Genomic DNA, 115,343 nt, shown 5'->3' on the forward strand with positions numbered 1-115,343 from the left:
TGACAAAGGCAATTAATAAGCACTACGGGGCTAACATTCCTTTGATCGACATAGCGGGCTTCGTACAGACGACAGGATTTCAAAAATAACATTCATCAACCAACATTGATCTCTTGAAAATGAAAACACTATCCGTGTGGATATGCGTATTCACCAGGTTTCTCGCTCATGTCTGCTATGCACAAACAGTATCACTGTCTTATCCGGTCACTAACAGTGTAATCCAGCGCAATACACTCAACACGGCCACCGTGACCGTCGCAGGCCAGCTTAATTACAGCAATCTGGCTGTTACAGTCAGTTACAGGTTTCGCCCAGTAGGCCCGACTGGCGTCGCGGGAGCACCCGGGCCCGCGACAAATTTGGGCCTGGCGCCCAATGGCATGTTTTACGCGCTACCCGTGGTGAACAAAGGCTGGTACTTATGCGAAATCCTGGTGAACGGAGTTGTTTACACCGCTAATAAATTTGGGGTAGGTGATGTATTTATCATTGCCGGCCAATCAAATGCCCAAGGCATTCCTATCCTGTCTAATCAATTACCTCCTAGTGCGGGCATACCGGAGTGGGTCGTGGGAACGTCCGAGCAAAAGACTTGTACGAGAAAATTACCGGAATCATTTACCCATATGTTTCCATTGAACACCTCCGATGATATGAAGCGATTAGGTGCTTTGGGGCCTACCGGAATTACAGTGTGGGCTTATGCGATACTTGGCAAACTAATCTCCGACGCAAATGGAGGCATGCCGGTAGCTTTTTTTAACGCAGCAACGGGAGGGTCGAGCGTTACGGAATGGAAACAAGGCGCTGATGGCGTCGAGGCCAAACACCCCTATACCGGAGCGCAGGTTTGTCTCGGCTATATGGGAGGTTCTATGGTTCCGAAGGACTACTACGGCCAGCCCTATACAGCGCTGAAAACTGCCTTGAATTATTATAGCTCATTGTTCGGCGTACGGGCTGTGCTCTGGCACCAGGGAGAAACCGATTCGGATCCGAATGTGAACCCGATCTTTAAAGCAAGCAGCGCCGCCGATTATCAAACAAAACTGCAAGCGGTTATTGCCAAGTCCCGGTCTGATTTCGCTGCACCTAACCTTACCTGGTACATTTGCAAAGCAACGATCAGCAAGTTCGGGCCGATTAACGCAACGATCAGAGCTGGTCAGGGCAACACGCCCTCGGGTTCAACAATTCTCGGCGGAGCAGATACTGACTATGTAAATGGAAGTGCCGGGACGACTACAATAAGCGATGGAATTGACGATTACCGAGTCGACAGTACCCATTTTTACGAAGGCCCGGGAGCAACAAAAGGCCTCACCTGGCTCGCCAACAAATGGGCCGCGACGATCGGCGCACTTACGAATCCTGTTCCCGCCAGCTACGTTCCGCTCCTCACCTATTCCAAGAGCAACGACTGGCGGACGCTTACCGCTCCTTCCGGCGGCGTGCAGTACCATTGGAATTCAACCCACATCAACAACCAGGGTGTCGCAGGCGGAACGTCGAGCGTGTACACGACCGACCAAAGTTGGTTCGGCATGAAATGCTATATGAAAGATGCGATCGGCAACTGGCATGTTTCGGCGGCGACTAATATCGGACAGTATGTTAGCCAGCGCGAAGGAGCGGAAAGTGCGGAAGGCACACAAACCGAGCAACCCGGCTTTGCACTAAATGCCTACCCAAACCCTTACACCACAAGCATTACCATAGTATTCAACGTCCCCGACGAGAACAGCGACGTGAAACTGGACATTACCGATATACAGGGAAATGTGGTCAAAACCGTCATGAACAACCCGCACGCAAAAGGAAAATGGCAATACGAGGTAAAAGAACTACCCGATAAAACGAATGAGATTTTGTTTTGCAGGTTAAAGGTCAATGATAGTTACACGATTAAAAAGCTGGTGCATTTGAACAGATAATTTCCTTCCCACACTTAAAACAAGTTAGCTATGAAGAAGATGTTGTTCCTGGTTATTCTGACGGCATGTAATCAACCGGGCAATAGTTGGCCTGATCCGATTCCCGTCAAACCCATTGAAATTCCGACGGCCGAAGATTCGGCGAAGACGGTCGGGCCTTTTATGCGGATTCACCCGATGGGGAAATATCCTGAGATGATTCACGATAATATCGAGCGGCAGTCGGGACTGAAAATAGAAGAATGGCTGTCCGCACCGGTCCCGCTGGCAGATTTCGGGCGGGCGCTCAAACCCGGACAGGAGATGGAGATGATTGCATTCGGAGGTGGGCTCACAGCGGGTGTCATGAACGGCGGCATTACCCGTGAAAGCCAGCAGGCAAACTACACGAACTTACTCGCGCACCAGATGGGTATCACAAATTTCGCGATGCCGCTGTTTGACAGGGACCATTACAATGGTACTGGCTATTACGTATACCGTAATACGGAAGGCGACTATCCGCAGTGGGACAGAGTTGTCAACAACACCATTGCGGTTTCTCCCGGCAGCCCAGCAGCCATGCCGACGTACCAGGGAAAGATTTCCAATTATGGACTGTTTGAAGGGAGCACTGAATGGTATGTTCCAGGTTGGGGTTGTGAAAACTGTGACTTGCCAAAGCTCCCGTTTTCGCGGTTTAATGGGCATGTTCCTACCGAAATCCCTTATAATTTCATCGTTATTGAGGAATTTTTCGACCGCTGGATGATTGGAGTCCAGCGGACCAGAGAAATCGGGCGCTTCAACGACTGTTTTAATGGCCCGATCATGAACTCCGGTAGAATTACTGACTATGCCATCAACTACCATTTAAGGGGCAAAAAAGGTGTAATTTTTACAGTCCCACGTTATCAGGATTTGCCTTATATGAACTGGTACTCGATGAAAGAGTTTCAAAATGCATATATAACTTTTGATAGGAATGGCACCGCGGATGGGGTGGTAAACTTCTTAAAACCGTTTTCACTAATCCCGACAACCAAGCTGCATGGACTTTGTGAACGGTTCAAAGGCCGCGCATTCTCAGCTAACTTCGATGACATCGAGGTAATTGACTATGGAGAAACCTATGAAAGTGATCCCGAGCTTTTCTACAATTCGAAAATCAGGGAGTATGCAGCAGAAAAAGACCTGGCCGTAGTGGATCTTTTTGACCTTTACCAACGCATTCACAAAGGAGGATACAGAACGGATGACGGAGTGTTAATTGACGGAACTGCACGCGGCAACTTCTTTTCCTCCGACGGAATTTATCCCACAGCGCTCGGGCAAGCCATTATTGCAAATGAAGTAATCAAAGCGATCAATAGGCATTACGGTGCGAAGATACCGCCCATTGATATTGCTGGCTTTGCCAGGAAGGTAGAACTTAAAAAGTAGTTACCAATCAATCATTACACATTCACTATCTCCACTATGAAGATTTTCATCGTGTGCATATTCGCATGCACTTACCTTCTGACAAATACCTGCAATGCACAAACTGTGTCGCTATCTTATCCAATCAACAATTCTGTGCTTCAACGTGGCACATTCAACGATGCAGTAGTGACCTTCGCGGGTCAGCTTGTTCACAATACTCTTGCGGTCAACCTTGGTTATAGGATTAGGTCGGTAAGTGCTACCGGCGTTGTCGGGGCTCCCGGCGCTGTTACAAGTTTGAATATGGCAGACAATGGAATGTTTTACACCACACAGGTGATTAATAAAGGTTGGTATTCGGTTGAAATTCTCCTAAATGGTGTGGTGTATGCGTCGGCCAAATTTGGCATTCGTGACGTATTTATTATTGCCGGCCAATCCAATGCCCAGGGAGTGGAGAATCCAAACTACCTCCTTCCAAGCGGTTCCGGTATCCCCGAATGGATTGTAGGTACATCTGAAAACAAAAGCTGCACGAAGACTTTTCCTGCGTCGTTCACGAGTATGTTTTCTCTAAATACTCCTGACGAGGCTAAGCGACATGGTAGATTAGGTCCCTCCGGAAACACTATTTGGGCTTATGCTACATTAGGTAAATTAATCTCCGGTGAGAATGGAGGCATGCCGGTAGCTTTTTTAACGCAGCAACGGCAGGATCAAGCATCACCGAATGGAAACAGGGCGCTGATGGTGTCGAAGCCAAACATCCTTACACAGGCGCGCAAGTCTGTTTAGGCTACCAGGGAGGATCGGGAAACCCTGCCGACTACTACGGCCTGCCTTACACAACTTTGAAAAATGCTCTGAACTACGGCTCGCTTTTTGGCGTAAGAGCTGTTCTTTGGCATCAGGGGGAAACCGATGCGGACGTAAATGTAAACCCGGTATACAAAGCAACCAGTGCTGCGGACTACCAGACCAAATTACAAGCCATTATCGCCAAATCCCGAACGGACTTCGGACAACCTAATCTTACCTGGTACATTTCGAAAGCCTCGTTCAGCAAATCCGGGCCTATTAATGCCACGGTCAGAAGCGGGCAGGGCAATGTGGCAACGGGAGCCCCGAATCTCGGCGGCGCTGACACCGACTATGTCACAGGTAGTGCCGGACCTACAACCGGCGTCACCGGCGCCGACCGGTACCGCGTGGATACCACCCACTTTTACGAAGGTCCCGGACAAATTAAAGGACTCACGTGGCTTGCCAATAAGTGGTTTTCAACCATCGGAAGTTTGAGCAATCCCGTCGCAGCCAGCTGGGTGCCGCAAATGACCTATTCTCTGAACGCAGGTTGGCGGACGCTCACCGTCTTTGGCAATGCGGTTCAGCATTCATGGAGTAAAATAGGCATTAACAGCCCTCCTGAACCGGGTGGAAATGGAAATATCTTCACGACGCAAGACAAATAATTCCGCCTGCTCAACGCGCCGGCAGCGCGTCCGGCGCGTTTTGGTACCGTTTGTCCTTTCCTTGAAGTTTTCCTAAAAACAGTATGACAGGAAAAATCACCTTTTTCACAAACGCAGGAATTCCTAGCATGTCGAATTCCGTGTAATATTTGCGCGTTAAGTAGGCTGCATCAAACGCGCCGGGACGGCCATTGCCATTCTCGCGCGATGAGCGGTAGATTTCACCTAGGAAATATTCGATGTTATGCGGCGGCCAGATTTCGCCTTTACAATGCAGCGTCGTATCGCCTGCATTCCAAAAACGGTGCGCGATACCCGGTTCGAACGTCGCGGAATCGCCCTTATGCAGGAAATAGGGCTCCTCGCCGAGTACTTCGACGCCCATTTTTCCTTCGAGGATATTTAGGCTCTCGTATTGCTGGTGATGCACATGCATGGGCGGGCCCGCACCAGGGCTCACCCGGTTTTCGACTTGAATATATTCAATACCATCCCGAAGCTCCCGGCTCAGGAATGTGAGCCGCTCGCCGTGGCCATTGTCGATTGTAACGGGATATTCCTTTTTCATTGTGAGGGTTTCCATTATTGTTCGGTCTGTTTTACGGTTAAACCATGTAATAGAATTACTGCCAAAACGAGTAGTCCGCTCAAACGGACGAGACTGAGCTTTTCCCACGTTTGGGCGCGCTCGGCGAGGTCGCCATTGACGGCAGCCGAGTAGGCCGAGCCAGTGATGGCAAGCAGCTCCGGAACAAAATAAACCGCGGTGATTGCCAGAATCAGGAGGTAACCGCCCACCACGATGAGCAGTTGCTTACGATTGGGCTTTTGCCAATTGGTGATCAATGCTGCTGCCAACAAAAGAACCGCCACGGGGTGTACTGGCTTCCAAAAGTTCACAGCTTGAAGGCCATACTCGCCCTGGAACATAGAAAGTGAACGCGGCGGCGCAGCGCTCCACATAGGAACCACGGCAGCATGCTCGTAAAACGCGGCGCCGATAATGGTAATGAAAGCAATCGACGCCAGAATGTGCAGGATGTTGGGAAATGATTTCGTCATGATGTTTAAATGTTCTATTTTTGGACAACGACCTAAAATTACACTAGTTTAGGACATTGACCAAATTTACATGAACGCAACGCAGGAAAAAATTAGTAAACGGGCATTGGAGCTTTTCAACCTGAAAGGCATCGAGTACGTAGGTATGCGCGAGCTGGCCGCCGACCTCGGCATGCGCATCGGCAACCTCACCTACTATTTCCCAACCAAGGACGATCTTGTTTTCAGCATCAGCCAGGCTTATACCGAATCCAACTCAAAGATTCACAGTGAATTACCTGTAAAAAATTTGTATGATTTTCTTCACAAGAACAAACTGCTATTTGAAAATGGCCTGAAATACCAGTGCCTTTTGCTCAGCATGGTACATTTGATGGAACAAAACACGCTCATCGCCGCAAATTATCAGGGCAATGTAATGCAGAACCGGATGTCCGGGCTGGTGTACGATATAGGGCTTTTGGAAGAAAACAAATACCTGAAATTCAGCTGCGAAGACGACAAGCTGCTGATCATTTCAAGCAACAGCCTGCAAAGCCGCTTCTGGCTCTCGGAGGCCGTACTCACCGAATCGCGCCAAAATCTCGCCCGGCAAATGACGCATTACCTGCGGATGAAGGCGCATCTGTTCCGGCCTTATGCTACTAAGAAAGGGTTGGGGGATATTGAGAGGTTTGTAGGAGAATTGTTATGACCTTTCATTTCCTGACTTATTCTTCTTTACCAACATTTCTAAACTGGTCAGTTCTTCCAGGTCGCGGGCATCCGCTTGCTCTGCGTCTTTTTTCTTTCGATTAGCATCAAATTCTTGATAGATAACCATTACTTTCTGCTCCATCTCCGCATTACTCATTTTTCCGGTGCCCATGAGTAGTTCTTTATCATTGAATTCGATAATCCGATCGACGTTTTCACGCCAGAAATCCATTTTTATGAGCTGCCTGCTTTTCGCTCTAAGTTCGGCTGTTTCCAGGAACACGGAAACGAAGCGATTCAAACTGTCCAACTCGTCGTCGGTAAGATAGTTTTTTGCAACAACAATGTCTTGCTTACGGACAACGGCCCCAGACCAACTGGTTAGTCCCATATTCAGCTTGTTGCTATCAGCCCTGGTTGCAACGATTTCCGCCGCAGTTTTACCGGTAATTGCAAACAGGAGTTTGTTTTGTGTTTCAGCAAAAAACATCTGCGTTGCTTTGTCTGTCTTGTCATAGTCGATGCTAAGCGCAAAAAGATCACGGACTTTTTGATAAAAACGTTTCTCAGAAGTCCGTATATCTCTAATACGGTTGAGAAGCTCGTCATAATAGTCAGGACGACCATCAGGATTTTTGAGACGTTCATCATCCATCACAAAACCCTTCACAATGTACTCGCGCAAGTTCTGGTTAGCCCATTGCCGAAACTGCGTACCGCGATTACCTCGTACACGAAACCCGATCGCGAGAATCATTTCCAATGAATAGAATGTAACGTTGTAATTCTTGCCATCAGCGGCAGTTGTCAAGTAATCCTTGACAACTGAATCTTTCTCCAATTCATTATCTTTCAACACATTAATAATATGGAGGCTTACGTTCTGCTTTGAGGTCCCAAAAAGTTCTGCAATCTGATTTTGATTCAACCAGATATTCCCGTCCCTGGCATAAAGAACTACTGAAACCTTTCCATTTTCAGCCTCATAAATGATCATTTCCGGTTGATTCATACATCTAACGTTTCTGTGTTATTATCTCAATCGCTCTCAAAACTATAACTTTCAATCAAAAAAGCCCGCCGCGATTACCATCACGACGGGCTCAATTATCAGAAGGACAAATCTCCTCCGTCCTCCCTTCTTCCTTCCTCCCAAAAAACGTTATTTCCGATCCTCAATCCACTTCCGCGCATTCACAAATGCTTCCATCCATGGCGAAACTTCGTCCTTCCGGCCCTCTGGATAATTAGCCCAGTGCCATTGGAAAAGCGAACGCTCGATGTGCGGCATCGTTACAAGGTGGCGGCCAGTGTTATCGCAAAGGATAGCAGTATTGTAATCCGAGCCGTTAGGATTGGCCGGATAAGTTTCGTAGCCGTATTTGGAAACGATATTGTATTGATTTTCAGACAATGGCAGCTGGAAACGTCCCTCCCCGTGCGATACCCAAACGCCTAATGTGCTACCCGCGAGCGAGGAAAGCATCACAGAATTGTTCGGCTGAACGGTCATCGAGGTGAAAATGCTTTCGTGCTTGTGACTTGCATTGTGCAGCATTTTAGGCTTCTCTTCGTGATCCGGGTTGATCAGGCCGAGCTCTATGAAGAGTTGGCAGCCATTGCATATGCCGACAGAAAGGGTATCCTCGCGTTTGAAGAAGTTTTCGAGTGCGATTTTAGCCTTTTCATTGTAAAGGAATGCACCAGCCCAGCCTTTGGCAGATCCCAACACATCCGAGTTGGAGAAACCACCCACGGCGCCGATGAACTGGATGTCTTCCAAAGTTTCGCGACCGGAAATGAGGTCGGTCATGTGGACGTCCTTCACATCAAAACCGGCGAGGTACATCGCATTAGCGAGCTCGCGTTCGGAATTACTGCCTTTTTCGCGGAGTACTGCGGCTTTCGGGCGCGGTTTTGATGCGTCGATTGCAGGTTTTTTACCGTCGAATTGCGCTGGGAATTTGTAACGCAAGACGTGATGCTTATAGTTGTCAAAACGCTCTTTTGCCAGGCCAGCGCCGGTTTGCTTTTGGTCTAACAAATACGAGGTTTTAAACCAAACATCGCGCAGATGATCGATATCGAAATCCCATTTACCTGTTGCGTCTTTCACGGTCAGTGTCGAGGCCAGGTTCACCGCTCCGATTTTATGGAATGCTACTCCATTTTCGGTCAGAACTGCTTCCGCCGATTCGTCTGCCTGGAATACGATACCGATGTTTTCGGCAAACAGCTTCTCGATAATATCCTGATCACCGAGTACCGACAAATCAATGGAAGCACCCAGGTCGCGATCCGCGAAACACATTTCGAGCAATGTGGTGATCAAACCACCGCTGCCGATATCGTGACCAGCCTGGATTTTACCAGCCTTGATCAGCTGCTGGATCGCATTAAACGTAGTTTTGAATTGAGCCGCATCCTGGATATCCGGTGTTTCCGAACCGATTTTATTCAGTATTTGGGCAAATGAAGACCCGCCCAATTTAAAACGGTCGCCCGAAAGGTTGATATAATAAATAGAACCACCCGACTTACGAAGTACCGGTTCCACAACGGCTGTGATGTCGTCGCAATGACCGCCTGCCGAGATGATGACAGTACCAGGAGCGATGACATCGCCGTCCTTGTATTTCTGTTTCATCGACAGCGAGTCTTTCCCTGTCGGAATGTTAATACCGAGGCTGATAGCGAAATCGGAACAAGCTTGTACAGCTTTGTACAAACGTGCGTCCTCGCCTTCATTTTTACAAGCCCACATCCAGTTGGCTGAAAGCGATACAGTTGCGAGGCCATCTTTCAAAGGCGCCCAAACGATGTTGGAAAGCGCTTCGGCTACCGCATTACGGCTACCTGCGGCAGGATCGATCAACGCCGAAAGCGGCGCGTGCCCGATCGAAGTCGCGATACCGTCCTTGCCCTGGAAGTCGAGAGCCATTACGCCGACGTTGTTCAATGGCAATTGTAACGGTCCGGCGGTTTGCTGCTTCGCCACATGGCCGCCTACGCAACGGTCGACTTTGTTGGTCAGCCAGTCTTTCGAGGCGACTGCTTCCAGTTGCAGCATTTGTTCGAGGTACTCTTGCAATTTAGCAGTGTCATATTGAACCGCCTCGTAGCTGCGTTGCACGGTTTTGTCGCGCATGTAAGTTTTAGGCGAGCTGCCGAACATTTCGTCCATCGCCAAGTCCATCGGCTTGGCACCGGTGGTCGACGATTCAAACGTAAACCGGTGATCGCCTGTCACTTCCCCAACAGTATACATCGGTGCCCGCTCGCGGTCGGCGATGCGTTGGAGGAAATCGATATCGTCCTGCGCGATCACGAGGCCCATTCTTTCCTGGGATTCGTTACCGATGATTTCTTTGGCCGAAAGTGTAGGGTCGCCTACCGGCAGCTTGTCGAGGTTGATTTTACCGCCAGTTTCTTCCACGAGCTCCGAGAGGCAGTTCAAATGCCCGCCTGCACCGTGGTCGTGAATCGAAACAATTGTATTGTTACCGCTTTCTACCATCCCGCGTACCGCGTTGGCAACACGCTTCTGCATTTCGGGGTTGGAGCGTTGGATCGCATTCAATTCGATACCCGAACCAAATGCACCCGTGTCGGCAGACGAAACGGCCGCACCGCCCATACCGATCCGGTAGTTTTCACCGCCCATTACCACCACTTTATCGCCAGTGGCCGGCGTATGCTTTTTAGCCTGATCGGCTTTTCCGTAACCGATACCTCCTGCTTGCATGATCACTTTATCGTAACCCAGCTTGCGGCCCTCTTCTTCATGTTCAAATGTAAGTACCGAACCCACGATCAGCGGCTGACCGAATTTGTTACCAAAATCGGTGGCACCATTGGAAGCCTTGATCAAAATGTCCATCGGCGTCTGGTACAGCCATTGGCGTTCTTCCACACCTTTCTCCCAAGCACGGTTTTCTTCCAGGCGCGAGAGCGCAGTCATATATACAGCGGTACCCGCGAGCGGGATGGCGCCTTGTCCACCTGCGAGACGGTCGCGGATCTCGCCCCCCGAACCGGTAGCAGCACCATTGAATGGCTCCACGGTTGTCGGGAAGTTGTGTGTTTCCGCTTTTAGTGATAATACGGATTCAAAATCCTTGATTTCGTAGTACTCCGGCACGTCCGGGCGCTTCGGTGCGAATTGCTGCACTACCGGGCCTTTGAGGAATGCGACGTTGTCCTTATAGGCCGAAACGATCGAATTCGGGTTCGCTTCGGAAGTTTTGCGGATCAGTTTAAACAAAGAAACCGGCTGCTCCTGGCCATCGATCACGAACACGCCATTGAAGATCTTGTGGCGGCAATGCTCGGAATTGACCTGCGAGAAACCGAACACCTCTGAATCGGTGAGCTTACGGCCGAGGTTTTCGGCGAGGCCGTTGAGGTAATCTACCTCCTCGTCGCTCAATGCGAGGCCTTCCTGTTTGTTATAAGCAGCAATATCATCGATTTCCTGAACGGGTTCGGGTTTGATATTGATGGTGTAAATATCCTGGTTCAGTTCGCTGTACTTCTGCGAAAGCATCGGATCGAAATCCGTGAAATCAGCGCTTACCTTCTTAAATTCCTCGATGCGTACAATGCCTTCCAGCCCCATATTCTGGGTAATTTCGACGGCATTGGTGCTCCACGGTGTGATCATGGCAGCGCGGGGGCCTACGAAATAGTCTGTGAGAACGGTCTCCTTCCGGAGTTCTGCGCCGCCGAAAAGCCAGCTTAATTTAGAGGAATCAGAGGCGTTGAGCGTTTGCTCGGTTTGTAGTGCAAAGACGGTTTCGTCCCCGCCAGTGAAGAAGTAAATCATGATGTCCAATTAAGGCGCAAAGGTACGCCTTTTTTACTTTTTAAACCAGACAATTGAATTGTCTGGTTTAAAATCGTTCGTGTCTCTGGCACTTGCGGAAAGAAAGTGCCGGAGGCACGAACGATACTCCAGCCAGGGATTTCAATCCCTGAAAAAGGAATTAGACGGGCGCACGAAAAAGGTATTGTTCCTGGAATTCCACGCCGTTTTTGACGAGCATTTCAAGATATTCTTCCGGGAAAGAGATTCCGTAATGATGTTCTTCCTGATTTTCAATGTACCTGTAAACCCGTTTAATTTCGGCTTTATTATACGAGAATGCCCCATAGCCAACCTGCCATTCAAACCGGCTGGGCAGAAAGCCCGATTCATTAATCCATTTCGAAGACTTTGCCTTAGCCACCTTCATAACCTCAGACACTGTCTGGCTCGGGCGCAACCTGAACAGGCAATGCACATGATCCTCCACCCCGTTGACAATGAGCGTCTGTGCGCCGGTCTCGTTAATCAGATTCCCGATCACACCGAACAACTCCTTACGCCATGGCATATGAAGCCTCGCTGCACGGTATTTCACGGCAAAAACACACTGAATAAAAATTTGAGAATAGCTATTTCCCATAACTGTCAGATTTACGTTCAGCCAAAAGCTAAAAACACAAATCAGCATCAGGAAATACGATGTACAAACGGCTACGATCAATAAGCCAGCAACCGCCCGCAGGCCACCACCGCTACCCAGACCACAATCGAAACCACCCCGCATACCCGTGCCGCCGGGGAAAGCTCTGCATTAACGCCGTCCCGCTTGAACGGCGCGTAAATAAATCGGTGAAACACAAACACATTCACCGCCGCAACCACTATCAACGCCACCTTAGTCCAGAAGACCGGGTCGATACCCAGCGCTTGCGCATTGGTAATGAACAGCAGAATGCCGGAAGGTATGATCAGTATCAACCCGCGTTGCGACCACGGCAGCAAATGCTTCGAAAGCAGTGTCACAGGCATCGCGCGCGAAAAGCCCAGCAGGCGCAGATCGAAAAGAAATGCAGCGCCCACCAGGAGTACGATACCCAGAATATGAACGATTTCAAGCGCCGGATACAGCCAGAGTGATTGCCGTATACCGACAGCCCACGACGATTTTTCAAGCCATTCAAGCCATTGATCGTACGACTGCACGCCTAGCGAAGTTCGTATTTGTCGTCACCCACAAAAATGCGCTCGGCGCGCATTTCGTTTTTCTCGGTCTTGTGCGGGTAAGCCACAAAACGGATCGTAGTGCCTTTCTTGACCATATCGGCATTCAGCCCGCGCGACTCCATGCGGGTGACGGGCGCCAGATACACGGTGGTGAGCGCTTTGTTGTACTTCACTTTGGCAAGAACGTGCGGATTTTCGTAGGTAAGGTCTTCGATTTTAGCCTTGAAATCGGTCGGTTTGGTCTGGTCGTAGTCGGCCCAGCCGTGGTGCAGGATGGTGAACGAAGCGCAGACGAGCAGTACAATTGCGAGCGAAATGCTTTTAAACTTTGCCATAACCTGTTGATTTTAGTGTAGTTAAAAGTAACCAAATCGTCCCTTTTAAAAAACTGAACCAATTACAAAGTGCCTGAAAGTAGCACCAAAATGTTTTCCACTATATTTGCCCGCTCACCAAGTCAACGATTATTTTGAAACATCTGCTTCTTTTCGCGCTGCTCACCGCGGCTACCCACACATTCGCACAGGACGGCCGGTTGCCGCTCGACTCCAAAAACAACATCAGCTACACCGATTCCGGGCAACCGAAATCAGGTAAGGCAGAACTCCATCAGAAGATCAGGGCATGGGTTGATAAGAAATTCGGAAACGCACAGAATGCGATCACCAGCGACGACACCCAGGCAGGCATCATACTCATTACCAGCTATATACCAGTCATCCATTCCGATTACCAATATATTCGCTTCGACCTCGGCGTTCAGTACAAGGATAACCAGTATGAGGCGCGCATTACCACGCTCGACGGCGTGTCTGCATTGCACAGCCCGGTCCGCCTGGGCGCGAAGGAAAACGACAACATCGTCGCCAAAGAACAGATCATAAAAACGGAAAGCAACCGCAAAAAGCGCAAAGACGCCGAGCTCGCCCTGCAAACCGCGAAGGCCGACAACGACGGAATCAATACCACATTATATAATTTGCTGGCCGACCTCAAAACCTACGTCACCGGCCCGAAAGCAGAATAAAAGGGGCATTATTTCAGCCCCTTCCATTTCTTTACAAGCATTTCGGCGATCACTTCGTATCCTTTGTCGGACGGGTGCAAGCCATCGTAGGTCATATCGATCGACTCCACCGGGTATGGGTATTCATCCGTTTCGGGATTGAATGGAATAGTTGCATAGTCGGGATACTTGTAATCTTTGTAAGTCCCGGTTTCCGGATCTTTCAGGCGCTTGAAGCGGACCATATTGTCCAGGTAAATGCCGCTGTCGTGGTACAGATCCACCACGGGCAGCTTCTCCTTCTTCCCTATTTCCACGATCGCATTTGCAAACTGCTCCAAAGTCTGGTCCTTTTTGGGCTTGTAGGAGCCGAATGCATTGTTTTTAGGACTGTTGATATACACAAAATCACCCCGCTGCATCGGCGTAATGAGTATAATCTTTGCCTTTTTATTGAGCTGCTTCAACTTGCTCGTAATGACCCTGAACGCGCCGTAAACCGTACCGCTGCCCGTCGCTTGCTCATAATCCGCAATTGTCCCGAGCGGCTTGCCCTGCCACCAGTCGTTAGTACCGAGGAAAACCGTGTACACATCAGCTTCCACCAACCCCAACGACTCGATCTTGTCCGCGATATTTACCGACGTCCAGCCATTATGCCCCTGATTGACATAGGTAACCTGCGGAAATTTCTCCGCGATCAGCGAAAGATAGCCTTTGGTAACACGGTTGCCGGTTTCGTCACGATGGTCATTGAGGTAGGTAATTGAATCGCCGATGGCCACCCAGGTGATTTTGCGCGGTTTCAATGCCGCAACTGTGATAATGAGCGCAAGCAGGAGCAGAAATCTTTTCATCAGATTATAAGGATTTGGGAAATTTCCTGAAAGTTAAGTCAACCATGCAGACGTTCCAAATGCGCCCTACCCCGACAGCGCCGGTAGGCATCACGCTTCGTTACTGTGGCATAAATCCCGGAATCAGGTCAAATTTAATTCCGTTACAATGAATTTATTCTACACAAATGCGACACCATTACGGAATGCAATCCTAACGACCTCAACCAAAGCTTCTCCAAGTATATATTTTTAATTAATTGAAAATCAATTAGTTGAAAAATAAACCGAATGTAGAAACCTATTTAGCATTGACCATTACGACTACAATACCAAACCAGACGAGACCGGTTCGGGACAACAACGAACTCACTTTATCGAATTTGTTTTTGAAAACATGTCACATTAATATTACAACATCTTGCAAGGTGTGGGACAGCCGAAAACCACTTGAAACGAGTAGGCAACAAAAACACTAACCTCATCATATCATGGTAGGAATTGGACTTTCTCTTACTGAGCTTCTTTTGTGGCTTGATTCTATTCTTCCTAATGTTTCTGTTATCCTTTCCTGGTAATAGACTAAGACATTAAAAAGCGAGGCCGTTCTCTTGTGAGACGGCCTCGCTGCATTTATTCAAACAATAAATAACTCTCTTGCTCAGGCGAAGAAGCTGGGGCGCTGCAAATATTCGGGATGCCAACTTGCGTCGCGGCGGCGCAGTGCACGAGCGACGGTCAGTATCGTTTCTTCCCGGTTACGCTGATGTTCGTCCGAACCCTGGGCGGCAAGATATTCGCCTACAATTTCCCACTCGAAAGAATCGGTGCGGGAATCGTAAATGCCTACCGGCACGCGATTTCCGTCCGTAAGCATCAGGCTTTGAACCAACTGCGCCTCTTCCTGCGTAGGGCAACCCACATGCTGGTACTGGTCGTTCAATGTATATAGGACCGAATACCGGTTTTGTGAATATGCTTCTTCTTTCACTTGTGTGCGGTCGGTAAAAAACTGACCGAGAAATGCCCGGAAACCTGCCGGTGCGTGCTTGCTTTTACTCTTTTTTACTTGTTTCATGGTATTGAATTTTACTAAATGCCCGTCAGGCAATATTTTCAGGAGGTTTTTATCAGATTAATTACTTTTCTTTAAATAACGGTAAAATACTAAATCACATTTATCAAACATTAAGAATTCATCAAACCTCACACATGCCTACATCTATAAACGCTCATTGTATTTCAATGGTTTACAAAAATACACATTCTTTGCCAGATTGCTTGAAATTCTTAAAATCGGCGTTTCAAATTATTAGAATAATACCATTACAAGACTAATCAACGCTTCTTGATCGGCGAGATCTTAAACAAAAAAATCGCTGACAGGGATATTTCCCCATCAGCGATTGTCACTGGTTGGCACAGGTAAATGCTGCATGCCTGAATGCAGCCCCGCGGTTTAAGCGACCTGCATATATGCTTCTTCGATGAGCCTCTTAATGTCCTCCTCGCATTCCTTCACGCGAATAGAGATACTGGTGCCGAGAAAAATCGTACACCCATGGCTGTAACCCATGTAGTAAAGGATTTTCTCTACACTTACATTCAGACTTTCGTCGAATTCGCCGGTAACTTTAATGAAAGGCATCATGGTCTGAGTAATTTTGATTTAGTGTAATATAATCAATTACTTCGATTACACCTATTTTTTATCAAATAATTCCTATAAAATTTTCGATATGCGCGTGGTGTGATTTTTTAAGGGCGGACGCAACAGCAAAGCGAATACCTATGGAAACAATCACGGATAGGAACATAGCAGACCTCAATGACCTCTGGTGGCAAACCGGTGTGATCTACCAAATTTACCCCCGCTCGTTCCAGGACGCGAGCGGCGACGGTATCGGCGACCTCAAAGGCATTGTCCAAAGGCTCGACTACCTGCAATGGCTCGGTATAGATTGCGTATGGTTATCCCCCATCTACCCCTCGCCGATGGCCGATTTCGGGTACGACATTTCCGACTACCAGGGCATTCACCCGCTGTTCGGCACAATGGAAGATTTCGACGAACTGCTCGGCCAGGTTCACAGCCGCGGTATGAAACTGATCCTCGACCTCGTCCCCAACCATACTTCCGACCAGCATCCCTGGTTTCTCGAATCGCGGTCGTCGCGGGACAATCCTAAACGCGACTGGTACATCTGGCACGACGCCGGTCAGAACGGCGCGTTGCCCAACAACTGGCTCAGCGTATTCGGCGGTCATGCCTGGGAATGGGACGAAACAACCCAACAATACTATTACCATGCATTCCTGAAACAGCAGCCCGACCTCAACTGGCGCAACCCCGAAGTGCAGAAGGCCATGATGGACGTCATGCATTTCTGGCTGCGAAAAGGTGTGGACGGATTTCGTGTAGACGTAATGTGGCACATGATTAAAGACGCGCAGCTAAGGAACAACCCGGTGGTGCCTAACTCGCCATTCGACGAAAAAGATCTCATTTACGAATACCACGACCCGGTATATTCCACCGACCAGCCCGAAGTCCACGAAATTGTGCGGATGATGCGGCAGGTAACCAACCAGTACGACGACCGCGTGCTGATCGGCGAAATTTATCTGCCGATCCACAAACTGGTAACCTATTACGGCGCGGACAGGTCGGGCGCCCACCTTCCGTTCAATTTTCAACTGCTGACGCTCCCCTGGGATTCGGAGCAGATCGCCCGGGCTATTGACGAATACGAAGGTGCATTACCGGCCGATGGCTGGCCCAACTGGGTACTCGGTAACCACGACCAGCCTCGCGTGGCCAGCCGCGTAGGCCGCTCGCAGGCGCGTGTGGCCGCAATGCTCCTGCTCACGTTGCGCGGGACGCCTACTATTTATTATGGTGATGAAATCGGTATGCGCGATGTGCCCATACCGCAGGACGAGGTGGTAGATCCGCAGGGCCTCAACATGCCTGACCGCAACATCAGCCGCGACCCTGCGCGTACGCCTATGCAATGGAACGCGGAAGAGTTTGCCGGATTTTCGGCGCACAAACCCTGGCTTCGGCTACCGCACAGCTTACGCAATGTAAATGTGGAGCTACAAAAAGAGGACCCGGATTCGATGCTGGCTTTTTACCACAGCCTGCTTACGCTACGCAAAAGGCAGCCTGCATTGCAAACAGGCAAATACACCCCGGTATATTCCGACAAACAGTTGCTCGCATTCATCCGCGAGAATGACACGGACCGTTTCCTGGTGGTTCTAAACCTCAGCCACAGGCCCGGCTATTTCCGTCCTAAAACCGAAACTTTCGCGGGAGAAATCATCGTCAGCACCGAAACCGAGCGGATCGGCCTGCGGATCGACAACAATCTGCTGCTAAGCGGGGATGAGGGATTGATTATAAGATTGGAACGTTGAGTAAGGTAATCAGGATTTTTCAAGCAGCTCTTTCAAAACCAGCGCCTGATTGCGGTCCTCTGTTTTGGCTGAAAAAAGCAGGGTTACCACTTCGTTTTCAGTGACCAGTGAGCGCAATGCATGCAATGCGTCGGAATCTTTCAATTCTGCCTTGTAACGTGTTTTAAACTCGTCCCATTCGTCCATATTGGCGTGGAACCATTTTCTAAGCGCATCGGACGGCGCTACTTCTTTCAACCACCGATCGATACCGGCGGCTTCTTTGGTGAGCCCGCGCGGCCACAGGCGGTCTACCAGTACACGGTAGCCATCTGTGGCCGCTGCCGGTTCATAAATACGTTTGGTTCGGATTGCCATAGGCTGTTCTTTTAAAGGTTTTACATTCCTTTAAAGTTAGCCATGCCTGCGGCTTTCAGGCCAGTTTTAAAAGTATTTTTTATCCTGAACTCCGCCTGAATGGACGACGTACGCAATGCCTGCGGACAACCTTCCGTGCGCATGTAAAAAGGCCCGGTTAAATGCCCCTGGATATACTCTGCCCCGTCGACAACGCTGATCTGCGTAATGGTAACACCGCCCGGCGATATGCGTACACCGCTGGGACAATCCGCGTGGGCCGACAGCCACCCTCCGCCAGGGCCATTATAGCTGTTGGTAAATTCCGCCCATGCGCTCCTGTCGGCCCGCTCGGCGTAAGCATAAGTGCGATTGGGCGCGTTGAAATTAACATCGTTGATCTGCACGTGGAGCGATTGTGCCGGATTCTCATTATAGCCTGCCAGGACAATATTTTTACCGGTAACCATGAAAGTGAGGTTTTCCCAATCGAATGGAGTTCCGGCAAATACGCCGCGGAAATAGTCCTTACCGATCAAGATTTGTTTTACTACTTGCAGCTTCCCCTTCTTACCTTTCAGCGTAATGTCCGCAATCACGGTTACCGGATTGCTAGGTGGATTTTTCGAAGGAGCAGTAAACGCGGCTTTGTGAACTTCCCCATGCATATCCTCTATCGATCCCCCAGCTTTGACAGTTCCGTTTGCCGCGCCTCCCGCTACCTTCCATTCTACCGTTTCAACTTCCACATCAGCCGGTTTTCCGTCCCAATTCCCGAAAACAATCGGTCTATTAAATATCCACATTTCAAGCGAGACAGAAGCGCCCAACTCAACATAATGAGCGCCGTCAATGAATGTGCTTCCAATAACTGCCAATTCGTAGGCAGTCCAATCACTGAAATGCGGCATTTCCGTGGTAATCGCATGCGCATTGGTATCCACGCTCACTTCGGGCATATGATACCATCGCTTGTCGGCACCCTGCGTTGCTATCCTGAATGCGTCGGGGTTGTTGGCGGCAACTGTTCGGGGATCGTAGTTAAACGTAAGTGACGCCGGCTTTTCAAATGTGGTACCGTCGGGTGAAAAGCGGTAGGCTGCTCCCATCCCGTTCGGCGCTTTGTTGGTGATCGGCTGAATGCTGATCTCCGTGTCCTTTGGCAATGCACCGGCCGGGATCGTAAGCACCACCCGGTCATCGGCTGATGTAATCGTCCCGCCCGCCGCGCCGATCACCTTGCTCGAAACGGTACCGTCGGGGACACCGACCTCAGTGGCGCCCCCAACGTTACCATTTTCGGGACTTACTGCGTCGTCGGTTTCCTTACACCCCAACAGTCCTCCCAAAAACAAAAACACTACAAGTACTTTTCTGCTGATTTTCATGGCTATTTTGAATGATTTGATCACACAAAATAAGCCGGTTGCGGTGGCCGGAAGGCTAGTATTTCCCGCCAGGTTTGTAGCATTTTGCGCCAGATGTCAGTTGAGGTTCCTGAATGCGCTGGGTGATTTACCGGTTTTGGTTTTGAAGATTTTGGTAAAATGCGAAGGGTGCTCGAAGCCGAGATCGTAAGCAATCTCACTGATAGAATGCTCCGTACCCCAAAGCAGCGACTTGGCCTTGTCGATCATCCGCAGGTGAATATGCTCCTGGGTGGTTTTACCGGTGAAGCGATTGAGCAAGTCGGAGAGGTAATTGGGCGAAAGATTGAGCTCCGAAGCGAAATGTTTGACGCTCGGCAGCCCGGTTTCTATCAATGTATCTTTTGAAAAATAATCGTTCAGCAACCGCTCGAAATGCTGCACGAGGTCATTACTAACCTTCGCCCGGGTGTAGAACTGGCGGTCGTAGAAGCGGTCGCAGTAATTGAGCAGTAACTCTATATTACCGGTGATGAGGCGGAGCGTATGCTTGTCGATATTCTGGGAATACTCCCGCTCGATGTTGCCGACACAATCGCGGATCAACTGTTTTTCGTCCTCGGAAACGTGCAACGCTTCATTTACATCGTAGTTAAAAAACGAGTATTGATGTATTTTTTGTCCAAGTTCCGTCGCGTTGATCAGGTCGGGATGAATGAACAGCGCCCACCCCTCCTCGACGCCGCCTTCCTCAATGTTACCCGTTATGACCTGCCAGGGGGCCGTGAACATGAGCGACCCTTCGCTGAAATCGTAATGCCCTTTTCCATATTTGAGCACGCCGTGGATGCGCTTGCATGAGATCGTGTAAAAGCCGAACCGGAAGGTCGTCAGCTCGCGCGGGCATTGCGCGTAAAACTGGGTATTGTCGATCAGGCTGATCAGCGGATGTTTCGGCTTGGGCGCGCCCACGTAATCGTGCAGGGCACTAATGGACTCGATATCAAGATACTGGCTGGTCATAACTTTGAAAAAGCTGAATAATGAATGCTAAATGTGGCCGGCAATCAGGTTTTTGATCGCGAGGTCGTCCATTTCCTTTCTGGCTTGAAGCAGCTGGACGGCATCGGCACCCACCGGGTAACGCAACTGCTCCGAGCTGTCGCTGGCCGCCTCGAAAATCGCTTCCGCCACTTCCCACACGCGCTCCGACATCGGCCAGTTATCTACCTGTCCGGCAAAAGCGTCGTAGGCCGGCTTGTAGTCCAACAAATCGCCTGCGCCAAAAGTTGCCAGCGACCGGCCCGCAAAATCCGTTTTATAACCACCCGGCTCCACGATTTTTACTTTGATGCCCAGCGGTTCGAGCTCAAATTGCAGCGATTCCGAAATTCCCTCGACCGCGTATTTGGTAGCATGGTAAAGTGTCGAGAAAGGGAAAGCAATCCGTCCGCCCATCGACGACACATTCACGATCACCCCGCTCCTGTTCTCGCGCATATGCGGCAGTACCGCCTTGATCACTTCGATCACCCCGAACACATTCACATCGAACTGCTGCCTTACCACCTCCATCGGCGCCGCTTCCAGTACGCCCAACGAACCATATCCGGCATTGTTGACCACCGCATCGATACGACCGAAGCGCGCGATACCGTCTTCTACCGCTTTTTGAATACTCTCGCTATCGGTCACATCCAGGCGTACCAGGGCCACGCGGTCGAGGTTGCCGAGCTCCGTCTCTTTCTCCGGCGACCGCATCGAAGCGATCACATTCCATCCGTTTTTTTGAAATAACCGTGCGGCGTCTTTACCGAATCCCGAAGAAGCGCCTGTAATCAATACTGTCTTTGTCATCACTTTGGTTTGTTTAATTGAATGATGCAAAGTTGGGCGGTACCGCGGCGGCGGGCTTATATCTATCTACGGAAGGCTTATACTTTTCAATGCAGCTTTCAAATGCATTCTCAATTTCCTGTACCGGTTGCTCAATTCTTTCCTGCAAAGAAGCAGATCCCATTCGCAACGCCAGTTAAAAAGCCGGTGTCTCCGCTTTTAGAATTCAAGCCTTAAAGTATCGGAAATTAATATAACCAAGGTTATCAAACCCTTAACCCCTTTAATGAATGAACCTTATTGCTTTCCTAACCGGCCTTTTGCTGATGTGCATGCCGCTTTTCCGACAGGATTTTTTTGTCAGACACTCCACTATTTTTCCTTTGTATTTTTTAATGTTCCCGATCGGACTGACCATTATGATCTGGTCGTTTTCGGGTGGGAAGCGTAAACGCCTGGCAATATTGTTCGGGCTGTTTGTACTGATTGAAGCCGGGCTGGTGGGAAGCGTCTGGTATATAGCTGAATTTCAAAAATATACACCATTCTCGGAAGACTATCTCAACTGGGTCCGGCAGCAATATGCCAGCTCTTTTAAAAATACCACCAATTTCAATTCGCAGCTCTCCCAATACGATTCCTCGCTGACTTACCGGTTTCGACCCAATATCACCGGCAGGTTTAAAAACGCAGAATTCGATGTTGAAATAAAAACCAATTCCCTGGGTGTGCGCGACGACGATGCCGCTCTGCATAACCCATCCATAGTTATCCTAGGCGATTCGCATGGTATGGGCTGGGGCGTGGAACAAGCAGAACGCTTTTCGGAAGTAATTGAAAAGAAGTTCAATATAAATGTGTTGAATACTGCCATAACCTCCTATGGCTCGTACCGGGAAACGAAACTCCTGAACGAACTGGATATGGATTCCTGCAAATTGCTTATTATTCAATATTGCGATAACGATCTGGAAGAAAACAAAGCCAACCTCGTCAAAGCGCAGAAACCCAGCATAGATGCACATGGATTTGATGTAGCCGAGCGGCAAAACAAGATCGCCAATACCTATTTCCCTTTCAAAGGCATTTTTATAACGCTCCGCTGGTACATTGGCGAGGCCTTGAAAAAATCGCCGGCGCCCGTCATCGCACCGGCTAATGCGAAACCGGTAGCGAACACAGTAAAACAGCCGGAACATGCGGAAGCTTTTTTCCCTTACCTGAGCCGCATCAGGACGCGCTACAAGGGCCCGATCGTCGTTTTCGACCTCGGCGTTTACAACTTACCGCTCGTGAAAGAATTCCAGGCTTATCAACAGCTTCACCCAATGCCGGATGTGCATTTTGTGAACGTCCACCCGCTGCTCGACCGGCGGTACTATTTCACCATCGACGACCACATCAATGCCCGCGGCCACGCGAAAATCGGCAACGCGCTGGCCGTGCTTATTCAGCAAAAGAAGTGGCTGGCGCAGTAACGAGCAATTGAAGGTCTCTTACAACGCCGATTGCATGATCGGGGTAAACACCCAGCCAGATCAGCGCAAACGTGAGAACAAATAGCGCTACCATGCTTATCCCAAGGAAAACGGGGTATTTGGGCGGCGGGCCGGGCAGCAAATCGCGGGTTCCGGCGAACATCGTCGTCACCACCCGCAGGTAATAGTAAAGCCCGACGACGCTACTTAGCACCAGCACACTGGCCAGTAGCCAAAACCCCTGCCCGATGCCCGTGGTGAGCACATAAAATTTACCCGTAAAACCCGCCGTGAGCGGTATCCCCGCCAGCGAAAACATGGCCACGCTGAGTATGCTCGCCAGCGCGGGCTGCTTCCAGAACAACGCCCTGTAATGCACGAGCTCCTCCGCATCCGACTCCGCTCCGGAAAGAATGGTAATCACTCCGAATGCGGCGAAGGTGGCCGTGAAGTAAGTAAGCAGGTAAAAACTGACCGCCTGCGGCACCACGTCGCCTCCCGGAATGAATGCTACCAGCAGATAGCCCAGGTGCGCGATGGAAGAATAGGCAAGCACCCGCTTGATATTGCTTTGGCGCAATGCCAGCAGGTTCCCGACCACCATTGAAGCAATGGCAATGACAATCATGACGACCTGTAATTGCTCCGACCGGAAACCGTCAATCGCCGCGAAAAAGCGCAGCATTGATGCTACTACGCCACCCTTCGAAGCCGTAGCGATGAATGCGGTTACAGGCACGGGCGCGCCCTGGTACACATCCGCCGTCCACATGTGAAAAGGCACCACCGCCAGTTTGAAACCCAGCCCGACGAGCATCAGTCCAAGCCCGGTGAGGAGCAATGGCGGCACGCTGGCCGCGCCTATCACATTCGCCATTCCCGCGAACGATAATGCGCCCGTTTGCAGATACACGAGGGCCATTCCAAAAAGCAGGAAAGCGGATGAAAACGCCGCCAGTACCAGGTACTTGATCCCGGCTTCGATGCTATGGTTGCGCGCACGCAGGTAGGCAATGAGCGCGTAGAGGCCTATGGTGAGGATTTCGAGCCCAAGAAATAACGAAACGAAGTGGTTGCTGACCGCCAGCACACACGCGCCCAGCGTACACAGGAAGAGCAGCACGTAATACTCTTTGGGCCCTTCTTCTTTTTCCTGAAAATAAATGTAGGAAAACACATTGACCGCCAGCCCGGAAAAAATGATCAACCCGATCATGAAAGCGCCGAAGCTATCGATCATAAACAGCGAACCGACCTGATAGGGCAGCATCGCACGGATATTCAGCAAGGAAATGAATGCGATGACAAAAAGTAAAAGGCTTACCAGCTGAATGAGGCGATGGCTCAACCGCGCCACGATCAGCAACATCACCAGGACGGATGCGCCAGCCAGCACCAGGAGCGGCATCAGCGCGTTGAAATCATTGTTTGACATAAGGCTGGTGTTGTAAAGCCGCACTTTGAACATCCATAAACCGTACAAGCTCGGTAATAGCCGGCCGCGCAGTGTCGATTACGGGCTGCGGAAACAGGCCGAGCCAAACGATCGATACCGTGAGCGCAGCCATAATCAGCATTTCCCGGAAAGAAAAATCCGGGACTGTTTCCATCGTTTTCCGCGGGCCGAGAAATATCTTCCCGACAATGCGCAGCGAGTAAACGGCCGAGAATATCAGTCCGGACGCTGCGGCTACGGTGATCCAGGGATGAGCCTGGAATACCCCCAGCAGGATCAGAAATTCGGCAATGAAGTTTCCCAGCCCCGGCAATCCCAGCGAGGCCATCGCAAATACGAGCCCTATCGAGCCCATTTGCGGCATTGGGCCCCAAAGGCCGCCCATTTCCCCGATATCCCGGGTATGCAGCCGTTCCTTGATCATCCCGGCCATTAAAAACAATGCACCGGTGCTCAAAGCATGCGTTACCAGCTGCATAACCACGCCTTGCAGTGCCAGCTCATTCAATGCAAAAATCCCTGTAATGACGAAACCCATGTGGCTAACGCTCGTGAATGCGACCAGCCTTTTCAGGTCGGTTTGCGAATAAGCCATCACCGCGCCGTAAATAATGCCCACCACGCCCAGCACCATCGCCGGAACCGCCGCTTCCCTCACCGCCTCCGGAAACATCGGTACCACGAACCGCAGCATGCCGTAAGCCCCGGTTTTCAGTAGCAGTCCGGCCAGGATAAGGCTTCCGGCTGTGGGCGCTTCCCCGTGCGCGTCGGGCAACCAGGTATGGAATGGAAAGACCGGCAGTTTGACCGCAAATGCAATCATAAAGCCCGACATCAGCCAGAATGCCGATTTGAATGGGATGACCGTTCCGGTCAGTTCGAAATAATTGAATGTGTAAATGCCGGTGTCTTGGCCGTGGATGAAGTACAGGCCCAGTATGGCCAGGAACATCAGCAAGCCGCTGGCCTGTGTAAATATGAAGAATTTGTAAGCCGCATATACCCTGTTTTCGCTTCCCCAAATGCCGATCAGAAAGTACATCGGAATGAGCATTACCTCCCAGAAAAAGTAGAACAGGAACAAGTCCATCGCCATAAACACCCCGGCCACACCGGCCAGGATCCAGAGCAGGTTGAAATAGTAAAAACCCGTCCGCTCGCGGATTTCGTCCCAGGAGCATAACACTGCCAGCACGCCGAGGAAAAATGTGAGTGCCAATAGCAGCAAACTCAGCCCGTCAACAGCCAGGTGGAAGCTAATGCCAAAAGAAGGAATCCAGGACTTGCGGTAATCCAGCAGCCATTGACCGGATGGTACCGACCCCCCGGCTGGTGATGTGTTTGCCCAAATGGCGATCACGCACATTAACCCGATGACGCAGGCTACCAATGCAATCCACCGTGGTACGTGCCTGCTCCATTCCCCGGCCACGACCGCCGCAACGGCCCCGACCATTAAAACCGTGATCAAAAGAACCAGCATCATAGCATTATCTGAATACCGAGGATGAGAATTGCGCCAGCGACCAGGCCCATGATATACCACCGGAGCGAACCGGATTGCGTTCGTGAAAGCAGCTTGTACATGTCGCCGGTTATGGCGGCTATTCCGGTGTACAGCTTGTCGGTAATGTCCTTTTTATTGATGCTGGAAATATAAATGAAAGGTTTCACCAGCATCCGGTCGTACAGCGCATCGAAGGCCCAGCCCGAAAACCAGAAGCGGTGAAGCTGCACCACCAGTCCATTCCGGCGAAGATTTTCAATGCGAGACGGTTTTTGGTAATAATAATAGTAACCCAGAAATATGCCTCCCAGGGTGGCTAATGCTGCCAGCAATTGAAAAAGCCATTCGGAAGGAATATTCTCCTTCATGAATGTTTCGGGTAAAACCGGGTGCAAAAGGTCCGAGAAGAGGGTGAAATGTCCGAAATTATGAGGTAGCTCGATAAAACCTGCGAAAACCGAGAATAGCGCCAGCACTACCAATGGCATGGTCATGCGCCTGCCCGGTAGATGACCGATGGGCGTATGCGACTCGCCCCAGAAAGTCAGGATCATCATACGGGTAGTATACGCGGCGGTGATCAATGCACCGGCCAGCGCTACCGCCCACAGCACGGCATTGCCGCCACCAGCCGACCAGGAATACCAGAGGATCTGATCTTTACTGTAAAAACCGGCGCTCACGAGCGGCACCGCGGCCAGGGAAATTGCTCCCGCCAGAAACGTCCAGAAAACGACGGGCATTTTATCTTTCAAACCGCCCATTTTAAACATATTATGCTCATGATGAAGAGATTCGATGATCGCCCCCGCGGCCAGGAAGAGTAATGCTTTAAAAAACGCATGGATCATAAAATGGAACACGGCTGCCGTCCACGCACCTACGCCCAATGCAAGGAACATATAGCCGATCTGGCTGATGGTGGAATAAGCGAGCACGCGTTTGATATCGTACTGGGTAAGTGCCGTCAATCCGGCAAGCAGCAACGTGGCCGCTCCGATGACCGCAACCACCAGTCGGGCGGTTTCGGAAAGGGCAAAGATCGTATGCATACGAGCAACCAGGTACACGCCCGCAGTCACCATCGTGGCCGCATGTATGAGCGCGCTCACGGGCGAAGGCCCGGCCATGGCATCTGGGAGCCAGGTTTGTAATGGTAACTGGGCCGATTTGCCGAGACCGCCGGCCAGCAACAGTAGCGCGGTGATCGTGACGCTCGTGCTGTTGGGCTGCCAGATCGCCGACGCATTGGCCCCGATTTCGGAAACGACCAGCGTGCCGGCCTGCTGAAATACCATAAACAGCCCGATCGCCATCGCCGCGTCACCAATGCGCGTCACGGTGAATGCTTTGCGGGCGGCAGCGCCGTTGGCGGGCTGTTCGTACCAGAAGCCGATCAGCAGGTAGCTGCACAGCCCCACGCCTTCCCAGCCCAGGTACATCAGCAAAAGGTTGTCCGCCAGGACGAGCACCAGCATTGAAAACACGAACAGGTTCATACTCGCAAAAAACCGCGCGTAATCCCTGTCGGCCTCCATGAACGCGGTGGAATAAATGTGGATCAGCGCGCCGATAAAGGTGATCGCGAACACAAATACCAGTGACAGGGCGTCGAGCGAGAGGGTGATTTTTGCATTAAAATCCCCTACTTCGAACCACGTCCATAAGGTCTGCGTGTACACAGCGTTTTCGGGCATGCCCGACAGGAATGCACCACCCACGGCGAACATAACGAGCGCGGAAAGGCAGATGCTGCCCGCCCCGACGATCGCTACCGCTTTCCGGGAAATGTACTTTCCGGCAAATGCGAGGATAAGGAACCCGCCCAGCGGCAGGGCAGGAATGAGCCACAGAAACTTGTCCATGCGCTTTCAGGTTTGGGGGTATTACCCATTCATTTCTTTCAGGTTGTCTATATCCAGCGATTTGTGCTGGTGATAGATTTGCAGGATCAACGCCAGGCCGATAGAAACCTCCGCGGCCGCCATTGCGAGAATAAATACGAACATGACCTGCCCATCGGGCTGTCCCCACCGCGAACCCGCGGCTACAAATGCCAGACCGGACGCGTTGAGCATGATCTCGACCGACAACAGCATGAATATGATATTCTTACGGATGATCACCCCGACGATCCCCAATGCAAACAGGAGCCCGGCCAGCAGTACCACCACTTCGATGGAAACAGATGGTTTCATAGCATTACCGCTTCGTGTTTCTCTTCTTCTTTCTCCACTTCTTCTTTCAAAAACCGGTGCAGTACCAGCCTTTTATGACGCCCAATGTGCGCAGCGCCTACCACCGCGGCCATCAGCAGCATTGCCGCCAGCTCCACGCCGATCAGGTATTCACGGAATAACGACACCGCTACTTGCCGCGGGCTCACCACAGCCGGGCTGTATGTGCCTTGGCCGGACGACAAAACCAGCACCAGAAATTCGGCAAACAATACAGCCGCCAGCAGCGTAGGACCAACCCATACTTTTACTTTCAACCATTTGCGCTCCTGTTCGGCAGTCTCTTTCCCTAGGTTCAGCAGCATTACCACAAAAATGAAAAGCACCATGATCGCGCCGGCGTAAATGATGATTTCCAGCAATGCGGCGAATGAAGCGCCGAGCAGGTAGAAGAGCATAGCGTGCGCGAGCAGCGATACGTTGAGGTACAGCAATGCATGGACAGGATTGTGCCGCGTGATCACCATCAGCGTGGCAACTACGGCAACAGTACCGGCGATATAAAAGGCGATTTCCATAGCTCAGGGGATTAAACTGCGTATATCAACCGGTGGCTCCTCGTTTGCACCCTCCCCCTTTCCTTTCACGCCGGCTGCCAGCCCGGCCACTTTGTAGTAATTGTAGCCCGGATACTTGCCCTGACTGTCGATCAGCAGGTCTTCTTTTTCGTAGACCAGATTCTGCCGGTTGTATTCGCCCATTTCAAAATCGGGGGTGAGCTGGATGGCATAGGTAGGGCACGCTTCCTCGCAGTAGCCGCAGAAAATACATCTTGAAAAATTGATCCTGAAAAAAGCGGGATACCTTCTGCCATTTTCGTCCTCGGTGGCTTGCAGCGAAATGCAGTCGACCGGGCAGGCGGCGGCGCACAGGTAACAGCCTACGCAGCGTTCGCCCCCGTCGGGGTCACGCGTGAGCACAATGCGCCCCCGCCAGCGCGGGTGCAGCACCACTTTTTCTTCCGGATACTGGATAGTCTCGCGCTTTCTGAACATATGCAGGAAAATGAGGCCGATCGATCTGAGTAAGCTGAACATGACGCATTCGGTTAATGGTTAGTTTTTCAGCAATGTAAATGCACCGGTGACGAGCAGGTTGAGCAAGGCAATGGGCAGGATGATTTTCCAGCCATATTCCATCAGCTGATCGTACCGTGGACGTGGCAGCGAAGCGCGTAGCAGTATAAAAAAAATGATAAAAACGAATGTTTTGAGGGTAAACCAAACGACCGGCGGCAACACAGGCCCCAGCCATCCACCAAAGAAAATGGTGACTACCATGGCTGAAATCAGGATAATGCCAAGGTATTCCCCGATGAAGAACATGCCGAATTTCATACCCGAATACTCGGAGTGAAAGCCTGCCACGAGCTCGCTTTCCGCTTCGGGAATGTCGAAAGGAAGCCTGTGGGTTTCGGCTATTCCGGCTGTCAGGAAGAGTACAAAAGCGACGGGCTGCGTCACCACAAACCAGAAATCCTTTTGCGCCATTACAATGTCCATCAGCCGGAACGAGCCCGAAAGCATCACCACACCCATCAGAGAAAGTCCCATGAAAACCTCGTAGCTGATCATCTGCGACGCCCCGCGTAATGCACCCAGCAGCGAATATTTGTTATTGGACGCCCAGCCACCCAACACAATGCTGTACACGCCGAGCGAGGACATGGCCAGGAAAAACAGCAAGCCAATGTCCAGATCCGCCACCAGTATATCCGGCGCGAACGGTACTACCACGAAGCTCAGCAACACCGACGCCGCCACAATGGCCGGGGCAAAAACGAAGACGGTTTTCTCTGCAAACGGCGGTATCCAGTCTTCCTTGAAAAACAGTTTGATCGTATCGGCCACCACGATAAACAAACCGAAAGGCCCGGCGCGGTTAGGGCCGTAGCGGTCCTGCCACACGGCCAGCATCCGGCGTTCGAGCCAGATCAGCCAGGCCGCGATCGTGGTGAGCGTGAACAGGATGATGACGATCATCAAAGTATATTTCAGGATCTCATTCATAACATTGCTTTGGTTAAAACACCTTTCGCAGGCCACGCGATACCCGACAATGCGGGCAGATTGTACGGTAATCCGGCCAGGCCTTGGGGAATCTCGTCTTTCCGGATCACCGGCAGATCATAAACCTGGCCGCCAATCTGCATTTGTAAAACATCTCCCTCGGCCACTTGCAGGCGCGCCGCATCCAGGCCGTTCAGGGCAATGTAGGGACGGGGCGAACGGCTTTCCACCGACGGAGAATGCACGCTAAGCTCATCCGAACCAAAAATGTGCGGCAAGGGTACCAATGTCATTTCATTTTCCTGCCTTTCGAATGCAGGGGGGATATGGGTTGACAAACCATTCGCGAAATGCAAAGCTTCCGCCGACAGCCTTACGCCGGGATCGCCTCCCCGCAACGCTCCGCCAGCCTCGCTTTGGTATTTATGCACCGATTGCCCCGAATTCCACCCGGGCGACCAGTAGAACGGCGTCAGCGGCGCAGGCGGCATGCCGCGGTAACCTTCCATCGTGAACGAAAGCGGCGAATCGGTGTCTTCCGGCGGCTTGGGTTCGCTCACGGCCACATTAGCGAGCATGGCCGTACGGCCGCTGAACCGGTGCGGCTCCCGGGGAATGCGCTGGCCGTTAATGCGAAAATCGGATAACGGCGCGGCGGCTTCGACTCCTTTGAACTGCGGCATGGAGGCAACCAGCTCTTCCAGCAGGTTATCGAGCTCCCGCAGCTCGTCGGGCATAGTACCCTCTCGAAATTGTCTGAACTCGTCGAGCCAGCGCCAGCTTTCACGGATATGCTCGTTTTTAGGCATAAAAACCTGAAAAAACCGCTGCGCACGTAACTCATTATTCACCAGCGTGCCTTCGCCTTCCGCAAAAGTGGCGGCGGGCAGCAGTATGGTCGCTTTACTGGTAGTGTCGTTCTGGATGTGATCCAGTACCATGATATTTTTAAATGCATTCAAAAACCGATCGACCCCGGACCGTTCTCCGCGGCGGTACAGATCGTTTTCCAGGATAATGGCCGTGGTAAACCCGCCGGTTTCCGCAGCTTTCATTGCCTGGCGGAGCGATGGCGCCTGCATCATCGCCAATCCGGCCGAATTGCATTCAGGTATTACCAAACATAACCCCGCTTTCCTGTCGTCCTTCTCCAATGCCCGGCCGATCCGATAGGCGGCCTGAATAATCGCCTCATTCAACAGCGATGTTCCCGACACGATCAGCGGCCTTTTCGCCTTTTGCAACAAGTCAGCCATACGCCTGGCCGATTCCAGTGCTTGCGGTTCCATACTTTCGGGCAAAGCCTCATTACCATCGATATAATGGGCAATGGCGAAACCGAACCGTGCGATGTCTTCCGGTGCCGCGTGAAGTGTGCCGGATGCTAACTCATCGAGTTTGGTGTGAACGGGATAAGCCATAAAAAGCGCTCCCTTATCGTCTTGAATCAGTTCCCGGACGGCAGCATCATGCCAGAGCGGGATGTTCGACGGGGCCATATCTTCCAGCGGTTTGGTGCGCACTGCCTGCCGCAATGCCAATGCAAGCCTGGGAGCCGAGTTAGTCGGATCTTCGCCTAAAACAAGGACCACATCCGCATATTCCGTTTCCTTCAACGAAGGCGAGTACACGTTTCCGTTTTTCCGGATGGCCAAAACTTTGTCCAGCAGTCGCGCCTCGTCTTCGGGAATGCCCTGGTAAAAGTTCGCCTCCCCGACAAGCCGCCGCAATGCAAAATTAGCTTCCAGCGACGCCCGGGGTGAACCGATACCGATCATCGGGCCCTCTGTAAAAATCGCGTTCAGGCTTTCGAAGAGGTTATTACCTTCATTTTCTGCACGAACGAAAGGTTGCCTTACCCTGTCGGGGTCATTTACAAACTCGTAGCCATACCGACCGCGGTCGCAAATGAAATAGCCGTTCACTTCGCCATTGAACCGGTTGGTAATCTGCCGCAATGCCCCGTAGCGTTCACCTGCGATAATGTTGCAACCCAGGCTACAATGCTGACAAATGGACGGCGCCATGGTCATGTCCCATTTGCGGGTGTAATGCTCTCTTAAAGTTTTATCGGTAAAAACGCCTGTCGGACAGACTTCCGCCAGGTTACCGCTGAATTCATTTTCCAGGACACCATCCTTTTCCCTTCCAAAATAGACGTGGTTATGCGCCGCAAATACGTCCAGGTCTTTTCCACCCGCATAATCCTTGTAAAACCGCACGCAGCGGTAGCATTGGATGCAGCGGTTCATTTCATGATGGAGAAACGGGCCGAGGTACTGGTTTTGATAGGTCCTTTTCGGGTAACGGAAACGGCGGTACGCGTGGCCTGTCATGACGGTCATATCCTGCAAATGGCAGGACCCGCCCTCGTCGCACACCGCGCAGTCGTGCGGGTGGTTGCTCATGAGCCATTCGATGTTCTGCGAGCGGAAATCGTGGGCGGCAGTATCATTTACAGACAAATACATATTATCCCGAACGCCTTCCATACACGCCATCGCCAGGCGGCCCGTTTTGTCGTTTTCGTCCTTGAAAAGCTTGACGGCACATTGGCGGCACGCGCCTACCGACCCCATGGCCGGGTGCCAGCAGAAATACGGCAGGTCGAGCCCGAGCGTGAGGCAGGTTTCGAGCAGGTTCTTACCCGGTTTTACGTCATAAGGCTTTTGATCGATGTAAATGCGTACCATGATAATTTACCGCCAGGGGCATTTTTTTTGATCGATATGTCTTTCAAAATCTTCTCTGAAATATTTCAGCGCGCTTTGCAGCGGCTCCATCGCACCCGGCGCGAGTGCGCAGAACGTGTTGCCCGGGCCCAGGAAGCGGGTATGTGTTTCCAGCAGGTTCAGATCTTCCGGCTTGCCTTCGCCGCGCTCGATGGAAAGCAATATTTTCTCCGTCCACGGCAATCCTTCACGGCAGGGCGTGCACCATCCGCACGACTCCTGCGCGAAGAAATGTTCGAGGTTGTGGACAAACCCAACCGGGCAAGTGTGGTCGTCGAGAATGATCATCGTGCCGGTACCGAGCCTGCTGCCGGCTACGGCCACGGATTTGAAGTCGAGGCTGATATCCAGATGCTCCTTCACCAGGAAGTCGGTAGAAGCGCCGCCGGGCAATGCGCCCCTGAAACCGTACCCATTAGCCATTCCGCCTGCGCAATCCTCGATCAGCTCGCGCATGGAAACGCCCATCGGCAGCTCCCAGAGGCCCGGCTTTTTGACCCTTCCGCTGACGCCGTAAATCTTCGTCCCCGCATCGTTCCCTTTGCCGAGGCTTTTGAACCATTCGGGGCCATTGTTGATGATGTGGGGGATATTGCAAAGCGTTTCGACATTGTTGACGATCGTAGGCTTGCCGAACAGCCCGCTTACCTGCGGGAAAGGTGGTTTGGCCCTTGGAGTAGCCCTTTTTCCCTCCAACGCATTGAGCAACGCGGTTTCCTCCCCGCAGATATACCGCCCGACGCCGGTATGCAGGTACATTTCGAGATTATAACCTGTTCCTAGAATGTTTTTGCCCAAGTACCCGGCCGCATATGCCTCATCCATGGCATGTTTGAGTAGCCTGCCTGCCTTTTTGTAGGCCCAACGCAGGAATATATACGAAATGTTAGCCTGAATCGCGAACGCCGAGATAATCATGCCCTCGATCAGCTGATGCGGGTTGCCCTCCATCAGCATCCGGTCTTTGAATGTTCCCGGCTCCATTTCATCGGCATTCGCGATCAGGTATTTCACCGGGTAATCGCCATTCATCGGCACGAAACTCCATTTCATACCCGTGTTGAAGCCCGCTCCTCCCCTGCCTTTCAGGTCCGACGCCTGCACGATGTTCGTGATGTTTTCGGGCGAAAGCGTGAGCGCCTTCCGCAATGCCTGGTAGCCGCCGTTCATTTCATAATCGCGGAGGTTGTAGCAGGGGCGGTCGAAGCTGATATGCTCGGTAAGGGGCCTTTCCATGTCGTCAGTGGTATCTGTCCAATATTTCTTCCAGGTCATGTTCGGTCACATTCCGGAACAGCTCGTTGTTGATCATCAGCGCGGGCGCGTGGTCGCACGTACCCAGGCAGGCGTTGGGCAGGAGCGTGAAACGGCCGTCGGCGGTAGTCTGGCCAAAGCCGATGCCCAGCCGCTCGCGGAGCTGCACGTATATTTTTTCATAACCCATTACATAACAACTAATGCTGTCGCACAGGAGAATGATGTTCCTGCCGACCGGTCGTCTGAAAACGAGGTTATAAAAAGTAGCGACGCTATCGAGTTCTTCCGGGGATATTTCGAGGTAATCTGCAATGGCTTGCAGGCTGTCGTCGGAGATCCATCCGCGGTGCTGCTGCACGATTTTGAGCGCTTCGATAGCCGCCGCCCGGCGCACAGGCACCAGCGCGATCTCATGGTCAATCTCCGCCATTTCTTCCGTTGTGAGTGTATCCTGGGCGATCATGACAAAGCTTTTTTGTTGATTTACCGGTCTATATCAGCCAAAACATAATCGATACTGCCGAGAATGGACAGCAGGTCGGCCACCGTGTAACCCTTACTGATATACGGAAGCATTTGCATGTGCGGAAACGACGGGGTCCGTATCCTGACGCGGTATGCCGACGTGTTCCCGTCGCTGGTCAGGTAATAGCTGTTCGCGCCTTTGGTTGCCTCGATGCAGCTCATTGCCTCCCCGGCAGGAATCACCGGCCCCCAACTGACATTGAGGAAATGTGTAATGAGCGTCTCGATGTCCTGCATCGTATTCTTCTTAATGGGTGGCGTCGCCAGCGGATGGTCCGATTTGTACGGCCCTTCCGGCATATTTTCCAGGCATTGTTCGACGATTCGCAGGCTCTGGCGCATTTCTTCCACGCGGACTAATGCGCGGTCGAAACAGTCGCCGTTTTGTGCAATAGGAATGTCAAAATCAAAGTTTTCGTAACCTGAATAGGGCTGTTTTTTCCTGAAATCCCATTCAAAACCGCATGCCCGCAAACCCGGGCCGGTTACGCCCCATTCAATCGCTTCTTCGAGTGTGTATATGCCGATTCCTACGGTGCGTGCCTGAAATATGCTGTTGCGGATCACCATCTGGTCGTATTCGCGGAGCCTTTTGGGAAAATAATTGACAAAATCACGTACCAGCTTATCCCAGCCGGCAGGCAGATCCTGCGCCACGCCGCCGATACGGAACCAGTTGGGGTGCATTCGGGCACCGCAAACGGCTTCAATGATATCAAATATCTTTTCGCGGTCGGTGAACATATAGAATACCGGCGAGAGCTGCCCCAGATCCTGCGCGAACGTTCCGTACCACACCAAATGGCTCGCAATGCGGAAAAGCTCGCACAGCATCACGCGTATCACCTCGACGCGTGCGGGTACCTGTATGCCCGCAAGCTTCTCGACCGCGAGCAGGTAAGCGAGGTTGTTCATCACGCCGCCCAGGTAATCCACCCGGTCGGTGTAGGGAATGTAGGTGTGCCAAGATTGCCGCTCACCCATTTTCTCGGCACCGCGATGGTGAAAACCTATATCGGGCACCGCATCGACGATATCTTCGCCGTCGAGCTGCAAAATGATGCGTAACACGCCGTGCGTGCCGGGGTGCTGCGGGCCGAGGTTGAGAAACATAAAGTCCGCATCCTCGCTGTGCCTTTTCAGGCCCCATTCTTCCGGGTTGAACTGCAATGCTTCCTGTTCCCGTTCCTGCTTTTCATCCCAGAGCCGGAACGGCCCCATTTCGGTCGCGCGGGCCGGGTGTTCTTTTCTGAGCGGGTGGCCGCTCCAAGTTAACGGCATTAATATACGTCGCAGGTGCGGATGCCCTTCAAACCGGATTCCGAACATATCGAAGACCTCCCTTTCATACCAGTTCGCATTTTCCCAAAGCGAACAAATGGACGGCATGGTCGGATACTCGCCATGCAACGCTACTTTAATGCGGATAAACCGGTTGCGGCCGAACGACAGCAAATGGTACACCACCGTAAAATCCGGTGGCAGCGACCCGTTCAGTGCAGCTTTTGCCCTGCTGCGTTCGTCAATGGCGCTCAGGTCGAAGAGCATGTTGAACGGCCGCGGCACCTTCGTTTTCAGGTGCGCGAGCAATGCCACCACCTGCTCTTTTTTGGCGAGCAGTGTGGTTACTCCGTCTGTGGTAATTTGTATTTTAAAAGCTGTGTCGCCCAATGCGGCCCACAGCTCCTCTTGGAGACCGGAATCTATTGCTTCCATGTCAGACAGTGTCAGGCGTACGAAAATCGACGATCTTCTTCCTCTCCTCTCTCTTTTCCATCCGCATTACAGGCTGTTCGGGCCTGATAACGCCCTGGGGACCAATGGCCCAGCTCAGCGGCCGATGCTCCTTCCCTACCGATTCGGAGAGGAGCATGAGCCCTTGCATAAACGCGTCCGGCCGCGGCGGGCAGCCCGGTACATACACATCCACGGGCAGGAATTTATCTACACCCTGCACCACACTGTAGATATCGTACATCCCTCCCGAATTGGCACACGAACCCATGGAAATCACCCATTTGGGCTCCATCATCTGCTCGTGGAGCCTTTTGATGATCGGCGCCATTTTCACGAAAACAGTGCCAGCGATCACCATCACGTCCGCCTCGCGGGGCGTTCCGCGGATCACCTCGGCGCCAAATCTTGCTACATCATATTTGCTCGTAATGCTTGTCGCCATTTCCACGAAACAGCACGAGAGCCCGAAATGGAAGGGCCACATGGAATTCCGGCGCCCCCAGGCAATCAGATCCTGGACCGTGGTGAGCATAACGCTCTGCCCCACAGCCTCTTCGAATGATCCTGTTCCCTGCATTGCTGCCGTGGGATCGGAAGGTTTACTTAGCCACCAGTTCATGGTACGCTTGCCCTTTGGGCATTTTGCGGTAAGCTTTGAGGATTTTCTTTCCGTCGGGCCCGAAGTTCAGCGCGCCGATGCTCCATTCGTAGATCAGCACGGCGAACAGTAACCCTATAAAAACGCAAATGCCGAGGTACCCTGGCCATCCGAGTTCACGGAAAGCCAGCGCCCACAGCACGATAAATACCACCTCGATGTCGAAAATGACAAACATCATCGCGATCAGATAGAACTGAGCGGAAAACCGCAGCCTCGCCGAGCCCGTTTCGAGTATCCCCGATTCGTAGGGTTGGTCGGATGCCGCTGTGCGGTGACGTTGTCCGAGAAAGTATGAAAGCGAAATAATCAATGTCAGTAATGCAAAAACCAGTAAAGTGTATAGCCAAAAAGGCCATCCTGGCGTGCCAGACGCATTTAAACGATCCATAAGCAATCCAATTTAGAAAACGGGAACAGCAACAAAACTGTATTCTCTCAGATTGGCGTGATGAAATGGGTAAGATGATGGAAGTGAAGAAATGCTTAGATGCCGGTAATGTAATGTTTCAGGTTATCTATTACGTATTCCTGATCCTCGATGATGTACTTGACTACGTCTCCAATGGAAATGATACCTGTGAGTTGTTCGTCGTCGATAACAGGGAGATGCCTGATAAATTTGTCCGTCATGCAAGCCATACAGTCTTCAATAGATGTATCCGAAGATACCGTCAGGGGATTGCTTGTCATAATTTCCCCCACCAACAAATCTTTAGAGGCCTTACCTCTCAGGATAACTTTACGTGCGTAATCCCTTTCTGTGAAGATTCCAACGACGTGCTGCGTTTCCATTACCAGCAGCGCGCCGATGTTTTTTTCAGCCATCAGTTCCAGAGCTTCGAAAACAGTGTTGTCCGGCCGAATAGACACTGGTCCTGTTTTCTTTGTTTCGAGAATATTTCTGACTTTCCCCATAATTAGGTCCTTCCTCTACATAGATTCAGCGATAAATTTTGGTTACATAAATGTATCGATCAATCCGATAAAAAGCTACTATTCGGCCATTTTTTTATATTTTTTCGGGAACAAGGATTTTTTCAACTAACACACCCAAAAACTATGGCCAAAAACCGCCTGCTACGAATGGACAACATAGGCATCGTCGTGGAATCCCTCGACACCGCCGTTGCATTTTTTACAGAACTGGGACTCACGCTCGAAGGGCGGGGCAACATCGAAGGAGAATGGGCCGGCCGCGTGACCGGACTGGGCAATCAGCATGTGGAAGTTGCCATGATGGTTACCCCCGACGGTCACAGCCGGCTGGAACTATCGAGATTCATCCACCCTCCCATCGAATCCGATCACCGGACGGCGCCCGTCAATGCGCTCGGCTATCTGCGGGCGATGTTCGCTGTTGAAGATATTGATGAAATGGTTGCAAGGCTCCTGAAACACGGCGCCCAGCTGGTGGGCGAAGTGGTACAGTACGAGCACTCCTACCGGCTCTGCTATATGCGTGGCCCGGAAGGGATTCTGGTTGGGCTGGCGGAGGAAATCGGCAGGAAGTAATCAGGAAATCAGCAGGGTGTTCAGCACCGTCGCCAACTTCGGGTGAAAGAGCACTTTACCGCCATTATCACTATTGGTAAACATCACAAACCCCGACTTTCGCGCCACCGACCCCATAGTAAGCGACCGGAAACCATCCTGACCACCCGAATGCAAGATCACATCGCCCGTTTTGCGCTGCTGTACCGCCCAGCCCAGCGCCCATGCGTCGGCCCCATCGATCTTTCCCTCCTCTTTCAGTTTTACCTGCGGCCGCAGCATTTCCTGGTGCATTTTCTTTGTTAACCTAAACGAATTCGCTGGCCTGGGGTCCAGCACTTCGATCAGGAATTTTGCGTAATCGGTGCAAGTCGTATGAAGCTCACCCATTGCGCCGTAACGGGCAATATCTGTTGCAGTCGGTCTCTTTTTCGCATGCGGTTTGCCTGCCACATCATGCGGGCTTGCCGCCTGCTTTGCAAATTCATTTCGCCAGACATAACCGCTGGATTTCATTCCGAACGGCGCCAGCACATTTTGTTTCAAAGCAGCATCGAAATCCGTCGCGCAAACCTTCAAATCCGCCTCGTACTGCCCGCATTCGCCTGCATTCTCCCGCCCGTGTACACGAGCGATGACCGATTGCAGGCACCAGTATCCTTCCCCGGAGTAATCAAATTGCGACCCTGGTTTGAAATGTACCTTTAAAGGACTATCGGTAGAGCGGATATTCTGGAAGCCCGTAGTGTGCGAAAGCACGTGGCGCGGCGTAATCAGGTCCAGCTGCGGATCATTCCCCAAGAAAGACATCGGTACATATTTGCTCAGCGGCGTATCCAGGCCGATCACCTTGTTTTCACAAAGCTTCAACACGAAATAGGCAAACACCGTCTTACTCACCGAAGCCGCTTCAAACACCGTGTCCGTCCCGACCCGCTCTTTGTTCTCCACATTTTTCACCCCAAAACCCTGCTGCCAGAATACCTTCCCATCGCCAACAAGCGCGATGGACGTGCCCGGCACCACCGACTCCTGCATGAGCTGGGGAATCAGTTTCGTGAGCTCGTCGATGATTTGCTTGTTGCCATAGTGGAGCGGTTTCGCTTTCGTTTCAGACGCGAAAGGCCAGCCTGTCCGGAGCGGCAGGCACGATGCCAGGACCGGAATGGTGGTTGTTTTGAGGAAAATTCGTCGGCGCATTGGGGTGTAGCTGTTTGATTATCAATGGATGTGATTAAAAATCATTGATCGGCGAGAACTACTGTGTGTGGCATGGCTGATGGGTCTAAATCTAGCAAAATCTCTGAAAAACCGGCAGCAATAGCCTATATTAAGGGCTACAATCACAATACATCAAAGGGCGTTAATGCAGATCTGGCCAACTGGCAGGTCTTCGCCCACATTTTCAAGGGAGCATCTATTTATGAGTAGCATAGCCTCATCAGGAGAACGAAAAAGCTGAGGCCATCAAGCAACTGTCCCACTTACTGGAAAAGCACCCACCAAACAGCCCCCAGGGAAATCGCCAGGACACGCCGTTAAAAATTACCAGAGAGTACTTGATCGAAGGCCCTCCCTTCCCGGAAGACTCCGTTCACAAAATAGTCGATTATGCTTCGCTGCTAGACGAAGCGCTGAGCGTGCTTTTACAGAATGAACTTCAATGCGGGAACAAGATCCTCGAAGTGGCAATGGACTGGCCGGACACCGGTTCTGTCTTTGTTTTATTGAAACGGCGCTTTGTGGGGCATTACCAGCACGATACTTTTAAATACACGGAGATTAACGATCCACACTACTGGTTCGCTGAATATAGTACTAATCATCGACCGCTCCATTCTGTTTGCTGCCGATGGGATGAACCGCTGGGGGTGTGATTCGATGCGGGGGTGAGTATGGAGTTGGTTGTTATTTGCCGATACATTATTTATTACCAACTGAATAACAATTAGTTAAATGCATCCAGGTACAAAATAGGTACAAATCACGATAAAATGGGAAAAATTGATGTGAAAATTACCATCCCATATTTGTGTCGATCATTTACCGAAATCGGTAACAAACAGCGTCATAAAAAATTCGTTATCGCCTTCTCCACCCCGAAAATACTTGATTTTATTTTAACCTTCCATTTATCAGCTTTTGGTTAATTTCGAAGCGAGCAAATTTTACCATGCAAAATCAGATAGAAATTCACAAGAGCAGTGACGGCCAAACTCAAATCGAAGTAAAGTTTGATCAGGACACCGTCTGGCTTAGCCAAAAGCAAATGTCCGACTTATTTGAAAAGGACAGCGATACAATCGGATTGCACTTAAAAAATATATTTAGCGAAGAAGAGCTGGTAGCAGCCTCAACTACCGAGGATTTCTCGGTAGTTCAGCAGGAGGGTAAGCGCCAAGTCAAAAGAACGATCAAATTCTATAATTTAGACGCCGTCATTTCGGTAGGCTACCGAGTGAACTCAAAACGCGGTACTCAATTTCGTCAATGGGCAACGCAACGCTTGAAGGATTATCTGATACAGGGTTACGCCTTAAACGAGAAGCGGCTGCTCCAGAAGCAACAGCAGGTTCAAACACTGAAAGACGGAATCCGTATTCTAAGCAGAGCCATCGAAACGAAGACCGGAGATCCTGATATCACATGGCTTGATCAGTTTGCAAAAGGTCTTGAACTACTAGACGACTACGATCATGAAAATCTTGATCAGAAAGGTAGAAACACGCATCCTGCAACATATCCGGAACTGCCAGACTACCAAAATATTATTGAAGCCATGAGGGGTGATTTCGAATCGTCAGTTTTCGGCAAAGAAAAAGATGATAGTTTCAAAGGATCGGTTGCCCAGATAAGCAAAGGCTTTGGCGATATTGATTTTTATCCTTCGATAGAGGAAAAGGCAGCCACCCTACTCTATCTGATCATCAAAAATCACTCGTTTGTGGATGGCAATAAGCGTATTGCTGCCGCCTGTTTTTTGCTTTTCCTGGAAGTGAATGGATTGTTAAAGTCGAAATACGGAGATCTGCTCATTAGTAATGAGGCGCTTGCCAGCTTAACGCTCTTTGCCGCTGCTAGTAAGCCGGAAGAGATGGATACAGTTAAGAAGTTGATAATTAGTGTGCTGAATCGGAATCAGTAAACTGACTTTGACTTGATGAAAATCCAGTAAACAGCAATGTAAAGACAACACCTAAGGTAATATGTTTAACCAGAATCTCCTGACAATTTAATAATCTACCCTTGCTCATTAAATGGATACTAATTGCGAGATATAATATAATCCAATAGTTTCCTTTTTTGATTAATTATAAAATATTAACTATATATCTCTAATTTTAAATTTGTTTTTATCTCCTTGCATATGGTCACAGTTCAACAAGTAAAAAATTGCATTGAAAGCCTTGAATTGCTGGATCCAGCAGATCCAGCAGTACTAGAAAAAGCACAATTAGCTTTTCAAACTATGGGCAAAATTCTCTATTTAGCATTAGATTTACCTGCCAATTTAATTGTTTTTCATACAAGAACACACGACAGCGATGAACTTTATACAAATTTCCATGAGATTGAATGCCCCAAACCGGAACATGTGAAAAATTTTGGCAGATGTAATCTCCCTAATAAGCCCGTCTTTTATTGTTCCGAAGATAGATCTACGTCTTATGCCGAATTACTACAATACTGGATTGAAGAAAAAAAAGGTAAGTTTTTATATGTGACCATAAGCAAATGGCAACTTGAAAGCCAACTTAGAGCGTTGATAGTGCCAAACCCAGATAAAAATTCAAGAACTACTGAATTTGACAAAAATCATGGAGCCAAATTTGATAATCTACTCAAGCAAATAGATAATGAAGATTCAAGGGTCGCATTGGTCATGTTTTTTAGCTACATACACGAAAAAATGAGAAAAGCCGCTAAGCACGATCTCAAAACTTATATCATAACATCCAGCTATTGTGATTATGCTCTAAGTTCAAACAAAAGCGTCGACGCAATTCTATATCCAAGCGTGCCATTTAACGAAAGAGGACATAATATAGCAATTAAACAAGGTTTTGACTTTGATGATAAAATGAAGTTATTGACGGTTTATCGAAACAAATTTGAACGTTTTGAATTAGGGTCAGCAGCAAAATTTCAAGAAGCCGAACTTTTAGAAGCAAATAATATAAATAGAGACAAAAGGCTGATTGAATGGTAGTCTAGCTATTCTTTTGAACATTGAACTCGCTAGGAATAACCAGGTCGACGGAAATAAAAAAAGGGCTGAGAATTTCTCGGCCCCTTCTCAAATTCACTTATTGAGCAATTTCTCAAAAAAACTCAACTGTCAGATATAGTGTTGGCTATTACACATCATCTTAATCAAAGCAGATAAGACCGAATGTGAAATTGTCTGACGCATCCCTGTCAAGCCTTGATTCCAACTCAACATTAAGATCAGCCAGTGAATCAGCATCATTTAGCATTCTTTCCAGTTGTAAGCCGTCGAATAGGTCGTGTACACCATCAGAACAAACGAATAGTATATCAGTACTGCAATCAAAGGTATTAGTATAAAATACTGCCTGGGAGGTGTTTAGATTACCTTGTATAGAACGTGTAACTACATGCCGATACTTCGATAGTTGGGATAATTCTATAATGGAACCATTCTCTACAAGATCATTCACCAATGTGTGAGGCGTAGATTCAAAAAGCAATTTTTTGTTTCTAAAATGAAAGATTTTTACATCTCCAATCCAGAAGTATGATAATTCATTTCCTTTGATTACCACTCCACCAACAGTGGCTCCCATAGTGGCAATTTTTCTGTTGTTATGTTGACGAATTGCCAGATTCGACTTATTAATCCCCTTTTGAAGATGAAAATCGTCAATTGTTTGAACTGTTGATAGATAAGTTACTATGTTCTCACATACGATACTAGCTGCTATTTCACCGTGATCATAGCCCCCCATGCCGTCAACGACAGCTAGAAGATATGACCCATCACTTGCTGTGTATTCGAAGATCAAATCTTGATTTATGTCTCGCTTACCTTTGTGAGAAACTGTCAGTGCTTTCATTTCTTACTTATCGCCTGAATGGTGGCTCCACCATGTCTTGTTACTCTTGGTCGTGTGGAAATCTTTAACGGTCTCGATGAAATCCCGTTATCCGTTGCCTTAGTCGCCCATAAAAATCCCTCTCCGGGAACGAGCGAGCTCATATCAGCTGGTGATAAAGAAGAAAGTTGAGTAACAGACTTCTGGATGTGCTTTAACCATTGTGGACTGTTAAATTTATGGAGCAGAACAATAGAACTTAGCTCAATAATCTCATTTGGTAAACTTGGAGGATCTTGACTTGCTATCATAATACTCACTCCCTTGTGCCGCATTTCTCTAATTGCGGTTACGATATTTCCTGTTAAGTCTCTATTATCCATGTATTTATGAGCTTCATCAAATACAATAAATTTATTGAAGTGCTCACCGCCAACTTCTTTTACCGCTGAGAAGATGTTCAGCATGATTACAAAAAGTCCTAAGGCCTCATCCTTTACGATGAACTCATCGCGCAGATCGACTATGATCAATCTCCCTGGTTTTAGTTTATCACGTAGAGTAAATTTGTCATCAATGTATTCACTGGCAAAGCTCAACTTCTGTCTTGCCAACGCTTTTTGAGTGTTAGATAATAATTCGGATTCCTCTATACCTTTGGTAATGACATCTATCGATAAGTCCCTTCTTAGCGACTTCATAATGGCCTTCAGCTGCTTTATGTAAGTCGAATCATTACCACTAGCGCCGAGTAAGAACATCCAATCCTGAACATTCAATTCTCTAGAGTTGAACGCTATCGGATTCACCTCAATAGAAGGATATTCTTTCTGTCTTTCATCCATTTTATCTTTTGGAGTAAGAATAATTACATCCTCTATTTTATCAGGATTAGCGCCGTATTTTTCTTTCAGTTTTCGGAGTTCCGCGTCCTTATCATTTGGCTGCTTCATGGTGGCGAACTCAGGCTCATAATCCATGCTTTCACTGTAATGAAAAATCACACCCGCCAATGGAGAAGGGAGCATGTTTATATTTTTGAATTGTTTCAATACCATTTCCGATATTGTGCCAATGGTGTAACTTTTTCCGCCGCCCTGGACACCAAAAAGACTTATCGTATTTGTTTCAGTCAAATCCATAGCGATCTTTTTACCGTGAAGGCTTTCACCCAAAATACCGTATTGGACACTGGCTGAGTTTTTGCCAATTAGAATATCATAATCAGGGGGTGTGACGTTGGACTGATCGTCATTCGCATCAGATTCAGATTCATCTATGTCAACTTGATAATCTTTTACATTAGCTGGACTAACCGGAGTATTATCAGGCGAATCGTTTACGGGTTGTCCAGTTTCTCCATCTTCATCATCTGGCTTTTTGTCGCCCAGCTCTGTTGGGGCTTTAACGTTCTGATCTTTCGATTTCAGTTTATGGATAAATGGCCTAAGCTTATTGTTGATGCCAATTGCTTCCCGCAACCCACCTTCAAGCTCCTGATCTTCAAGCCTTTTCGTATTCAAGTCAGAGTCAGGATCCAAAAGCTGCTCGATTAGATTTCCACCGAAAGTGAAAAAGGTAATGTCATGGTCAAGTGACTCCTTGTGATGTTTCTTGCTTGCGGAGAAATTGAAAATGACTCCAAGCTGCTTAAATGACAGTTTAAATCCAGCATTCAGAGTTTGTAAAAACGCGTGATAGCTTGCGTAGGCGTTCTCGCCAAGGTATTTGTATCGGTAAGCTCTTCCAATGTAAAACTCTAGTAAGGACTTTAGTTCTTTGTTCTTAATCTCTCTATCTAATCGATCAAATGACAGATTATATTCTGGATCAAAATGCATTCTCATTGCCAGCATCGTGTTATCAATCTGCTCAAGCATTTTTGTTTTCAAATCGCCGATTTCGGCACCACCAATACTCTTTCTACATTTGATCTCAATGATAGTGATTTGAATTTCTCTATTCTCAGGGTTAATCGTCACAAGGAGATTGTCTGCCCGACTCTTACTTTCAGTAGGCAAGCTCTCAAAAAGATTATGGTGAAGATCAATTGGGATAAGGAATGACTCTTCAAGCAATCCTTTTTTCTCTAAAACTCTTTTGGTAAATGCCGAGCCAATAACTTCAAACGCCTTGTTCCTTGAAGAGTTGAGCTGTAGAATTAGAGAGCTAGATACAGCCCTTAAATCCTCGAGAAGAATTCTGACCTTAGTTTCATCTTTCGGAACATGAACATCGATATTGAATTCTTCAAAGTGTGGCGCCAAAAGACCCAGTACCTCGGAGGTAGGTCTTGTCGTCAAATAGGACGAAATTCCAGTTACTTCCTCTCCTGGCACATAATCTAGAAGGAAAGGTATCTTACCATCTTTGGAGGGCTGATCAAATATTTGGGGGCCAAGATTCTTATCAAATGTAATAACCCAATCTGAAAAGTCATGTAAATGAGTGAGAAGTACCTTGTCTTTGTCACTAAGACGCAACTGTGTCGATGGAACTGAATCCGTAAATTTCGAAGCTAATGCTCCTGCAACGAAGGTTTGTAGATGTCTAAATAAATCCAATCCGATCTTTCCTGAGCCCGAGTAATCGGCGTGTGTCTGGCTACTCTCTATATATCGGTTCCATTTGATCTCGTTCTCTGACTCATTTACAGCAATTGTTGGAGATACTAGCAACCCATTCAAATAAAAGTTTCTGTCCTGCGTATAAGGTTTAATTAGCTCAACTGTTATGGGGAACGGGCTAATTAGAAAACTTAAATGAGCTGAAAACTGCCCAGGTAATTTGAGATAATCTGAAATGCTATTGATAGAGAACCTCATTTTAGGAAATAATCTGTTTGCAGAGGGTTGTGAAAACACCTCAGCTTCTTCGGAAATGTTAGATTCAGGATTTATTAAGGTTCTCAAAGCTTCACCATGCTCGATAATCTTATCAACTCCTTTAAAGATTCGAACTTCATATTTTATTCGTTGAAAGCTGCTTTCTTTCTCCAATTCAATTAGCGAATCTGCAAATACGCCTGCGTCACCAGCATTGAATAAATTGATAATTAGTTTATCAGTATAAGGATGCTGAGCCAGATAGTTTCTGACATGCTTGACAACTAAGTTCTGGCTTACTTCTGTTTCTACGTAATTCTCTTTGGTGATATTAAATAGCTGCCGGAAATAATGTTTCATTTGCCGGGAGACAGAAGTCATTCCATCCTTAGACTCTTCTGCGAGTACATTTAAATAAATACCCCATCCGTAGGCCAGTTCACCAGAATAATGAAACGCTTTAAAAGTGCCTGGCTCTACCAGAACTAATGGGTTATTTTCAGGTGATAACTGCCCTTCAAAAATGTTTGAAAGTCCTTTAAACCAAGCTATTTTATACCCCTCATGATCATGTGTATTTTTTTCCCATTCGCTAAATAAATCCACTAACTGAACCCACCACGCCAGCCTAAGCGGGTGTAAAGGAGAAAACAATAATGCCTCAGCCGGTTTACCATCAGGTAGCTTAGTTTTAACCCTCACTAAATCCAACATTTGTATCTCCACCAACAAGTCCTGAATGCCGGATTTCTCATCGTCCTCAATATCTTCCTCTGACATTCGTTTATAGAGGTTCGCCGTCCAATCACTGATCTTTTCAACATAAGCGCGAATTGAATCAGCGAAGCTGAAAACATCTGCCGTCTCAAGTACCCCATTTCCAGCCTTGTTCGAATATCGAATCTTCTTAAAGATTTCTACCCGAAGCGAGATAATTTCTTTGGGAACAATAGCGGACACTTCACTAACAGAAAAACTGACCTTTTCAAAACCAATTGCTAATGAGTTACTTTTAAGTGATGCCTTTACGTACCCGAAACGATCTGCATTTGTCAAGAATATATCTTCAAGGAGCCTAAGTTTCGAAGACAGGTTCACTTGATAATTGTGCTTATCAGAGTAATTGATATGGAAAGTTGACGTATGTTTAGCCGACTCGGAAATCCAGACATTCGAGGTTTCAGAAGGAATTGGAATCTCAGGCACCATGCCTGACTTCAGTTTATCGATTCGGAATTTAAAGAACGCCTGCATGACATTATTTAATTTGTCCTTTCGTTGATTCTCTTCACGATCGGAGCTTTCTTCCAAAACATAGTCGAAATCATCTGTATCGCTTGTCAGCTTATAATCAAACGAGCTTTTTAAAAGGCTGGCATCTTTGGCCTTTGCCTCCTCCCAAGCCGACTGAATCCTCGGTTCTTTAAAATCATCATTAGTATTGAGAATATTGCCATGCTCATCTTCAGCCCAAACTTTGAAGAAATAGGAACCTTCCTCCATTACATTTGGATTTAGGTCGACAGTTATATCCCTGTAAGCTCTGTTAGATGCAGAATTTTTAACTTTTCTAAGAGTTTGTATTTCCTCACCTGAACCACCATTTACGCTCATCAACGTGACTCTGAAATAAGCAAGACTGGGAACATCCTTAGGATTTTGACTCATGGCGATTCGGACCCTTACCTTCGAGGTTGAATTCCCCCTAGCTTTAAGCACCATTCTGCCTTCCTCAACCGAAAAGTCTGAGGATTTGATCTCATCTGAAATAAGTTTGATACTCGTCAAATCAAGATCAGGAATTTCCCAGTTCGCAAAGTTCAAGTAAGAGTATTTATTGTGTATGAGGTAACAAATTTCAGAGACACTTCTGCTACCATTCTCGGCTTTTAAAAAATCTACCAATTCCTTTTGAAGGGAATTTGGTTCCAAAGGGAGTTCAGCTATTCGGTCATAAAGAGGTCGATAAAACGATCCAAGCAACTCAATACTTTCAGAATTAAGTTTTAGCCTTGCCCTAATCCTTTCGTAATTATTAAGTAATGCCAAATCCGGAATTAGATTTAGGATGTGGAGATTATCGCCTATAGATTCTTTTGAGTATCCTTGTTCTTCGAGTGAGAGAAGATAATCGATTACATTTGCGGTACTAACTTGATCAACATCTAAATAGCCCAGAATTTCGTTTTTAAGGACTATTAAATACGCCGAGGGAATATCATTTATTAACTGTTCCTTTAATGTCTGCTCAATACCTTCCAAGGATATTTCCTTGAAAGTGGCGTTGCCATAAGAGTCCTCAGCAGAAGTTCTACTATTTGATGGAATAAGTACTAAGAGAGGTGCATGTTGCTTGTTTCGGAGCTCAATGAGTTTGGTTGCCGTAATGAATCTTTCACTACCTACTGAGTTATCACTAACAATAAAAGTGCTGATATTACTGTATTTCTCCCGAATCATCTCCCAAAGAAATTCGAGCTCGTTAAGCCCCAATCCAGTAATTTTCATGCAATGACCAGGAATGGCTTTGCTAAGATCATCATGATACAAATCAAGTATCAGGTTAATGATTCGTTGATAATACGTATTTATCTGAGACGTCATTTGCATACTACTTAGCATTTAGTTCATAGCGGGGTCTAATCCTCTGAAGGTTGTAAGCATCACTTAGATCATTGTAAAACCCTATCTGTCTAAGTTTTAATTTGAATGCCCCAACATTCTCTTTGAAAGCAAGATGTGTGTTAAGGTCTGCACCACTGAATCGATCCTCCGATATTCCATTTATGATTAGCCCGTATCGATCTCGGACACCTTGCATTAGTTCTTCAATGGATAAGGTTCTGGTTTGAAAGCTAGAGCTATCCGATTCAATGACCAGTATTTGCACAAGTGTTTCCAACAACCTAGTTCCCAAGACATATCTTCTTGGGTGCTTTCTACCACGTCCCTGAGCTAAAAATCCTCTTTCTCCATTTTTCTGAGACAAGTTATCAATAAGCTGCATGTGATAGCGAAATTGATAATTTCCTCTGGCTTTCAGAATTAATTCAATATATCGATCAAAGTAGGTGTCTTCGTATTTAACCATATCACTGATAAGGCCTTTTTCTTCGTCATCCAATGCACTGTAGAGATTATCCCACTGAGTTTCGAAATATATTTCGAAATCTTGGGGTTTATCCTTCAACAGTTCCACAGCCTTGCGAAAATTATCCGAACTGCTTTTGTCTAATTTTTGCCTTCTAAGAGCAGCATTTATTTGGAAAGTTGCCTTAATGTAATCATATACTCTGTTACTCAATGTCTCAGCATCAGCAGCAGAAAGGCGTGCAATCTTACTTTCATAGTCATCAGTGACATCGACAACAATATTCCAATCCTTTCGTACTGTATGATTGCCTTCCTCAACCATACGAGGCAATATATGGATCAGCTTTTGAATATAGATGGAGAGGTGAAAAGATGTAATTGTTTTGAGGTAGTCTATAAGGACATTTCTTGGAATAAGGCTTTTGTAAATTAAAAGTCTCCGAACGTCATCACAAAAGAGTTCGGCCTGTTCATGGAGTAACGGCTGAATATGATTCAGAGTCGAACTACTTTCCAGAAATCCGGGCTTTACATTTTTGATAATGTGCAATAAGCCCAAACTGTCTACATCCAGATGAGCTCCTAAGTTTATTTTATTCGTAGTCTGGTCCCAGCCTTCCATTAAAAAATTTTTCAGATCTTCACGTACGATTGGGTTAGCGCTAAGCATTAAATAGACTTGATCAGCTGTATTGTAGTCCCTGGTATTGGCCGCATTTCTCACCCTGTAACTTTCGAGGTGGATGGGTCTCAACGAGGATATTTTCTCTTTATCGAGATTGCCCCTGTAAACCATATTGATCAAATTGCTACGCATCCACAATTCCGCAGCATCAGGATTTTCATTGAATCCTTTAATTGATCCTTCTTCCTCTAATTTGGAAAAGACATTTTTTAACGTATCAATACTGATAAAAGAATTGATATCTGCCCTGGCCCGCTGTTTAGGGCGCACTCCATTATGCTTTAATAGCATGAACAGATTAACAAGGGTATTGTCAATGTTTACCGCCTTAGCATCAACTGTGAAAATCAATTCATTCCGAAAAAGACTCTCGTCCTTATTTAATTTAATGGCCATGGCTATACTTTCACTGGTTCTATGTAAAGGCGACTTTGGTCATCATTGCTGATTCTATAAAACTCTAAATTATCACGGGTTACCAGTACCTCTCTATAGATTAGATTTTCTAGCAGATTCTTGAATATGGTCAATTCAATAAATTTTCCTCTTAGATCGTTCAGAGAAGGACTGAAGCCTTTCTGTATGAAATACAACATCTCATAGAGATCAAGTGAGATAGTCAATTTGATGTGCTTTTCAGTCTTGTGTCGAAAAATTAAACTGTCCGGTTCATATTCGAGGTATTTCACCAAATGATCTGTCGTATTTACAAATAGCTCGAAATCGTTTAGATTAAATAATCTGAACGATTTACTGTATGGATCTCGAACATCAGTGGCATTGAGCACCAAATGTTCTTTATCTATTCCCGGATTATCACATCCTTCATTCAACGAAATAGCCCTAGAAATACTGGCTTTGGTATTCGCACCTTCATCTCCTTTCATCAAAACATTAATGAATCTGAAAACCGAGTGATATGGCAATCGAAGTAAATAGGAAGGAAAGTTAGCCTCCCCAGTTTCACTAGTCATAGGCACATATCCATTATTGAAGGACAATAATTCTGACTTACCTTCAAAATATTGATGCCTGATAAAAACTTTTTGAATTATCCTTATTCTCGTAATCAGTGTTTTGTCTTGTTCGTGAGCTGGAACCCAAATCTTATTGTTGTTAAATTCATCGATTAGTGTAGCGGCACGATCTGGAAATTCCAGGCAATCATTCCCTTTATGTTGACCAAAGAAGAGATCTCTGTCTTTGTCAGGAATAGCCACTTCTCCAATGTCAGTTTCCCGTAGTAATTTGATCAAGCGATCCTGATTGCCAGAATCCTTCAGAGAAGGATTGGTGATATTGAAGTAATAATATTGCCAATATTCTTCTGGCCAATTTCCACCAGCAATAACAGACTGTTTAATATCGGCACATTCGTGATCTCTAGTAAGAGTAAAGGCGATGAACGAACGTAAATCCCGCATAGTAATATGGAGCTCCCGTTTCAGGCTGCCTGTTCTTAATAACCACTCCATGCGGGTGATTACTTCTTCACCTGAAGCCGAATCGTTGAAGGACTCTACATTATATTTAATGAAGCATTTACTTGCTAAATTGCAGCTATCACATTTATTCCAAAGGTCCTTTTGAGTCAAGGCTTTTACCTGACTTCTAAAAAGGCTTGGTTCTTGATTATCTTGGGCAGTCACAGATCTCAAATTGAGATTGATGATCATAAGGCCAGAAGGAAGACTCTGATGCCCTTCATTATAGAAATAGTTTTCTATTGTATCATGAAGAGATTTATGTTTGTTAGTAGTCTTTAAGAATTCGACAAGTCGCCCTTCATTAATTGCAATTATCCGCCCTTCATTGGCTTCGCTGTAATTCGATAGCCCTGAAAATGGTTCGAAGAAGCTCTCTAATACATCATTGTTGCTATGTCGGTCTTCATCCTGAGAGCCATCATAATTACTTTCAAAATTGACAGCATTGATTTTGAACCTAGCGCCATTTTTATGTTCATGGATGCTGAGCTCTCTAATTGAATTATCTTGCTCAATTCTTTTGATGAAAGCAGTCTTCCCATCCCCAGCATTTCCAGTTATGATTAATAGCTTGTATTTCCCGTCAAGAATGTCGGGCAATAACTTTCTATCCAGCTTTGAAAGTGTATACGTAAACTGGTCGTATTCTCTGACATTTTCACTCGCCCGTGTACCATAGTTCCCTGCTTTGGACTGACTATATAATGAATTGATGTATTTGATAAAATCGCCTTGTGAGTCGTTAGTCTCTACAATATGCCTGCCGTTTGGGCTTTCTTGTAAGATACCGTCTTCACCAATTGCCAGCAGTTCATCCAACATAATCTCTGCATTGGGAAATCGCATTGCTGAGCGAGGGTTTATGGCCTTACTGAGGAAATCCCCAAATGCATCTGAAATCCTAGGCTCGATTTCTTTTGGATTGACCGGATCAATGCTAAGGACAGGCATTTTTTTTGGCGCCCAAGGATATTGTTTGCAGATCATTTCGTACAGCGTAATGCCTAATGCAAATGTATCTGCTGACTTATCCCAGTTCACTTTATATCCATCTGCAATAAGGTCAGGAGCTAGATAGGGGTTCGTACCAACGAAATCCTGATTATCATCTACAAACGAAGCCACGTTGAAGTCAATGAGAACGAAACGCTCCTCATTGTTCCAAATTATATTTTGGGGCTTTATATCCCTATGGAGAATGGGTTTATCTAGGCTTTGCATGGACACCAAGGCATTTAGAATGTCGTTTGCCATGTGGTAAACCCGATAGATCGGAAGCCTAGCATCTGTCCTTGAATAAGTGCTAAGATTCTCGCCTTCTAAATACTCCATTAACGTGTAAAATTGTCCATTTGGCGTTTCTCCATTCCAAACAAATTTGACTATGTTGTCATGTTCCAAACCAACGAGGGCATTGTACTCGTCGATCACCGAATTGGCGTTTACACTTTCGTGGAAGAGCTTCAAAGCATAGTATTTCCCTTGAAGCTGATGCTTTACTTTAAATACTCTGGAATAGCCCCCCTTACCAAGAATCTGATGAATAACGTAATCTCCGATCTTGTCTCCAACCTTTAACTCATCGGTGTCCGTAGACTGCTCCGCTAGGGTGTTTTTAGTGCGTTTGGGTAGAACTTCACTATCCTCTTCCCTCAGTGCATCTTCAATGAATTTTTCAACCAGCTCTATGCTGTCAATACGTTTTATATCATCTGTGAGGATAGTCGCGAGCGCTAGTTCATCCAGCCATTTCGGCAGAGCTTTATTTAGCGCGGTAGGTAGTTTATCAGTTGGTATTCTTCCACCCATTTTATCAAGATCATAGGGCGTACTGAAAGGTTCTTCTCCCGTAAACAACCAATAGATTAATACACCTAGAGAATAAATGTCTGACGAACGAGTGGCATCACCCACTGTTAATTCAAGCGGATGATAAGGCGAGGCATTGGACTCATTTATGGTAGCCATTACCGTATAGCCTTGTTGGTTATGGTCGGAAAAGTAAGATTTCCCAAAATTGCCCAGATAGGCGTAACCACTGCTCATGTAAATGTTGTCAGGGTTAATGTCTCGGTGGAAGACGTTTTCTTTGTGAGCCTCTTTCAAAGCAGCCATGACATTACGGATAATTCCCAGCTTCTCCTGAAAGGTGAAGGTTTTTGATCGAGCTTCTGCTCGTAGGGAGTTTTCATCCAAGAAGTCAGAGATTTCGTAAAACTGATGATTCTCCTCATCAATCTTGAACTCCACGTTTAGAATGAAGGGCTTTGCCTTGATTTTATGAAGGGCTTTGTACTGATTCTTAATCGTCTCCTCACGCTTGAGCAGTTCGGTCGCTGAAAGACCTGCGACCTGAAGCGAATATTCTTTGACTCTTTTGCGAATAGAGGATGTTACGCCCTTAGGTTTTACAAGGTACTCAGTGAAGTTTGGTTCCTGCACAAGTATTTCAATGATCTCATAACCTTCTACTTCGTGCTTTTCATTTGGTGCTTTTCTACTTTGGCTACCGTCAAGGTACTTTACAATGTCTTGGTAGATGTCTAAAATATCATCCTCTGACTTTCCAATCTGTTCAGGATCCGTCAGGTAACTGGTCAATTGCTCATTGAGCTGGAAAGTGAGCTTGGCAGATTCCTGCCAAAGCGAAGGAGCATACGTATTGGGGTAGGACAAAGTAACCATATTTTGAATCCATGCTCGTGTCCAAGCGGGTTCATGTTCCCGTAGTTTAGAGGCTAATATCGCCGTCTTCTGTCTTCCTGTCTTTAATGGGTTTTGCCGTTGGCGATCATTGACATACCAATAATTATCATCTCCTTCAATTCTTCCTTTCCAGTCCTTATTCTCGACGTTGTAAACCGCATGTGGGGCAACAATCAATAAATCATACTCCCAATATTGCGTCCGGTTGTTTCGTGGATTGGTGGCGGCCAACTCCACATTAGGAATGAGATAAAAGCTATCTGGCAGGTTTACCTGCAAGTAATCCAGCAAACGTCTTTCCCCGGCATTCACAACGGAATCGAAATATGGGGGCACTATGATTTTTGCCATGATTCAATTTCGTTTTCTACAAATTCGATTGCTCTATACTCATACTCATTAGCAATCGTGAGCATTTCATATGCATCTTTGACCAGCTGATCAATTTCACTCTCCTTTACATTTCCTATTCGAGGAATTGGAAGATCATTTATTAATGGTACAATGAAACCTAATAAATTAGTACCGTAAACAGTGTTTCTCAGCATTCTGAACCACAGTGAGGAACTAAGTACAGCAAAAAGATATCCTGGTTGAATTCTTCTTTCATCGGGGATAAATCTCATCGCATGACCAGCAATAACCTTTTTTTCCAAATATCCCCATACAAATTTTGCTCTACCAAAAATTTCATTCTCGCCTAAAGTTCCCTGGGCCGGAATCAAGATGGTGCCTTTGGAAACTATCTCTTGATGTAAATTCTTGATAGATCTTGTAGCTATTGATCTACCTTTTGGTTTTAAATCAAAAATATCTCCTTGTGAAAGAAGTTCTACGGAGTTTAAAGAGTGGGATTCTATTCTTTTATATCTAGCACCATAAAATGGATCAACTGATAATACATCTCTCAAATTGTTATGTTCTCCGGTTTTTAAAACATTAATTATTCTCTGTTTTCTTGGACTATAATTTCTACCCCGAAAAGTATTGGCAGATAATTCATTCATGGAAATCTTATAGGAATTTGAAATCTCCCTTTCTAGTGGTTTGTTCAGAGCTTCCAAGTGCTCTTGGGCTAGATTTATGCCGTCATAAAACTTTTCAATTGACACCTTCAACAGTCCATTCGCCTCAACACGTAGATCGGTTGCTTTTGTAATCAAGTTGTTTATCTCTTGCTGCTGAGCCTCAGGGAGGATCGGAATAGGAATATTTTCAATGTGATGTGGTTCAATATGCTTTACCACACCTCCATAACTGGATTGGATTAACAGCCCATATCCGTATTTTGAAGCTAAATACGCATATAGATAGCCCTTTTTTACAGATTTCTCATTTGGTATGACTCTAATCAGGTCGTGGGTTCCAATCCTACCTTCGAAATCACTATTTGTGAAAACACAATTACCGAGTGTGCCAGAGCAAGAGATCAAAATCCAGTCCTTCTGAATTCGTAATTCTTCGGCTTGCTTGGTGGATTTTTTTGAAATGTATTTTCCACTATTTATATCTGCCTTTACCATGTCTGATCCAGTTAAGTAAGGCCAGCCATATTTATAAGAGTTTACATATGTTCTTTTGAAAATAGCACCGGAGAAAATTTTGTCGCATTCATTTTTTAGGGTCGTTAAACTATAAGGAGAAGTCTTGAGTCTGGCTTTTGCAATTGGTCCATCACTTAAATGATATGATGCATCCAATCTTAAGTCAGAATCAGAAAACCAAGAGTTTTTTACTTGTAATACTTTCATATCGCTTTACCGTTTATAAAATTGAGATATGATTCAGAAACTCTTGGTAGATCATCATCCAATTGTTTAAGCTTTTCTCTTCTGGTTTTTACCTCTATCGAACCATCTTTTTTGTGCACTACATATTGTGTTTCGGTATCGAAAAGAATCTCCGCACCATCATCATCACGCATATAGATCGGATTGCCTCTTCGGTCTTTGCCTAATTTCTCAGCAATAGCCATAAACACCTCATAATCTTCTGCACTATCCTGAGCTAACTGTCTTTCCACCTCTGTTTTTCTCTGTAAAAATAGCAATGAAGCCTGTACACCTACCTGCGGTAAAAAAGCCTCCACAGCTAAGTCAACAGAAGCGAGGATTTTGAATTTGTCCAATATCCATTCCCGAACAGGAAGTGTATTTGGGTTTCCTAATATTCCATCAGGTAATACAATGGCTACTTTACCTCCGGGCTTCAAAAAGTTATAACACGCTTCAATGAATAACACCTCCGGGGCATCACTGTACTTGGATAGGAAATACTGGCTGGCGATTTCCGGTTCTACCTTCACTTTCGCCCCAAACGGAGGGTTGGTAAAAATGATGTCGAATTTTTCACGGGCATCATTTCCATAGCGGATTTCAATGTCTTTCATCTCGAAAAGGCTCTTACTAATGGCTCCTTGAATCTTTTCAATTTCAGCAGGATGCTCCCAATTGGGGTAGGCAAGGGAATTAACATGAAAGATATTTGCGTGTCCATCACCAGCCATTACCATGTTCATTCTGGCTGCTTTTTTCAGGTCAGGGTCAAAATCAAATCCGAAAATGTTACGCTCTGCGTAGTCTTTGACCCGCTCATTTACTTCCCTAGAATTGAACTTTTCTGCCAGTAAGGGGCCATCTAAGTAAGGATATAGTTCAGCAGCTATCTGTTTTCTCACATGATCCAGCACCATCACCAAAAAGCCTCCCGAGCCACATGCAGGATCGAGAACACGATCATTTTCGGACGGATTCATCATTTCTACCATTGCTTTGATGATGTTTCTTGGCGTAAAGAATTGACCTGCTTCCTGTTTTAAGGTATTGCTCACAATGGTTTCGTAAGCCATGCCCTTAACATCCACAGAAGCGTCCAAGAAGGAGTATTTGGAAAGCTCACCCGCAATAAAGGCAATTCCCTTATCAGTAAGGCCGATGGCTTCATTTCCGTCAAATACCTCTGAGAATATTTCATCACCTTTCAGTTCTTCAAAGAGACCTTTAATACGTTTGGTTACTGCCCTTCTACCTTCTTCCGTATTTTGCTCTTTTACACCAACCCAAAACTTCCTGCGGTAGCTTTCCTCCGAAGGTATAAATCTGCGTTTCTCGTCATAAAGCTTGCAGAAGATAAGGTTAAGCAATTGCCAAAAGGCATCTTTCTTGCGGCCTTCATTACCATAAATATAATCGTGCGAACGCTTGAATACTTTGATTAAGGAGTCATTGGCGGGCTTTTTACTTGAAGAGCGGTCAGCTCTATCAAGATCATCTAGTGTTTCTCCTTCACCAGGGAAATCTGAAAGATCGACGAACTCATAATCAAAACCCATTGCATCATCGTCCTTTTGCAAGTAATGATAGCTGGAGCCATTTGCCCAAAGGCCAAATTCACAACTTTCAACTGCTCCCATAGCATTCTCTAATGTTGCTTTCACACCCTTCTTCTTATCGGTATCTTTCACTTGATCATCCTGAACAATGCAGATACGAACAATGAAATCTTGCTTATGCGGTTTTCCTTTTTCAAATACCACCAACTCGACTTTCTGTCTTTTAGGTTTGTTTGTATCAGGATCCGTATACTGAATAGTAAAATCGCGCTCCATGTCAGTAAGATCAAAACCATATTCCTCATTCAGCATCAGGATTACAGATTGAAGATTACTTTCCTGTGGTCTATTTTTTTTGATCCTATCAGTTAGAACACATATTAGCTGGTCATCCTCCAATACTAGGTCGTCTTGTTCGGTTATTTCCTCAGACATTATTCAATTGTTTTTAGTAGTCCTATAATTTCTCTTTTCTTATCTCGCCTTGTCGCATAACGCAAAAGCCTATTCTTGTTTACATTGTAATTGCTAAATGCCTGCGTAAACAACTTATGAATATCTAAACCTATCGGCTTCAGAATATTCTCGTACTCAAGCAAGGTATTGACTAAAATCCCTTCAATACTCATACATAGATAGCTACCGAACTCCTCAAATGGGGTTTCAGAAGCCAGAGCAGTAAGAATTATAGCCTCTTCCTGAGCAATCAAATATCTTGCAGCTGTCTCTTTATCTGGATTCACAAAAACCTTTTTACTAAAGGAGAGCATCTCTGTAAATACTAAGTCCAAATCCTTTCTATTAAGTGCTACAAATACCCAGTATTTGGTAAGCTCGTCGCCATATATCTTACCAAGCTGAACAGTATCCCATACTACGATATCTTCAGCGTAAACTCCTTTAATTCTGTTATAAATTCTTTTTGATTTCAAACTCAGTTCAGTGGAGAACTCTGGCTTATAATAAAAAGTATAAAGCCCCCTGCCAATTTGGTATATCGCCCCTGCTTTCTTCAGTTGATTTATTTTCCAAGAAATCGTACTACGTGAAGAGTCTGGGGAATAGCTATGTAGAACATGAGCTAGTTCGTCCGTGGTAAACTCTTGCTTACCAGCGAAATGGGTCATTAGCCTGTTTACTATATCTGGATTCTTCATACTAGTAAATGCAAATATATTGTTTCAAAGTTCAAAACTTTGGCAATTATTGATATTTCATGCCAAAATGTTGCAATCTAAAACATCCTGTTTCAGAGTCCTCACTTTGTCTGTCGTAGCATTAAACGGATCGGTGTCCTCGTGGCTTCTTGTCACGAGGCACCGATAGTGCACTTTTATGGGTGCCAAATGCGCTTGATGGAAATATTTTCAAGAATGGTATTAACCCCGACTGAGCAGTAGCCACAGTGCGTTCAAGCCACAAGATCTGGTTGTTTTTACCACTAGATATGTAACTTTCAGCAGAAATTCTATTAGTATCACCAAGCACTGAGTACGTTTAGATAATCTATTTTTTCTTGTACCCTCCGATGTTTACTCCAATGAGCCTCCGGCGAATTGACTCCCGAAGGGCAAGCCGTTTTTCCATGGTCAAAGACGCGAAGCGGAATTTTGACCATGGAAAAACATAGCTTGCTACTGAGAAAAAACGCGGAAAATTTGAAACAGGTAGCAAACGGTTGAATTTGGTTGAAAAAGTTAGAATTTGGTCGAGTTGGATATAATTGACTTGAATTTTCAGGGGCACATTCATCAATATAGCGCACTAGGATCGAACTACCGACTTTAACTCGGTAGTTCGATATCAATGCTACACAGAAAGAGAACAGGAAAAATCAGTACAGCATCCCAAACATCCAAAGCGGAATCTTATCACTGTACCCCACTTCAAGCCCATCAGCAGCTACATAAGCATTCTCAATACCCGCGAGCTGTTGCCTGGTTTTGTTCGCCCCTCCCACTTCAACTGTTACCTTTCTATCCAATTTGAAGTCTCCCTTCTCCGTGTATTCAACTTTATGCAGCGGCTGAACCTGGCTTAGGAAAAAGCTTTCACGCAATGTTCCTATATCCGGACGACTCTGGTGCAATGCGAACTGAAGATTCGGATGACTTAGATATACCTTCTCAGGTTTCTGCAATCTGGTAATGCCAAAGCTGTCCCTATGTAACAACATCAGTACGCCTAGCTCTTCCAGATAATGCATATACTCTACTACAAGTGCCCGACTCGTATTCAGCGTTTCACTAAGTTTGCTGATGTTTGGTTTCATGGGAACGCTTTCGGCTAGCACGACAAGTAGTTGTTTCAGCTTGTCAACAGAAGCATAACTTATCCCGTAAACCGCCGGTAAATCCAGTTCTAAACTGAGCTGAATTGTTTCGGTTAGCTTCTGTGGGTAAACATCTTTATTCTCCAAAAAGTAGGGATAGTATCCGTGTTGCAGATAGTCGTTCCAGTGAGCCAGCGGTTTGATTGTCTGCGTGAGATCCAGCGCTATTTGCGTGTGATTGTTCAAAAGATCTGGCAGAGTTACCGCAGACCACGACGCAATCTGTTGGATTTGAAGAAATTCACGGAACGAGAGTCCATGCAAATGATACATGACAGCACGGCGACTCAAATCACCTTTGCTGCGTTCCAGATGCATAATGGATGATCCTGTAAATACAATCCGTAAATCAGGGAAGTCATCGTAAAGGTTTTTGATTTCCTGCGACCAATTGGTATATCGGTGAACTTCATCCAGTACCAGTAACCGCCCGCCAGTTCGGACAAACGCTTCGCTTAGATCGTAAAGTCGATGCGCACTGAAATAAAGATCGTCCAGGCTGACGTATAATGATTGGCCGGTTGGTAGCGCTGTTTGCTTTAAATATTGCAGTACTAGGGTTGTCTTTCCAGCACCACGAGCGCCCTTAATGCCGATCAATCGATTTCGTTCCCAGTCGATCTGATGGATGAAGTCACGGACGAATTTAGTTGATGTGCGTTGTAGCTTAGGCAAGAATTTTGTAAAAAGCGTTTCCATAGTGTTATTTGTGAATTACAAAATTACCACAATTCTGTAATTCACAAATAACACTTTAATAGACGAACAAAGTGGGATAGAAAGACTTATTTCAACTACCCTGTCATTTCAGTTAGTCAATGTCTAGGCCGTGACTTGCACAAAACTCTTCCAGTTCAGCCACAATTTCGGAAAGATACACATGCCAAAGAGAGACATCCTTCGAAGTTATCGTGGCTGCTTGATGAGAGGAAATTGTGTGTATCAACTTGGATAGAGAGCGTGTTACCTTTGGAACAACCGCTTCACTTACAACCACCTCATTAATATTATAACGGGCATGACGGACTAATTTCTTCAAGTTGGCGGACATATCGATAAAATCCTGGCTGAGCAAAGCATTGTATTCAAGCCGCTTTGCTATCATTGTCAATACCCCGCTAAACTTTAACAGATTGGTCATTTCGGATCTTACTGCCGGATCGACCGCCATCAATAAGCGCACTGTCTTCGTGGCAAGCAACTTCTCTCGCAAAAACACGCCAAAAACATCTACATAATCCTGGCATTCGCTTCGTAACCGCTTTATTTCTGAAGGAGTAAGCATAACCGTCACATTCACGCGCTTTTCATACTCAGGCAACCGTGGACGTCCTCCTTTTTTTCTAAACTTCTTTTTTTCCATATCCATCACTATCTGCCCAGGGGTACAAGTATGCGTTTCTTTTTACCTTCAAATACATATTCCTTACCGATCAGGATGTCGCCGGCTTTCTTGTTCGCTAATGACAGAGTTAGGTAATACTGCCCCTCACGTTGCACAATCTCGCCCTCCTGCATTAGGATTCGGTACACTCTCACATTCTCGTAAGATTGAGCAATATCCTTGATCGATTGATACTCCTGAGTACTTGTCTTATACCAGAAAAATAACACTGCAACCAGGCTACACATTCCGGCAAGCGGAGCAGACAAACCCAGGCCCAGCTTAAAAGCCTCTTGCGACGAGTTGAAACTGACCTGATAAGTTTTGCCTTTCACGCTGCGTGCTGCCTCCTCAATTTTATCGGCAGACTTCTTCACTGATTGGTTGAGACCCATAAAGCGCTCACTGATCTCAGTCATGACCATGGCGGACCAATCATCCATTTCAATTCCGTACTTCGCCGAAAACTGTCCCTTGATTTTCGTTACGAATTCTTTGGTGCTACTCATTGCCGAAGTGTTCGTTAAGTTCCTTTTTCAGTCTGATGCGCGCACCAGGTGTATAGTCCGAAAGGGCAAAGCCTTTCCGGATGCCGTCCAAGACCTGGCCGCCCAGCAAAGTGGAAGGCTCGAAATCGCCGAACCGGCGGTATCGCAATCCCATCCGTTTGCAGTTCCCGGCCAGCTCCTTGGAAAGTGCAGGGAATTGATTGAAGCTGGTAATGTTTTCCCAAACAATTGTCTCGAACTTACTATCGACGACAGATACAAGCTTTTGGAGGTAATCCACCGATGCTTTGTACGCTCCCCCACCGCCAATGATGATGTTGAACGCCACAGTAAAGCCCAATTCGTCGCAGAACTCCTTAAATGGAATGTCGCGTTGGATAAGTGCCGGAATTTGTTCGGATTCAGGTGCTCCGAAATCCATGTAAATCCGCTCAAAGTTACTTTCCGAAAGGCTTTCCATATAACCCAGGAACTTATCACGCACGAGAACATCACGGGCATCTAAAAGTGAAATGGTCTCCAGTCTTTCCGGGCCCAGAAATTTTAGCTGCCTTGTTGAAGTCTGCGTCGAGCTATCCACATCTACGAAAAGTGAATGCTCTTCCGGAACTGATAATGCACGGCAATAGGTATGAAGACTCTTCCCTACCCCGCCCTTCGATTGCAGGGTAAATTCAATAATGCGACTCATGTTTTAGAAAATTTAGATTTGACAATTTGATTTTGAATAGCGTCCAAATCATCCGGATCTGACCATTGGATGGGCGAATTGGAAGCAACTGATTTTTCGCTCGGCTCTCTAGGAGATGCCCGCGCAGGTGGGAGCCGTTTGGCGACTTTGACTTTATCCTTGAAATAGAACCGACAGTATTTGATGTCTTCCGCCGACACCAGCTCTGGGCTATGCAAGTCATCGTTCACCAGCTTCGCGATGAAGACCGATGATAATCCCTGGTCAAAATACTCTTGATAAAGGCTGTATAAAATCCGCCTTCGTTTACGATCCTTTTTTTCGAAAAGGCTGATTAAAATTTCGCGATTCATGACAAAAGTGTAAATAATTGAAAAACGGTGCTACTACACCTACTACTTACTACAAATCGAGACAACAATTTGACTATGAGATCATTAAACTTATAATGTCGAATTATGCATCTTACTACATTTTAGGTACCACCTTACTACGGACAGATTTGTAGTAAGATGTAGTAAGATCATTCAAGACTATCTTACTACACTTAAATAGCTGATAAAAAGAGCATTAACCCTATTTGTAGTAAGTAGTAAGATCATTATAGGAAATATAGTATCCTTTTACAGGAAAGAGCTGATTCTCGTGTCCACGCCGCTGCGTCTGAACAAAGCCAAGAAACTTCAATGCCTTTCCAACTTCGACTGGATTGATCTTTAACTTCCCTTCTGTTCGGCCTGTGAGAGTTTCGCATAAATCAGTGGCCGTGAAGAACTGATCGTGCTGCTCTTTGGTGCCTGGGGAATAATACTTCTGGATCAGTTCAAATTCCACAGTTGTGGTTTTATACTTGCTGTTAGCCAGCTCATTATCCTGTATTTCTTGAACGGTCATTTCATACCTAAAACCAACTTTGTACAACTGATAGGCCTGCGACCAAACCAGGTTGATATCAATTTCGGTCTTGTAAGCCCAGTCAATATGACGGACACCGAAACACAGCCACCTCACGCTTCCAGTTTCATCAACAAGAAACTCAGCTTTGTTGGTTGAACCCCAGACAGATGCACGCCTAGGTTCCATTCTCGGCCTTCGGTCGTATGGGTGACGCACCTTTATATACGACTTACTCATCAGCGTTTTCTGAGCATTGATTTCCGTTTTAGAAAGCGTTGACAATTCGTCCTGAATGACCGCAAAATTTTGGCAGAGCGCAATGAGGCTATCCTTATCTACCGAAATATTTTCGACCTGGTAATCTTTCAATGGCTCTGGGATCAGGAATCTTGTCAATGTTGTCTTGCCGCTATTCTGAGCGTCCTGGACAAAAATCAGTGCCTGCTTATTGAAGTAGTCATCATCCAGCGCGCAAACTACGCACCTGACCAACCACTTTTTGAACTGGACTGTAAAGCGCTCAGGATCATCAACATGGATGTAGCCAGCAAACCGTTCAATATAATCGCCATGTTCCTGCTCTCGCCATTGCTCTGCCACCGAATTGAAATAACTTTCAAATGGATTGGTTCTGGGAACATAGTCGGAACATAGGAAAGTATTGATCTCGGCCACGCTCGTTTTATGTCCGGCTTCACGCGCCTCTATGTATAAGGTGTTCAGATTTACACCGAAATATTCACCATGCCCTTTGTCACGCACAAAGACTTCGTTCAAAATGACATTGTAAAGGAAGTCGTATTTCGATGAAAGGAACCTGATCATATTTACGGTGGCACTCTTCGAACTCGGACCAATGGATTTTATTCCTTGATACTTTTTCATCATTCTGTTCGGATATTGATTCTCGAAAACAGAAATGGTATATTTGACTCACCACAAGTTAAATACCATTTCCAAGTGTAGCAGCGAATCCTTCGGGGTTCGCTTTTACTTTTTTGCTCTCCGATAGTCGTTACCCACAACATATCCACGAGCTTCTTCCTCGATTTCTTCGACCGTCTTCCTTCTCCCCGTTCGAAGCCATTTCAAAAGTTCATCCCGCGAAAAGTACAGGCGTTTCGACTTTTTCATGACGGGTATCTTGCCTGATGAAACCAGGTTGTAGACCGTCGGCTTTGCCAGGTTTAGCAATAAGACTGCTTCGTCAATAGATAGCAGATCAGGCGTGTTTTGCGGTATGGGCTGAGCGCCCTTGGAGGTTAATTCGAGGACAAGAGACTCGATTCTATCAAGTCTCTTGTCGATGATACTGAAAGGATTTTCCATTTGCAAAAAATTTGTTTTTGCAATGGTATGGGGTTTTTGTTATCGTTTTTTCATTTTTGTAATGGTAGTAAAAATTGTATTTCACTTTTGTATTTTTCACTTACTTTTGGTAATTGACTCTTCGGCAGACTTCGAAAATTCTTCCTGTGCTTCTTGAAATCGAACCCCAAAAAGTTCTCAATTACAAGGCCTAAATATTTTTCACTCTTGCCTTTCTTGCTGTCATAACCTTTGGCAACCGATCTAATCTTAAATCGATGAAAGATGTCAAGCGTTACGCCAATTTCGAATCTATCGAATGCGATTTTTCCAGCTGCCGGACATCCCAAAAATCCAACTCTCAGAAAAGTGATAAAATCCTGCTTTGATATTTGAGGAATATCGCGCCCACACGATGAGCAGCACATAACTATAAAATATTCGATCACATCGCGCATCGGCATATCATTGAATTGATTAGGTTGGACAGAAATTTCAGTCAATTCTTGGCGAAACTGGTTCTCTGAATAAGTGCCATTTATGTCAAGACCATTCGCTACCGTCTCGAAACTTGGGTTTGCATTAATATCTGTCTCATTATTGCTCGTTAAAACTTTACGAGCTTGTGCGCTCTCTTCCTCCGTTTCTAATGTCTTCAATCGCCGAGATTCATCATGGTCAATTTCAGCATGGACCGCAGCAATGCTTGTCCCCTCTTGTGCATTTGGCGCATTGAACTTATGAAACTCACCTTTGATGATACTATTTTCTAACCGCTTGAAAGCTTCAAAATCATCGATAGGTGTTTCTTGTAAATGAATAATGTAATGGCTGGTTGTCAGAGCACGCATTGTGTGAACGAAATTCCATCGTAGTCCCCTCATATAAACCCAAATCGCAGCAGGCACAAGCCAACATGCCGCGCCGCATACTAAGTACACAGCTTCCCATCTTTGTTCGTCTAGTCCATTCCAGAAACTTGATTTAAAGAATAGAAAACAACCTGCGAGAAACAAAAGCCGATCCAACCAATAAATAACTCGGTTAATTCGCTGATGACGTGCAGTATGAAATACCGCAAAAAGATCAGGCGATCGGTCATTAGCCTCGTACAGCCTTAGGCCGATTGCCAAATATCTGAGTCTTGATGCCAAGTCTGTTCGTCGGTCGAATGCATAGAAGTTCTCTTGCAGTTCATACTGGTTTATATTTAGCCCTTGTTCCACTGGAACAACTCCTTTATCGTTGTAATCCATTCGTTTATAGTTTAATACGACCAGCCGCCTCTATCTTCTTTTTGTCAATAACCTTCGTATATATCTCGGTCGTCTTTAAATGACGATGACCCAGCAATTTGGAGACTGTATAAATGTCTGTTCCAAGTGTCAGTTGGAGCGTGGCGTAGGTATGTCGGAAACAGTGAAAGGTTATCTTCTTCGTTATGCCCGCCTTCATAATCCACCGTGCGAGCTGCAAATTGGTATGAGCCGAATATTTTAGACCTTTGAATACCCGTTCGTTATCATCTTCTCTTTCTCCCATCTGTTCAAAGGCCTGTTCAGGAATGTGAAGCGTTTCCGCGCCTTTTGTCTTTTGTTGTGTGAAGCGAATGAAGTAACCATCCATTTCCGAATGCTGGACCTCCTTCCAGGTTAACTTGATCATGTCCGACCAACGAAGTCCAGACAATGCCGAAAAAATAGCTGCACGTTTCAAAACCGGGTGTTCACATTCCGTTTGGTATACCTCCTTCAATTCTTCCAAGGTCAGAAACTCGCGATGCGATTCCCCTTGCGGGACGCCTTTCACGCGAAGAATTGGGTTTACTGCAAAAAGCTTGTCCTCAAATGCTTCCTTCACACAAGCCCGGAATTTATTAAAATAGGTGTATTTGGTGTTTTCAGAAAGTCGCGAGTGCTCCGATTTTTGAGATTTGACCGTCCCGAGAAACGACTTAAAGCCCTCACAAAATTTCTCATCCACCTGGCCAAATGTGCATTTGCCTCTCGTATAAAGCAGAAGATATTTGTATGTTCCGTACCAATTATCATAGTTTCCTTTCGACTTGTTTCGCTTGATCATTTGCTGCTTAAAGTAGGCAAGGAAATCACGTTTTGAATTCAGCCGGTCGGCGAAGTCAAAGTTCTGATTTATGAATTGAATTTCGCGTTCAGAACGGATACTCTCGGCCTTTGCTTTGCTGATACGATTGTATTCCCTCTGTTGCGGATTAGCAGGTTTATCATAGAGGTATATTTTTAAAAACTCCCGTCGCGTCTCCTTTCCGGTCTCGGGAATGTAGATAGCCGGATAATAATCCAAATACAAACTCCTCCGGCCATCGGCCAGTGCTTTCTCCCTGAGTTTCACGCTTCTTGTACGTTCCATTATATAAATAGTTTGTCTATTGAATGTCTGGCAATCACCACCCGGCGGCCCAATTTAACTGATTTGATCTTTTTGTCACCGATAAGTCGCCACAGTGTGGTACGACTAATGGTAAGCAGTTGACATGCGTCCTTAACAGACAGATATGCCTTCGCGCCAAGATTGGCGGTAGGAATTTGCCGTTTTTCTACCGTCTCCTTTTCGCTCTTCTTAACCTTCGCATCTCGCTCCCGCTTTTTGTAGTTCCTCCGGTTGCATCTCAGCGTACAAAAACGCGTCTTGGTCGTGCGTGCGGTAAATTTTTTTCCGCACTCCTGGCATATCCGGACTGTTTCAATTGTCGAGCTCATATCCTACTGATCGCCAACGTTTCACAATGTTTCCTTACGTTTCTTGATGTTTCAGTTTGTTTCATAATTTCCCCCCTAAAAGCCAAAAATTTGTACCTTTTTGTACCTCGTACTAAATATACCAGAAAAGGTACAAAAAGGTACAAAACAAATCGGTAGCAAGAAAAATCAACAAAAAACAAAAAACCGCATCAGATTGCTCTAAATGCGGTTTTTATTCATTTTACTTATAAGTACTTATCGGTATTTATACCCTATTACTTCCCGATACAAAACTTCGAAAAAATATTCTCCAACAAATCATCCGTAACAATAGTCCCCGTAATCTCCCCCAAATGATGCAGCGCCAACCTAATATCCTGCGCCAGAAAATCCCCGGTAACGCCCAAAGAAAGCCCATTCAAAACATCAGTAAGCGAATCAGACGTTTTGAGCAAATGCTCATAATGCCGCAAATTAGTCACCACAGTGTCACCCGCAGCCTGCCCATGCACCAATGAAACAAGTTTCGAAGTCAATGCAGGTAAATTCTGTTGCGTATGCGCGGAAATAGGAACAATATCCGATGTATCGGAAACCAATTCAGAAGCCAGCAAAGGATTAATATCCGTCTTGTTCAACACAAAAACCACTTCCTTCCCAGCAGGCAGCAATGCCGCCAATGCACGGTTTTCTGCCAATGTCTCCGCGCTGTCGAAGAGGAAAATCACAATATCAGCCTTGTCCATCGCCGCTTTCGAGCGCTCAATACCGATGGATTCGACGACGTCGGTAGTTTCCCGAATGCCCGCAGTATCGATAAAGCGGAATTTCAACCCATCCAGCACTATGGTATCCTCAATCACATCCCGCGTAGTACCCGCAATCGCAGTCACAATAGCCTTCTCTTCATTCAACAATGCATTGAGCAATGTAGACTTGCCCACATTAGGTGAGCCGATAATGGCGACCGGCACACCTTCCTTAATCGCATTCCCAAAGTCAAATGAGCTGATCAGCGGTTCGATGGTCGCAAGTAAAGCGTCGATGAGGCGGCGCAAATCGTCGCGTTCGGCGAATTCCACGTCCTCTTCGCCGAAATCGAGTTCGAGCTCTATCATCGAAGCGAAATGGATCAGTTCGGAACGCAACGAGGCGAGCTTTTTGGAAAAGCCGCCGCGGAGTTGGTTCAATGCAGTTTTATGGCTGGCTTGGGAGTCGGCGGCGATGAGGTCGGCGACGGCTTCGGCTTGCACGAGGTCGAACTGGCCATTGAGGAAAGCTCGTTGGGTGAACTCGCCGGGTTTCGCGATGCGGGCGCCTTTCGTAATGAGTACCTTTAATATCTGACGGATAATGTAGTCGGAGCCGTGGCAGGAAATTTCGACGGAATCTTCTTTGGTAAATGAACGCGGCGTTTTGAAAACGGTGACGAGCACTTCGTCGATGATTTCTTTGCCGGCGGTGATGGTGCCGAAATGCACGGTGTGGGATTCGGCTTTTTCGAGGTTTTTACCTCTGAAAACGCTGTTGACCATGGAAATCGAGCCCAGGCCCGACACGCGTATAACGCCTATCGCGCCCACGCCTGAGGGCGTCGCGAGCGCGCAAATCACTTCCTGCTGATGTATTGCTTCTGAATTCATAACTGCAAATATGCTACTATTTGAGAGAACCAATATCCCGCGCAGGAAGTTTGAATTTTGTACCTTTACGGGATTTTTCCGGCGCCAAGGCGTGTTACACTTTTTTCAACATTAAGATTATCAAGATTTTGCTTACCGAAACTTTGCCCATCGTTACCTCTGAACTTCCGGTGATGGAAGCCTTCTACACCCTGCAGGGTGAAGGCCAGCACAGCGGTCGAGCCGCGTATTTCATCCGCCTCGGCGGCTGCGATGTAGGCTGCCACTGGTGCGACGTGAAGGAATCGTGGGATGCGAGTATTCATCCCAAATTCAATATCGATGCCATCGTGGAAGGCGCATTGCAGTATGCCGGTCGTTTGGCGGTAATCACCGGTGGGGAGCCATTGATGTACAATCTCGACGAGCTGACTGGCGCATTGCAAGAGGCAGGCTTCAAAACCAATATCGAAACTTCGGGGGTATATCCGTTTACGGGGCATTGGGATTGGGTGTGTTTTTCTCCCAAAAAATTCAAAACGCCGCATCCCGACATTTACAAAAATGCCGACGAGCTGAAAGCGATCATATATAATAAAAGCGATTTCGAATTCGCAGAGGAACATGCAGCCAAAGTCTCGCCCGATTGTACGCTCCTGCTCCAACCCGAATGGAGTAAGCAGGACGCGATGTTGCCTTTGATAATTGACTATATCAAAGACAATCCCAAATGGAAAATGTCGTTACAAACTCACAAGTTTATGAACATTCCATAATGCACCGGATTATTCTTTTCTGCTTCGCAATAAGCCTTTTTACCCTCCAATCCGTTTCAGCTCAGGACGTTACATTATCCAGAAAAGCCCGGGAAGTATACGAAAAGGCACAAAAAGCCTGGCAGGAAAGACGGCTTCCCGAAGCGACCGAGCTCTTCGAAAAAGTGCTCGAAATAGAACCAAACAGCTACGATACGCATCTGCGGCTGGCGCAGGTGAATGAACTGCAACGAAAACCCGATCTGGTTCGCAAGCATTACTACAAGGCCATCAGTCTGCGACCCGATGCGCCACAATCCGCACCGGCATTACAATGGATCGGTCGCGACCATTTCAATGTGCAGCGCTATGATTCGGCGCAGTTTTACTTCGAAAAGGCATTTGCATTGTTTCCTGCCAAATCCAGTTTGGGCAGGCTGGCGGAAAAGTCGGTGGCATCGTCGAAGTTTGCACAGCAGGCGGTCAAAAACCCACTTCCTATCGAGAAAAAATCAATGGGCGACACGGTGAATTTCCTCGGAACACAGTATTTCCCGGTGATGACCGCCGACGACGAGACATTGATTTTCACCGGGTTAACCGAAAACCGCGACGAGAATATCTATTTTACCAACCGCATTAAAGGCGACGGTTGGGACGTACCCGAGGAAATTTCCAAAGCGATTAATACCACCAATAATGAAGGTACCTGCACGGTTTCCGCCGACGGCCGCACGCTCGTGTTTACAGCCTGCAACCGACCCGATGGCCATGGAAGCTGCGATTTGTACATTTCCCATAAAGTAGGAAAGGAATGGAGCCAGCCCACCAACCTCGGGCAAGAGGTGAATTCACGTGAATGGGAATCGCAGCCATCGCTTTCCGCGGACGGGCACATGCTCTATTTCGCGTCCGATCGCAAGGGAGGCGTGGGTAAGCGCGATATCTGGGTGACGCACCTGGACGACAAAAAGCAATGGACCGCGCCCAAAAACCTCGGCCCGATGATCAACACCTCCGACGACGAGAATGCACCGTTCATTCATGCCAATGGCCGCACATTATTCTATTCTTCCAACGGCCTGCCGGGAATGGGCGGTTTCGATATTTTTATTTCCCAAAAAACAGATACGGTATGGTCGGCGCCTTCCAATATCGGCTATCCCATTAATACGGTTTCCGACCAGGTAGGTTTGTTTATCGCGTCCAATGGCGAGAATGCCTATTATACTGATGACAATACGGAAAAAGGCGGCGGGCGCTCATTGATCTATACTTTCCGGGTACCCGAATCGCTGCAAAAGATCATCACGCCTGCGCGGTATGCGAAGGGTAAAGTTTTTGACAAGAAAACAGGGACGGTACTGGCTTCGGACATCGATCTTTTTGACCTGAAAACACAGACAAAAGTCGGTTCATTTACTTCCGATAGTCAGAATGGCTCTTTTCTGGCGGTTTTGAACAATGGTGGTGAATATGCATTCTATGTTTCAAAACCGGGTTATCTGTTTAAAAGCCTTTCATTTTCGGTTGATAATGAGCAATCGTTTATAGACCTTGAAATCCCGCTGGAAGCGATCGAGAAGGACCGTGTGGAGGTTTTGAATAATATTTTCTTCAAAACAGGAGAATATGTCCTCGACGACAAATCAAAAGTAGAGCTCGACAAGCTGGGCGACTTTCTGAACAAGAACAAAACCATTAAAATTGAAATATCCGGCCACACCGACGACGTGGGCTCCGACACCGAGAATATGGCGCTTTCGCAACGCCGGGCGCAGTCGGTACAATATTATCTGCAACAGTCGGGAATTGCGGCGGACCGGATTTTGGCCAAAGGTTATGGCGAAACAACCCCCAAAGCGCCCAACGATTCGGATGAAAACCGGCAGAAAAACCGAAGAATCGAGTGGCGCATCCTGTAAATGCATTTGCATAACGGGCTGAAATTTTGCACTTTTGTCAGTCTGCCTTTGTTGTACCAACAGGTACAGAAAGGCAAAATTCACTTTCACACACGAAGATTTGCCTTACCTGGCACCGCTGGAAAACCCAGCTAATCCATAGAACAATCGTCATTAACAGTAGTTTTATATTAACATGTCATCCGAGAAAGTCTCTTGCTTAATTATCGGCTCCGGCCCTGCCGGTTACACAGCCGCCATATATGCATCCCGCGCGGGATTGAATCCAGTACTTTACCAGGGCGCCCAACCGGGTGGCCAGCTGACCATCACCACAGAAGTTGACAACTACCCGGGCTACCCCGACGGCATTACCGGCCCTGAAATGATGATCAACTTTGAAAAACAGGCTAAACGCTTTGGTACCGACGTCCGTTACGGCCTCGCTACTTCTGTTGATTTCACGGGTTACCCGCATAAAGTGATCATCGACAACAAGCACGAGATCACCGCCGATGCTGTCATTATTTCAACAGGTGCCTCTGCCAAATGGCTTGGGCTGGAAGGCGAAGAACGTTTGAATGGCCGCGGCGTATCCGCCTGTGCGGTTTGCGACGGTTTCTTCTTCCGTAACCAGGACGTGGTAGTAGTAGGTGCCGGCGATACGGCCGCCGAAGAAGCTAGCTACCTGGCAAAACTTTGCCGCAAAGTATACCTGCTCGTTCGCCGCGATGAAATGCGCGCGTCGAAGATCATGCAGAAACGTTTGGAAACATTACCGAATATCGAAATCCTCTGGAACACCGACACCGTGAAACTGAACGGTGAGGAAGGGCTGGAATCGGTATTGGTTAAAAATAATAAAACGGGCGAGGAGCAACTTTTGGAAGCAACCGGTTTCTTTGTTGCGATTGGCCACAAACCGAACACGGATATTTTCAAAGGTTATGTCAACATGGACGAAACCGGTTATATCCAGACCATCAAAGGAAGCTCCTGCACCAACATCAAAGGCGTATTCGCTTGCGGTGATGCTCAGGACAATGTCTACCGCCAGGCCATTACCGCCGCGGGAACAGGTTGTATGGCGGCACTGGATGCTGAAAGATTCCTTGTGGAACGGGAAGTGGACGTTATTATCGAAGAAGAAGCCGCTTAAAATCAATCGCACAACCCCTAAAAGGATCAGGCTACGCTGGATACTAACCACCAGCGTAGTCTGATTTGGTATTATACTTATGAAAGTAAAGCTTATTGTCTGTTTGCTAATGGCCGTGTGTCTGATCTCCTGGAACACGCAAGCGCAAGAGCGAGGAAAATTCCGAAGAAACCCCAAGATCAACCAGTCGGGCAACAATGCCAACGAGGGCCCAACCACCAAAGCCACGCCTCAGCCTGAGGACGAATACGAGGTAGAAACCTCCAACCTCAAATTCCAGAGCCAGTTCGAGCCGGTCAAACCGCTGAACCCCGTCGTGAATGAAGATACCACCACCATTGACGAAGGGGAAACCGAAGTAGTGATCGCCGAAGATTCTGTGCTTGTAGCGGATGAATGGGTAAAGGCTGCCGAATATTACGTGATCTGGGACGCCCGCACGATTAACCCCTACGGCCTCAAAGCGGAAGATTTTGACGAGCCGGTAGACCTCAAACTATACGACCAGGCGGCCAACCGCATGTGGTCTGTTCCGTTGGATAAGACACCTGTTACCTCGCATTTTGCCTACCGCTGGGGCCGCTGGCACAATGGTACCGACCTCGACCTTGAAACGGGCGACTCCGTTCGTAGTACTTACGACGGTATGGTGCGGATCGTGGCCTGGGACGGCAGCGGTTACGGACGGTTTGTGGTAGTGAGGCATTATAATGGTCTGGAAACCCTTTATGGGCACCTTTCCAAACAAATGGTCGAGTCGGGCCAGTTGGTGAAGGCGGGTGAAGTGATTGGCTTGGGAGGAAATACCGGTCGCAGCTCGGGTTCCCATTTGCATTATGAAAACCGTTACGAAGGCAATCCCTTCGATCCCGAGCATATTTTCGACTGGCCGGGTACCGCTATCAAATCCGACCATTTTCTACTCACCAGCTCTGCTTGGAGCCATATTCGCGGCAAATCCAGCAAGGGCGAGTTTGAGGCGGGCGACGCCCCCAAGGCCTATTCCCGTTCCATTTTGCACAAAGTACGCTCGGGTGATACCCTGGGCTCCATCGCTTCACGTTACGGCGTAAGCATTTCATCCATTGCCCGCAAAAATCGTATGTCGACCCGCACCACGTTGCGGATCGGACAGAAACTGCGCATTAAGTAATCCGAAACTATCATGAAATTAGATATTCTTGCCATCACAGCCCACCCCGACGACGTGGAGCTGTGCTGCGCCGGTACATTGCTCGCGCAAATGGCGCTGGGTAAAAAAGTTGGTATTGTCGATCTCACAAGAGGCGAACTGGGCACCCGGGGCACCCCCGAGGGCCGTATTCAGGAAGGTATCGATGCCGCTCGTATTCTTGGCATAGAAGTCCGTGAAAACGTAGGCCTGGCTGACGGTTTCTTCAAAAACGACGAAGCACATCAAAAAGCGATTATCCCTTTTATCCGTAAATACCGCCCCGAAATTGTCATTACCAATGCCATCGACGACCGCCACCCGGATCACGGCCGCGGTGGGGCGCTCGTAGCCGAAGCGAGCTTTTATTCTGGTCTGCGCATGATCAAAACATTCGACGAGCAGGGTGACGAACAGGAAGCATGGCGTCCGAAACACGTTTTCCACGCCATTCAGGACCGGTATATCAATCCGGACTTCATTGTCGACATTACCGATTTTCACGACAGGAAGATTGAGGCCGTCAAAGCATTCAAAAGCCAATTCCACGTACCTGAGTATAAGGGCGAAGGCGAGCCTCAGAGCTACATTTCTTCTCCTGAATTCCTGCAATTCATCATCGCACGCGCACGGGAAATGGGCCATGCCGTCGGCGTGAAATACGGCGAAGGCTTCACGACCGCGCGTAAGCTGGGCGTTCGCGACTTGTCTGTCTTCATTTAATTAACATTTATTGTGATTTAAATGCGGGAATTTGTTTGACCGATACGCGTGTTTTCATCGTATATCTTGATAAATCAGATCTAACAACGCATGAAAAACATCCTCATGGCCGCCATCGCGGGAATATTTGCCCTCACGCTGCAAAACTGCTACGGGCAATCTTCTGCCGACCAGGGCAAACCGGCCGCCAAAGCACCCGAATATTCGCGTACCGAAACAGCGCCCGTCAAAAAAAGCAACGACGACTGGCAGAAAGTCCTGTCGCCGGAAGTGTACCGCGTGGCACGCCTCAAAGGCACCGAGCGGCCATTCACCAGCGAGTATGAGCATTCGAAAGAGATCGGTACATTTTACTGCGCCGTGTGCGGCAACCCACTTTTCAAAAGCGACGCCAAATACGAAAGCGGCTGCGGCTGGCCAAGTTTCTTCGAACCGATCAGCAAGAAATCCATCGTGGAAGCGGCGGACAACAGCCTGGGAATGCACCGTATCGAGGTGATGTGCGGCCGCTGTAAATCGCATTTGGGGCACGTTTTCGACGACGGCCCGCCTCCTACCGGCCTGCGCTACTGCATCAATGGCGTAGTACTGGATTTTGAAAAGGCCAAAACCGCCGAGAAAAAATTTAACAGTAAGAAAAAGCCCGAAAGCGGAAGCTAATCCAAGCGCTTCGGATTTAGTGAGTACAAAAGGACATTCCTCGGAATGCCGGGCCAAACGCCTCGCATTCAAAGAGGAATGTCCTTTTTGTTTTTCCTGTCTGAAAACTTTTTTTAGCTCTTAGTCTTATAATTTGTTCCAATTCTAAATAATATCTATGTTTGCCAAGGTTTATAATTATTCTAAATAAACCGATCAGTTATCCCTAACAAAAACGCTTACTGGATCAAATGCTACACTACAATTTCAAGTTGCGGGCTATGCTGCTCGCCTCTGTCGTTGCGTTCGGACTTGTCTCTTGTTCAGATGACGACGAACCGACACCTCCCGCACAGCAAGACCTTCGCACAAAAATCGACTATGCGAAAGTAACGCCTACTACGCCCTACAAAGCCCTTTTCATCGACGCCAAAGGGGATACTACTGCTGATACGAAGTCGGGTACCGACCGTTACAGAATGTTCCAGGCATTGAACTACTACCTCGGCAGCGCAGTACGCGATTCGGCAACGCTTGACGCCACGGTGATGAAAAACCTGTTTGCGAATAGTGGTAACCCGTTCAAGGACATCAAATCGGGCGCCGTTTTGGTGAATGGCAATGATCTGAATGCCTCAGGTGTTCAGCTTCGCAGTATAACGGCATCGTCCAAATCTGCCGCAGAAGCGGAAACCAATCGCGCTGCATTGGAAACCTACTTTACGCAAATCGCGGAAGCCAGCAAATCCGTGAAGGCGAAAGCTGAGAAAGGCAAGGCCGGCAAACTCGGCAACTACCTGGTGGATTCAAAGGGAATCGAAATCGCCCAGATCATTCAGAAAGGGCTTATCGGTGCATTGCAGCTCGACTACATTGGTAATATCCAGCTTGACAAAAACCTCGAAGCCGACAATAAGACTTTGGTTTCAGGCAAAAAATACACTGCACTGGAACACAACTGGGATGAAGCATTCGGTTTGCTGACACCGAACCCGATTTTCCTCGAAGGCGCGACGGATGCTGCCAAAGGTGCAAAAGCGACTGAGTCGTTCCTGGGATCTTACCTGTGGGAATACAACAAGGCCAGCTACGCCAAAATCCACACAGCATTCCTGAAAGGCCGCGTGGCGATCGTGAATAATGATAAAACGGAGCTGAAAACGCAGGCGACATTCATCCGTACTGAAATGGAGAAGGCAATCGCATCGGCCGCCCTGGGTTACCTCGGCAAGTGGAAAAGCGGTACGGACGACGCAACCCGCGCACACGCCATGGGTGAAGGGTTAGGCTTCATTTACTCGCTCCGTTTTGCGAGCGTCAACGGAGCCGACGCTGCGTTTTCCGACGCAATCCTCCTGGGCCTGATCGGCTCTCCAAACGGTTTCTGGGACCTGACGAACGACAAAATCAACGCAGCTTCCGACGCAATCACCAAGAAATTCAAGCTGTAATAGCCCATATTATCTTTTTTCAAACGGGTGGATCGGCATTTTGCCGGTTCACCATTTGTCGTTTTAAAAACTAACCTCTGATAAGATGAAAAAGTACTTCGCGCTCCTGCTGACATTGCTTTTCCTGGGCTGTTCGAGCGGAAGCGATAAGCCCGGCCCCGAGCCTGCCGACGAAGGGAAAGACCGGTCGGTGATGCTCAAAGCCCTGGCCGAGAACATTATCGTTCCGTCCTACGATCAGTTCAAAACGAAATTCGACCTGATGGCGGAAAAGTCCAAAGCATTCACCGCCAAGCCCGACGCCCAGGCTTTGGGCGAGTTCCGTAATGCATGGGCGGAAGCGTACATAGCCTGGGAGCGCGTGGAATTGTTCGATTTTGGTCCGGCCGAGAAGCAAACGATCCGTAACTTCTTCAACATCTATCCTGCCAGCGAAGCCGGCATTGCCGCCAACATCACCGACCCTACATCGAGCCTCGAAGTACCAGCATCCTACCCTACCCAGGGCTTCCCGGCACTTGATTACCTCATCAACGGCCTCGGCGCCAACGATACGGCCATTTTAGCACAATACTCCACCGATAAAGATGCCGCCAAAAAGCTCGCGTACATCACGCGCGTGATCGCACGCATGGAGTCGCTGCTGGGCAAGGTAATGAGCGAATGGAAAGGCGAATACCTGAATACGTTCGTCAGCAAAACCGGCCTGGACATTGGTTCTTCCACCTCGCTGATGGTCAACGGCCTGGTACTGCATTACGAGCGTTACATCCGATCAGGCAAATTTGGAATTCCATCTGGGGCAATGGCCAACGGAATTCCGGCACCAGAAAAAGTGGAGGCATTATACATCAAAAACATGTCCCAGATACTCGCCCAAGCGGCCCATAGCGCATACGTCGACTTCTTCAACGGAAGGCACGCAGTCACCGGCGAGGCCGGACCGGGCATAAAATCCTACCTGAATGCATTGGGCGCTAAGGACAGCGGTACCGGCAAACCGCTTACTGAGAGCATTAATGCACAATTTCAGGTTGCAGCCGCGAAGCTAGGCGTATTGAAACCAAACCTATACGAAGAGGTCAAAACCAACAACCAGGCCATGAAAGACACGTACACCGAAATGCAGAAGGCTGTGCGCATGCTGAAAGTCGACATGACTTCCGCCATGAGCATTACCATCACCTACACCGACAACGACGGCGACTAGTACCGAACCATGCGGGCATATCTGCAAAAATATACCTCGGCGGCCCCTTTGGCCGCTTTCAGGGCCCTTTTCGGCCTGATGCTGGCGATCAGCACAGGCCGTTTTGTGGCTTTGGGGTGGGTCAGGGAGCTGTATATCAGCCCGCGGTTTTTCTTCCCATTCTATGGTTTTGAATTTGTGAAACCACTCGGCGAATCGACTTACCTGCTATTCGCGGTTTGCGGCATTTCCGCGTTGCTCGTCGCCATCGGCTGGCATTACCGGCTGGCATCGATTGCGCTTTTTCTGAGCTTCACGTACATCGAGCTCATCGACAAAAGCACTTATCTCAACCATTACTATTTTGTGAGCGTGCTTTGTTTCATGCTCGTGTTTCTGCCCGCAAACACCTTGTTTTCGGTAGATGCGCGGCGGAATGAAGCATTGCGCGCCGGGCAAGTTCCCGCCTGGTGCGTCGATAGCGTGCGCATGATCGTTTGCATGCTCTATTGCTACGCCGGCATCGCCAAACTCAACAGCGACTGGCTGCTGGAAGCATTACCGATGAAAATCTGGTTACCTGCCAAAAACGACACGCCGCTGATCGGCCCGCTCTTCAACCATTTGGAAACGGCTTACATTTTCAGCTGGATAGGCTGTATTTATGACCTGAGCGTAGGTTTCCTGCTCTGGAACCACCGCACCAGACCATTTGCTTACGCATCCGTGGTAGTGTTTCATTTACTCACGTCGCTGCTTTTTCCGATCGGCATGTTTCCGTACATCATGATCGTGACGGCGCTCGTATTTTTTCCGGCAGCATTTCACCAGAAAATCATCGACCGCGTCGGTCGGCTGCTCGCATTCCCCCCGGGCGCAATCAGGTCTGCGGCTCATTACCGGTTCCCTGTATGGCTGCAACCTGTCGTTTACGCCATTTTTGCACTGTTTTTTGTATTCCAAATCACCTTCCCATTCCGGTACCTGCTCTACCCCAACGAGCTTTTCTGGACCGAGGAAGGCTACCGTTTTTCGTGGAGGGTTATGCTGATGGAAAAAGCGGGTTACACGCAATTTACCGTCACGGACGCCACCGGGAAACGTCAGATTGTAAACAATAACGATTTTCTCACGCGCTTGCAGGAAAAAATGATGTCGACACAGCCCGACATGATCCTGCAATACGCCCATATGCTGCGCGACCATTACGCGGCGCACGGATTCACGCAACCGCACGTGTACGTGGACTCGTACGTAGCCCTGAACGGACGCACCGGCAAACCATTAATCGCCCCCGACGTGGATTTGGCACAACAAAACGACTCGTTCCGACACAAATCCTGGATTACCCCATTCAACAATGAAATTAAAGGTCTTTAAGTTTTTACCCCTTCTGCTCCTCGTTTGCAGCATTTCCGCAGCCCAAACAAGGCTGTCGGGCCGCATTTTTTCCAAATTCGATAGCACAGCGATCAAAGGCTGCACCATTTTTTTGAACGAAAACCTGGTTACCGTCACCGATGAAACGGGCAAGTTTGCATTCGCGTCGGTCCCGAACGGCAGCTATACGCTTCAAACCACTGCTTCGGGTTATCGTATCGAGAAAAAGCATTTCAATGCACGCGGAAAAGACCTGCATTTCGACCTTTACCTGACCTCCTCCGAGCAAAACCTCAACGAACTGACCGTGAAGGAAAAAGCAGCCGACTTCGGTTTCTCGCGGTTGCGCGGCGTGGAGAGCATGGGGATTTATGAGGGCAAAAAATCGGAAGTGATCACGCCCGATCAGCTGGTAGCCAACCTGTCGACTAACAATGCGCGGCAGGTTTACTCGCGCGTCGCCGGGTTGAATATCTGGGAAAATGAAGGCGGCGGCTTGCAGCTCAATATCGGCGGTCGCGGCCTGGACCCGAACCGGACGGCCAATTTCAATGTGCGGCAGAACGGTCACGACATCAGCGCCGATGCCCTGGGTTATCCCGAGAGCTACTACACCCCACCTATCGAGGCCGTGGGTAAAATACAGATCGTACGCGGGGCGGCTTCGCTGCAATACGGCACGCAGTTTGGCGGGCTGATAAATTTTATGATAAAAAAGCCGGTTCAGGACAAGAAAATCGAGGTGGTAGCGCGGCAGAGCGTGGGCTCTTTCGGTTTTTACAATGCATTTACCAGCGCCAGCGGAACGGTGGGCAAATTGAGCTACTACACTTTTTTCCAATACAAAAGAGCCGACGGCTGGCGGGCAAACTCGCGTTTCAACAACTATACTTTTTATACCGACCTCGACTACAAGCTTTCGGAAAAAACCAGCATCGGCCTCGACATTACCCATATGCATTACCTGGCCAAACAGCCCGGCGGGCTTTCCGACGCGATGTTTGCGGATAACCCGCGCCAAACCAACCGGGAGCGCAACTGGTTCAATGTCAACTGGAATATGGCCGCCGTGCATTTCGACCACCGTTTCAATGCCAGTAACGAGTTCAACCTGCGCATTTTCGGGCTGGCAGCCAACCGGTACTCGCTCGGCTTCCGCCCCAACCGTGTGGCAACCATCGATGATAACAGTGAGCGTGACCTGATCAAAGGCGATTTCACCAATTGGGGCGCAGAGGCACGCTACCTGAAAAGGTATTCCATTGCCAAGAAAATGTCGGTACTGCTCGTGGGCGGTCGCTATTATTATGGCTATAACCACAACTTGCAGGGCCTCGGTACCAAAGGGAAAGACGCCGATTTCACATTCGTAGAGCCCGACCGGTTCATTACCTACGACTACCGCTTCCCAAACCGCAACATTGCCCTTTTTGCAGAAAACATCTTTTACATCAACGACAAGCTGTCCATTACGCCCGGACTGCGTTTTGAACACATTAAAACCACCGCCGACGGCTACTACGGCAACATCGCACGCGACCTCGCGGGTAATGTGATCAATATTTCGAGGACCGACGAGTACCGCACCAATGGTCGGCATTTCCTGCTCGCCGGCGTCGGCATTGGCTACAAGCCCGTCGAGAAAGTGGAGCTTTACGGCAACATTTCACAAAACTACCGCTCGATCACGTTCAGCGATATGCGCATTGCGAACCCGTCGTCGGTCATCGATCCGAATTTGAAGGATGAAAAAGGCTATTCGATCGACCTCGGCGTGCGCAGCCACCAGACTTCGCTGTTCAACTACGATGTGAGTCTGTTTTACCTGAACTACGATAACCGCATTGGCGAAGTACAGTTTTATGACGAGAGCAACCGCGTGCTGCGCCTGAGAAGTAATGTCGGCCAGGCCATTATCATGGGCGTAGAATCTTACGCGGAGGCTGATTTCCTGCGGCTCGCGCGGCCGGAAAATGCCGATTGGAGCGGCGTTTTGTTCGGTAATGTCGCATTCATCAAATCGGAATACAAACACAGTGAGATCCCCGGTGTGCAGGGTAACCAGGTAGAATTTGTTCCTAAAATCAATTTAAAAACGGGTCTGAGGCTGGGTTACAAAAAGTTGAAGGGCTCTTTCCAGCTCACGCACCTCACCGACCAGTTTTCCGAAGCGACCAATGCGGTGGACGGCGGCGTATCGTCGGTAGTAGGGCTGATCCCGGCATACAAGATCATGGATGTGAGCCTGTCGTACGAATGGAAGCGGTTCCGGGCGGAAGGCAGCGTCAACAACCTGACCAACGAAATGTATTTCACCCGCCGGGCAACAGGGTATCCCGGTCCGGGAATTCTGCCATCCGACGGGCGGGGCTTTTACCTGACATTACAGGTCAAAATATGACACAATCATTCCCTGCGGTATTTTCCCAAAACCAAGCCTAAATGGAAGCCTGCTACCATGCTGGGGCGCAGGTCCGAATGGCCGGCACGGATAGTTTCCCAGTTGTCGTACATATTACGGACCTCCCAGTCGGCGACGCCGGCCGTTCTCGACCTGACGTGGATGCTCCTGAAACCGACGCCTGCGAAGACATCGAATATGAAACGGCCGGGCGTGATAAACTGCCAGCCGAACCGCGCGTGCCCTGCCCACACGTTCTTGTCCTGCCGCACGTCCTTGTTTTCAAAGAATGAACACGGGCCGAACTCAGTTTGACAATCCCTGCCGATCCACTGATTTTGGCGGTATACCACTTTCTTATACAGCACTTCGGGACCGACGTAAGCCCGCATCCTGCGCCGTTCGAGAAAATACCATTTCAAATGCGTGCGGCTCTTGTAAATGTCCCTTTCGGGCCTGTCGTCATCTTCATCGAACCAGAGATTGAAACTGGAATTTCCGTAACCGAGGTCTTCCTGCAATGCAAAGTTGCCTTTGCCCAACGGTATCTCGACGCCAAACTGAATGGTATTATCGAAGTCATACATCGGCAGCGGCGAGTACTTGATGATCACATGCCGCTTCGCCGATTCCACGTCGAACTGGGCGAAAGCGCTGCAAACAGGGAAAATTAATGCAAAAACGGCGGGTAGGACACGTCTCATAAAACCGGGATCTTGCTGAGGTACGTGATGCTGTCCGAATCGTCGTAATTGTATTGATAGAGGCCTCCATTACCGGTAACGATCAGATGGTTGTTCCGCACAATGACGTCGTAGGCGGGTACGTCCCGGAAGAATTGCTTCTGAACGGGCGCTTTCGGATCGGTAATGTCCATCATCTTAAAGCCCCTATCTCCCTCGCACACAAAGAGCTTGTTGCCCGATACGCCCAATCCGTAAGGCGAGTCCATTCGTTGGCTGCCTACCATTTGTGGTTTCTCCGGATCGCTGATATCCACCACATCCAGCGAACTGAACGAGCCGCCCGGCCGGCAGTTCACGCCCGTACGTAGCGTCACATACGCGTACCGCCCCTGCACCACCACGGGATCGCAGGAAAGCACATGGGTGTATTTGGTCAGAAACTTGGGATCATTGGGTTTAGCATTATTATAAATGTACATGCCATCCATAGCGCCGATAAACAGGTTTTTCTGATAGGGGAAAATCGTTTCGATTCCGACGCCCAGGTTCCTGGTGGCCGCTTTCGCCGGATTTCCGCCATCATTGATATCATATACTTCCAACGATTGCTTGGAGACGATATACAGCGTGTTATCAGTGATCGCAAACCGGGCCATAGAGCCGCCGGCACCTGTCTGAGGAGAGGGTCCGGAGTCGCCCGAATTTTCGTTACAGGCATTGAGCAGGAGCATCAGCCCGATCGCCGCGAGCCCGAGGAATAAGAGGGGTATCAACTTTTTCATAGCTAAACGAATGTTCTTTGAATGATTACCTGTAACAATTGGGCTGCTTCTCCATTTCCACCTTCTCCCAATCCACCACAATGCCCTTCTTCGGGTCGGCGCATTCGAAGTAAATGCCCGTCAACGGCGGGTAGTTGTAACCCGGAATGGCATTCGGGATGGTCTTTGTAAACTTGGGCGCCCTGGGATCGGCGATGTCGATCACGAGCAGGTTCGAGAGGTTGTCGGCGTACAGCCAATTGTCCTTCACGGCAATATCATAGTTACCCAAAATGGAGATAAACGAAAGGTTTTCCGGCTTTTTCGGATCGGTGTTGTCAATGATGTGAATGCCCTTGCCGAGCTCGTTGACGAACAGGTAGCGATCGAACGTGTAGATTTTTCCTGGCTTTTTCAGCGCCTGTGCTGCCTGCACCTCCACTTTCGCAATTTCATCAGGGCTTTTGTACACCGGCCGGTAACCTGTACCATTGAATTTTTCATTGCCGACAAATGGATCGGGCTCCCGGTGAAAGCAGGAGAGCATCAGCAACGCGAGGCAGCTTGCTAGTAAGGTTCTTTTCATGGCAGCAGTCAGGATTGATTTGCGTTTTAGACACAATGTTGCATGTAAACGTTGCACACATTTTCTCCTGTTTTTTCTATAAATAACTAAGTATTTGAGCTTTAAGGGAATTGTCGTACCTTATCCGTAATCCTCTTATTCACCATCTCTATCACCCCTCTGTTATGAAAAAGCTACTCAAAATCGTGGGCGTACTGTTACTTGTCATTATCCTGGTTGCCGCAGTCGCCGCAGCCTATGTTAAGACAGCCCTGCCGGATGTAGGCGAAGCGCCCGTACTTTCCATTGAAAAAACACCCGCGCGGATCGAACGCGGCAAGTACCTCGCCAACCACGTGGCGGTATGCGTGGACTGCCACAGTACCCGCGACTGGTCATTATTTTCGGCCCCGCTGGCCAGCGGCAATTTTGGCGGAGGCGGCGAGCTTTTCAGTCGGGATATGGGCTTCCCCGGCGTGTTTTATGCCCGAAACATCACGCCCTACGGCATTGGCAAATGGACCGACGGCGAAGTTTTTCGCGCCATCACTACCGGTACCAGCCGCGACGGCCGCGCATTGTTCCCTATTATGCCCTACCTGAACTACGGCCAGCTCGACCAGGAAGATATTTACAGCCTCATTTCCTACATACGCACGCTCGCACCCGTGCAGCACGACATCGACGAACCGGTATACGATTTCCCGGTCAACATTCTCATCAATACAATGCCTGCCAAAGCCAACCTCACCCAGCGGCCCTCCGAAACCGACCAGGTAGCTTATGGCCGGTACGTGGCTACGGCGGCAAGCTGCATAGAATGCCATAGCAAACGGGAAAAGGGCGAAAAAGTACCGGGTACCGAATTTGGCGGGGGAATGGAGTTTATTATGCCAAACGGCATTACCACCTCGGCTAACATTTCACCCGACAAAACCAACGGCATCGGCGCCTGGACTGCCGACGCATTCGTGCAGCGGTTCAAACCTTACGCCGATTCCAGCTACAAACCGCACAAAATAGGTCCGAACGAAATGAATACGCCTATGCCATGGACAATGTATGCCGGAATGAAGGAGAGTGATCTGAGAGCGATCTTCGCGTATTTGCAAACTGTGAAACCGCAAAGCAACAAGGTGGTGAAATTCCGGCCCGGGCTTGGCAGCGCCGACTAGAAATAAAACGGGGATCTGCATGACGCAAGATCCCCTTCCTTCTATCGTTGAGTAAAACCGATATGAATGTAGTGACCTAATTCGTAGAAGCTATAAAACTGATATTACATTCTACACGATTATTATCCATCGGTTACAGCTGTAAAAGTCTTTTTAGCGCGCATCCACGCACGAGATTCGTTCTGAAACACAACGACATAGAACCCGTACTACATTGCAACAACGTTGGCGGTGACACGACCAGCCATCCACTGAGATAATGCCTTTTGTTCAAAATTCCTCTACATAGCAATATCTAATCAATTAGTATAAATTTTTAAATAAATCTAACTTTTGTGACACTATACGTTAAATCGTGTATTTGTGATAATAAAGTTTGTTTTATAGTTTCAGCCTGGAAGTTCTATCTCAAACTGCTATGACAGGCATAGAACTGATACATTTTTGCACTCAACGTTAAGAAATATCAAGATGACACGAACAAACAACTTACTGACCGCGCCTCATGGCTGGCTCCTGCAAAAGGTCCCACGACGCCCTTTATTTCTGCCAGCCCGACTCACTGAAACGGCATAGTCTTCGACAGCCTTCTTTCTCGTTGTAACGAGTCACAATTATCGATTTACAGATTCAGACATGTGATATAGTATGCCGTACTGCTGTACGAGCGGCTAACCGCATGCGAAAACCGACTATTCCGTCCATTGGCAGGCATCTGCCCTGCCGTTAACACCCTCCAAAAATGAAAATAGCATTAATCGACAGCCATCTGATCTTTACCGAGGCATTAAAAATCAATTTGCTGAATGCATTGCCCGCGGTCGAACGTGTAGATACTTATACTTCCATTGAAAATTTTGTTGCGCGCAAAAACGATTATGCGCCCGACATCGTCATTTCCGAGCTGTCTTTCTACGGCAAGTACGATAAAGGCGTCGACGCCCTCTTCCGCGCTGTTTCCGCCGACACGAAAGTGATTATTCTCACGTCGCTGAATGACGACTGGCTGATACGTAGTTACATGAGGCTCGGCGCAAAAGCATTCCTGACCAAGACCTGCCCATCCCAGGAGCTCATAACGGCCATTGCGCAGGTTCGAAAGGGTAATTTGTTTTTATCCGAAGACGTCCAGAAAATATTATCGGTCGGAATTTCCACCGGAACGCCATCCGCAGACTACCTGTCGAGCATCGAACGGGCGATCCTCGAAGCGCTTTCCCGGGACGAGCCATTCAGAACCATCGCGGATAACCTGAACATCTCGATGATCGAGTTCAAATATCACCGGCGGATGCTGATGGAGCGCTTTAACGTCAAGCATTTTGTGAGTCTTGTTGACCTTACCAAGAAACCTGGGTTTTTGAAAACAAGAAATATGAAAGTTAAGGCAATGGCCGATACCAAAAGTTATTCACTTCAATAGCAATACCTCACGCATCCTCAAAAACTCCGCCTGAAAAGGCGCCTCGATCGTCACGGGTTCCTTCGTTACGGGATGTTCGAATTCCAGCGACACCGCATGCAGCATCATCTGCATTAAATTCAAATGCTCCTTGAAATAGCGGTTCTGCTTGTTACATCCGTGCGGGCGGTCGCCGATGATCGGGTGCAGGATGTGCGCCATGTGCTTGCGAAGCTGATGCATCCGACCCGTGGCGGGGTTTAGCTTTACGAGCGAGTAGCGCGATGTGGGATGCTTTCCGATAGCAAACGGCACCTCGGCCCGCGTTAATGTCTCGTAGTAGGTCAGCGCGTCCTGCGTCACGCCGTCGTCCCGTTTTAATGGATAGTCGACTTCACCGGTATCCGGGGTGTAACCTCTCACAATGGCATGATAGGTTTTGTTGATCTCGCCATCCATGAATTTGCGCTGCATTTCACTGTTAGTGGCTTCGTCCAGGGCGAATAGTAACACACCGGAGGTTTTGCGGTCGAGACGGTGGACGGGGTATACTTTTTGGCCCAGCTGGTCGCGCAGGAGTTGCACAGCGAACACATCGGCATCACTGGCGATGGGTGACCGGTGTACGAGCAGGCCGTTGGGTTTATTGATGGCAACTAGACTTTCCCTCCGGTATAAAATCTGCAAAGGTTCCATCCGATGCTATTCAAAAATCAAATGTAAAAACTTTGCACTTACCATTGCCGGCTCCTAAAATTTCAATAACGTGATCAATAATTAATGATTTTCGGGTTCGGTATTCTTCTTCGAATGCCTGATCCGGAAACGTATCACTCCCCACAGTACGAGGTATAATATCCCCAACAGCATCCCGATTTCCATCGCAAATACCCAGGCTGTGCGATCCAGCAGGCTTTCGATGAGATTGTCGAAGATCGCCCTCGGCTCGTGAATGATGTCCCAACTGTTCATGCGGCGTACGCGGCCGAGGTACACGCCAAAGCCCGCAAGCGGCAGGCTGACGAGCAGCAAGGTATTGGCCGTCTTCCGGTCGAACACCCGCCGCCATGAGCGGTGGATCCAGTAGAGCGACACCAGCCCATTGAAAAGGCTCACTTCGGCATACGAGAACAGCATAATGATGTCGTGCCACGTCAGATCACGCTGGTAATCAACGGTGAGGTGCGCGAGATCGGTGATCATATAGGGCGCATTCGGGAAGAATGCCAGCCAGGCAATGCTGAGAATGCCCAGCATTACCGGAATATGCCCGAAACGCTTTGTGAGATTATCTGCAAAGAAGGCAATTATGAGCGGTATCCAACTCAGAAAGAGGTTCCAATCGAGCGAAAAATCAACCGGGGAGTTGAAAAGTATGCGGATAAGGTGGAAAAATACCGCAAGCAAGCTCAGAAGCAAGAGCAACAACAGCGAAAACAAGCCCTCCATCGTAATGATGGGAGGATCGGATACGCTGAATTTATAATTCCTTATCCAATCTATCAAACGGTCCAAGTGTACGTAATTTAAGTTCTTTCATGACGAATAAGCAAAACAAACAATGCTCACGTCTGACCAACTCTGATTCAAGAGGCCTGTACCTCACTGGGGTTTACGGTTTTCGGCTGATCCTTTTTAGGTCTCCTCCGCTTGTTCCTGCGCTTCGGCTTGGTCGAAGGCGACTGTCCGTCGACTGCTGCCTCGGGAGCCGTTTCTACGGCACCCGTTGTTACGCCGGAAGTGTCCTGGGGTTTGCCTTCGCGATGTGGTTTTCTCGCGGAAGGCGTTGCCGGTCCACCTTTTTTCTTTTTGTTCTTGTTATTACTACGCCCTCCCGAACGAAAACGTGGCGGCTCGAATACAGGAGCCTCGCCCAGTCCCAGTTCTGCGGTGACGGATTTCTTCTCCAATTCCTTCTCAAAAAGCCTTTCGATCTTCAAAACATATTTCTGATCGTGCTCATTGATGAACGTCATGGCTGTGCCTTTTGATTCGGCGCGTGCTGTACGCCCTATACGGTGCACATAATCCTCGGGGTCGCGGGGGACATCGTAGTTCACTACATGGCTGAGATTATCAATATCTATGCCGCGGGATAAGACGTCGGTCGCTACAAGAATCGGAAACTGCCGGTTCTTGAAATCTCGCAGTACAATTTCACGTTCGCCCTGCTCGGAATCAGATGAAATACCATGCGCACCGAGGCCCAGTTTGCGCAATGCGCGCACGATCGGCTCCACGTTGGATTTGCGGGAAGTAAACAACACCATGCTGATATTTTCAACGCCTTTCAGCAAATGCATCAGCAACGGCAGCTTCTGCTCGTCCCTGGCAAGGTAAAACTGCTGGTCGATCCGGTCGGCAGGACGGGAAACGGCAAGCCTGATCTCCTCGGGGTCTTTCAGAATGCGCTTTGCCAGGTCGCCGATTTTGGGAGGCATAGTGGCCGAGAACATCAATGTCTGCCTTTCATTCGGCAGATAGCTCATAATTTTCAGGATATCGCCCAGGAAACCCATATCCAGCATACGATCGGCCTCGTCGAGGACCAGATGCCGCAAGTCGCGGAAATGCACGTAGCCGAGCTGCAAATGCGCAATAAGCCGACCCGGGGTTGCGATGATAATGTCGGCACCCTGTGTCAATGCCTTTTTCTGCTGGTCCCACTCGGGGCCTTTGTTACCGCCATACACGGCAATGCTGGTAGCTCCGACGAAATACCCCAGCCCTTGAATCTGCTGGTCGATCTGCACGGCCAATTCGCGGGTAGGCACCAAAATCAATGCACCGGTGTGTTCGTTGGCCTCGTGGGCTACTTTGTCGAGAATGGGGATCAGGTACGCGGCCGTTTTGCCGGTTCCCGTTTGTGCGCAGGCGAGCAAATCTTTGCCGCTGAGAATGTGTGGTATAGCCTGCTCCTGGATAGGCGTTGCCTGTTGGTAGTTCATGGAATCCACGGCGTTTAGCACGTCTTCGTGGAGTTCAAATTCGTTGAAATTCAAAATTCAGCTTTTAAAATCTGCAAATCCGTTGATTTACAGACATGTTATAGATATAGCTGACCTTGATTTTCCCAGTCAGCAAACCGCTCGATTTGAACAAATATAACCAATTAGTGCTAAAACGACAAGAAAGGTGTGAAAGGATTATGTCAGGTGTAGGCATTTTTAGTCAGGCGTAGTGATCCCTGACAACACCTGGCAACGCCTGACCAAACCTTACACGATGCGCCCGTTTTTCAGCCTGTCGGTCATCATAATAGACCGATCGATGCGCACCTGGACGGATTTTGCGCTGGCAATGTAGTGGATAATGGCCCGCTGGTTCACGGGCTTGGCATGCTGAAAAAGGCGGTTCGCCTCTTCGTCCTGGGCTAACAATTCCTGTAATTCTTCCGGCATATCGCGGCCGTATTCGCTGTCGTCTTTCCGGACAGTCGCGTGGAGCTTTTGGCCTAAAACCAATTTTCCCTGCTGGCGCAGTTGCGTCGCCACATTAATATAGAAGCCTCCCCCACCCTTCGGCCGGATCGCGCATTGGAAATGCACCATACCGTTGATCACGCAACGCACACGCGCGGGCTTACGCCCCTCGGTGAACTGCGCGGCCACTTCGTCGGGTACCATCATATAAAATTCGCCTCCCTTTTTGGGGAGGCGTTCCAGTATCGATTCAAAATGTACTTCTTCTTCCATGGGAAGCGAATGCTTTTACTCGGTCAATGGACGAACCTGAATGTCTTTGTAATACACCACACTCTTCGGATCGTGCGCCTGCAATGCAAATGTACCTTGTTTCAGGAATTTATTCTTCATTTCGCCCTGGCGTTTGTCCACGTCGGTTTCTTCGTAATCCACTACCACTTTGTCGTTGATCTTAATGGTAATATGCTTGCCTTCCACTTTCACGTATTCGGTATACCACTCATTGTCTTTCACGTAAGTTTCCTTCACATCAACCACATTATAAAGGCTGCCGGTGCGCTTGTAGTCGGTATGCGACTGGTTCACCTGCACTTCATAGCCTTGCGACGGCCAGCCGTCCTCCTGGTAGGTAGTGTGAATGAAAATTCCGGAGTTCGAGCCCGGTGTCGTTTTCACCTGCGCCTTGAACTCGAAATTCTTGAACATATGGTTCTTGATAGGTCCTTCATAAAAAAGGTGCGCACGCGGCCCGGCCACTTTAATGGTACCGTCCTCGATCGAAAAGGAGCTCGCATTCGCCCCGATTTTCCAACCGGTTAAATCTTTTCCATTGAACAGGCTGATCCACCCGTCCTGTGCGTGTGCAGAAATTCCAAGGGCAATGCTCAGCAAAACGGCGCTGCAAAAAACATGCATTAGTCTTTTCATAAAAATTCCGGTTTGTTAGTTCAAAAAGGTGGTTTGTGAAAATCGGTTAACGAGTAAGTAAACCGCAAACACCCAAAAACTACTGATTCTTCACATAAAGTTTACCCACCGGAGGGCAACCTTCGGACGCATTTTGTGGTTGTAATGAGCCGGGTAACGCTCCGCGGCTCCCGCAACCATCAGTTTTAGCATGAAAAACCCCTACTTATCCCTGCTTGCCACCGCCTGGCGCTATGCCCGGCAACAACGCGGCCGCTACCTGCTCGTCTACGGAATGTTTGTGATGGCCAACCTCGTGCTGGCGGCCCACCCGCTGCTGTACGGCTGGTTTATCCAGTCCATTCAACAGGATGCGGAAGGCACCTTGCGCAACGTGTGGGTGTACGGGGGTGCATACCTGGGCCTGGTCCTGCTCGAATGGGCGTTCCACGGGCCCGCACGTGTGATGGAGCGCAAACTGGCATTCGACCTGAGCCGCAACTTCCTCGACGAACTGTATCACCAGGCATTGCATTTGCCCATCCGCTGGCACCAGGACCACCACAGCGGCGCGACGATCAACCGTATCCGCAAAGCCTATGAAGCATTGAAGGACTTTTTCCAGAACGGCTTCATGTTCCTGCATGCATTTGCCAAATTCATCTTCTCGTTCATCGCGATCATCTGGTTTTCGCCACTTTTCGGTGCGATAGGCGTGCTTATCGGCATCATTAATGTGTATGTGATATTCCGATTTGATAAACCATTCATCAAAGCACTCGACGAATCGAATGAGAAGGAGCACGTCGTTTCTTCCACCTTGTTCGACAGCCTTTCCAACATCATCACGGTCATCACATTAAGGCTTGAAAAAAGGATGAAAATCAGCCTGATGAACAAAGTCGCCGATGTATTTCCACCTTTCCGGCGATCGGTTACGATTAACGAATGGAAATGGTTCGTGGCCAGCGTATTCATCGGCATTATCTACGTTGTGGTTACCATCGGCTATGTATACCAGCACTATATACCCGGCGAGGTGTTTCTCGTGGGCGGACTCGTGACCCTGCTGAGCTATGTGAACCAGTTTACTTCGGTATTCCAGGACATTGCCTGGCAGTACACCGAGATCATCCGCTACAACACCGAAGTACAAACCGCCCGGGCCATCGGCGAGGCTTACCGCGAGCACCACCGCGTCGACGAAGCCGGCGACCTCCCCGAAAACTGGCAGGAGATCCATATCAGCAACCTCAATTTCTCACACGGCGAGGTCTATGACGCCAAAAGCCAGGGCCACAGTCTCCACGGCCTCGATATCCGCATTCGACGCGGCCAGCGCATTGCATTCATCGGCGAAAGCGGCAGCGGTAAAAGTACGCTCCTCGCATTGCTGAGAGGCCTGTATCAACTCGAAAAGGACGTGAAAGTAACCGTCGACGGCCAAAACGAAGCCGCCATCGAAATGCTCGCCGACCAGGTAACGCTCTTCCCGCAGGACCCTGAAATTTTTGAAAACACGATTGCCTACAACATCACCCTCGGCCTGCCCTTCGAGGACAGCGACATTATGCAAGTCTGCGAAACCGCGCATTTCGCCGATGTGGTCGACAAACTGCCGAAAGGCCTCGAATCCAGCATCCAGGAAAAGGGTGTGAACCTCTCCGGCGGACAAAAGCAACGCCTCGCCCTCGCACGCGGCATCCTCGCGGCGCGCACAAGCGACATCGTACTTCTCGACGAGCCTACCAGCAGCATTGACCCGAAGACGGAGGCGATGATTTATGATAAGATGTTTGCGGAGTTTCGCGGCAAAGCAGTGGTATCGACCCTGCACCGCCTTCACTTGCTGGCTAAATTCGACTACGTGTACATTCTCCGCGACGGCTACCTGATAGACGAGGGCACATTCGATGATCTTTACCGGAACAGTCCCGTGTTTCAGGACTTGTGGCAGCATCAGGAAACGTTGAGCCGGACCTAAATGTGGCGGATTAACCACATGTTAACAATTTGACAAATTTTGCCATAAAACTAGTTGGATGCCTTAACAATGCCGCCTAGTTTCCTATATTTGGGTAAGACTCAACGTTATCTTAATGAAAATAAGCCTATTACTACTTTTTTTTGTATTATTCTGCCTTCCGGGCTTTTCACAGAATGCTTCATTAAAATTTAGTCTTCAAGCCGAGGGATCCGTCACTTCCAATGATGTCGTCCCATTCTGGATGCGCAGTAACCAGTTTGGAAGCGTCCCGCTTTCCGGTGTGGCTGCCGGGTTCACCGCCAAAGCAGAAAAAAGTTATAGTTCTTCCAAAAATCGCTTTTTCGACTGGGGCGCCGGTTTTGAAGGTCGGCTAAATGCGGGGAACCGGGTAAATGCGTTACTCATTCAAGGTTATGGCAAAGTAAAGCTCGGCGCCTTCCAAATTCGCGGCGGACGGTACCGGGAAACCATCGGGCTGGCCGATACATTGCTCTCATCGGGCAGCTTCTCCGTTTCCGGCAATGCATTGGGTGTTCCTAAAATAGAGCTCTCCGTTCCAGAATTTTACAGTATCCCAATTCTTAAAAAATTTATTGCTGTCAAGGGAAGCTATTCACATGGCTGGATGGGCACCCTGCCTATCCATTTTCCATACCGCCAGGTAAATGAAGCGAAAACCTATCTGCACCAGAAATCACTCTATCTTCGGTTTGGGACTCCCTCATCAAAATTGAAAGTTTACGCAGGGCTGAACGACAATGTGCAGTGGGGAAACAACAAGAAAATTTTCTCCAAAAACGAGTTCACGCTTTCTCCCTGGGAGGAATATACCTACGTTGTTTTAAGCAAACGGTTCGAATATTCACAAGTCGGCAACCACCTCGGTTCGCTGGATTTGGGACTTACCTACGATACGCCCTCCATGACCATTATGGTCTACCGTCAGAACTTTTTCGACAAGGATGGCCTGAAACACCTGGCCAATGCCGCTGATGGACTGAATGGTATCAGTTTTACCTCGAAAAGCCCGGATAATGAACGTTTTCGCCTCAAAAAGGTCGTATTTGAAACAGTTTACACCAAAAACCAGGCAGCCGACGCCGTGAAAAGGCTCGGACTGCTGGGTTACGAGGATTATTACAATAATTATATCTACCGCGAAGGCTGGTCGTACCATGGCCAGGCGCTTGGAATGCCGCTGATCACCACCACATTGGACGGAAAAGGCGATTTACCAAGGAACGAGCAGGAATATTTTATCAACAATAGACTACTGGCCTTCCACGGCGCGGCGTCGGCCAGCTCCAAATCATGGTCAACCCTCCTAAAACTAACATATTCAATGAATTATGGCACATTTTCGACTCAAAAGCAGTTCGGTAACCGAACGCAATTTTCGGGTTACGCGGAAGTACGCAAAGCATTCAGGCACGGTTTTAGTCTGGGATTGGCGGCGGCGCTGGATGCCGGTGATGTAATGCCTTCCTCCGTGGGAGTGCTCACCAAGCTGGCAAAATCCTTTTAAGCGCTCTGAATTGTTCAAGGAATAATTCAAACCGACCACCTCTCAATAATTGGATTATTGACCGGAGTCAGTAACTTTGCTTGTACTCAACGTAAAACATGAAAAAAATACTGATAGCACTTGTGTGCTTAACCCCCCTCCTTGAAGCTAAGGCCCAATTCCCATACGTCCGATTCGGCCTTGAAGGCCAGGCCGGCTACACATCCAACGACCAGGTTCCCTTCTGGATGCGCTCCAATCAATTCGGAAGTGTTCCACTGTCAGGCGCTTCGGCAAGTCTGATAGGCAGTGCACGCGTGGATTACGATACTTCCCGCACCAAACTTTTCGACTGGGGCGCAGGCGTCCAGGTGCGCGGCAACGCAGGAAAAGGCTCCAATCTGACGCTCATCGAAGGATACGGAAAGCTTCGCATCGGGATATTCCAACTGCAAGGCGGACGTATCAAACAAGTAATGGGATTATCGGACACATTGCTGACGTCCGGAAATTACGCAATCTCAGGCAATGCACTGGGAATCCCCAAAGTCGAGATTTCGATTCCAGAATATTACGCCATCCCGTTTTTGGGACGATTTGTGGCATTTAAGGGCAATTTCGCGCACGGTTGGATCGGGAAGACGCCGGTGCAATACGGAGATACCAATATGACGACAACGCAGTTCCACCAGAAGTCGCTTTACGTGCGACTCGGGAAGCCGGCGAGCAAGCTGAAACTGTATGGCGGGTTTAATCACCAGGTGTTTTTTGGGGATGAAAAATATGTGTGGTCCGAACGTAGTTTCCGCAACAAGAAGTTCAACCTCTCCGAATGGAAAACCTATGAATACATTGTCCTGGGAAAAGTCTGGAATTGGAGCAAGGTCGGAAACCATATAGGCTCCATTGACCTGGGCCTGGAATACGCCCTGAAAAATTCACGGCTTTTGATATACCGGCAGACATTCTATGAAGTAGGCGGACTAGCCCACCTGTCCAACGTCATGGACGGCCTTCACGGGATAAGCCTTACCAATACCAGGACCGACAGCAAACGTGTAAAATGGAATAAGCTTCTGCTGGAAGTGCTCCTGACTAAAAATCAGGGCGGCGAGACCTGGTCGAAAGTAACGCCGTCGGGTGATGAAGATTATTACAACAATTACATGTATACGGAAGGCTGGTCTTACAACGGAACGGGCCTTGGCAATCCGCTGATTACTGCCCAGAAGGATATGCGTCCGGGCCAGCCTCATTACCCGAAGGATTATTTCGCCAACAACCGTGTGATTGCCTTTCACGCCGGGGGGGATGTCGACTTTAACGAGTGGAACATGCTCGCGAGGCTGACCTACTCGATCAACTACGGAACCTTCGGGACCAGCCCGCAGGGACACACCACCGGTGAAACACACACGCAACCCATATATGGTTTCTTCGAACCTACCAACCAGTTTTCCGGCTTTGTGGAGGTCGGACGGGCTTTGAAAAACAACATGAGAGTTTCCGGGACAGCGGCGCTGGACCAGGGAAGATTGCTTAATAATTCGTTCGGATTGCAACTTAAGCTGTCCAAAACATTCTGATTTATGCTGAACTGGCTATTTGGAAAAGAGAAGTCGGTCGAACCGATTCAGTTGAACAGAATTGGCATCGACATTCATTCACACCTCATCCCGGGTATCGACGACGGTGCCCAGACGGTCGAAGAATCGATGGAGATGATCGTGAAGATGAAGTCGCTGGGCTACTCGCGGCTGGTAACGACCCCGCACGTAATTTGGGACTGTTACCGGAACACCCCTGCCATTATCATGGAAGGACTTCAAACCCTGAGGGCGGCCTGTTCCGCTGCCGGGATCGATATTCAAATCGATGCAGCCGCGGAGTACTTCCTCGACGAACATTTTGTAGAAATGCTTCGCAATGGTGAGCAGCTATTGACCCTGCCCGGCAACCGGGTATTGGTGGAGCTCCCCTACTCGACACCCCTGATGAATACTTCGGAACTACTTTTCACCATTATTGAGAAAGGTTATCAGCCGGTACTCGCTCACCCTGAGCGGTATACGTACTTTTATTCGGACCCGTCCATTTTCAGGAAGCTTGTCGACCAGGGATGTGAGTTGCAGGTCAATGCTCTTTCCCTCGGAAATTATTATGGGCCTAATGTAAATAAGATGGCCGAGTGGTTGCTTGAAAATCAATTGATTACATTTTTAGGCTCTGACGCTCATAAAATGGCACATTTGAACATGATCGCGAAAGGTGACAAGAACCGATGGCTGTCCAAATATCCGTTTCAGAATGAAAAACTTATTGAAATCCTACAACCATAATTGAATTTATTCTATATTTGTAATGCACTTTCATCGACAAAAGGATTGCACATTACCAAGAATCGCCAAATTGAACGCTCAATTTCCCCTTGGCGAACACTTCAAAAAAGGAGTAGCAGCGCCTGGCGAAAAATCACAAAAAATCTCAGAAAATAAAATCAAAATACTGATTAACAAATACTTAACAAAGAACACATTTCTTACTCAACGTAATAATATGAATATGCGCCCTGCAAACTTGAAGCGAATCAACGGTTTGTTATTTTTCATTTGTGTCGTGATAATAGCAGGAATGAGTTCCTGCGCGTCTACCAAGTCTATTGTATATTTCCAAGGCGACTCCGCACGCTACTCTTCCCAGGAAATCAGCCAAAAATATGTCCCGACTATCCAGTCGAACGACCTTCTTTCCATAGTCGTGGGAAGTTTGAACACAGAGGCCAACGAAGTTTTTAATACACCCAATACCTTCACCACCGCCAGCACCAACTATTCGACAACGGGCGGGGGTGCCCGCCTGCAACCACTGGGTTATTTGGTAGATTCTGACGGTACGATCGAGATTCCGCTGGTCGGGAAATTGAAAGTAGCCGGCATGCGCACGACAGTAGCCGCCGATACGATCCGGATCCGCCTCCAAAACTATCTGAAAGAACCTACCGTAATCGTAAGAAACCTGAACTTCAAGGTATCCGTCCTGGGCGAAGTGGTACGTCCGGCTGTGTATGTGATCCCGGACGAAAAAATATCCCTGCCCGAAGTGCTAAGCCTTGCAGGTGACCTCACCATTTACGGAAAAAGGACCAATGTGATGGTAATCCGGGAGGAAAATGGTAAAAGAGAATACGCAAGAATCGACCTGACGAGCCGTAACATATTCGAATCCCCGTATTACTACATGCATAAGAACGACGTAGTGTATGTCGAACCCATTAAAACCAGGATCAATGCTACCGACCGAAATGTACAGTTGGTACCGATTGTAACATCCATCGTTGCGGCAGTCGGAACCTTGGGTATCCTGATTCTCAATTTTACAAAGTAGCGTTTTTAGTTACCCGGCCGCGTTCTGCCGCTTTACGATAATTTACTCAACATATGAATCATCACGCCACTTCTGCCGACCAGGAACTTCTCGACGACGAGCAGGACTTCAACCTTAACGAGTACATCGCCCGGTATTTCCGGTACTGGTATCTCTTCCCTGTATTTCTGGTTCTCGCATTCACAGTTGCCTTCTTTTATCTCCAAATCACCCAGCCGGTTTACAGCACCAAAACCACGATCCTGATCAAGGACGAGAAAAAAGGGCTTGGCGGATCTCAGGGCGATATTCTTACCGAGCTGAGTTCCCAGTTCGGGGGCAACAAGCTCGTTGAAAACGAACTTGAAGTGATCAAGTCCCAAACCCTGATGGAGCAGGTGATCAAAGAGCTCACACTGGACGTGTCCTACACGGCCAAAGAAGGTTTGCGTACCGTTAACCTCTATAAAACAAGTCCGGTCATAATTAAGGCCGAAGTGATTACCCCTTTCGGTTTCCAGGAGCCGATGACCATACACATTGAAGACAGCACGCATTTCCGCTTCAATGACGAAGACAAGATTTTTACTTTCAACCAGCGTTTCAATAATGCCTGGGGTGCATTTGTGATTACAAAGGGTGCCCAGTCGGATGTTCAGGATTTGAAGGTACATTTCACCGATGTCGAAAACCTGGCCGAAAATATGTTGAAACGGTTGTCGGTTGAACAGCCAAACATCAAAAGCACCGTACTGGAACTGACCTATGAAGATTCCAATGTTCAACGTTCGAAGGACGTGCTCAACAAGCTCCTGGACGTGTATGTGCAATCCTCATTGAGCGACAAAAACAGCGAAGCGAGCAACACCCTGAAATTCATTGAAAACCGTCTCGGTTTGATCACCGGGGAACTTGGCGACGTTGAGAGAGATGTAGAATCCTACAAAACCAACCAGGGTATCACTGATATTAGCGCGGAATCGCAGCTTTTCCTTGAGAACATCAAAGAGAACGACACCAAACTGAACGAGGTAAATACCAAAATCAGCATCCTGGAAAGTGTCGACAACTACATCCAGAATGCCGGTGAAGGCGCCGTTGCCCCGGCGACCTATATGATCGACGACCCTGTATTGGTATCGTTGCTGACGAAGTTCAATGAACTCGAACTTCAACGTGAAAGGTACGCCCGTACGACCTCGCCGAACAACCCGCTTTTGGAAACAATCAATACCCAGCTTGCCGGTACCCGCCAGTCGATCCGCGAAAACGTGCAAAACCTGAAACGCGGGATGGCTGTCACCAAAAAGAACCTGGAAAACATCAATACAAGGTTCTCTGCCGGTCTGCGCAGCATTCCCAAAAAGGAAAGAGAATTCGTTGGCATCAAGCGCCAGCAATCCATTAAGGAGGAACTGTACCTGTACCTGTTGAAGAAAAGGGAAGAAACCGCACTCGCATATGCCTCAACGGTGACCGACAGCCGGTTGATCGATGCCCCTATTGCTACATTCAATCCTATCAAGCCCAAGAAGGCAGTGGTATGGCTCGGCGCAGGCGTGATCGGGATCATCATTCCGGTGTTGCTGATCAACCTCCTGTTTATGCTTAACAACACCGTTCAGCGACGCGAAGAGATCGAAAAAGTAACGCATTCGTCGATCCTGGGCGAAATCGGACAGATGAAAGTACAGGTGAACGGACTGCCTGGCGAGGAATCCATTATTAAAATGACCAGTAGAAGTGCCGTTGCAGAGCAATTCAGGGCACTGAGAACGAATTTGCAATACCTGGGCGACGGCAGCTGCCGGGTGCTGATGTTCACTTCCTCCATTGGTGGTGAAGGAAAGAGCTTCGTCAGTATCAACCTTGCGGCCAGCCTTGCATATTCCGATAAAAGAGTGTTGCTGATCGGGCTTGACCTGCGCAAACCGACGCTCCACGATCGCCTGATGGTGCCTAATAAATTCGGGGCATCCAACTGTCTGATCGGACAAGGGCATTATGAGGATTTCATTCAGAACACGGGTGTCCATCCAAAATTCGACGTACTGACCAGCGGGCCAATCCCGCCGAACCCGTCGGAGCTGCTAAGCAACGGACGCTTGCCGGTACTCCTGGCCGAATTGCGCGAGAAATACGATTATATATTGATCGACTCCCCTCCTTACGGCCTCGTGACCGACTCGGCCCTGATCGCCGAGCATGTGGATGCCACGCTGTATATCGTCCGGTTCAACTACACGATCCACGATCACCTGAAGCGTATCGGCGAACTGCAGCGTATGCGGAGATTTACGAACCTGTCTGTAATCTTTAACGGCGTGAACTACGGTGTAGGGTACGGATATGGCTACGGATACGGCGGATACGGCTACGGTTACTATGCCGAAGAATCGGAAGGCGCTGTGAAGGCCGTGGGCTCTCGTTTCAAGAAACTAGTTGGAAAAAGCTAAGATATTGAATATTGAATTCCCCGGGGATTTACCTGCGAAGGATTACAAAATGCCCGGGGATTAATATCAATTCAAGCAAGAATTGCAATTATCGAAGACTTTTAACGAAAGGTTGCGGCGGATCACAAAATTAGACTATTTTTAGTTACAAGATCCGGCGATCAACACCCGGAAAACGGATAAGCCCCAGGGCTGATGCCGTAATTATAAACTCAACGTTATTTATGAAAAGAAAACCACTCAATCCAGTCCCTGGAAGTCCTCCGGGCAACATCCATCCAGCAACGCCCGTCGGGCATCAAGAGTTGCAGCTGATTTGCGCTCGCCATCAGCGATAATTGGAGATACATTAATCAATCTTACTAGATAAAGACATGAAAATAGCAGTGGTGGGAACCGGCTATGTTGGTCTTGTAACAGGTACTTGTTTCGCTGAAACGGGAAATCAGGTTACATGCATCGATATCGATACAAATAAAGTTGCCCGTCTTCAAAAAGGCGAAATACCTATTTACGAGCCAGGGCTCGATGTTCTTTTCGAAAGAAACATCGCCGAAGGACGCCTTGACTTCACGACGAACCTGACCGAAGGTATCAAGGGTGCCGAGGTTATCTTCCTCGCCCTTCCCACGCCTCCGGGCGAAGATGGTTCTGCCGACCTGAAATACATTCTGGGAGTCGCCAACGACCTGGGCCCGATACTGGAACAGTACGCCGTGATCGTCGATAAGAGCACCGTTCCGGTAGGCACTGCCGAAAAAGTGCAGGCAGCTATCGCCCGGAATGCGAATGTCGAGTTTGACGTGGTATCCAATCCTGAGTTTTTGCGCGAGGGCGTGGCTATCGAAGACTTCATGAAGCCTGACCGCGTGGTGATCGGGACTACTTCGGAGCGCGCGCAAAAGGTGATGGAAAAGCTTTACGCGCCCCTGGTAAGGCAGGGCAACCCGGTCATTTTCATGGACGAACGTTCAGCGGAAATGACCAAATATGCAGCCAACTCTTTCCTGGCGATGAAAATCACATTCATGAACGAGATCGCCAACCTGTGCGAGCGCGTGGGTGCGAATGTGGACGATATCCGTAAAGGCATCGGAACCGACAGCCGCATCGGCAAGCGCTTTTTGTTTGCAGGCATCGGCTACGGTGGAAGCTGTTTCCCCAAGGATGTGCAGGCGCTGGCTAAGACTTCGACCGAATATGGCTATGACTTCCGTACGCTGGAAGCCGTTATGGCCGTGAACGAAGACCAGAAAACAAGACTGATCCCTACCCTGACCGACCATTTCGACGGGAATCTGCGTGGGCTGACCATCGCGGTGTGGGGCCTGGCTTTCAAACCAAATACGGACGATATCCGTGAGGCACCCGCCCTGGAAAATATCAAGGCATTGCTCGCTTTGGGTGCGCGGGTGACAGCTTACGACCCGGAAGCGATGAACAATGTCGCCAAACTCATTCCCGAGATAACCTATTGCCACACGCCTTACGCGGCACTGGACGAGGCCGATGCATTGATGATCTTTACCGAATGGCCCCAGTTTCGCACACCCGATTTCGAGAAGATGGGCAAGCTGATGAACAACAAAGTCATTTTCGACGGCAGAAACCTGTACGACCTTTCCGTGATCAAGGAAACAGGTTTTGCGTATTACAGCATCGGTCGCGACTCGATCAACGCGGAAGAGCTCGTTTAGGAGACGGCCGGCCGGAGGGCATCAGGGCAGATTCCGGATGTCGATTTTTAGGACAACAAAATTTTACTCAACATGATGAAGGTTTTAGTAACAGGCAGCGCCGGATTTATCGGCTTTCACACCGTCAACCAGCTTCTCGGTGATGGATTCGAAGTAGTAGGTCTTGACAACATCAACGACTATTACTCTCCCCAGCTCAAATATGCCCGCCTCACGGAGGCAGGCATCGATCAGGAAAATATCAAATGGTACAGCCTGGTCCAAAGTTACACCAACCCGAACTACCGGTTCGTCCGGATGAACCTGGAAGACAAGCAACAGCTTTTCAGTCTTTTCCAATCCGAAAAATTCGACTACGTCATCAATCTTGCCGCACAGGCCGGCGTTCGGTATTCCATTGAAAACCCCGACGTTTATGTGCAATCCAACATTATCGGCTTCCATTATCTGTTAGAGGCGTGCCGCCATTTCGCGGTGAAGCACCTGGTGCACGCATCGTCATCATCGGTATATGGCGCCAATGCCAAAATCCCTTTCTCGGAAGACGATAAAGTGGATTCTCCTGTGAGCCTCTATGCGGCTACCAAGAAAAGCAATGAACTAATGGCTCACGCCTATGCGCATTTGTACGATATCCCGGTTACCTGTCTGCGGTTTTTCACCGTGTACGGTCCGTGGGGACGCCCCGATATGGCACCTATGCTTTTTGCCAAAGCCATATCCGATTCAAAGCCTATCAAGGTTTTCAACAACGGTGAAATGGAGCGCGACTTTACCTACGTGGGCGACATCGTGAACGGGATCGTGCAGGTAACAGGCACACCGTTCGAATCGGGCCTTCGCTACCGTGTTCTGAATATCGGTAACGGATCGCCGGTGAACCTCATGGATTTTATTTCCGAACTGGAAAAAGGGCTCGAAAAAGAGGCCGTCAAAAACTATATGCCTATGCAAGCCGGCGATGTGCCTAAAACATGGGCAAGCCAGGACAACCTGACGCGCATCACCGGTTATACACCGAACGTTCCGCTTACAGAGGGAATCCAGGAGTTTGCCAGATGGTTCCAAAACTATTTCTATGCGCAGGAAGTGCACTGATGCTTCCGCTACGAAAAGCTCACACATTACAGGAAAGTAACGAAAGATTGAAGTGAAAGCAGCCAGCAAGGTCATACTCAACACAGGCATATCATATGGGCGAATGTTCCTCACCATGGGCATATCCCTGTATGCAACCCGTCTGATCCTGAATGCACTGGGAAGTACCGACTATGGCATTTTCAACCTCATTGCCGGTGTCATAGCCATGTTGTCGTTCCTGAACAACGCAATGGCTACCTCCACCCAAAGGTTTCTTTCCTTCTACCAGGGGAAGAATGACCTGGATATGCAGCGGTCGGTTTTTGCCAATAGCCTTTTGCTGCACCTTGTCATTGGGGTCGTGCTGGTAGCCATACTGGAAATTGCGGGCCTTTTTCTCTTCGACAACTTCCTGAATATACCGGCCGAAAGGATCGGGTCGGCGAAGACGATTTACCACTTCATGTCGGGAACTGTATTCTTTACAGTGTTCGCGGTGCCGTTCAACGGATCGCTGATCGCCCATGAAAACATGGCTTGGGTGGCGGTTGTGAATATCGTCGAAAGCCTGTTGCGGCTAGCCACTGCATTGTTTCTGGCTTCGGCCGCGGGCGACAGGCTGATCATCTACGCTATTTTCACAATGCTTGTGGCCATTGCCAGCTTCATCTTGTACGCGGTCTATTGCTATCTGAAATATCCCGAATGCAGGATCAATCATGTCGGATCACTGGTAAACCGTGGTTTGATGAAGGAACTGACCTCTTTTGCGGGTTGGAACCTGTTTGGCTCGCTATGTTCGGTGGGACGTAACCAGGGGCTTGCGGTTTTATTGAACCTTTCGTTTGGAACGGTCATCAATGCCGCTTACGGTATTTCCAATCAGGTTTCGGGCCAGCTTGCATTCTTCTCTTCCACGATGCTCAGGGCAGTGAACCCCCAGATCATGAAGAGTGAAGGGGCTAACGACCGGGAGCGGATGCTGCGCCTGTCGATGATCGCCAGCAAGTTTGGCTTCTTTATGATGGCCATCCTGGCAATTCCCTGCATTTTTGAGATGAAAGCCATCCTGGCATTCTGGCTGAAAACCGTACCGGATTACACGGTCATCTTTTGCCAGCTTTCATTGATCAACATTTGCGCCAACCAGCTGACCATCGGCTTGCAATCGGCGATACAGGCGGTGGGCAAAGTCAAAGTGTACCAGATCATCGTAGGCTCCACGCTGTTGCTCAATCTTCCGATTGCTTATGTGTTACTGAGAACCGGGTTCCAGCCCTATTCGGTAATGTGGGTATCCATCGCCACGGAGCTGATAGCATGCGGGTTCCGCATTGTACTGCTTCAAAAGCTGGCATCCATGTCGGTACGCGAATATTTCCGCAATGTGCTAAGTAAGGAAGTGATCCCTACGCTGGCGGCAATAGCCACGGCGGCCACGTGTACAACCTATATCGTGCATGAATGGCGTCCCTTGTTTACCATTGCAGCCTCCGCTACCGCCTGCATTGCGGGCATTTTGCTGGCGGGGCTTTGCAAGGATGAAAAAGCCATTATCACCAAGTTAATTTCAAAAATCCTGAGTTTTCCCAAGGCAAAACAACTTGCGAAAACCATTAGCTAACTTATAATATCAGCATTCATGAGTCAGATTCTTGTCATCGGCGCATTTGACCGGTTTAACTACGGAGACCTTCTTTTTCCCATTATTATCGAGAAAGAGCTGGGCACCTATCCGCACCGTAATACATTGAACTATTATGGTATTGTTAACAGCGACCTCAGCGCCCTCGGAGGCAAGCCCACACACAACATTCTTGATTTTTACCAGAACTGCAACCATGGCAGCGATAAGGTAAGTGTGATCATAGCCGGCGGAGAGGCAATCGATGCGACCTGGACCTCGCTGCTTGCAGCACTTAATCCTTCCTTCCAATTGTTCTGCCGGGTAGTCAACAAGTTCAACCTTCCGATCGATTCGGACTGGGTAGCCCGGAAAATGCTGAAAGGGGAAACCAACCTGCCTTTCACCTTTTCGAAGGACAATTTCAAGAATGTGAAGACGGTCATTTTTAATTCCCTGGGAGGTTCCAAAATCAGCGCCAAAGCTCCTAAAAAAGAGAAAGAACTCTCAACCACCCTCGAGCAGGTCGATTACCTGGCCGTACGCGACAAAGTGACGACCAAAAACCTGATGGCCAAAGGGATCGTCGCCAAGCTCGTGCCGGATTCGGCGATTCTTATGTCGAAGTTTTTCCCGGTGGAAGAACTGGCATTGGCTGTTTCGTCGGAAATATCGGAGTATGTCCGTGATAATGCCGGGGAATATCTGTTTTTCCAGATCAACTGGAGCCGCGGCAAAGGCCATGAAGCGGAGATCGCCGCCAACCTCGACCGCATTGCAAAAGAAACCGGAACGAAAATATGCTTCTGCCCTATCGGCACGGCGCTTAACCATGACGACCAGATTGCCCTGGGCAATATCCGGCCGCTTATGAAAGAAAAGAGCGTGTTATTCAGCGATGTAAATATCTGGAACATTATGTACCTCATCGCCAACAGTAAAGCTTACATGGGAACGAGCTTGCACGGCGCTATTACAGCCATGAGCTTTGCACGTCCGTACATTGGTTTGTCTGTATTAAAACTAAACAGCTACCTAGACTCGTGGGGTGTGGAGCCTATGAACCGGGTGGTGCAGATCAACGAAATGGTAGACCAATTCAAGCTGGCCATTCAGGTAAGCCCTGAAAAACTCGCGGAATCACGCGCTCTTCAGATGCGCGAAGTAGAAAAATCATTTGAACGCATGGTGCAGGTGCTTAACAACTAAGCCACCCGCCCTGCCTGACAAGTTTTCGTTATGATCAGCTTCATTTTTCTTTTCATATTCATCGCCACGGCCGTTGTATCCTACTATCGGATACAAACCGGCTTTGCGTTGGTGGTAGCCTTCCGGCTATTGATCCCTCCGGTTGTGAGAATAGATCTGAAAGTGGCCGAGATAAGCCTGAACTCCTGCTTCATTCTGATGATCATCGGGATTACTATCCTGAATTTTATCACAAAAAAATTAAAGGTACCCCCATTCACCCGGTCAACCTTGAAGCCTCTCGCCCTTTTTCTGGGCGCCTCGCTGGTGCTGACATTTCTGGGCGGGAAGCTGACTGCCGTGCAGAGCATCAGCAGTCTGATGCAGTTCATCTACACCGAAGTTACCCTCGGCGTTATCGGCTGGATCATCTATAACCAAGAAGAGGACATCCGCCAGTTCGTCAAAATCATAGGATACAGCGTGGTCCTCATGGGCGTGTACGGGTTGTTTTGCTATGTTACCCTTACCAACCCCTACGTGAGCCTGATGAACCTGATCTATTCTCCGAAAATGAATGCATTGGGCTTCATGGAAGAGCAACGGGCAGGTATCGCCGGGAGGATCCAGGGCACAATGCTGCACCCGCTGATCTGGGGAGGGGCCTGTATGCTGCTATTCTACTTCATTACCCTGTCCAGCCGCCGGGCGTCGGTTTACTACACCATTTCGCTGCTGGCCCTGCTTTTCCTCAACGTGGTATTCAGCGGAAGCCGTGCGGCATTGCTTGCATTGCTATTCGGTATCGGATACTATTTCATGGCAAGCAATGTAAGATTGAAATTGCGCCTGGTTGCCTATGGATTGGGCATTTTCACTTTCGTGGCCGGACTGATTTACCTGGTTCCTTCATTCAGCAAGTATCAGTCTTTCTTTGAGAGTACGGTTTATTTCTGGGACGATACCTATCAGAAAACGGGTGCGGTAAAAGGGTCTACTGTCGACTTGCGCGTCAATCAGCTCCACGGCTCGTTTGACATGATCGAATCGTCGCCGATGTTCGGTCTCGGGCAGGGATACACCGCTTATTACAGTTCGAAATATGGTATACACCCTGTGCTTGCCGGGTTCGAAAGTGTGGTTTTCATGTCGCTCGTCGAGACGGGCATTGTTGGACTGATCCTTTGGATTGCGCTGTTCATCGGCTTGTTCAGGGTCGCGCACGAACTGTCGCGCAGGGCCGGAAAATCGCTCTCGCTTGAAACGGCGCTGCTCAGTACATTCCTGGCGTCCTATTGTATTTTCATCGTCTTTACCGGTATTCAATCGACATTTTACCTGTTCCTCATATTGTTCCTGGTACAGGTAAAAAATATCAGAATCAAGCTACCCGCCCGAAAAGCGCCGAAGCCTGCATTGGCCCAGGTGCCATTTGCGGTCAGGTAATGCCAACAAAACTCAACGTCAGTGAAAAACACCACAGCAATCGTCATTTTGAATTACAAAAACTATCAGGATACGATCAATTGCATCAAAAGTATCCTCGATAGCAATAGCCGCGATTATTTCATCATCGTGGTCGATAACGCCAGCAACAACGGTTCGCTCGGAGAAATCGAAAAGCAACTCGCTCCGGTAACGCAGGTTCGTCACTGGGCCGGCCAAACGGATTTCTCGCAGGGCGTTCTTCTGGTAGACAACAAAAACAATTCTGGATACGCGGCGGGCAACAATGTAGGCCTCAGGATCGGGTACCAGCTCGGTGCAACCCACCTGATGGTGCTCAACAATGATACGCTGTTCACGGACGATGCCCTCGATAAGCTCAAAGCCGTCGTGACCGGTGCCGATGACATTATCTGCACGGGCCCGTTGCTGCTGAAAGGCGATGGCGGGATCGATTACAACTGTGCAAAGCGCCGGCCCCGGCCACTCGATTTTTTCCGGTTTTCCTATTTCGGCAAATGGCTGAAAACAGAAGAATGGCGGAAGGAATACTATTACATGATCAAGTATCCCACGCTTAATCAGGTAACCGATGTAGATATTATCTCGGGTTCCTGCATGCTGTTCGATGCGCAGAAATTCGCGGAGATCGGATTCTTCGACGAGCATACCTTTCTGTATTACGAGGAGGCGATCATTCATGAGAAAGCCAGAAAAAAAGGCTGGAAGATGGTGCTCGTACCGCAGGCAAAAGTCGTGCACCTGGGGGCACAATCCACCACCGGGCACAGTACCTCGCTATTCATGCTCAACTGCGAATACAACAGCCTGAAATATTACCTGAAATCACATCGGGGCTTTTCCAATGTGATGGTGGGATTGCTCAGCAGCGGAAGCTGGTGGTTTATCAATATGTATACCGCAAAACGGAAACTGAAATTTTAACGATGGCCCACACAGAAAAGAAGAACTTCCTCTTTGACCTGACGGCCTCGCAACCTAACGAAAGCGGAGCATACCACGGCGGAGGAAAATACGCCAAAAAGATCTATTTCGAGTTTATAGAAAACTTTGACACCAGTCGCTGGGCGATATGGGCATTGTTCGATTCCTCGAAACCGCTCGACGCTGAAATCAGCGAAAAGTCGAAAACAGCCGCTGTGACGCTCATCGACGTAGCCAACCGCAACCTTCCGGAGGTGGTGAATGAGTTATCGATCCACCGGTTTTATTCGGCATTGCCGCTGGGTACCATTTCGTATGGCTTCAACTCGCTCATGAATTCTGCGTGTGAGATTTACGGCACGATACACGGCTTGCGCACACTGGAAACAAAAATCCCGTTCGACGCGCTCCGGTATGAAACCGGGATGAAAGGCAAGGCCGGCCTGCTTGCACGCAAGTTTTTGGAAAAGAAGCTTTACAACCGTGATCTGGAACGCTATGGCTCGCTATTGAAGAATACCAATGTGCTGGCCGTTTCCAACCATACAAAGTATTCCATTCTGTCGCATTTTCCGGCTGTTAGGGAAGTACCGCGGGTGTTTTACAGCCCCGACGTAACCGAGTTCGAAAACCGGGACGAGGACGATTCGAAAGGCTTTGCACTTTCGGGCTACTTCCTGCTGATCAGCGGCAACCGCTGGCTGAAAAACAACCTTAGAAGTGCCGTAGCGCTGGACCAGCTGTTTTCAGAGCAACCCGCATTGCGCCATCAGGTGGTTGTGACCGGTGTAAGCCAGCCCGAAATATTTCTGAGCAGGATAAAGAACAAAGACAGATTCATTTTTTACAAATACGTCAGCGAAGGATTCTTGCAGACGCTTTACAAAAATGCATTTGCCTTCCTGTACATGACCCTCAACGAAGGGTTCGGGTACCCTCCCCTGGAAGCGATGAAAGCAGGCACACCCGTTATTACAAGCCCGTTTACATCCATTATGGAAATATGCGGCGACAGCGTGTTGTACAGCGACCCCTATTCGATTGCGGAGATCAAAAACAGGATCCTGCAAATTACCGATCCCGATTCCCACCGGAATTTTACGATCGCGGGTAAAAACAGGTACGAAAAAATCAAAGAACGGCAGGATAAGGACCTGAAAGAGATGGTCACCTATCTTTTGGCATAGTTTGTTGGAAACCGGGCAGACAACAACCTACTAAAAACATGAGACAAATTGCAAACATCAAAATCCTCTTACTGGCGCTGGTCCTTCCGGCGGCAGGCTTCTGCATGCAGGAGCACGGGGGACCTTCTTTGCAAAAGCCCGGTAAAAATGACCTCGCCCCGTTCCTCTCGGACCGGTATGTCGTTTTGCGTAAAAATCCGCAAGGAAAGCTGGATTCGATCCCCGTTTACATCTCACGGGCTGCCGACGAAGGCCCGCAGCGAGAATGGGGTAAGCAAAAAGGTAAAAGATTTCATTATGTCAATCTGACGATCGCCCCGAATCAGGCGGCTGACCTTCAAATCTATAAAATAGGTTCAAAGGCAGGCAAAGCTGCCGTGAGACCGACGCGCCTGGGTTATCGGGCGCAGGTTGCAGCAAATGCCGGCCAGAATGCAAAGGCCACACTGCGCATGACGAAGGCATCGAAAGTTTCAGTGGAATTCAACGACGATCCCCGGAACATCGACCCGCTGCTGATTTTTGCCAATAATCCGGAAAAGCAGAACCTGGTTCCGGACCTGAAAGACGCTTCCGTGCTGGTGGTGCGGGATTCTGCATCGTTGAAGAACATCCCGCCGGACAAGAAGACCATTTGTTTCAGAGCGGGCCTGACCACCATTGGCCGCTGGACCGTACCCAGACACGTAACGCAAATCTACATTCCCGAGAATGCTATCGTGCGGGGTTATATCGAATGCAACCGCAACGGCAATGCACCTGCGATCACCGTGAACGGGCGGGGTATACTGACCAACCTCGGATGGCCCTACCACTACCCTTCCACGAACGATATCAACCCTTACGAGCATAACAGCAACTGGTACAAGGCGCTATTCGTTTACGGGGGCAGCGGTCACCTGATCGAAGGCATTACCATTACGGACGCAACGGCTTTTGTACTTCTTTTGAATGCCAGCAATTCGCGGATATCCAACGTGAAGATCAACGGCTTCCGCTTCAACAACGACGCCGTCACGGTAATGGGCAGGAACATCGCTATTACCGACTGCTTTCTGCGCGTGAACGACGATGCGATCGTCCCCAACGTGAAAGACAGCCTCAACGTTTCGGAATGTGTATTCTGGCAATTGCAGGCCGGAAGTATCTTCCAGTTCGGCTGGACGCCGCATTCCCTCAAAAATGTAAAAATATCGAACTGCGATGTCCTGCACGCCGAATGGGAATATACCAACGAGAACAGCGGGTTCATCAACGCCATGGGGATGATGAAAAACAATGATGATGCCGTCGTCGAAGACGTTTCGGTACGCAACATCTATTTCGACACCCCGGTAACGCGTTTCCTGGATGTGCAGAATACCCGGAAGAGCAAAAGGAACGAGGCCCATATAGGACGTGGGAAGCCGTGGATTTACAAGAACTGTACGTTCGATAATATCCATTTCAACGAGCCCTTCGACCGGCAAAAAACATTGGTCTATTTTTCGGGCTTCTCAGACCAGTTTCCATCTGAAAGTCTTTCATTCACCAACTTCCATTTTCAGGGCCGGAAGCTAAACGACAGCCAGTTACAGCATATCATCAACGCGAAAAATTTGAAAAACCTGAAAATCCGGTAACGGTACCAGGGCCAGCATCAGTACTCCTCAACGTTAACAAAGAATAGTATGAAAGTCATATTTAAACTCACCTCCTACGGGATCGACTTTTTCATCAAGGCATTAAACAAGTCGCTGTCGTACATCTACAAGCCGCGGTTCGGCCGCTGCGGTAGCAATGTCAAATTTTATCCGCTGTCCTCGGACTTCGTCTACCAGAATATCTTCATCGGGGATGACGTCCATATCAATGAAAGGGCGAGCTTCAAACTATACATTGCCAAGCTCTATATCGGCAATAAGGTTCTTTTCGGACCTAACGTAACCATTCGCGGAGGTGGCCACCCCTATTATCACATAGGACGGTTTATTTTCGATGTAGGCGAAAACGAAAAAAGACCCGACGACGATAAGGACGTCCGCATCGAGGACGATGTCTGGGTCGGGACCAATGTAACTATCCTGAAAGGCGTGACCATCGGGCGGGGAAGTATTGTTGCGGCAGGAGCCGTCGTAACCAAAAGCATGCCGCCCTACACGATCATAGGCGGGGTGCCAGCCCGTAGAATCGGTAACAGGTTCAAATCGGTCGACGATGTGATCGACCACGAAGCCGCGCTGTATGCACCCGGCAACCGGACCAGGCTGGATGTGCTCAACGAAGCATTTGGAATCGCACCGGTATCACTGGCATCACACTGACCTCATTAAAAGCTTTCAAGATCTTATCCAATGAAAATCGTACTAGTAAATTATCGGTATTTCGTTTCCGGTGGGCCCGAACGTTATATGTTCAACATTACGGACCTGCTGACCAAAAACGGCCATGAAGTGATCCCGTTCAGCGTGAAGCACAACAAGAACACGCCTACCCCTTACGAGGAGTATTTCCTCGACCCGATCGGGACAGGAAACGAGATTTACGGACATGAATATAAAAAGGACTTCCGCACGGTTGCGAAAGTTACCTCCCGCATGATTTACTCCTTCGAAGCGAAAAGGAAGATGACGCGGCTGCTCAAAGAGGTAAAGCCGGACCTGGTTTATGTGCTGCAATTCCAGAACAAGATCTCATGCAGCGTCATCGACGCAGCCTATGACCTGAAAATACCTGTTATACAGCGTATCTCGGATTTTGCGCACATATGCGTCGACAATATTTTCTACGACTACCAGAAACAAAAGATCTGTGAGAAATGCCTCCACGGTTCGAAATGGAATGCGGTTGCCAACAAGTGTTCGAGCAATTCCTACCCCAACTCGATCCTGAAAGCACTTGCCCTCAAAGTACAGGATTTCAGAAAAACCAGGGATAAAATCACTTCGTTTATCATACCTGCCAATTTCACGGTCTCCAAGTTTGTCGACTTCGGCGTACCCGCAGAAAAAATTACCCACATCCCGACGTTTTTCAATATGAAAAAGGATGCGGCGCAAAATGTGACTTATGAGGATTACTTCCTGTACGTAGGCCGCGTGGACCCGGACAAGGGCTTGCTGACGCTGGTTAAGGCATTTGAAAATACGCCCTACAAGCTTACCATCGTAGGTTCCTCGACGGACGGTTACGACGACTTCCTGAAAGATTATCTGAAAGACAAGAAGCACAATATCACTTTCACCGGCAAACTGGATTTCCCGGCCATTTCGAAATACCTCCAAAACTGCCTCTGCACGCTTTGCCCGTCGGAATGGTACGACAACCTGCCCAATGCCGTACTCGAAAGTTACGCATTCAAAAAAGCGGTTATCGCGTCCGATCTGGGGAGTCTGAAAGACCTTATCGTGTCCAACGAAACCGGTATCCATTTTACGCCGGGGGATGTCGAGGCACTCAGGAAATCGATTCAATACATGATCAATAACCGCGATCAAGCTATTCGAATGGGTGAAACGGCGTACAATACGCTTGTCTCCGATTACTCGTCGCAGCTGCATTACAACCGTCTGATCGAAGCGTTCGAGCAGGTGGTGTACGGAAAAAGTCTGACCGCAAACGTGTAAATGCATGGTAGTCGAAAAGATCATACGTATTCTCAAAAAAGACCCGAACTATAAGTTTTCGTCCGAGCTTTCGCTTTACGACACGTCTGCGGTTCTCATCCACCGGGCATCTCAGATAGCCAGGGGACTACTTTTGAAACCTTTTGTAAAATCGACAGGGCTCATATTCGTAGGTACGCGCGTGAAGCTCCGGCATAAGAACAACATACGCCTGGGCAAGAATGCGATCATAGAGGACAATGTCCATATCAACGCGTTCTCCAAGAACGGTTTCCGCACGGGCGATAATGTCTCGATCGCACGCGACTCGATCGTCGTGTGCTCGGGCGTGATCCGTCACAAAGGCGTGGGTGTATCGATCGGCAACAACACCGGGATTAATGCAAGGGCATACCTGGGTGGCCAGGGAGGAATCGAGATCGGCGACTCGGTGATCATCGGCCCGGATGTCAAGATTTTTTCAGAAAACCACATTTTCGATTCCCTGCACATTCCCATTAAAGATCAGGGAGAATCCAGAAAAGGGGTCAAAATAAACAACAACTGCTGGATAGGCGCCGGCGCGATCATCCTGGACGGCGTTGAAATCGGCGAAGGTTGTGTAGTAGCAGCAGGATCCGTAGTCACGAAATCTTTCCCCCGGAACTCGGTCATAGGAGGCATACCGGCGAAAACCATTAAAATGAGAGACCATGCGCAAAATTAAACTTGCCATTATCGGCACCCGGGGTATTCCCAATCATTATGGCGGATTCGAACAGTTTGCCGAATACCTCGCCAAAGGGCTTGTGGAGAGAGGGCATGATGTCACTGTCTATAACTCGCATTCGCACCCTTATCAAAAGTCGGAATGGAATGGCGTCAAACTCGTGCATTGCAACGACCCGGAAGATAAATGGGGAACTGCGGGCCAATTTGTATACGACCTGAACTGCATATTGCATACCCGCAAAGAGTCGTACGACATTATCCTGCAATTGGGCTACACCAGCAGCACGGTCTGGGGATGGCTGTTGCCGCGCAAAAATACTATCATCACTACCAATATGGACGGTCTCGAATGGAAGCGTACCAAATACTCCAAGCCGGTACGCAGCTTCCTGAAATGGGCCGAATACCTGGGTACGGTGTACAGCGACCACTGGATCGCCGACTCCCTGGGCATTCAGGATTACCTGACAAAAAAATACAACATCCCATCTACGTATATCCCCTACGGCGCATTTCCGTTTGAAGAACCGGAGATTGACAGCCTGGCCTCCTATGAGCTTTCGCCTTATGGGTACAATATGCTGATCGCCCGCCTGGAACCTGAAAACAATGTGGATACGATCCTGGAAGGCGTTTCGAAGGCAAGCAAAAAACTGCCGTTCCTGGTGGTAGGCAAGCACGCCACGCATTATGGCGAGTACCTGAAAACCAAGTACGCGGCGTTCGGGCATATCCGGTTTGTGGGCGGGATTTATGATATTAATGTCCTGAATAATCTGCGGTTTTATTCCAACCTGTATTTCCACGGGCATTCGGTGGGAGGTACCAATCCATCCCTGCTGGAAGCCATGGCGTCGCAGGCGCTCATATGCGCCAATCAGAACGAATTCAATTCCACCATACTTGAAAAGGACGCGCTGTATTTCAGCAATGCCGGGGAAGTGAGCAAGTGCGTCGACACGGTCGACAAGCAACAATACAGCTCATTTGTCGGCAATAACCTTCACAAAATCAAGCACATCTATGAATGGAATAAAATCATAGATCAGTACGAAAATCATTTCAAAACTATTTACTCAACGCAACATGAAATTCAACAAAACATCCCTTCATGATGTACTGCTGATCACTCCGGCAGTTTTCGGTGATGAACGCGGTCACTTTTTCGAATCGTTCAATTCGGAGCTCTGGAAAGCGCAGGGTTTTACCAACGAATTCGTGCAGGACAATCAGTCGTTTTCGAAAAAAGGGGTCGTTCGCGGCCTGCATTTCCAGAGTGCCCCGCACGCCCAGGGCAAGCTGGTAAGGGTGATCGTCGGAAAGGTACTCGATGTAGCCGTCGACCTGAGGCCCGAATCGCCCACTTTCGGCAAGTATGAGCTTTTCGAGCTGGACGCCGAAAAGGGAAACATGGTATACATTCCCGAAGGTTTCGCGCACGGATTCGCCGCATTGGAAGACAGTATTTTTCAATACAAATGCACCGGGCTGTACCACAAAGCTTCGGAAGGAGGCCTACGCTGGGACGATCCTTACCTCAATATCCAATGGGGCGTCGAAAACCCGATTGTTTCACCCAAAGACCAGATCCTGCCGACATTCGAGCAGGTATTCAAGCCAAGCCTGAACATATAGCGGCGCGGTTCCAGTTTATCACCAGTTTTATCTGAACAAATGAAAAAGATACTCATTACCGGCGGTGCCGGATTCATCGG

The 115,343-nt window shown here is 48.3% G+C and carries 101 protein-coding genes (2 of these 101 running past the window's edge); 46 read left to right on the forward strand and 55 right to left on the reverse strand.

Translation table 11 applies throughout. The features are described 5' to 3' along the window. The 5 genes in view from BLQ88_RS03745 to BLQ88_RS37110 are tightly spaced (at most 36 nt apart) and all read left to right on the forward strand, a layout consistent with a single transcriptional unit that may run on beyond the window. On the forward strand, positions 1–89 hold the 3' portion of the coding sequence (locus tag BLQ88_RS03745; protein ID WP_090146853.1) for an SGNH/GDSL hydrolase family protein. Its footprint begins 1,348 nt before the window's first position; 89 of the gene's 1,437 nt are visible here — the last part of the coding sequence; its start codon lies off the left edge, out of view; its stop codon occupies positions 87–89. Positions 90–119: 30 nt separating this feature from the next. Next, entirely contained in the window at positions 120–1,937 is a 1,818-nt protein-coding gene (locus tag BLQ88_RS03750; protein ID WP_090147119.1) for a sialate O-acetylesterase, read from the forward strand. Between the two features lie 30 nt (positions 1,938–1,967). After that, complete coding sequence (locus BLQ88_RS03755; RefSeq protein ID WP_090146855.1) at positions 1,968–3,359, forward strand: SGNH/GDSL hydrolase family protein; 1,392 nt, start codon at positions 1,968–1,970, stop codon at positions 3,357–3,359. A gap of 36 nt (positions 3,360–3,395) precedes the next feature. Continuing rightward, positions 3,396–4,136: a hypothetical protein gene (locus BLQ88_RS37105; RefSeq protein ID WP_229212561.1), complete on the forward strand. Its 741-nt coding sequence runs from the start codon at positions 3,396–3,398 to the stop codon at positions 4,134–4,136. Beyond that, positions 4,064–4,813: a sialate O-acetylesterase gene (locus BLQ88_RS37110; RefSeq protein ID WP_229212571.1), complete on the forward strand. Its 750-nt coding sequence runs from the start codon at positions 4,064–4,066 to the stop codon at positions 4,811–4,813. The genes BLQ88_RS37105 and BLQ88_RS37110 overlap by 73 nt, the downstream gene beginning before the upstream one ends. A 10-nt stretch (positions 4,814–4,823) precedes the next feature. Here BLQ88_RS37110 and BLQ88_RS03765 read toward each other — a convergent pair whose 3' ends face one another. Together BLQ88_RS03765 and BLQ88_RS03770 are read right to left on the reverse strand one after the other, a co-directional pair. Then, positions 4,824–5,396, reverse strand: coding sequence for a cupin domain-containing protein (locus BLQ88_RS03765; protein ID WP_090146857.1), 573 nt, complete (start codon positions 5,394–5,396; stop codon positions 4,824–4,826). After that, the gene (locus tag BLQ88_RS03770; protein ID WP_090146859.1) at positions 5,396–5,875 is read right to left on the reverse strand and encodes a DUF1772 domain-containing protein; all 480 of its coding nucleotides are present in this window, start codon (positions 5,873–5,875) and stop codon (positions 5,396–5,398) included. Before BLQ88_RS03770 ends, BLQ88_RS03765 begins: the two co-directional genes overlap by 1 nt. Positions 5,876–5,945: 70 nt before the next feature. On the opposite strand from BLQ88_RS03770, the gene BLQ88_RS03775 reads away from it, so the two are divergent. Beyond that, complete coding sequence (locus BLQ88_RS03775; protein WP_090146861.1) at positions 5,946–6,569, forward strand: TetR/AcrR family transcriptional regulator; 624 nt, start codon at positions 5,946–5,948, stop codon at positions 6,567–6,569. Here the strand turns inward: BLQ88_RS03775 and BLQ88_RS03780 are convergent. From BLQ88_RS03780 to BLQ88_RS03800, 5 genes are all read right to left on the reverse strand, one after another. Beyond that, positions 6,564–7,583 (reverse strand): virulence RhuM family protein, encoded by a 1,020-nt coding sequence (locus tag BLQ88_RS03780; RefSeq protein ID WP_090146863.1) that lies wholly within the window; start codon positions 7,581–7,583, stop codon positions 6,564–6,566. The genes BLQ88_RS03775 and BLQ88_RS03780 overlap by 6 nt on opposite strands. A gap of 150 nt (positions 7,584–7,733) precedes the next feature. Beyond that, positions 7,734–11,396 (reverse strand): phosphoribosylformylglycinamidine synthase, encoded by a 3,663-nt coding sequence (gene purL, locus BLQ88_RS03785; protein WP_090146865.1) that lies wholly within the window; start codon positions 11,394–11,396, stop codon positions 7,734–7,736. A 160-nt stretch (positions 11,397–11,556) separates the two neighbouring features. Further along, on the reverse strand, positions 11,557–12,018 hold the full coding sequence (tnpA, locus tag BLQ88_RS03790; protein ID WP_090146867.1) for an IS200/IS605 family transposase: 462 nt from the start codon (positions 12,016–12,018) through the stop codon (positions 11,557–11,559). 77 nt (positions 12,019–12,095) lie between these two features. Continuing rightward, a complete protein-coding gene (locus BLQ88_RS03795) occupies positions 12,096–12,581 on the reverse strand; it encodes a DUF6644 family protein (RefSeq protein WP_090146869.1) in 486 nt (161 codons plus the stop codon). A 2-nt stretch (positions 12,582–12,583) separates the two neighbouring features. Further along, on the reverse strand, positions 12,584–12,937 hold the full coding sequence (locus BLQ88_RS03800) for a DUF6152 family protein (RefSeq protein ID WP_090146871.1): 354 nt from the start codon (positions 12,935–12,937) through the stop codon (positions 12,584–12,586). Between the two features lie 134 nt (positions 12,938–13,071). Between BLQ88_RS03800 and BLQ88_RS03805 the strand changes: the two genes are divergently transcribed. After that, positions 13,072–13,629, forward strand: coding sequence for a DUF4468 domain-containing protein (locus BLQ88_RS03805; RefSeq protein ID WP_090146873.1), 558 nt, complete (start codon positions 13,072–13,074; stop codon positions 13,627–13,629). A gap of 8 nt (positions 13,630–13,637) precedes the next feature. Here BLQ88_RS03805 and BLQ88_RS03810 read toward each other — a convergent pair whose 3' ends face one another. From BLQ88_RS03810 to BLQ88_RS03820, 3 genes are all read right to left on the reverse strand, one after another. Continuing rightward, positions 13,638–14,465 (reverse strand): SGNH/GDSL hydrolase family protein, encoded by an 828-nt coding sequence (locus tag BLQ88_RS03810; RefSeq protein ID WP_090146875.1) that lies wholly within the window; start codon positions 14,463–14,465, stop codon positions 13,638–13,640. Positions 14,466–15,105: 640 nt separating this feature from the next. Continuing rightward, entirely contained in the window at positions 15,106–15,522 is a 417-nt protein-coding gene (locus BLQ88_RS03815; protein WP_090146877.1) for a hypothetical protein, read from the reverse strand. Positions 15,523–15,903: 381 nt separating this feature from the next. Then, complete coding sequence (locus BLQ88_RS03820) at positions 15,904–16,095, reverse strand: hypothetical protein (RefSeq protein ID WP_012779727.1); 192 nt, start codon at positions 16,093–16,095, stop codon at positions 15,904–15,906. 140 nt (positions 16,096–16,235) lie between these two features. On the opposite strand from BLQ88_RS03820, the gene BLQ88_RS03825 reads away from it, so the two are divergent. Further along, positions 16,236–17,867, forward strand: a complete 1,632-nt coding sequence (locus BLQ88_RS03825; protein ID WP_090146879.1) for an alpha-amylase family glycosyl hydrolase — start codon at positions 16,236–16,238, stop codon at positions 17,865–17,867. 9 nt (positions 17,868–17,876) lie between these two features. On the opposite strand, the gene BLQ88_RS03830 is transcribed toward BLQ88_RS03825, so the two are convergent. The 4 genes from BLQ88_RS03830 to BLQ88_RS03845 all read right to left on the reverse strand — a co-directional run bounded on the left by BLQ88_RS03830 (position 17,877) and on the right by BLQ88_RS03845 (position 21,427). Further along, complete coding sequence (locus tag BLQ88_RS03830) at positions 17,877–18,224, reverse strand: DUF488 domain-containing protein (protein WP_090146881.1); 348 nt, start codon at positions 18,222–18,224, stop codon at positions 17,877–17,879. Positions 18,225–18,244: 20 nt separating this feature from the next. Beyond that, positions 18,245–19,591, reverse strand: a complete 1,347-nt coding sequence (locus tag BLQ88_RS03835) for a hypothetical protein (protein ID WP_090146883.1) — start codon at positions 19,589–19,591, stop codon at positions 18,245–18,247. A 96-nt stretch (positions 19,592–19,687) separates the two neighbouring features. Continuing rightward, positions 19,688–20,593, reverse strand: a complete 906-nt coding sequence (locus tag BLQ88_RS03840; protein WP_090146885.1) for a helix-turn-helix domain-containing protein — start codon at positions 20,591–20,593, stop codon at positions 19,688–19,690. A 27-nt stretch (positions 20,594–20,620) separates the two neighbouring features. Further along, complete coding sequence (locus BLQ88_RS03845; RefSeq protein ID WP_090146887.1) at positions 20,621–21,427, reverse strand: SDR family oxidoreductase; 807 nt, start codon at positions 21,425–21,427, stop codon at positions 20,621–20,623. Between the two features lie 269 nt (positions 21,428–21,696). Between BLQ88_RS03845 and BLQ88_RS03850 the strand changes: the two genes are divergently transcribed. Next, entirely contained in the window at positions 21,697–22,884 is a 1,188-nt protein-coding gene (locus tag BLQ88_RS03850) for an SGNH/GDSL hydrolase family protein (RefSeq protein ID WP_090146888.1), read from the forward strand. Here the strand turns inward: BLQ88_RS03850 and BLQ88_RS03855 are convergent. The 14 genes from BLQ88_RS03855 to BLQ88_RS03920 form a co-directional block, all read right to left on the reverse strand. Next, positions 22,853–24,319, reverse strand: coding sequence for an NADH-quinone oxidoreductase subunit N (locus BLQ88_RS03855; protein ID WP_090147121.1), 1,467 nt, complete (start codon positions 24,317–24,319; stop codon positions 22,853–22,855). The two genes, BLQ88_RS03850 and BLQ88_RS03855, sit on opposite strands and share 32 nt — an antisense overlap. Beyond that, positions 24,306–25,826, reverse strand: coding sequence for a complex I subunit 4 family protein (locus tag BLQ88_RS03860; protein WP_090146890.1), 1,521 nt, complete (start codon positions 25,824–25,826; stop codon positions 24,306–24,308). Before BLQ88_RS03860 ends, BLQ88_RS03855 begins: the two co-directional genes overlap by 14 nt. Beyond that, positions 25,823–27,712: an NADH-quinone oxidoreductase subunit L gene (gene nuoL, locus BLQ88_RS03865; protein WP_090146891.1), complete on the reverse strand. Its 1,890-nt coding sequence runs from the start codon at positions 27,710–27,712 to the stop codon at positions 25,823–25,825. The genes BLQ88_RS03860 and nuoL overlap by 4 nt, the downstream gene beginning before the upstream one ends. A gap of 21 nt (positions 27,713–27,733) precedes the next feature. Then, the gene (gene nuoK / locus BLQ88_RS03870; protein WP_090146893.1) at positions 27,734–28,045 is read right to left on the reverse strand and encodes an NADH-quinone oxidoreductase subunit NuoK; all 312 of its coding nucleotides are present in this window, start codon (positions 28,043–28,045) and stop codon (positions 27,734–27,736) included. Then, positions 28,042–28,602, reverse strand: coding sequence for an NADH-quinone oxidoreductase subunit J (nuoJ, locus tag BLQ88_RS03875; RefSeq protein WP_090146895.1), 561 nt, complete (start codon positions 28,600–28,602; stop codon positions 28,042–28,044). The genes nuoK and nuoJ overlap by 4 nt, the downstream gene beginning before the upstream one ends. A 3-nt stretch (positions 28,603–28,605) precedes the next feature. After that, positions 28,606–29,121: an NADH-quinone oxidoreductase subunit NuoI gene (nuoI, locus tag BLQ88_RS03880; protein WP_090146898.1), complete on the reverse strand. Its 516-nt coding sequence runs from the start codon at positions 29,119–29,121 to the stop codon at positions 28,606–28,608. A gap of 18 nt (positions 29,122–29,139) precedes the next feature. After that, a complete protein-coding gene (gene nuoH / locus BLQ88_RS03885; protein WP_090146900.1) occupies positions 29,140–30,093 on the reverse strand; it encodes an NADH-quinone oxidoreductase subunit NuoH in 954 nt (317 codons plus the stop codon). Further along, positions 30,090–32,786 (reverse strand): NADH-quinone oxidoreductase subunit NuoG, encoded by a 2,697-nt coding sequence (gene nuoG, locus BLQ88_RS03890; protein ID WP_090146902.1) that lies wholly within the window; start codon positions 32,784–32,786, stop codon positions 30,090–30,092. Before nuoG ends, nuoH begins: the two co-directional genes overlap by 4 nt. A 6-nt stretch (positions 32,787–32,792) precedes the next feature. After that, entirely contained in the window at positions 32,793–34,061 is a 1,269-nt protein-coding gene (gene nuoF, locus BLQ88_RS03895) for an NADH-quinone oxidoreductase subunit NuoF (RefSeq protein WP_090146903.1), read from the reverse strand. 4 nt (positions 34,062–34,065) lie between these two features. Next, the gene (nuoE, locus tag BLQ88_RS03900; protein WP_090146905.1) at positions 34,066–34,545 is read right to left on the reverse strand and encodes an NADH-quinone oxidoreductase subunit NuoE; all 480 of its coding nucleotides are present in this window, start codon (positions 34,543–34,545) and stop codon (positions 34,066–34,068) included. Between the two features lie 20 nt (positions 34,546–34,565). Then, entirely contained in the window at positions 34,566–36,323 is a 1,758-nt protein-coding gene (nuoC, locus tag BLQ88_RS03905; protein ID WP_090146906.1) for an NADH-quinone oxidoreductase subunit C/D, read from the reverse strand. 1 nt (position 36,324) lies between these two features. Then, the gene (gene nuoB / locus BLQ88_RS03910) at positions 36,325–36,963 is read right to left on the reverse strand and encodes an NADH-quinone oxidoreductase subunit NuoB (protein WP_090146908.1); all 639 of its coding nucleotides are present in this window, start codon (positions 36,961–36,963) and stop codon (positions 36,325–36,327) included. Continuing rightward, on the reverse strand, positions 36,944–37,393 hold the full coding sequence (locus BLQ88_RS03915) for an NADH-quinone oxidoreductase subunit A (protein WP_090146910.1): 450 nt from the start codon (positions 37,391–37,393) through the stop codon (positions 36,944–36,946). Before BLQ88_RS03915 ends, nuoB begins: the two co-directional genes overlap by 20 nt. A gap of 95 nt (positions 37,394–37,488) precedes the next feature. Next, the gene (locus BLQ88_RS03920) at positions 37,489–37,920 is read right to left on the reverse strand and encodes a CBS domain-containing protein (RefSeq protein WP_090146912.1); all 432 of its coding nucleotides are present in this window, start codon (positions 37,918–37,920) and stop codon (positions 37,489–37,491) included. Positions 37,921–38,064: 144 nt separating this feature from the next. Here BLQ88_RS03920 and BLQ88_RS03925 point away from each other — a divergent pair, with 144 nt between their 5' ends. Beyond that, on the forward strand, positions 38,065–38,517 hold the full coding sequence (locus BLQ88_RS03925) for a VOC family protein (RefSeq protein WP_090146913.1): 453 nt from the start codon (positions 38,065–38,067) through the stop codon (positions 38,515–38,517). On the opposite strand, the gene BLQ88_RS03930 is transcribed toward BLQ88_RS03925, so the two are convergent. Then, complete coding sequence (locus BLQ88_RS03930) at positions 38,518–39,696, reverse strand: serine hydrolase domain-containing protein (RefSeq protein WP_090146915.1); 1,179 nt, start codon at positions 39,694–39,696, stop codon at positions 38,518–38,520. Between the two features lie 72 nt (positions 39,697–39,768). On the opposite strand from BLQ88_RS03930, the gene BLQ88_RS37710 reads away from it, so the two are divergent. From BLQ88_RS37710 to BLQ88_RS03940, 4 genes are all read left to right on the forward strand, one after another. After that, entirely contained in the window at positions 39,769–39,927 is a 159-nt protein-coding gene (locus tag BLQ88_RS37710) for a DUF7660 family protein (RefSeq protein WP_510185987.1), read from the forward strand. A gap of 128 nt (positions 39,928–40,055) precedes the next feature. Further along, the gene (locus BLQ88_RS36355; RefSeq protein ID WP_143016791.1) at positions 40,056–40,373 is read left to right on the forward strand and encodes a hypothetical protein; all 318 of its coding nucleotides are present in this window, start codon (positions 40,056–40,058) and stop codon (positions 40,371–40,373) included. Between the two features lie 296 nt (positions 40,374–40,669). Further along, a complete protein-coding gene (locus BLQ88_RS03935; RefSeq protein ID WP_090146917.1) occupies positions 40,670–41,641 on the forward strand; it encodes a virulence RhuM family protein/type II toxin-antitoxin system death-on-curing family toxin in 972 nt (323 codons plus the stop codon). Positions 41,642–41,863: 222 nt separating this feature from the next. Then, entirely contained in the window at positions 41,864–42,706 is an 843-nt protein-coding gene (locus tag BLQ88_RS03940; RefSeq protein ID WP_090146919.1) for an RES domain-containing protein, read from the forward strand. A gap of 160 nt (positions 42,707–42,866) precedes the next feature. On the opposite strand, the gene BLQ88_RS03945 is transcribed toward BLQ88_RS03940, so the two are convergent. The 18 genes from BLQ88_RS03945 to mnmE all read right to left on the reverse strand — a co-directional run bounded on the left by BLQ88_RS03945 (position 42,867) and on the right by mnmE (position 69,164). After that, positions 42,867–43,574 (reverse strand): PP2C family protein-serine/threonine phosphatase, encoded by a 708-nt coding sequence (locus tag BLQ88_RS03945; protein ID WP_090146921.1) that lies wholly within the window; start codon positions 43,572–43,574, stop codon positions 42,867–42,869. Further along, complete coding sequence (gene mads8, locus BLQ88_RS03950; RefSeq protein ID WP_218132886.1) at positions 43,571–48,988, reverse strand: methylation-associated defense system ATP-binding protein MAD8; 5,418 nt, start codon at positions 48,986–48,988, stop codon at positions 43,571–43,573. The genes BLQ88_RS03945 and mads8 overlap by 4 nt, the downstream gene beginning before the upstream one ends. Position 48,989: 1 nt before the next feature. Further along, positions 48,990–50,552, reverse strand: coding sequence for a methylation-associated defense system protein MAD7 (gene mads7, locus BLQ88_RS03955; RefSeq protein WP_090146924.1), 1,563 nt, complete (start codon positions 50,550–50,552; stop codon positions 48,990–48,992). A 2-nt stretch (positions 50,553–50,554) separates the two neighbouring features. After that, positions 50,555–54,700 carry a methylation-associated defense system protein kinase MAD6 gene (gene mads6 / locus BLQ88_RS03960; protein WP_090146926.1) on the reverse strand — a complete coding sequence of 1,382 codons (4,146 nt, stop codon included), beginning with the start codon at positions 54,698–54,700 and terminating at the stop codon, positions 50,555–50,557. After that, entirely contained in the window at positions 54,685–56,100 is a 1,416-nt protein-coding gene (gene mads5, locus BLQ88_RS03965; RefSeq protein WP_090146927.1) for a methylation-associated defense system restriction endonuclease subunit S MAD5, read from the reverse strand. The genes mads6 and mads5 overlap by 16 nt, the downstream gene beginning before the upstream one ends. Further along, on the reverse strand, positions 56,097–58,115 hold the full coding sequence (mads2, locus tag BLQ88_RS03970) for a methylation-associated defense system DNA methyltransferase MAD2 (RefSeq protein ID WP_090146929.1): 2,019 nt from the start codon (positions 58,113–58,115) through the stop codon (positions 56,097–56,099). Before mads2 ends, mads5 begins: the two co-directional genes overlap by 4 nt. Next, entirely contained in the window at positions 58,115–58,807 is a 693-nt protein-coding gene (locus tag BLQ88_RS03975; RefSeq protein ID WP_218132887.1) for a DUF6577 family protein, read from the reverse strand. Before BLQ88_RS03975 ends, mads2 begins: the two co-directional genes overlap by 1 nt. Positions 58,808–59,514: 707 nt before the next feature. Continuing rightward, a complete protein-coding gene (locus tag BLQ88_RS03980) occupies positions 59,515–60,711 on the reverse strand; it encodes an ATP-binding protein (RefSeq protein WP_090146933.1) in 1,197 nt (398 codons plus the stop codon). A gap of 112 nt (positions 60,712–60,823) precedes the next feature. After that, positions 60,824–61,375, reverse strand: a complete 552-nt coding sequence (locus BLQ88_RS03985) for a hypothetical protein (RefSeq protein ID WP_143016792.1) — start codon at positions 61,373–61,375, stop codon at positions 60,824–60,826. 8 nt (positions 61,376–61,383) lie between these two features. Next, on the reverse strand, positions 61,384–61,905 hold the full coding sequence (locus tag BLQ88_RS03990; RefSeq protein ID WP_090146936.1) for a hypothetical protein: 522 nt from the start codon (positions 61,903–61,905) through the stop codon (positions 61,384–61,386). Further along, on the reverse strand, positions 61,898–62,596 hold the full coding sequence (locus BLQ88_RS03995; RefSeq protein WP_090146938.1) for a P-loop NTPase family protein: 699 nt from the start codon (positions 62,594–62,596) through the stop codon (positions 61,898–61,900). The genes BLQ88_RS03990 and BLQ88_RS03995 overlap by 8 nt, the downstream gene beginning before the upstream one ends. Further along, positions 62,593–62,949 carry a hypothetical protein gene (locus tag BLQ88_RS04000; protein ID WP_090146940.1) on the reverse strand — a complete coding sequence of 119 codons (357 nt, stop codon included), beginning with the start codon at positions 62,947–62,949 and terminating at the stop codon, positions 62,593–62,595. Before BLQ88_RS04000 ends, BLQ88_RS03995 begins: the two co-directional genes overlap by 4 nt. 223 nt (positions 62,950–63,172) lie before the next feature. Next, positions 63,173–64,381: a VapE domain-containing protein gene (locus BLQ88_RS04005; protein WP_229212563.1), complete on the reverse strand. Its 1,209-nt coding sequence runs from the start codon at positions 64,379–64,381 to the stop codon at positions 63,173–63,175. Positions 64,382–64,483: 102 nt separating this feature from the next. Beyond that, positions 64,484–64,822 (reverse strand): helix-turn-helix domain-containing protein, encoded by a 339-nt coding sequence (locus tag BLQ88_RS04010; protein ID WP_090146942.1) that lies wholly within the window; start codon positions 64,820–64,822, stop codon positions 64,484–64,486. Between the two features lie 50 nt (positions 64,823–64,872). Then, positions 64,873–66,057 carry a hypothetical protein gene (locus BLQ88_RS04015; protein ID WP_090146944.1) on the reverse strand — a complete coding sequence of 395 codons (1,185 nt, stop codon included), beginning with the start codon at positions 66,055–66,057 and terminating at the stop codon, positions 64,873–64,875. 4 nt (positions 66,058–66,061) lie between these two features. Beyond that, a complete protein-coding gene (locus tag BLQ88_RS04020; RefSeq protein WP_090146945.1) occupies positions 66,062–67,189 on the reverse strand; it encodes a tyrosine-type recombinase/integrase in 1,128 nt (375 codons plus the stop codon). Beyond that, positions 67,189–67,539: a helix-turn-helix domain-containing protein gene (locus BLQ88_RS37510; RefSeq protein WP_090146947.1), complete on the reverse strand. Its 351-nt coding sequence runs from the start codon at positions 67,537–67,539 to the stop codon at positions 67,189–67,191. Before BLQ88_RS37510 ends, BLQ88_RS04020 begins: the two co-directional genes overlap by 1 nt. A gap of 257 nt (positions 67,540–67,796) precedes the next feature. After that, complete coding sequence (gene mnmE, locus BLQ88_RS04030; RefSeq protein ID WP_090146949.1) at positions 67,797–69,164, reverse strand: tRNA uridine-5-carboxymethylaminomethyl(34) synthesis GTPase MnmE; 1,368 nt, start codon at positions 69,162–69,164, stop codon at positions 67,797–67,799. 173 nt (positions 69,165–69,337) lie between these two features. Between mnmE and BLQ88_RS04035 the strand changes: the two genes are divergently transcribed. The 10 genes from BLQ88_RS04035 (at position 69,338) to BLQ88_RS04080 (ending at position 81,915) form a co-directional block, all read left to right on the forward strand. After that, entirely contained in the window at positions 69,338–69,919 is a 582-nt protein-coding gene (locus BLQ88_RS04035) for a 7-carboxy-7-deazaguanine synthase QueE (protein WP_176884891.1), read from the forward strand. Further along, on the forward strand, positions 69,919–71,823 hold the full coding sequence (locus tag BLQ88_RS04040; protein WP_090146951.1) for an OmpA family protein: 1,905 nt from the start codon (positions 69,919–69,921) through the stop codon (positions 71,821–71,823). Before BLQ88_RS04035 ends, BLQ88_RS04040 begins: the two co-directional genes overlap by 1 nt. A gap of 175 nt (positions 71,824–71,998) precedes the next feature. Next, positions 71,999–72,961: a thioredoxin-disulfide reductase gene (gene trxB, locus BLQ88_RS04045; protein WP_090146953.1), complete on the forward strand. Its 963-nt coding sequence runs from the start codon at positions 71,999–72,001 to the stop codon at positions 72,959–72,961. A gap of 79 nt (positions 72,962–73,040) precedes the next feature. Next, a complete protein-coding gene (locus BLQ88_RS04050) occupies positions 73,041–74,114 on the forward strand; it encodes a M23 family metallopeptidase (RefSeq protein ID WP_090146955.1) in 1,074 nt (357 codons plus the stop codon). Positions 74,115–74,126: 12 nt separating this feature from the next. Further along, entirely contained in the window at positions 74,127–74,855 is a 729-nt protein-coding gene (bshB1, locus tag BLQ88_RS04055; RefSeq protein ID WP_090146956.1) for a bacillithiol biosynthesis deacetylase BshB1, read from the forward strand. Between the two features lie 90 nt (positions 74,856–74,945). Continuing rightward, a complete protein-coding gene (gene msrB / locus BLQ88_RS04060; RefSeq protein WP_090146958.1) occupies positions 74,946–75,515 on the forward strand; it encodes a peptide-methionine (R)-S-oxide reductase MsrB in 570 nt (189 codons plus the stop codon). A 230-nt stretch (positions 75,516–75,745) separates the two neighbouring features. Beyond that, a complete protein-coding gene (locus BLQ88_RS04065) occupies positions 75,746–76,945 on the forward strand; it encodes a DUF4856 domain-containing protein (RefSeq protein ID WP_229212564.1) in 1,200 nt (399 codons plus the stop codon). A gap of 85 nt (positions 76,946–77,030) precedes the next feature. Continuing rightward, positions 77,031–78,155, forward strand: coding sequence for an imelysin family protein (locus BLQ88_RS04070; RefSeq protein ID WP_090146961.1), 1,125 nt, complete (start codon positions 77,031–77,033; stop codon positions 78,153–78,155). 9 nt (positions 78,156–78,164) lie between these two features. After that, positions 78,165–79,514, forward strand: a complete 1,350-nt coding sequence (locus tag BLQ88_RS04075; RefSeq protein WP_090146963.1) for an HTTM domain-containing protein — start codon at positions 78,165–78,167, stop codon at positions 79,512–79,514. After that, complete coding sequence (locus BLQ88_RS04080; protein WP_090146965.1) at positions 79,495–81,915, forward strand: TonB-dependent receptor domain-containing protein; 2,421 nt, start codon at positions 79,495–79,497, stop codon at positions 81,913–81,915. Before BLQ88_RS04075 ends, BLQ88_RS04080 begins: the two co-directional genes overlap by 20 nt. A 5-nt stretch (positions 81,916–81,920) precedes the next feature. On the opposite strand, the gene BLQ88_RS04085 is transcribed toward BLQ88_RS04080, so the two are convergent. Genes BLQ88_RS04085 through BLQ88_RS04095 form a run of 3 tightly spaced genes read right to left on the reverse strand, consistent with a single transcriptional unit; the run spans position 81,921 to position 83,948 of the window. Continuing rightward, a complete protein-coding gene (locus tag BLQ88_RS04085; protein WP_090146966.1) occupies positions 81,921–82,619 on the reverse strand; it encodes a hypothetical protein in 699 nt (232 codons plus the stop codon). Further along, positions 82,616–83,383 (reverse strand): LVIVD repeat-containing protein, encoded by a 768-nt coding sequence (locus BLQ88_RS04090; RefSeq protein ID WP_090146968.1) that lies wholly within the window; start codon positions 83,381–83,383, stop codon positions 82,616–82,618. The genes BLQ88_RS04085 and BLQ88_RS04090 overlap by 4 nt, the downstream gene beginning before the upstream one ends. A 25-nt stretch (positions 83,384–83,408) precedes the next feature. Continuing rightward, positions 83,409–83,948, reverse strand: coding sequence for an LVIVD repeat-containing protein (locus BLQ88_RS04095; protein ID WP_229212565.1), 540 nt, complete (start codon positions 83,946–83,948; stop codon positions 83,409–83,411). Between the two features lie 164 nt (positions 83,949–84,112). On the opposite strand from BLQ88_RS04095, the gene BLQ88_RS04100 reads away from it, so the two are divergent. Both BLQ88_RS04100 and BLQ88_RS04105 read left to right on the forward strand, forming a co-directional pair. Continuing rightward, on the forward strand, positions 84,113–85,102 hold the full coding sequence (locus BLQ88_RS04100; protein WP_090146970.1) for a c-type cytochrome: 990 nt from the start codon (positions 84,113–84,115) through the stop codon (positions 85,100–85,102). A 742-nt stretch (positions 85,103–85,844) separates the two neighbouring features. After that, on the forward strand, positions 85,845–86,525 hold the full coding sequence (locus BLQ88_RS04105; protein ID WP_090146972.1) for a response regulator transcription factor: 681 nt from the start codon (positions 85,845–85,847) through the stop codon (positions 86,523–86,525). Here the strand turns inward: BLQ88_RS04105 and BLQ88_RS04110 are convergent. The 5 genes from BLQ88_RS04110 to BLQ88_RS04130 form a co-directional block, all read right to left on the reverse strand. Beyond that, positions 86,514–87,200 (reverse strand): pseudouridine synthase, encoded by a 687-nt coding sequence (locus BLQ88_RS04110; protein WP_090146974.1) that lies wholly within the window; start codon positions 87,198–87,200, stop codon positions 86,514–86,516. The two genes, BLQ88_RS04105 and BLQ88_RS04110, sit on opposite strands and share 12 nt — an antisense overlap. An 81-nt stretch (positions 87,201–87,281) precedes the next feature. Continuing rightward, entirely contained in the window at positions 87,282–88,019 is a 738-nt protein-coding gene (locus tag BLQ88_RS04115) for a DUF1361 domain-containing protein (protein WP_229212566.1), read from the reverse strand. Between the two features lie 71 nt (positions 88,020–88,090). Continuing rightward, positions 88,091–89,506 carry a DEAD/DEAH box helicase gene (locus BLQ88_RS04120; RefSeq protein WP_090146976.1) on the reverse strand — a complete coding sequence of 472 codons (1,416 nt, stop codon included), beginning with the start codon at positions 89,504–89,506 and terminating at the stop codon, positions 88,091–88,093. A 216-nt stretch (positions 89,507–89,722) separates the two neighbouring features. After that, positions 89,723–90,199: a YdeI/OmpD-associated family protein gene (locus BLQ88_RS04125; protein ID WP_090146978.1), complete on the reverse strand. Its 477-nt coding sequence runs from the start codon at positions 90,197–90,199 to the stop codon at positions 89,723–89,725. Positions 90,200–90,214: 15 nt separating this feature from the next. Continuing rightward, a complete protein-coding gene (locus BLQ88_RS04130; RefSeq protein ID WP_176884882.1) occupies positions 90,215–90,856 on the reverse strand; it encodes a 3-keto-disaccharide hydrolase in 642 nt (213 codons plus the stop codon). 190 nt (positions 90,857–91,046) lie between these two features. Here BLQ88_RS04130 and BLQ88_RS04135 point away from each other — a divergent pair, with 190 nt between their 5' ends. From BLQ88_RS04135 to rfbB, 20 genes are all read left to right on the forward strand, one after another. After that, entirely contained in the window at positions 91,047–92,819 is a 1,773-nt protein-coding gene (locus tag BLQ88_RS04135; RefSeq protein WP_090146981.1) for an ABC transporter ATP-binding protein, read from the forward strand. A gap of 115 nt (positions 92,820–92,934) precedes the next feature. After that, the gene (locus tag BLQ88_RS04140; protein WP_090146983.1) at positions 92,935–94,347 is read left to right on the forward strand and encodes a capsule assembly Wzi family protein; all 1,413 of its coding nucleotides are present in this window, start codon (positions 92,935–92,937) and stop codon (positions 94,345–94,347) included. Between the two features lie 98 nt (positions 94,348–94,445). After that, the gene (locus tag BLQ88_RS04145) at positions 94,446–95,912 is read left to right on the forward strand and encodes a capsule assembly Wzi family protein (protein ID WP_090146984.1); all 1,467 of its coding nucleotides are present in this window, start codon (positions 94,446–94,448) and stop codon (positions 95,910–95,912) included. A gap of 3 nt (positions 95,913–95,915) precedes the next feature. Continuing rightward, entirely contained in the window at positions 95,916–96,665 is a 750-nt protein-coding gene (locus BLQ88_RS04150; RefSeq protein ID WP_090146986.1) for a tyrosine-protein phosphatase, read from the forward strand. 292 nt (positions 96,666–96,957) lie between these two features. Further along, positions 96,958–97,710 carry a polysaccharide biosynthesis/export family protein gene (locus BLQ88_RS04155; RefSeq protein WP_229212567.1) on the forward strand — a complete coding sequence of 251 codons (753 nt, stop codon included), beginning with the start codon at positions 96,958–96,960 and terminating at the stop codon, positions 97,708–97,710. Between the two features lie 53 nt (positions 97,711–97,763). Continuing rightward, a complete protein-coding gene (locus BLQ88_RS04160) occupies positions 97,764–100,145 on the forward strand; it encodes a GumC family protein (RefSeq protein WP_090146988.1) in 2,382 nt (793 codons plus the stop codon). A 374-nt stretch (positions 100,146–100,519) separates the two neighbouring features. Next, a complete protein-coding gene (locus BLQ88_RS04165) occupies positions 100,520–101,842 on the forward strand; it encodes a UDP-glucose dehydrogenase family protein (protein WP_090146990.1) in 1,323 nt (440 codons plus the stop codon). A gap of 75 nt (positions 101,843–101,917) precedes the next feature. Beyond that, positions 101,918–102,940, forward strand: coding sequence for an NAD-dependent epimerase/dehydratase family protein (locus BLQ88_RS04170; RefSeq protein WP_090147130.1), 1,023 nt, complete (start codon positions 101,918–101,920; stop codon positions 102,938–102,940). 115 nt (positions 102,941–103,055) lie between these two features. Further along, positions 103,056–104,546 (forward strand): hypothetical protein, encoded by a 1,491-nt coding sequence (locus BLQ88_RS04175; RefSeq protein ID WP_229212568.1) that lies wholly within the window; start codon positions 103,056–103,058, stop codon positions 104,544–104,546. 18 nt (positions 104,547–104,564) lie between these two features. Next, a complete protein-coding gene (locus tag BLQ88_RS04180; RefSeq protein ID WP_090146993.1) occupies positions 104,565–105,755 on the forward strand; it encodes a polysaccharide pyruvyl transferase family protein in 1,191 nt (396 codons plus the stop codon). Between the two features lie 30 nt (positions 105,756–105,785). Continuing rightward, on the forward strand, positions 105,786–107,180 hold the full coding sequence (locus tag BLQ88_RS04185) for an O-antigen ligase family protein (protein WP_090147003.1): 1,395 nt from the start codon (positions 105,786–105,788) through the stop codon (positions 107,178–107,180). A gap of 21 nt (positions 107,181–107,201) precedes the next feature. Beyond that, positions 107,202–108,125: a glycosyltransferase gene (locus BLQ88_RS04190; protein WP_090147005.1), complete on the forward strand. Its 924-nt coding sequence runs from the start codon at positions 107,202–107,204 to the stop codon at positions 108,123–108,125. Positions 108,126–108,127: 2 nt separating this feature from the next. Next, positions 108,128–109,312, forward strand: a complete 1,185-nt coding sequence (locus BLQ88_RS04195) for a glycosyltransferase (protein WP_090147007.1) — start codon at positions 108,128–108,130, stop codon at positions 109,310–109,312. A 38-nt stretch (positions 109,313–109,350) separates the two neighbouring features. Further along, on the forward strand, positions 109,351–110,934 hold the full coding sequence (locus BLQ88_RS04200) for a glycoside hydrolase family protein (protein ID WP_090147009.1): 1,584 nt from the start codon (positions 109,351–109,353) through the stop codon (positions 110,932–110,934). 48 nt (positions 110,935–110,982) lie between these two features. Next, the gene (locus BLQ88_RS04205; protein WP_090147011.1) at positions 110,983–111,615 is read left to right on the forward strand and encodes an acyltransferase; all 633 of its coding nucleotides are present in this window, start codon (positions 110,983–110,985) and stop codon (positions 111,613–111,615) included. Positions 111,616–111,645: 30 nt separating this feature from the next. Next, a complete protein-coding gene (locus tag BLQ88_RS04210; RefSeq protein ID WP_090147013.1) occupies positions 111,646–112,917 on the forward strand; it encodes a glycosyltransferase family 4 protein in 1,272 nt (423 codons plus the stop codon). Between the two features lie 4 nt (positions 112,918–112,921). Beyond that, positions 112,922–113,623 (forward strand): acyltransferase, encoded by a 702-nt coding sequence (locus BLQ88_RS04215; protein ID WP_090147015.1) that lies wholly within the window; start codon positions 112,922–112,924, stop codon positions 113,621–113,623. Continuing rightward, a complete protein-coding gene (locus BLQ88_RS04220; protein ID WP_218132888.1) occupies positions 113,610–114,743 on the forward strand; it encodes a DUF1972 domain-containing protein in 1,134 nt (377 codons plus the stop codon). Before BLQ88_RS04215 ends, BLQ88_RS04220 begins: the two co-directional genes overlap by 14 nt. Continuing rightward, positions 114,715–115,263, forward strand: a complete 549-nt coding sequence (rfbC, locus tag BLQ88_RS04225) for a dTDP-4-dehydrorhamnose 3,5-epimerase (protein WP_090147016.1) — start codon at positions 114,715–114,717, stop codon at positions 115,261–115,263. Before BLQ88_RS04220 ends, rfbC begins: the two co-directional genes overlap by 29 nt. 39 nt (positions 115,264–115,302) lie before the next feature. Next, positions 115,303–115,343: the beginning of a dTDP-glucose 4,6-dehydratase gene (rfbB, locus tag BLQ88_RS04230; protein WP_090147018.1), read on the forward strand. 1,015 nt of this gene lie beyond the right edge of the window; the window shows 41 of its 1,056 coding nt (coding positions 1–41); it begins with the start codon at positions 115,303–115,305; the stop codon falls past the right edge of the window.

This window comes from Dyadobacter soli (assembly GCF_900101885.1).
Lineage (GTDB): Bacteria > Bacteroidota > Bacteroidia > Cytophagales > Spirosomataceae > Dyadobacter > Dyadobacter soli.

Excerpts from the sequence above, each read along its gene's own strand:
- mnmE (WP_090146949.1), bottom strand. The coding sequence starts at position 69,164 with ATGAATTCAGAAGCAATACATCAGCAGGAAGTGATTTGCGCGCTCGCG.
- BLQ88_RS03935 (WP_090146917.1), top strand. The coding sequence starts at position 40,670 with ATGCAAAATCAGATAGAAATTCACAAGAGCAGTGACGGCCAAACTCAA.
- BLQ88_RS03980 (WP_090146933.1), bottom strand. The coding sequence starts at position 60,711 with ATGGAAACGCTTTTTACAAAATTCTTGCCTAAGCTACAACGCACATCA.
- nuoJ (WP_090146895.1), bottom strand. The coding sequence starts at position 28,602 with ATGGAAATCGCCTTTTATATCGCCGGTACTGTTGCCGTAGTTGCCACG.
- BLQ88_RS04170 (WP_090147130.1), top strand. The coding sequence starts at position 101,918 with ATGAAGGTTTTAGTAACAGGCAGCGCCGGATTTATCGGCTTTCACACC.
- BLQ88_RS03985 (WP_143016792.1), bottom strand. The coding sequence starts at position 61,375 with ATGGAAAAAAAGAAGTTTAGAAAAAAAGGAGGACGTCCACGGTTGCCT.
- BLQ88_RS03850 (WP_090146888.1), top strand. The coding sequence starts at position 21,697 with ATGAACCTTATTGCTTTCCTAACCGGCCTTTTGCTGATGTGCATGCCG.
- BLQ88_RS04150 (WP_090146986.1), top strand. The coding sequence starts at position 95,916 with ATGCTGAACTGGCTATTTGGAAAAGAGAAGTCGGTCGAACCGATTCAG.
- nuoG (WP_090146902.1), bottom strand. The coding sequence starts at position 32,786 with ATGGTACGCATTTACATCGATCAAAAGCCTTATGACGTAAAACCGGGT.
- BLQ88_RS04085 (WP_090146966.1), bottom strand. The coding sequence starts at position 82,619 with ATGAGACGTGTCCTACCCGCCGTTTTTGCATTAATTTTCCCTGTTTGC.
- BLQ88_RS04155 (WP_229212567.1), top strand. The coding sequence starts at position 96,958 with ATGAGTTCCTGCGCGTCTACCAAGTCTATTGTATATTTCCAAGGCGAC.
- BLQ88_RS04210 (WP_090147013.1), top strand. The coding sequence starts at position 111,646 with ATGAAAATCGTACTAGTAAATTATCGGTATTTCGTTTCCGGTGGGCCC.
- tnpA (WP_090146867.1), bottom strand. The coding sequence starts at position 12,018 with ATGGGAAATAGCTATTCTCAAATTTTTATTCAGTGTGTTTTTGCCGTG.
- BLQ88_RS04220 (WP_218132888.1), top strand. The coding sequence starts at position 113,610 with ATGCGCAAAATTAAACTTGCCATTATCGGCACCCGGGGTATTCCCAAT.
- mads6 (WP_090146926.1), bottom strand. The coding sequence starts at position 54,700 with ATGGCAAAAATCATAGTGCCCCCATATTTCGATTCCGTTGTGAATGCC.
- BLQ88_RS04095 (WP_229212565.1), bottom strand. The coding sequence starts at position 83,948 with ATGAAAAGAACCTTACTAGCAAGCTGCCTCGCGTTGCTGATGCTCTCC.
- BLQ88_RS04015 (WP_090146944.1), bottom strand. The coding sequence starts at position 66,057 with ATGGATTACAACGATAAAGGAGTTGTTCCAGTGGAACAAGGGCTAAAT.
- trxB (WP_090146953.1), top strand. The coding sequence starts at position 71,999 with ATGTCATCCGAGAAAGTCTCTTGCTTAATTATCGGCTCCGGCCCTGCC.
- BLQ88_RS03940 (WP_090146919.1), top strand. The coding sequence starts at position 41,864 with ATGGTCACAGTTCAACAAGTAAAAAATTGCATTGAAAGCCTTGAATTG.
- BLQ88_RS04215 (WP_090147015.1), top strand. The coding sequence starts at position 112,922 with ATGGTAGTCGAAAAGATCATACGTATTCTCAAAAAAGACCCGAACTAT.
- BLQ88_RS03920 (WP_090146912.1), bottom strand. The coding sequence starts at position 37,920 with ATGGGGAAAGTCAGAAATATTCTCGAAACAAAGAAAACAGGACCAGTG.
- BLQ88_RS04000 (WP_090146940.1), bottom strand. The coding sequence starts at position 62,949 with ATGAATCGCGAAATTTTAATCAGCCTTTTCGAAAAAAAGGATCGTAAA.
- BLQ88_RS04175 (WP_229212568.1), top strand. The coding sequence starts at position 103,056 with ATGGGCATATCCCTGTATGCAACCCGTCTGATCCTGAATGCACTGGGA.
- BLQ88_RS04035 (WP_176884891.1), top strand. The coding sequence starts at position 69,338 with ATGGAAGCCTTCTACACCCTGCAGGGTGAAGGCCAGCACAGCGGTCGA.
- nuoC (WP_090146906.1), bottom strand. The coding sequence starts at position 36,323 with ATGGAAGCAATAGATTCCGGTCTCCAAGAGGAGCTGTGGGCCGCATTG.
- BLQ88_RS04145 (WP_090146984.1), top strand. The coding sequence starts at position 94,446 with ATGAAAAAAATACTGATAGCACTTGTGTGCTTAACCCCCCTCCTTGAA.
- nuoK (WP_090146893.1), bottom strand. The coding sequence starts at position 28,045 with ATGAAACCATCTGTTTCCATCGAAGTGGTGGTACTGCTGGCCGGGCTC.
- BLQ88_RS03915 (WP_090146910.1), bottom strand. The coding sequence starts at position 37,393 with ATGGATCGTTTAAATGCGTCTGGCACGCCAGGATGGCCTTTTTGGCTA.
- BLQ88_RS04205 (WP_090147011.1), top strand. The coding sequence starts at position 110,983 with ATGAAAGTCATATTTAAACTCACCTCCTACGGGATCGACTTTTTCATC.
- BLQ88_RS03990 (WP_090146936.1), bottom strand. The coding sequence starts at position 61,905 with ATGAGTAGCACCAAAGAATTCGTAACGAAAATCAAGGGACAGTTTTCG.
- nuoF (WP_090146903.1), bottom strand. The coding sequence starts at position 34,061 with ATGGAAAGGCCCCTTACCGAGCATATCAGCTTCGACCGCCCCTGCTAC.
- purL (WP_090146865.1), bottom strand. The coding sequence starts at position 11,396 with ATGATTTACTTCTTCACTGGCGGGGACGAAACCGTCTTTGCACTACAA.
- BLQ88_RS03835 (WP_090146883.1), bottom strand. The coding sequence starts at position 19,591 with ATGAAAATCAGCAGAAAAGTACTTGTAGTGTTTTTGTTTTTGGGAGGA.
- BLQ88_RS03800 (WP_090146871.1), bottom strand. The coding sequence starts at position 12,937 with ATGGCAAAGTTTAAAAGCATTTCGCTCGCAATTGTACTGCTCGTCTGC.
- BLQ88_RS03765 (WP_090146857.1), bottom strand. The coding sequence starts at position 5,396 with ATGGAAACCCTCACAATGAAAAAGGAATATCCCGTTACAATCGACAAT.
- BLQ88_RS04140 (WP_090146983.1), top strand. The coding sequence starts at position 92,935 with ATGAAAATAAGCCTATTACTACTTTTTTTTGTATTATTCTGCCTTCCG.
- BLQ88_RS04105 (WP_090146972.1), top strand. The coding sequence starts at position 85,845 with ATGAAAATAGCATTAATCGACAGCCATCTGATCTTTACCGAGGCATTA.
- mads8 (WP_218132886.1), bottom strand. The coding sequence starts at position 48,988 with ATGCAAATGACGTCTCAGATAAATACGTATTATCAACGAATCATTAAC.
- BLQ88_RS03855 (WP_090147121.1), bottom strand. The coding sequence starts at position 24,319 with ATGTCAAACAATGATTTCAACGCGCTGATGCCGCTCCTGGTGCTGGCT.
- BLQ88_RS04195 (WP_090147007.1), top strand. The coding sequence starts at position 108,128 with ATGGCCCACACAGAAAAGAAGAACTTCCTCTTTGACCTGACGGCCTCG.
- BLQ88_RS04020 (WP_090146945.1), bottom strand. The coding sequence starts at position 67,189 with ATGGAACGTACAAGAAGCGTGAAACTCAGGGAGAAAGCACTGGCCGAT.
- BLQ88_RS04185 (WP_090147003.1), top strand. The coding sequence starts at position 105,786 with ATGATCAGCTTCATTTTTCTTTTCATATTCATCGCCACGGCCGTTGTA.
- BLQ88_RS03925 (WP_090146913.1), top strand. The coding sequence starts at position 38,065 with ATGGCCAAAAACCGCCTGCTACGAATGGACAACATAGGCATCGTCGTG.
- BLQ88_RS03770 (WP_090146859.1), bottom strand. The coding sequence starts at position 5,875 with ATGACGAAATCATTTCCCAACATCCTGCACATTCTGGCGTCGATTGCT.
- BLQ88_RS04080 (WP_090146965.1), top strand. The coding sequence starts at position 79,495 with ATGAAATTAAAGGTCTTTAAGTTTTTACCCCTTCTGCTCCTCGTTTGC.
- msrB (WP_090146958.1), top strand. The coding sequence starts at position 74,946 with ATGAAAAACATCCTCATGGCCGCCATCGCGGGAATATTTGCCCTCACG.
- BLQ88_RS03995 (WP_090146938.1), bottom strand. The coding sequence starts at position 62,596 with ATGAGTCGCATTATTGAATTTACCCTGCAATCGAAGGGCGGGGTAGGG.
- BLQ88_RS03810 (WP_090146875.1), bottom strand. The coding sequence starts at position 14,465 with ATGAAAAGATTTCTGCTCCTGCTTGCGCTCATTATCACAGTTGCGGCA.
- BLQ88_RS04065 (WP_229212564.1), top strand. The coding sequence starts at position 75,746 with ATGCTACACTACAATTTCAAGTTGCGGGCTATGCTGCTCGCCTCTGTC.
- BLQ88_RS03930 (WP_090146915.1), bottom strand. The coding sequence starts at position 39,696 with ATGCGCCGACGAATTTTCCTCAAAACAACCACCATTCCGGTCCTGGCA.
- BLQ88_RS37710 (WP_510185987.1), top strand. The coding sequence starts at position 39,769 with ATGGCTGATGGGTCTAAATCTAGCAAAATCTCTGAAAAACCGGCAGCA.
- BLQ88_RS03845 (WP_090146887.1), bottom strand. The coding sequence starts at position 21,427 with ATGACAAAGACAGTATTGATTACAGGCGCTTCTTCGGGATTCGGTAAA.
- BLQ88_RS03780 (WP_090146863.1), bottom strand. The coding sequence starts at position 7,583 with ATGAATCAACCGGAAATGATCATTTATGAGGCTGAAAATGGAAAGGTT.
- BLQ88_RS03860 (WP_090146890.1), bottom strand. The coding sequence starts at position 25,826 with ATGATGCTGGTTCTTTTGATCACGGTTTTAATGGTCGGGGCCGTTGCG.
- BLQ88_RS03755 (WP_090146855.1), top strand. The coding sequence starts at position 1,968 with ATGAAGAAGATGTTGTTCCTGGTTATTCTGACGGCATGTAATCAACCG.
- BLQ88_RS03815 (WP_090146877.1), bottom strand. The coding sequence starts at position 15,522 with ATGAAACAAGTAAAAAAGAGTAAAAGCAAGCACGCACCGGCAGGTTTC.
- BLQ88_RS04040 (WP_090146951.1), top strand. The coding sequence starts at position 69,919 with ATGCACCGGATTATTCTTTTCTGCTTCGCAATAAGCCTTTTTACCCTC.
- mads7 (WP_090146924.1), bottom strand. The coding sequence starts at position 50,552 with ATGGCCATTAAATTAAATAAGGACGAGAGTCTTTTTCGGAATGAATTG.
- BLQ88_RS04135 (WP_090146981.1), top strand. The coding sequence starts at position 91,047 with ATGAAAAACCCCTACTTATCCCTGCTTGCCACCGCCTGGCGCTATGCC.
- mads5 (WP_090146927.1), bottom strand. The coding sequence starts at position 56,100 with ATGAAAGTATTACAAGTAAAAAACTCTTGGTTTTCTGATTCTGACTTA.
- BLQ88_RS03975 (WP_218132887.1), bottom strand. The coding sequence starts at position 58,807 with ATGACCCATTTCGCTGGTAAGCAAGAGTTTACCACGGACGAACTAGCT.
- nuoB (WP_090146908.1), bottom strand. The coding sequence starts at position 36,963 with ATGAACTGGTGGCTAAGTAAACCTTCCGATCCCACGGCAGCAATGCAG.
- nuoE (WP_090146905.1), bottom strand. The coding sequence starts at position 34,545 with ATGATCGCCCAGGATACACTCACAACGGAAGAAATGGCGGAGATTGAC.
- BLQ88_RS04165 (WP_090146990.1), top strand. The coding sequence starts at position 100,520 with ATGAAAATAGCAGTGGTGGGAACCGGCTATGTTGGTCTTGTAACAGGT.
- BLQ88_RS04070 (WP_090146961.1), top strand. The coding sequence starts at position 77,031 with ATGAAAAAGTACTTCGCGCTCCTGCTGACATTGCTTTTCCTGGGCTGT.
- BLQ88_RS04160 (WP_090146988.1), top strand. The coding sequence starts at position 97,764 with ATGAATCATCACGCCACTTCTGCCGACCAGGAACTTCTCGACGACGAG.
- BLQ88_RS04090 (WP_090146968.1), bottom strand. The coding sequence starts at position 83,383 with ATGAAAAAGTTGATACCCCTCTTATTCCTCGGGCTCGCGGCGATCGGG.
- bshB1 (WP_090146956.1), top strand. The coding sequence starts at position 74,127 with ATGAAATTAGATATTCTTGCCATCACAGCCCACCCCGACGACGTGGAG.
- BLQ88_RS03945 (WP_090146921.1), bottom strand. The coding sequence starts at position 43,574 with ATGAAAGCACTGACAGTTTCTCACAAAGGTAAGCGAGACATAAATCAA.
- nuoH (WP_090146900.1), bottom strand. The coding sequence starts at position 30,093 with ATGAATGAGATCCTGAAATATACTTTGATGATCGTCATCATCCTGTTC.
- BLQ88_RS04125 (WP_090146978.1), bottom strand. The coding sequence starts at position 90,199 with ATGGAAGAAGAAGTACATTTTGAATCGATACTGGAACGCCTCCCCAAA.
- BLQ88_RS03840 (WP_090146885.1), bottom strand. The coding sequence starts at position 20,593 with ATGACCAGCCAGTATCTTGATATCGAGTCCATTAGTGCCCTGCACGAT.
- BLQ88_RS37510 (WP_090146947.1), bottom strand. The coding sequence starts at position 67,539 with ATGAGCTCGACAATTGAAACAGTCCGGATATGCCAGGAGTGCGGAAAA.
- BLQ88_RS03775 (WP_090146861.1), top strand. The coding sequence starts at position 5,946 with ATGAACGCAACGCAGGAAAAAATTAGTAAACGGGCATTGGAGCTTTTC.
- BLQ88_RS04050 (WP_090146955.1), top strand. The coding sequence starts at position 73,041 with ATGAAAGTAAAGCTTATTGTCTGTTTGCTAATGGCCGTGTGTCTGATC.
- BLQ88_RS04100 (WP_090146970.1), top strand. The coding sequence starts at position 84,113 with ATGAAAAAGCTACTCAAAATCGTGGGCGTACTGTTACTTGTCATTATC.
- BLQ88_RS03750 (WP_090147119.1), top strand. The coding sequence starts at position 120 with ATGAAAACACTATCCGTGTGGATATGCGTATTCACCAGGTTTCTCGCT.
- BLQ88_RS04130 (WP_176884882.1), bottom strand. The coding sequence starts at position 90,856 with ATGAAAAGACTAATGCATGTTTTTTGCAGCGCCGTTTTGCTGAGCATT.
- mads2 (WP_090146929.1), bottom strand. The coding sequence starts at position 58,115 with ATGTCTGAGGAAATAACCGAACAAGACGACCTAGTATTGGAGGATGAC.
- BLQ88_RS03820 (WP_012779727.1), bottom strand. The coding sequence starts at position 16,095 with ATGATGCCTTTCATTAAAGTTACCGGCGAATTCGACGAAAGTCTGAAT.
- BLQ88_RS03825 (WP_090146879.1), top strand. The coding sequence starts at position 16,236 with ATGGAAACAATCACGGATAGGAACATAGCAGACCTCAATGACCTCTGG.
- BLQ88_RS04010 (WP_090146942.1), bottom strand. The coding sequence starts at position 64,822 with ATGGAAAATCCTTTCAGTATCATCGACAAGAGACTTGATAGAATCGAG.
- BLQ88_RS04110 (WP_090146974.1), bottom strand. The coding sequence starts at position 87,200 with ATGGAACCTTTGCAGATTTTATACCGGAGGGAAAGTCTAGTTGCCATC.
- rfbC (WP_090147016.1), top strand. The coding sequence starts at position 114,715 with ATGAAATTCAACAAAACATCCCTTCATGATGTACTGCTGATCACTCCG.
- nuoL (WP_090146891.1), bottom strand. The coding sequence starts at position 27,712 with ATGGACAAGTTTCTGTGGCTCATTCCTGCCCTGCCGCTGGGCGGGTTC.
- BLQ88_RS03830 (WP_090146881.1), bottom strand. The coding sequence starts at position 18,224 with ATGGCAATCCGAACCAAACGTATTTATGAACCGGCAGCGGCCACAGAT.
- BLQ88_RS04075 (WP_090146963.1), top strand. The coding sequence starts at position 78,165 with ATGCGGGCATATCTGCAAAAATATACCTCGGCGGCCCCTTTGGCCGCT.
- nuoI (WP_090146898.1), bottom strand. The coding sequence starts at position 29,121 with ATGTTCAGCTTACTCAGATCGATCGGCCTCATTTTCCTGCATATGTTC.
- BLQ88_RS04200 (WP_090147009.1), top strand. The coding sequence starts at position 109,351 with ATGAGACAAATTGCAAACATCAAAATCCTCTTACTGGCGCTGGTCCTT.
- BLQ88_RS04180 (WP_090146993.1), top strand. The coding sequence starts at position 104,565 with ATGAGTCAGATTCTTGTCATCGGCGCATTTGACCGGTTTAACTACGGA.
- BLQ88_RS04005 (WP_229212563.1), bottom strand. The coding sequence starts at position 64,381 with ATGATGAAAAAGTATCAAGGAATAAAATCCATTGGTCCGAGTTCGAAG.
- BLQ88_RS37105 (WP_229212561.1), top strand. The coding sequence starts at position 3,396 with ATGAAGATTTTCATCGTGTGCATATTCGCATGCACTTACCTTCTGACA.